The following is a 115,343-nucleotide window of genomic DNA, read 5'->3' as shown; positions in this document are numbered from 1 at the left end:
TGATTGTAGGGTTGGGCAATATCGGTAGTGAATACGAAAATACCCGACACAACATAGGATTCAGAGTATTGGACGCTTTAGCTAAGGCGTCCAATCTTATTTTTAGTGATGGCCGCTACGGAGCCACATGCGAGATGAAAATCAAAGGCCGCACATTGGTGTTGCTGAAACCATCCACATATATGAATCTAAGTGGTAACGCTGTAAGATTCTGGCTACAAAAAGAAAATATTTCCATCGAAAACCTTTTAGTTGTTGTCGATGACTTGGCATTACCATTCGGTACTTTACGACTTAAACCGAGAGGTAGTGATGCCGGACATAACGGACTAAAACATATACAACAAATATTAGGAACCGATAACTATGCACGTTTACGATTTGGTATCGGAAATGACTTTCCTCGAGGAGGACAAGTAAATTTTGTTTTAGGCAGTTTTCCTCCAGAGGAAGAAAAAATATTACCCGAGAAATTTGAACGGGCAGGTGAAATAATCAAAAGTTTTTGCTTAGCCGGAATACAACTCACCATGACACAGTTCAACAATAAATAAACGAACTATGGGTAAAGAAAACGAAGTGCGTATAGACAAATGGATGTGGGCCACCCGCATTTTCAAAACCCGTACTATTGCAGCCGAGGCTTGTAAAAAAGGTCGGGTATCGGTATCGGGAACCACAGTAAAACCTTCACGTACTATCAAAATTGGAGATATCATACAAGTACGTAAACCACCAGTTACATATTCTTTCAAAGTATTAGCATTGACAGAAAACCGAATGGGAGCTAAGCTCGTACCCGAATTTCTCGAAAACGTGACACCTCCTGAACAAATGGAGATACTCGAATTGAGCCGTATCAGTGGTTTTATCAATAGAAGTAAAGGTATGGGAAGACCGACAAAACGAGATAGCCGAGAACTAAAAAAATTTACCGAACAACAATATTTCGACGACACCTTCGATTTTGATTTCGACTTTGATAGCGAAGATTAATTAAAAACAAAATAAACCGCCTATTTGTTATATAAGACAGTGGGTATATATACTGTCTTATTTTTTTAAGAGGGTTCATAATATGACATCATTCAAACCATCAGATGAACTAAAGCAAAAACTCTACGTTATCATTTTTAAATCAGATACGAAGGGCGGAAAACTGTTTGACGTATTGCTTCTGATTGTCATTGTTTTTAGTGTCCTCCTCTCTATGCTTGAGAGTATCGTAGAATATGATAAGCAATACCTCATACCCTTCCACATAGGAGAATGGATTATAACTTTTCTTTTCACAATAGAATACATTTTACGTATTTACTGCGTTCCCAATAAAAAGAAATATATATTTTCATTCTATGGCATTATCGACTTTCTTTCTATACTCCCTGCTTTTATTAGTATTCTATTTAGTAGTACCCGGTATTTCAGCATTATCAGATCTCTGAGGTTACTTCGAATTTTCCGCATCTTGAAACTATCCCGATATGTAAAAGAAAGTAACCATCTGGCCGAATCAATAAAACGAAGCGCAAAAAAAATATTACTCTTCTCTTATTTCATCATTATTATGGTAACTATATTAGGAGCCATCATGTATGTTGTAGAGAGTAAAGTAAACCCAGGATTCGGCAATATACCCGAAAGCGTATACTGGGCTGTCGTTACCCTCACAATGGTAGGTTACGGAGATATTACACCTGTAACTTTTCTCGGACAATTGATTGCAACTGTCATTATGCTTCTCGGCTACTCGATCATTGCCGTACCTACTGGTATCGTTTCTTCAGAAATGATACGCAGCCATCGCATGAAAGATGTTGTATGCCTTAAATGTGGGAATCAAGAACACGATAAAAATGCATTTTATTGCCATCAATGTGGTTCTCGACTGCCTGTATCCAAATCACCATAAAAATTATATTATCTTAAACTATATCCGACTTTTTTACAAATCCATTTCTAAAATTTCGTTGAATATATTTTTTCGATTTTATATAGAAAAAACTGATTATCCGATAAATAAAAATACAAAGTAGAAAGATATTCAAAACCAGTCTTCACGATTTCATCAAATAATTTAAACGGCTTCTATAGAAAAAAATAGCATTTATCCATCAGAAACTAATATTTTATCAAAAAAAATACGCTTATTGCTAAAAAACATTAACTTTGTGAATCAATGAAAGAATATTGAAAAATTATATAGAATTAAAATATCGATTCAAAAAAATTTAATAGTATGGAAACTATAGACTGGTCGAATCTATCGTTCGGTTATATGCCGACCGATTATAATGTACGCTACACATACAAAAATAATGCATGGGGCGATTTAGAAATTTGGGATACTCCCGACATCAATTTGCATATGGCTGCAACATGTCTTCACTATGGCCAAGAAGGATTTGAAGGATTAAAAGCCTTCAGAGGTAAAGATGGAAGAATACGAATCTTTCGACTCGAAGAAAATGCAGCACGTTTACAAAGTACCTGTCGAGGTATCATGATGGCCGAACTATCAACAGAAAAATTCAAAGAAGCCATTGTTACAGTTGTAAAGAAAAATGAGAGATTCGTTCCTCCTTACGAAAGCGGAGCATCATTATATATACGTCCTTTACTTATCGGGACAAGTGCCCAAGTTGGAGTAAAACCATCATCTGAATATTTATTTGTTGTTTTTGTAACACCTGTTGGCCCTTACTTCAAAGAAGGATTTAAACCAACCCCAATGGTAATACTAAGACAGTATGACCGTGCAGCACCTTTAGGCACAGGTATCTACAAAGTTGGAGGTAACTATGCCGCCAGCCTGGTAGCTGGAGAGAAAGCCCATGCAATGGGATACTCTGCAGTATTATATCTCGATGCAAAAGAGAAAAAATATATAGACGAATGTGGACCAGCCAACTTTTTTGGAATCCGAGACAATCACTACATCACTCCTAAATCATCATCTATTCTTCCCTCAATCACCAACAAAAGTTTGATGAAAATTGCCGATTCGATGGGTATGATTGTCGAACAACGTCGAGTACCAGAAGAAGAACTTGAAACTTTCGAAGAAGCCGGAGCATGTGGTACAGCCGCTGTTATCAGTCCTATCGAACGCATAGATGACTTAGATGCCAATAAATCTTATATTTTTTCTAAGGATGGCAAACCTGGGGTAATATGTGAAAAACTTTATAATAAACTTCGGGCCATTCAATACGGAGACGAACCTGATACCTTCGGATGGATAACTATTGTTGAATAAATATCATAAATTCAAAAATACCTTTATCAAAAATCCTGCCTAAAGCAGGATTTTTTTGTCATTTTTATAAACAAATCATACAAGCAACTTGTTAATAAATACATAAGATTATAAAGATTCACACATTTGTATTAACCATAGTTGCTATAATAATGGATTTTAACGACTTATCTTACAAAAAAACTTATGTTGCTCTACACAACAGCTGCAACCAGTCTCTCAAAGAGGGAAATGACAACTCCTACGAGGACGAAACTTATAATTGTAAAAACTGTAATACCCCTCTATTCTCACTCAAAAACAAACTGGCTTCCCGAATAGGATGGTTCTCTTTCGCCAATGCTATACCTGGAAAAATCCGACACCAACCTGTTACAGAAAATATACGTTCCGAAATTTTTTGCAACTGTTGCGGTACTTTTTTAGGATATATATTTTTCAGCGAACGTTTATCATCAAACGGATTCAGATATTTTATCAATGCTCTTTCTGTAAAAATCAAAAATAAAAATTTAGAAAACGTAACTCGAACCGCATGGCTAGCTGGTGGCAGTTTTTGGGGTATCGAATATTATCTTAAAAAACTCAATGGCGTACTTTATACCACTGTCGGATATATGGGAGGCGAAATAGAAAATCCTACATATAAACAAGTATGCACGCAAACAACAGGACATTATGAAACCGTAGAAATTCAATATGAACCTCGGAAATTAAGCTATGAAAAACTCCTTAAATACTTTTTCGAAATACATGATTTCACCCAAACAAATGGACAAAACTCAGATATTGGACCACAATACCGTTCTGCAATTTTTTGGTCTACTCCTGAAGAAAAGGATATTGCAATCAAACTTATGAAACGACTTTCACAAATGGGCTTTAAAGTAGCTACTCAATTACTTCCTGTAACAAAATTTTGGCCAGCAGAAAACTATCATCAAGATTATTATATGCATAAGCAAGATCAACCCCACAGTCATAAATATCACAAAATATTCTGAATACTTCTATCCCCCTAAAACAATAATAAGTCATAAATCAAATTATAACCTTTATATTAGTTTCTTCCCGACATTGACATTCTCTGCTTTTTATTTATCTTTGCAGTAACAGAGATACATTAGCCTTTAAAATCATGTTTAGAAACCTTCACTCTATTTTCCTATTTTTATTGTTTTCACTCATCGGATATAACATATCCGTTTCGGCACAAACCGCATCTGAAAGAATAAAACAATCTTATACGACACTCCATCCACATATCATCATTAACAATATAGAAGATATCACCGGAGGAAACTTTATTGAGCCTTACTCTCAAAAGATAATGACCGGACTACCTCCATTCCGACGTATTTCATTAATATCACGACCTACATCCGAATCAAACATTGGAATAGAAGTATGGATGCCCATTGAAAACTGGAATGGGCGTTTTTTAGGTACAGGAACTGGAGGAGGAGCTGGATATATAAATTTTTGGGCTCTTGAAATCGGGCTAAAACGAGGGTTTGCCGTTGCCAATACAGACATGGGAACTTCTCCGGCAGCACATGAGGTGTATGAATATCCCGAACGATGGAAAGACTTTGGATATCGAGCAACACACGAAATGACCGTAGTTGCAAAAAAATTCATAAAAAAATATTATGGAAAAGAACCACTCTATTCTTACTTCCAAGGTTGCTCTACAGGAGGACAGCAAGCTCTCTCCGAAGCCCAACGCTACCCTGAAGATTACAATGGAATATTAGCCGGAGCTCCAGCCAATAACCGCACACATCTACACACCATGTTTTTATGGTGCCATGCTCTATGCAACGAAAATCCAGAATTGATGTTTTCAAAAAAACAATTACAGAAAATAACTGAAATTGTCATACAAAAAAATGTGGGTAAAGACGGGGGAGCTCCAACTGACCATTTTCTCACAGACCCAAGAATTGCCACCATCGATACGGAAATCTTCAAATCTTTTCTATCAGAAAAGCAAATAAACATATTAAAAAAGATACTCAACGGACCTGTCAATCCAAATACAGGAGAAAGAATATACTGCTCTTTTCCTTTAAACAGCGAAGATAAACCATCTGGACAAGAATACTTTCAAGGAAAATCAGCAGTCAACGAACTTTTGTACCCATTTATCTGGGCATTTGGAAAAGATTTCGATTACCGCAAATTTGATTTTGACAAAGATTTAGAAAAAGTCGATTCTATACTGGCACCAATATTAAATGCAAACAATCCAGATTTAAGACCATTGAAAAAAAATAATGGAAAAATCATAATGTACACAGGAACATGTGATCCCATTGTTCCTTTTCCTGACGCAATAAATTATTATGAACGGGTAATAGAACAAACAGGAAGTTTAGAAGAAACACAAACATTTTTCCGTTATTTCATTATTCCTGGAATGAATCATTGTGCCAACGGTCCTGGAGTAAACGACTTTGGACAAGGATTTCCTACACCTCCAAATCCAGACAAAGAGCAAGATATTCTCACCTTATTGATGGACTGGGTAGAAAAGGGAAAAGCCCCTGAGCGAATAATAGCCACCCGATATAAAGATAATTCCAGAAAAGAAATAGAAATGCAACGACCTGTATATCCATATCCAGATTTTCCTCATTATATAGGAGGAGATCCGACTTTACCCCAAAACTATAAGAGAAAAACCCACCTTAGAAACAATGTTCCTATTCCGGCAAAAAAATATTTGAAATAAAACAAACAAAAAATAATACATATAATATACTCAACTATGAAATCCTATTACTTACCAATAGCATGCTTCTTTCTTAGCATCTCTCTATTGGCAAATAGCCAACAAACCGAAAAAGGTGGCATTTCTTCTGAAATGCTGCAACAAATCAAACAATCATATCAGGGAACATCAACTGATAAAGCGATACGCAATGCTATTTGCAATAACGATATAAATAAACTGGCCATAAACATTGACAACAAAAATAACTTTGATACCTATTTCTCTCACAAAATCAATAGTAAAGGTATCACCGACCAAAAATCATCTGGACGATGTTGGCTATTCACGGGATTGAATGTATTCCGAGCACAAGCTATTGCCAAATATGATATGGGAGATTTTCAATTTTCTCAAGTCTATCCTTTTTTCTGGGACCAGCTCGAAAAAGCCAACCTCTTTCTACAAGGAATCATCGATACCCGCAAAAAGCCTATAAACGATAAGATGGTAGAATGGCTCTTCAAAAACCCCTTAAGTGACGGGGGACAATTCACTGGAATATCCGATATTTTAAGCAAATATGGTGTAGTTCCAGCAGAAGTTATGACAGAGACAAACAGTAGCGAAAACACCAGTCGTATGGCATATTTGATAAAGCTAAAACTAAGAGAGTTTGGGATACAATTACGTAATGAAGCGGCCCAAGGAAGCTCTATTGCCTCATTAGAAAAAAGCAAGATACAAATGTTAGGTACTATATACCGTATGCTGGTACTCAACCTAGGAGAACCACCTGCCTCATTTACCTGGACACGAAAAGATGCCAAAGGCAATCCGGTTGAAACCAAAGAATATACACCTATGTCTTTCTTCAATGAATTTATAGGAAAAGACTTAACCAATAACTATGTCATGCTAATGAATGATCCCAGCCGCGACTACTATAAGCTATATGAAATAGATTACGACCGCCATCGCTATGATGGTAGAAACTGGACATACGTAAACTTACCAATAGAAGACATCAAAGAAATGGCTATTGCATCCATTAAAGATAGTACTATGATGTATTTTTCATGCGATGTAGGCAAATTTCTCGATAGAGAACGAGGCTTACTCGATACAGACTATTATGATTATGGTTCTTTGATGGGAACTACTTTCAATATGGATAAGAAGCAACGTGTACAAACTTTTGCAAGCGGTTCATCTCATGCAATGACTTTGATGGCCGTAGACTTAGACCCAAACGGTAAGCCTAAAAAGTGGATGGTAGAGAATAGTTGGGGACCAGGTGCAAACAATGGACATTTAATCATGACAGACAAATGGTTTGACGAATACATGTTCCGTCTTGTCGTCGATAAAAAATACATTACTCCAAAAGTAAAAGAAGTACTAAAACAAAAAGCAACCCTCCTGCCGGCCTGGGATCCGATGTTTGCTGAGGAAAAATAAAATTTACAACATACAAACAAGACAATTTCTTTTTTCAAGAGAATATGAAAATACCCTCTTGAAAAAAGGAATTGTATATGATATCTTAATTTAAAATCCTATCTGATAAAAATCTGAAGTCAAAGGACAAAAGCAGAACTTACATATAACCAGACTTCTAAATAAAAAACATACTACAGAATAATAAATAAAAAGAATAACCTATTTTTTGATAATTTTAAACAGCCTCTAAGTTTATTTGTAAATTGCACGCTTTCTTTTTCAAAAAGATTTTGTATCATTGCATAAAATAAAGAGGATATGGACCCGCAAACAATAATAAAAAAATACTATACACCCGGTACTAAACTTTATGATATACTTGTAGACCATAGTCAATTAGTAACAGAAAAAGCATTGGCTATAGCCAATGCCCACCCTGAATTTAATGCAGATAAGCAATTTATTGCCGAAGCTGCCATGTTACACGATATTGGAATTTTTCTAACTGATGCTCCAGATATTGAATGCCATGGAGCGAGACCATATATTTGCCACGGGACTTTGGGTAGTGAACTTTTAAAAAAAGAAGGATTACCTCGACATGCCCTTGTCTGCGAACGGCATACAGGTGCCGGACTCTCCCTTGATGAAATTATAGCTCAAAATCTACCTATCCCGCATCGGGACATGCTGCCCATAAGTATTGAAGAGCAAATAATCTGTTTTTCAGACAAATTTTATTCCAAATCAGACCCTTTAAAAGAAAAAAGCCTCGATAAAATACGTAAAAGTATGGTCAAATATGGAGAAGCATCTGTCCATCGTTTTGAAAGCTGGTGTAAATTGTTTCTTCTCTAAAATATATTAAATCCCGCCCAATCCCTTATAAGTTGGGGTAAATTATGTATTTTTGCAGTCCGATAACCTATAGGTTTGCGAATGTCGCCAAAAAATAAAATTTATATATCCATCTTAGCTGTTTTCTGCACATTGTTGATGCTCGGCCTGAGTGCACAAACTAAGCGGATTTCAACTCCTGCACTCCGTCCGGTAACAGCCAATGTTATACCTGACAGTACCGTAAAAGATTCCTTGGCTGCCATTCTCAATCTTATTGATTCTCTTCATCAAAAAAAGAATGACTCCATTCCTCCTATTGCAATAGATTCATTAAAAAATGATTCCCTTCCAAGTGATTCTACAAAGAAATCTAAAAAAGCAGGATTAGATGATGTGGTAGAATATAAGGCAAACGACTCTATCGTATTTTTGGGTAATAATATGGCCTATATGTATGGGCAAGGGGTCGTCAACTATCAAGATATAGAACTTGATGCCGATGAGATACGAATGAACATGGATAGCAGTATGGTATATGCCGTAGGACGTCCAGATACAGCCGGTGAAATAGTCGGAAATCCGATTTATAAAGATAAAAGCGGAGAATACGAATCCAAAACCATGCAATACAATTTCAAATCGAAAAAAGGATACATAACAAATATCATTACCCAGCAAGGAGAAGGATACTTGACAGGAGGACGTACAAAAAAAATGGACAACGATGAGTTCTACATGGTAGATGGCAAATACACTACATGTGACGATCATGAACACCCCCACTTTTATCTACAACTTACCAAAGCCAAAGTACGTCCCAAAAAGAATATCGTTACAGGTCCTGCCTACATGGTACTCGCCGATGTACCGTTACCTTTAGCCATACCATTTGGCTTTTTTCCATTTACAGACAAATACTCTTCCGGTATTATTATGCCGACATTTGGAGATGAAAGTGCCCGAGGATTCTATTTAAGAGATGGAGGATATTATTTTGCAATTAGTGATTATATAGATTTGGCCTTAACCGGTGAAATTTATACCAAAGGGTCTTGGGGGCTCAATGGTCAATCCAATTATATAAAACGATACAAATACTCTGGAAATTTCAATATTGGGTATCTGGTCACCATATTAGGAGACAAAGGTATGCCCGATTATCAAAAGCAAAAGAATTTCAGATTGACATGGAACCACTCTCAAGACTCGAAAGCAAATCCCAATATGAGTTTCTCTGCCAACGTAAATTTCACAACCAGTGGTTATGACCGCAACAATTTAAATAGTTATTATAATTCAGCAACATTTACGGAAAATACCAAAAGTTCTACGGTAAACATGACTTATAATTTCCCGAATGCACCTCTCAGCATTTCAACAACAGCCAGTATAAACCAAAGAACAAAAGATTCGACCTTATCTGTGTCATTTCCGGACTTTACATTGAATCTAAGCCGTGTATACCCATTCAAGAGAAAAAATCCCGTAGGAAAAGAACGCTGGTATGAAAAAATAAGCCTCAACTACACTGGTATATTTCGCAATTCCATCGAAACCAAACAAAATCTATTTTTCAAATCTAATCTGATTAGAGATTGGCAAAACGGGATGCAGCATACTATTCCTATTTCGGCCACATTTAATATGCTGAAATATATAAATATATCTCCATCTTTTTCTTTCACCGACCGTATGTATACCAACAAAATCATGCGGCAATGGGATCCTAAAGCTTCTCAAGAAGTACGAGATACTACTTACGGGTTTTATAACGTATTCAATTATAGTTTTGGCGTAAGCGCACAGACCAAACTTTACGGTTTTTATAAACCCCTACCCTTTTTAGGTGATAAAATTGAAATGATACGCCATGTGTTCACTCCAAGTGTCAGTTTTAGTGGCGCACCGGATTTCGGAAGCTCCCGATATGGATTCTGGCAAACTTATACCAAAATAGATGCAAATGGCCGACGACAAGATGTAGAATACTCACCCTTCTCAGAAGGTATGTTCGGGACTGTTTCTCGTGGAAAACAGGGAGTGATATCTTTCAATATGAGCAATAATCTCGAAATGAAGGTTAAATCTGACCGAGATACTACAGGTGTCAGGAAAATTTCTCTTATTGAAAACTTATCAGCAGGTATCAGTTATAACATGGCTGCTGATTCCATGAAATGGAGCAATATCAACTCATCTATACTAATAAAACTAACCAAAGGATTTAACCTTCAAATGAGTGCCACATGGGATACTTATACATATAAACTCAATTCTGCAGGACAACCAGTACGAGTAAACATCCCCCGATGGAAAGCAGGCAAAGGCCTCGGTCGCCTATCAAGTACCGGTACATCATTTTCTTATACCTTCAATAACGATACCTTTAAGAAAAAAAATAAAGACGATAAAAAAAGTAACGATGATACCGGTCCTGCCTCTACCCAAATAGATAATAGCCAAAGTACTTTGAAATATGAAAATGAAGAAAATAAACAAGAGGAAGAGAATAATACCGATATGGAATTTGGAAAAGACGGTTATATGATCTGGAAAGTACCTTGGAGCCTTTCGATAAATTACTCTATAAACTATGGCTATGGTGACTTCAATTATAAGAAAATGGAATATAACGGCAAAATCACTCAAAATCTGAGTTTTTCCGGGAATATAAGCCCGACCAAAAACTGGTCATTCAATTTTTCTGCCAGTTATGATTTTGACCGGAAAAAAATAGCTTATATGAATTGCGGTATTACTCGTGATTTGCACTGTTGGAGTATGAGTGCAAACTTTATACCTGTGGGACCATACAAATCTTACAATTTTCACATCAGCGTAAAATCATCTCTATTAAGCGACCTGAAATACGATAAGAGTGGAAACTCTTATGATCGTTTACAATGGTATTAATACTTAGGAAGCCCCTTGAAAAACTTTATTATTTTCCATCTATCGGGACCACAAGACCTTCATTGGCCAATATTGTATTCGGAAAAACCATCCGGGCCTCATCCAAAAAAATAGAATCATTTAAATAACGGGCCGAATAATGTCCCAGTAATAATTGCCCTACACGGGCTTTTAATGCCATAGTAGCTGCTTGCTTGGCTGTCGAATGGAAAGTTTCCTTTGCTCGCAAAACATTATCTTCAGCAAATGTAGACTCATGGTATAACAAGTCTACTCCTTCAATATAAGGAAGCAATTTTTCAGTATAAGCTGTATCGGAACAATATGCATAGCGTATCGACCGATCCGCCGGGCGGGTCAATCGTTCGTTCAAAATAATCCGGCCATCAGGCGTTACGTAATCTGCTCCCATTTTTATATCAGCCAACAACTTCACCGGAATATTATAAAACCTTACCATATCCCCCAACAGATGCCGAGGCTTTTGCTTTTCCTCAAAAAGAAATCCACAAGTAGGTATACGATGCTTTAAAGGCAATGTCCGCACAATCAAAGAACGGTCTTCATATATATTTTCTCCAGGAACAATCGGATTGAATCTTAACGAAAAAGGCAAATCTCGACAAAAGTAATCGAGCATAGCTCTAAATGGTTTTTCAGCTTCATAATGCACATGAACCACCAGTTCTCCGGAATAACCCAGTAATGCTAAGGTTGAAATCAAACCTGGCAATCCAAAACAATGGTCTCCATGCAAATGCGAAATAAATAAATGTTGCAATCGGGAAAATCTTAATTTCTGACGACGAAATTGTAACTGGGCACCTTCACCACAATCAATCATAAACAATTTCTCCCTCACATTCAACACCTGTGAACTGGGTAAATGACGAGTCGTCGGCAAAGCCGAGCCACATCCCAAAATGTTCAATTCAATATTTGCCATTATCTAAAATTCCCATCTCTATAAGTGGTATAACAAATATAACTTATCTAAATTAATAATCCAATAAAAAAGTATTCATTTTACAGATAATATATACAGATATTCCGTCCCCAATAATAACACAGGTATCAGATACTATATTTACATTACCAGACCAAAAGATATCCTCATCCTATCGACTATCTCCCGGTGTTCAAAATTTGAAAGACACATTTAAATATGTTCGTAATCTCGCCTTGATATTACTCAGCCTCCAATAACATCAAAATATCAATCACATGACAAGTCATTTTACCTATCTGCAGGATAGACTACACCTATTTGCTTGCGTATTTCATCTATAATTTCTAACGTAACCAAAGAATTTTGGTGACTATTAATTTTCGATTCCAATAATCCTTGTTCAATTAAGTTAATGAATTCAGCAACCTCATAATAATATTCATTTTTATTCAATTCAACACCTATCGATTCACGAAGAGCCTGAGGGCCTCTCCCCGACATTGCAAGAGGTCGAGGCAAGTAAGTAACATCTCGTATAATATGAATCCCGTCCATAAGAAGATTCCCCTCCTCACCTTCTATCTCAGATGGAAGATAAGAATTGGCTATTTTAGAATACAATACAGTTGCATTTAAACCTTCATACTGAAAATTAACAGCTCCTTGACCGTCAGTTCCGGAAGAGAGAAGAATACCCGTTGCATCTATTTTAGAAGGCTTTCCCCAAAGGACTACCATCGGATAAATAGTATAAATCCCTATATCCATAATCGCACCATTCGACAATGCCGGATTAAAGGCGTTCATTACAACCCCTTCTTTAAACTTATCATATCTGGAAGAATACTGGCAATAACTGGCAAAATAACGACGAATAGTCCCTAACTTCTTCATATAATCTCTGACAATAAGAAAATTAGGATTCAATGTCGAAATCATGGCTTCCATTAACGTTACATGATACTTATGAGACGCTTTTATCATTTCCTGTACTTCCAATGCATTTGATGCAAACGGCTTCTCACACAGTACATGTTTCCCGTAACTCATACACAATATACTCTGAGATGCATGCACATAATTAGGCGTAGCAATATAGACCGCATCAATTTTCGAACTTTTCGCCATATTCTCCAACGAAGAAAAAGTACACGGAATATGATGCTTAGCAGCAAATGCCTCGGCTCGTTCCTGTGAGCGTGAGCAAACAGCTGTCAATTCGAAACGAGAGTCTTGTCGTGCGCCAGCAATAAACCAGTCACTAATCGTATTCGTTCCTACTACTCCAAAACGGACTTTCTTTTCCATATCCTAAAAATAGGGATAATTCAAACTATATAACAATTTCAAATTATAAATATAAAAAGAAAATACGGGAACTACACAAAACTGTAGCCCCCGTATTCTAATAGCCTATAAATTTGTCAATCAGATCATTTCTTTTCTGATTCAAGTTTTTCTTTCAAAGCAGCAAGTTCTTCAATGTCACCTAATGTAGTTTTTTCTACATTATTATTAATAGCTACATTTTCATCTGCCTTAGCAGCCTTCTTGGATGCTTTCTTAGCTGCAGCTTCTTTCTTTGCTTCAGCTTTAGCTTCATCTTCAAAAATACGGCTGTGAGAAAGGATGATACGCTTTGCATCCTTGTTAAACTCGATTACTTTAAATTGGAGTTTTTCATCCACCTGAGCTTGAGTTCCATCCTCTTTCACCAAATGTTTAGGAGTTGCAAATCCCTCTACACCATAAGGTAATGCAATTACAGCACCCTTATCTAACATCTCGATAATAGTACCTTCGTGTACCGAATCTACTGTAAAAATAGTTTCGAATACATCCCAAGGATTCTCTTCCAATTGTTTATGACCTAAACTTAAGCGACGATTTTCCTTATCAATTTCAAGAACCTGAACTTCGATTTCAGCTCCAATCTGAGTAAATTCAGACGGGTGTTTGATTTTCTTTGTCCAAGAAAGGTCTGAAATATGAATCAATCCATCTACACCTTCTTCGATTTCTACAAATACGCCAAAGTTAGTGAAATTACGTACTTTAGCCATATGACGAGAACCTACGGCATATTTGGTTTCGATATCTTCCCAAGGATCTGGTTTCAATTGTTTGATACCTAAAGACATCTTACGTTCTTCACGATCCAAAGTCAAAATAACGGCCTCAACTTCATCTCCTACTTTCATAAAGTCTTGAGCACTACGCAGATGTTGTGACCAAGACATTTCTGATACATGTATAAGGCCTTCAACACCCGGGGCAATTTCAATAAATGCTCCGTAATCAGCCATAACAACTACTTTACCTTTAACCTTATCGCCAACTTTAAGATCTGCACTGAGCGCATCCCAAGGATGAGGCATCAACTGCTTCAAACCTAAAGCAATACGTTTCTTCTCATCATCAAAGTCAAGAATTACAACATTCAATTTCTGATCCAAAGAAACAACTTCTTCCGGATGACTTACGCGGCCCCAAGAAAGGTCCGTAATATGAATCAATCCATCTACGCCACCCAAGTCGATAAATACACCGTAAGAGGTGATATTCTTAACGGTACCTTCAAGTACCTGACCTTTTTCGAGTTTTGCAATAATGTCTTTTTTCTGTTGTTCCAGCTCAGCTTCAATAAGAGCTTTATGGGAAACAACCACATTTTTGAATTCCTGATTGATTTTAACCACTTTGAATTCCATCGTTTTTCCAACGAACACATCATAATCACGAATAGGCTTAACATCAATTTGAGAGCCCGGCAAAAATGCTTCAATACCGAACACATCAACAATCATACCGCCTTTCGTACGACACTTGATAAACCCTTTAATGATTTCATCATTTTCAAGAGCTGAATTAACGCGATCCCAAGAACGAGTAGCGCGAGCTTTCTTGTGAGACAATACTAATTGTCCTTTTTTATCTTCCTGACTTTCAATATATACTTCTACAGTATCACCTACTTTCAAATCAGGATTGTAACGGAATTCGTTCATCGAAATGACACCATCCGATTTGTAACCGATATTTACAACGACTTCTCTTTTGTTCATAGAGATTACTGTACCTTCGATTACTTCTTTGTCTTTAACTGTGTTTAAAGACTGGTCATAAGTATTTACCAATTCTTCTCGGCTCTTATCACCATACACTTCGCCTTTCTCATAGGCATCCCAGTCAAAATTTTCGACTGGAGAATTTTTTAATTCTTCCATTTAATTAATTAGTTGATTTTCATTAATAAATTAGACATTATATGGTCTTTCAAAATCGGGTACAAAGGTAAATAATGTTTTCTTATTTACAAAAATTAAACTTCTCTTTTTTAGACGATTTGGAAAAAGAGAAGTTTTTAAGACATTACAACACGATACAAATACTCATTTTTTCTTTCTCAACAAATGCTCATCTACAATTTTGAAACAAGCATCTTTGAGCTTTTGCGTCGCCATGCTCAAATTATCATCAAATTGTTGTGCCGTAGGTCTATCTGCACCGACCAAATCTGTTATAGCTTTCACACATAATATCGGTGTCTTATACAACTGTGCTACCCAAGCTACCGCAGCAGCTTCCATATCTTTCACTTCTCCTCCGGTCTGGCGCATTTGCTCAGCATCATCTTCAGTCATATCCAAAGAACTGCCAGTTGTACAAATTCCCTGTTTAAATCCTCCCAAACGAGCTATCTCATCTGAGTCTATACAAGGGAAATACCCTTGCCCCATCCTGTTCCATCCGGGAATATCGACCCTCCGGTCATGGAATACTATATATTTATGACTCAAATATACATCTCCTATTTTTGCACCTTTAGACGCAAAGCCCCCTGCCGTCCCCGCATTAATAATAATATCGGGATGATAATATGCAATGGCCAAGTGTGTACTCAAAGTTGCGGCTTCACATCCAATATAATCAAAACCTGTATCGGCATCTTTTCCATTGGTTACTAATGTAATCTCTATATTTTTATAATTGCCTTGATATACTTGGCTCGGAGCCTGCCCAAAACGACCTCCCTGATGCATCAATCCAAAATGTTGTATAAGAGGCTTGGCCTCAGCAGCCATAGCGACAATGAAACATATCTTTTTCATATGGTTTTTCAAGTATAAATATAATAATTATCAGCGTTTTTTCTTAAAAAATTCTTTCATCAATGCAGCACATTCTTCTTTCATAACACCACTTGTCACCACAGTTTTCGGACGTAATGCTTCCGGAGCAAATTTACGGAAACCACGTTTATCATCTGACGCCCCATATACAACTGCCCCTACCTGAGACCAACCTAAGGCACCAGCACACATTACACAAGGTTCTACTGTGACATACAATGTACATCCTGTGAGATATTTTCCCCCTAAGACATTCGCCGCTGCTGTTATTACCTGCATCTCTGCATGAGCTGTTACATCAGTCAATGTTTCCGTCAAATTATGTGCTCGAGCAATAATACGTCCATTACATACAACAACCGCTCCTACCGGAATTTCATTACGGTCACGAGCGGCTTCCGCCTCACGAAGAGCAAACTTCATGTAATATTCGTGAGAATTTACCATCAATCTTTTAGATAATAATCAACTGTCGTCACGACTCTAACTTTCTTAATGTAAGGCGTGTTTGCATCTCGGTCATCAATAGAAAATTGACCTTGATATGCCGTTTTTATCTTACCTAATTCACTCTCAGAATCTTTCGCAAACTTGACAGCAGCATTTCGTGCATTCTTTGTTGCCTGCTCTATCATTTCAGGCTTTATATCATTAAGTTTAGTAAACATAAACTGCGGACGATATTGGTAATCTCCCACAGAAATAGCAATGCCCTGTTTCAACAAATCGGTTTGCCGATACATCAGCTCCCTCACCTTATCTATCTGGGTTGACGTAACCGTAACGACAGAAGTTACATTATAACGATAAGGGACTCTGTTATTTGAATACCGGTCAGCTTCCATGTCTATAATCTGAGGGGCAGAAGTAGTAATCTCACTATCGGTAATCCCATTTTTCTTGAGAAAATTTATTATCGTCGAGTTCTTTTGACTTACCGTCGTATAAATTGAAACCAAATCATTCCCTATCTCTTTATATGTCAGTGGCCATATAACCATATCAGCCGAAACTTCTCTTTCTGCTAAGCCCTTTACACTCACCACTCGGTCTTTATTCTTTACCTCGATAATAGCATGTCCCAATGCCCATCCGGACAAATACAATCCAATGGCAATGATAACGGCAACAACAATCATCTGACTTTTTCCCATCTCCGTATTATTTTAATTAATAACCGCCGTTTGTCTCGTTATGAAACTTCCAGACTTCTTATACAAATATAGAAAACAAAATCCAATATTTCAATATATCCCAAACATTATTTTTCTTTTATAGCAATACAAGAGGAGAATATACTTCATGCCCCACAAATATCCGTAGCCCTAAAAGACTATCTCAAAATTGGAAATAATCTGTGAAGCATCTTTCTCGTCATGATTTTTTGATTTAAAAAAGTCACTATATAACCTGTTATACATGCTGCAATAAATGACCCTTCACGAATACCTTCAATTCGCTGGGTAAACATTAAGGAAATAACAACAGCCAGTGAAACCAAAGTAATATCAAAATATACCTTGAATTTTCCGAACTCTTTATTACAATAACGTGAAGCATATTTTACAAAACCTTCAGCACTCATCATCGCCACCCGAGGCTTTATTTCAAGTACGACACCTATCGATTGTATAACGCATCCTATAATCAATAAAGCTAAAGACATCAAATAATCATTAGGATGCAACCCCGTCGTTATTATCATATTGAAGTCGATAAATGCCGAAAATATAAATGAAAATGGAATTTGTAGAAGAATTTCTATGACATCTTGCCTGCTACCAACCTTTCTTACAAGCCACAACTGTCCCATAATCAACAATACATTTACGATAAATGTCCAAGCCCCCAATGTTAAAGGCGTATTAAGACTCAGCACATAATTCACACTGGATATAGGTGTAGTTCCCAAAGCTGAACGCACAATCAATACAATACCTACGGCTAAAAAATACAATCCAACGACAAATACCAAATACTTCTCCAAAATTTTTTTCATCTGCATATCAAACTTATTTTTATCTCAAAAATCATTGCAAATATCCCATTTTTTTATCTAAAAAAGACATTGTTTTCTTATATTTTTNAGCAAGTTTCTTTCTATGACAATCTTTTTAGAAATCCTTCAATCTTCAATTCATACAAATCTTTCATAAACTATTATTTATATTGACTATCTTTGTATTCAAAATCTCAAATTCCGATAATATGGCAAAGCACAATATTCTGGGAAAGAATGGAGAAAAAATCGCAGCAGAATATTTAGTTAAGCAGGGATATGACATACGTGATATAAATTGGCGAAACGGCCGATATGAAATAGATATCGTTGCTACCCAAGGTAAATATCTGGTCATTGTCGAAGTAAAGACTCGCCAATCCGATATATTCGGCTTACCCGAAGATGCCATAAACGACAAAAAAATCAGACACCTGATAGATGCCGCTGACTCCTACATCAAACAAACCGACTTACCGTTTGACATACGATTTGATATAGTCTCTATCATATGCAAAGAAAACTCTTACGAAATAGAACATATTCAAGACGCATTTTATCCACCTATACAAAGTAAAAAATATGGATATTGAATCTTTACGGGAATACTGCCTTAGCTTCCCACAAACAACCGAATGCTTTCCTTTCGACGAAACTACTTTAGTATTTAAAGTAGCAGGAAAAATGTTCTTATATACCGACATCAGTAACAGTACCGAAACATGGGCTAATGTAAAATGTGACCCGGAACTGGCAATAGAACTACGAGAAAAATATCCAACCGTATTACCCGGCTATCATGCAAATAAAAAATATTGGAATACAATACAATATAGCCGAGTTAAAGACAGTCTTTTTAAAGAATGGATACGACATTCTTATCTCGAAGTAATAAAAAAATTACCCCGGATTCAACAAGAAAAAATCCTGCATCAATTCGAGGAAATGGATAATAAAAAATAAACCCTTATTTTATGTTACTACAATTAGAAGAGACCGACTCTACCAATAATTATCTCAAACAACTCCTATCAAAACAGGAAATCGAGGAATGTTCGGTTGTCATTGCTGAAAAACAAACTTCCGGACGAGGTCAAAGAGGTAATAGTTGGGAATCTGAACCGGGCAAAAACTTGACCTTCAGCATAGTCTTATATCCTCATCATATTCCGGCATCTCGACAATTCGCTTTATCACAAATAATTTCTCTGGGGATTATCGATATTTTACAAAAATTTGGTCCCGGTTTTTCTATCAAATGGCCTAATGATATTTACTGGAACGAAAAAAAATTGGTAGGAATACTTATCGAAAATGAGCTCACCGGGCATACATTCAATACGGCCATCGTAGGCATCGGTATCAATGTCAACCAAGAACTTTTTTTATCCACAGCCCCAAATCCTATCTCCCTTAAACAAATTACAGGTAAAGATATCGACCGATACTCCTTACTGTCCGATATCTTAAATGCCATAATGAAACGTTATTATCATTACGAAGAAAACAATGATAAAACATTAAATGACAGCTATATGAAATTCCTTTTCAGAAACAACGGCACATATTTTTTCAAAACCGAAAATGAACTATTTAAAGCTTCTATAAAAGGTATCGAAAATGATGGTCACCTGATACTCGAAACCGAAAATGGGGAAGAACGAAAGTACGCATTTAAAGAAGTCTCTTACGTACTTTAGGTTTCAATGCTTCAGCTTTAGAAACTTCCGAACGCTGTACATATATATCATACAAAACTTGTTTTACATAAGGAGTCATACCTTTAGCCGATACTTTCTCCAAATAGTAAGCCGCAGAAGCGAAGTCACTGTCCAATATACTGTCCTTCTCTTTTTTATAAACAGCGTACTGCATACGGTTTGGAGAAGTCAAATCATTAAAATTACGGTCCAATGCTTTTAATGCTTCCGAACCTTTCCAATAATAATAATTCCCAAGAAATAAAGAAGCATCAGTATTTTGAGAATCAAGCTCCAATATCTTTTTATAAATACCCACCGATTCCGCCTCCTTTCCTGTCATAAAAAGAGCTTCTCCTTTTACTTTCAATATCGCAATATTATCAGGAACAGTCAGTAACAGCTCATCGGCAATAGTCACAATTTCCTCATAATTATTTCTAAATCGATAATAACGAAGCAAATATCCATTTATTATTTTTTTCAACCAAGGTTGTTCTCCCTTCATCAATATCAACATATTCTCATATATCGGAGTATCTTGCATATTCCGAGCCAGACGTTCTACACCTATGAACAGAGAATCAAGAGAAACTCCGTTTTTTTCTGACAATTCGATATAATGCATTACCGACTGAGAAGCTCCAATCTTTGACGACGCAATAATAGACGATACATATAGAGGAAGGTAAGTCGGATTTTCTGTTAATAATACATCATACATCATCATAGCCTCATTCCACTCCCTATTATTGAAATGGGTTTCGGCTTTACGGTATAGTTTTTCATTTGTAATACCAGCGGCACAAGACATTACTGTAAAAAAGACGCACAACGATATAGAAATCCATTTTTCCATATTTCAATTTATCTGAATCACTACGACAAATGTACTAAAAAAGCGACATATCACATTACATTTTTTTACCAGAGCAGAGAAGAATCACTCAAAATAGTTATTTTTGACAAAAAATAACGAGACATAAATTATAAACCATAAAATTGGGATATGAATACAAAATACAAACGCATTTTATTAAAACTGAGTGGAGAATCACTCATGGGAGAAAAGCAATATGGTATTGATGAAAAAAAACTGGCAGAATATGCCGGGCAGATAAAAGAAATAGCTGATATGGGTATAGAAATAGGAATCGTCATCGGTGGCGGTAATATATTTCGAGGACTCAGCGGCACCACCCAAGGTTTTGACCGTGTAAAAGGAGACCAAATGGGAATGCTGGCAACCGTAATAAACAGCCTGGCTCTAAGCTCCGCCCTCAATTCTGCCGGTCAAAAAGCACGGGTATTTACAGCTATCAACATGTATCCCATCGGTGAATATTATAGTAAATGGAAAGCCATAGAAGCTATGCAACAGGGAGAAATTGCCATTATTTCAGGAGGTACAGGCAATCCATTCTTTACTACTGATACCGGCTCTGCATTACGTGGAATAGAGATAGAAGCAGAGGTTATGTTGAAAGGTACCCGAGTCGACGGCATATATACGGCCGATCCAGAAAAGGATAAATCGGCTGTAAAATTCGATAAAATAAGTTATGACGAAATTTACAATCGAGGATTAAAGGTTATGGACCTTACTGCGACAACTATGTGTAAGGAAAACCACCTTCCTATTATTGTTTTTGATATGGATACTCCAGGTAATCTCAAAAAAGTAATGTCCGGTGAAAATATCGGAACTTTAGTATATTAATCCGCTTTTTTCGATATAAAATGAAACAGCAAGACATAGGAATGGAAATCTTTATGTTTTGCTGTTCTACCCACACAAAAAAGGCTAAACAACTTCATTAACATATTTGGTGTTTTAACAAATCTATAGTATATTTGTTTTTAGAATTAAAAATCATCAGAAACAGACAAAATTATGGCAGAGGTAAAAGTATATTTAGATGCAGCCGAAGAAAAAATGCAAATGGCTGTTGAATTTCTGGACGATGCATTGGCTCATATACGAGCTGGTAAAGCCAATCCGCGAATTCTCGATGCTGTACGTGTAGAATATTACGGTAGTATTGTGCCCATTAGCAATGTGGCAACTATTACTACTCCCGACGCTCGTACTATAACAATTCTCCCTTGGGAAAAATCCATGTTCAAAGAAATAGAAAAGGCCATTATAAACTCCGAAGTAGGAATCATGCCGGAGAATAACGGCGAAATTATCCGTTTAGGGATGCCTCCTTTGACCGAAGAGCGCCGTAAAGCTCTTGTAAAACAAGCAAAACAAGAAGCCGAAAATNACGCAATAGAAAGCCTTAAAAAAGCAATTAAAGAGGGACTACCCGAAGACGTAGAAAAAGACGGTGAGGCCAACGTTCAGAAACTCCATGACAAATTTGTCAAGAAAGTAGATGATATGTTTGCAGCTAAAGAAAAAGAAATACTTACAGTATAAAAAACAGTAGTTTGTTACATATCAAATCCCCTATTTATATTTCTGTAAAGTAACCTTTTACAACTGAGAAATAAATAGGGGATTTATTTATTTTACTTTATAATAAGTTCTCAAATAATCATTTCTATCTTTTCTTCATAATCAACTCAATCTTATCAATATCTGGGCCTATCTCTTTTGAATTACTAAAACGAATACAATTCCCTCCTTTATTCAGACAGATGGGTATGTCTACATAAGTAAAAACATCATTACCACCCGACGGCTTAAAATCAACCGTTTTCAAAAATTTGCTATTTAACGAAAGATCCAAAAATCGCTTTTCTTTCGAACAATAAAATATGCGCAATACCGCATCTTGCTTTTCTGGACTATATACATCACGAAACTCTGCCCAATTGTCCTGAGCCCCTCCAATTCCTGTCACAACATGTTTCCCCGAAGCACCTTGATGCTCAATTACAAATCTTGTATTTTTTTCCGGATAATAACCATCTTCAAAAAACATATTCATAAAAGCATATTCTCCCTCATAAACAATTGGTGCAAACCATTTCTGTCCTTCTGCTTTCAACATCACAACTCCATGGGCCGGAACTTTAGTCTCATACTCATTTTTAAAAATCCCTAAGTCTTTATGTTTCCATAAATCCCGAATAGCAACCTCCCCTTCTAAACACAAATCTTTAAAAGCAACTTTCATTGTAGTTTCACTATCCGAAGGATTATACATCGCGATTGCTCGTATCGTACCCCACTTTTCTTGTAATGGCTTAGCAAGAACAATCCCTGCCCCGCTATATGCAACCACTTTTGCCTGCATTCCTAATGGATCTTGATTGAGTGCTATAATTTCTTCATTTTTTATAATCTCTAACGATTCGTCCCGAATAGTACGCATATTGCAACCGATCATCAAAGGTGAACTCATTATACACCATATTCCAAAATGAGTACGTTCTTCCTCCAAAGACATTCCCCTGTCTATTTCCAGCATATCCATATCGTTATAATGTCCTGAAGATGCATATTGACCGAGATAGAGATTCTTATTTATGATACTTTTTACCGAATAAAAGTTATTTGTAATATCTGCAAGTATTCTCCATGAATCAGCCATTTTTATAGCCCATGTTCCGGGAAAAGCCCATCGGCATATATTGTATCTGATATCTGTACGACCCGTAGCTTGTATACTCTCATATATAGAAGTATATCTCTCTTTTGGATCTTGGTCGAGCTTATCTCCCCCGCAAAAATCAACTTTAATAAAATCAAATCCCCACTCTTTGAAGAATGTATTTATATCTTGTTGCTGGTGTCCCCAAAGTCCGACACCGATACCGAACTCATCATTATCCCATATAGACCCGCAAGTATTTGACCCGGCATCACTATAAATCCCAGCTTTCAAACCCTTAGAATGAATATAATCAGATACAACTTTCATTCCATTAGGAAACCTTTCCGGATGAGCCAATAAATGGCCATTTTCATCCCGACCTCCAAAAAATCCATCATCTATATTTATATATCGGTAACCTACTTTATCTAACCCCTTTTCTATCAGGGCATCGGCACTCCCTTTTATAATGTCTTCACTTATATTTACTCTAAACGTATTCCAACTACTCCATCCCATCATAGGAGGCCGCCCCGATTGAGCTTGAATGCCGGCATGAATCAGCAATAAACTGACTCCGAAAATAAAAAATTTCTTCATCCTTTGTGTCCTCATAAATCAGATAAACAATAATTTTATACTTCTTTACAAAGATACACAATATTCATCTTCTAATCTTAAAACCCTTATTTTTGTTATATATAAAACTTGAAGACAAATAAATAATGTATATTTGTAATCAAATAATACATCCAATAAATGAATGGTCTTGTCATAAAAAATACGGGAAGCTGGTATCTGGTAAAAACAGAGGAAGGAAAATCTATAGAATGTAAAATAAAAGGAAATTTTCGTCTGAAAGGTATTCGCAGTACTAATCCGGTTGCCGTAGGTGACCGAGTCAAAATAGAAACGAATAAAGAAGGATCGGCCTTTATCTATGAAATAGAAGAACGTAAAAACTACATTATTCGCCGTTCTTCCAATCTATCAAAAGAGTCTCATATTATAGCTGCCAATATCGACCAGGCATTTCTGGTCATTACAGCCAATTATCCGAAGACACATACTACATTTATCGACCGCTTCCTGGCAACAGCAGAAGCTTATCGTATTCCTGTACAGCTTATAATAAATAAGACCGACCTATATGATAAAGATGACTGGGAGTTGACCGAAGGTATCCGTTACCTATATACTACTATCGGGTATAATTGCTATCTAGTATCTACCAAAACAGGAGAAGGTCTGGAACAAATAAAAGAACTGCTAAAAGGGAAAATTACGCTTTTTTCAGGAAACTCCGGTGTAGGGAAATCAACTTTAATCAATACCATTCTTCCTGAACTGAATCTAAAAACCGGTTCCATTTCAGCATCTTATCATAAAGGAATGCACACTACCACCTTTTCCGAAATGTTTTCTCTTCCTGATGGGGGATATATCATCGATACTCCGGGGATAAAAGGTTTTGGCACCATTGACTTCTTACCCGAAGAAGTGGCACACTTCTTCCCGGAAATATTCCAAATATCGCACAATTGCCGTTTCAATAACTGCACCCATCGGCACGAACCGGGTTGTGCTGTACTTGCCGCGTTAGAAGAACATCTCATAAGCGAATCCCGATACAATAGTTACCTCAGTATCATAGATGACAATACCGATGGAAAATATCGCACCGGATATTAAAAATCCAGATATTACCCTTTTTCAAAATTCCAGAGGTTTGCCATTATAAAAGTCTAAAACTTTCGAACGAAACAAAAATTCGTATCGAGCTTGAACTTGTTCTGAAAGACTTTTTTCATAACGAGTTTTAGCATCGGTATACTCAAAAATAGTAGATTTTCCGGCATCATATTTTTTCTGTTCATATTCAAAAGCAATACGTGCCGCATCGACCGACTTCTGTGATGACGTAAACTTCTTATGAGCAGCAATCGCTGTATAATAAGCTTGTTCTATCTCTTTGTATAAATCTGACTTTGCATTTTCCAATGCCAATTGTTGCATTGCAATTTGTACTCGTGCCTGCTTAACCTGATTACGAGTACTAAAACGATTAAACAAAGGTACAGATAAAGATAAACCGACAGTTTCGCTTCCATTATTTTTCATCTGTTCAGAAAAAGGAATGTTCCCCTCACTATTCTGATAAGCATGATAGTAGCTGGTCCCATACGAAGCTCCAAAAGATATCGACGGATAATATCCAGCCTTCGCCTGCTTCAATCCATAACGGCTACTCTCCAAAGCATGCATGGCAGCTTTTATCCCCGGACGATTTTCGACAGAATATCTAAAGGCATCTTTCGGCAATACTAACGATGCAGTCTGATCTATCATAATAGACTGTATATCTGGAACTTGAATATCAAAACCCTCAACAGTCTCCAGATTCAGCAACTGAGCCAAATCTACCAAAGCCAATGACCATTCATTTTCGGCCTGTGTTACGCTCAATTCATCGGTAGCAACTAACGCCCGGCTTTCATACAAAGCTGATTCAGGATTCTTTCCTCCCTCCACCAACTTTTCCGTTTTTTCCAACTGAGACTTACTTAGTGCCAATTGATTCTGAGCAACATCCAATATTTCTTTCTTAAACAACACTTGCAAATAATAAGATGTCACATTCAGAGCGACATCCTCCCGTGCTTTATTCAAATCTTCAATCGAAGCTTTTAAATCCAATCGTGCCCCTTTTACCTGATTATTAATCCGGAATCCAGAAAATACAGGAACCGACGTAGACAGACGAAAAGATGTAGATGCACTTGATTGATCTTCATATACATTATTCCGATTCAAACTGCGTCCAAAATAAAAGTCCTGCCCCGCTCCAGCATTCAAATCCGGTAGACGACTCATCCGTGCCGTATTCAACTTTATTTCATTATTTTCCTTTTCCAGCTGTTTCTGTCTTATCTGTATATTATTTTCCATTGCATAATGAATGCAATTTTCTAAAGACCATTTTGTCTCTTGGGCGCATAGAGAGCAAACAGAACTTATCAAAACAACACCGAACACCATCTTGTTAAGAAATTTCTCCATATCCCTATCTCTCTATTATTTTATTACCTCGAATATTTTCACCAGACTTCAACCCAGATTTTACTTCAATCTTAATACCATCGGATAATCCCAACGTCACCGGTGACCGTTTAAATTTTTGAGGACGACTAAGAGAGTCCTGAAGTATTTGTACGAATGTCGAATCTCCACTAAATTCGACTGTACTTTCCGGGATAGACAAAACTTTTTCTTTGCGTTCTAATATAATCTCCGCATTTGCACTATAACCGGCACGTACAAAAATTGTATCGGGTATAGCAGCTGCAGCCTTTATTTCAAAAAGCACGGCTCCGTTCTCCTCTGTACCCTTCGGAGATATATATTCAAGACGTGCATCAAATCGAGCCTCCTTCAATGCACCTATGGTAAGTGTAATAGGCATGCCCTCTCTCAACATTCCTACCTCGGTCTCATCTATCTTGCCTTTAAATATCATATCATTCATATCAGCTACTGTAGCAATTGTAGTACCATCATTAAAATTATTCGACTGTATTACCGAATTACCCACCTTTACCGGCACATCTAATATCATACCATCAATAGTCGAACGTATTTGCGTATTACTATACTGAGCCGAGCGCTTAGCTATGCCGTCACGAACAATTTCCAAATTATCCTGAGCATTTTGTAACTCTTCTTTGGCTTTTCGATTTTCTACCAATGCTTTTTCATATTCTTCCTTCGATATAACCCCCGAATCAAAAAGTTGCTTGGCTCTATTATAATCCCTCTGTGTCTGCTCCTGGCTGATACGAGCTACATTTACACGAGATTCGGCAGAATTCAATGTACCCATCTCAGGTATCACCTTCACAAGAGCGATGACATCTCCGGCTCTAACTCGTTCTCCTGCTTCCTTATATACTTCTGATACAATACCCGAAATTTGAGGTTTAATCAATACTTCATCACGAGGCTCCACATTACCTGTAGCCACCGTTTTCTTTTCAATAGTTTCTATCCGGGGCTTTATAATTTCATAAACAATCTCCTCTGGACGAGACTTTTTCCACAAAAATACAAACGTACCTATCAATAACCCTATAAAGAGCACCAATAAGAAAATCTTTACATACTTCTTCATTTGTCCAATTTTATTCGTATATATATTTTTTTATTCTTCACGGATAGCATCTATCGCTTTTATCTGCAATGCCCGCCAGGCAGGCAGCATTCCCGCCAACATTCCTGCAATCAACAAAACTGCCGTAGCAGCCATTGCCGTCCCAAACGAAATTTGTGGCGAGCGGAAAAACATCGTCTCGCTGGGAACACTTTGTAACATCATATCCACTAATTGTAACAAACCTACACCTGCAGCGAGTCCAGCAAATCCCGCAACAGAGGTAAGTAACAGACTCTCGCCCATAATCTGTATAATAATCGTCCTCGGACGTGCGCCCAGTGCCCGTCGTATTCCTATCTCCTTCGTACGCTCCTTTACCGTTACAAGCATAATGTTACTTACACCCACAATTCCAGCTAATAGTGTCCCTGTACCTACAATCCAAATTAACCACGAAATACCCGAAAACAGATTATTAAACATTGTAAATTCTTTTTCTACATTCATACTCATTACAGCCTGCAAATCATCCGGAGAAATATGATTTTGTTTTTTCAATACATTCTTAATCACATCTTCTATCTCTGAAACAGGAGTACTATCATAAGCAGCTAAAGCAATACAATCGATATTGTCTCCTCTACGATAACTCTGTTGCATAGTACTGAACGGAAGTATTATCGACTCCTCTGACCTACCTCCAATTTGTATTTGTGTAACTGGTATATTTACCCCTACCACGCTATAAGCGATACCATTTATCTGTAATAACTGTCCCAGAGGATTTTCCCCCGGCTGGAACATCTCTTCATATACTCGTTTTCCAATTACACACACTTTACGTGTATTCAATATATCTACATTATTGATATAGCGACCATACAACATTGTTTGAGGTTCAATATATTGATAATCGGGTGATAAACCCTTGATAGAGTAAGTCCCATATTTATCACCCCGCATGGTATTTTTTTCGCTCCAAGTTCCAAAAAGAATAGGAGAAATCAGCCTTATTTCAGGAAAACTCTGTTTCAACACTTCCATATCGGAAGAATGTAACGACCACCAACGCCCCTTACGAAAACCGTCATATGCCACCGTAGTGCGGTTCGTAAAAAAATAACAAGAATTGTGTGCAAAATCTTTTACTCCGGACATAATCCCATTCTCAAGTCCCCATCCGGCACCCGACATAATGACCAACATAAATATTCCCCAAAACACACCAAATGCTGTCAACATGCTTCGCATCTTGTTCCGGGTTATCGTAATCCATATTTCCTGCCACTTATCTATATCAAACATTCTTGCCGTCCTCCCATTATTAAATCATTCATTCCGTAATGCCTCGATAGGTTTTATTTTTACCGCTTTACGGGCCGGAAAATAACCGGCAAGTACTCCGGCAACGATCAATACAGCTGTAGCAGAAACTGCAATCGGTAACTCAACCGTCGGATTCATAAATATGGAACGTCCCATATGTCCCCCACTTATCGATAAGTATGAAGCTGCCAATTCGGTAATACCTATACCTGCAATCATACCTATATATCCAAAAAACAAAGTTATTACGATTGACTCGGTAACCACTAATTTCAGAATAGAAGATGGGCGTGCTCCTAAAGCTTTCCGGATACCAAGTTCATGAGTCCGCTCTTTCACAGTTATAAGCATAATATTACTTACTCCTACCACTCCGGCAATAAGGGTTCCGATTCCTATAATCCATATAAACAAACTTATACCGTTAAAAATACCTTGGGTTTGTAAATAGTTGGTCAAAATATTCCATATATATACAGCATTATTATCATCTGGAGAAAAATCTTTAATTCTTCCCAGACTCTCCCGGATTTTTCGTTCGAGAATTTCATTATCTTTCACTGAATTAACCCCATCAATCAGCATATCAAAACTATCATACGACCATTCAGGGTGGTAAATAATTTGAATAGTAGATAAAGGCGCATATGTATAAGGAGACTGATTCATATTGTCATCACTATATATGCCCACTACCTGAAACAAAATATTATTCACTTTTACATATTTACCTAAGGGAGACACATGACGAAACAAAACCTCTGCCGTACGGTCATGTATTACAACAACCTTCCTTGCTTGCAATATATCAGCCTCATTGATAAAACGTCCGTTTCCGGACTTAACCTCCACATTTCTCGATTTTGGAAAATCCGGAGTGACTCCCACCATCGAACTATAAGTATATTCTTTCCCTACTGACAAAGTATCTCCTCTATGCTCTATCACCGGCAATATATATTTGATTTGCTCATGTTGACCTTTCAAATATTCCGGATCTCCCGGTCTGAACTTAATCGAACGATTTTTTGGCAACCCGTTATACGGTATCGATGTTCGGCCAGGCCACATCATAAGAGAATTTTTTGCCCTCCAAGAAAACTGGCTCTTAACACCATTCTTCAATCCATTACCTGCAGCTAGTAATATAATCAACATAAATATTCCCCATGCAACAGAAAAACCCGTCAAGAATGTTCTTAGCTTATTTTTTCGTATTGTCCCCCATATTTCCTGCCATATATCCCACATATCACCCTTATTTCATCATTTCTATTTCTCCGATTATCCCATCCTTTATATGGACTATCTTATGGGTTTGCATAGCTATGTCACGCTCATGTGTCACCACTACCAAAGTCATACCCTCTCGATTTACCTCTTTCAATAAATCCATTACTTCCTGAGTCGTTTCACTGTCTAATGCCCCTGTAGGCTCATCTGCCAAAATTATTTGAGGTTTCGAAATCAAAGCCCGAGCAATAGCTACCCGTTGCTTTTGTCCTCCGGACATTTCTGAAGGAAGGTGGTAGGCATGCTCTTTCAGACCCATTCGGTCAAGATATTCAAGGGCCAATATATTCCTTTTCTTTCGGGATATATTCTGATAATACAATGGAAGAGCTACATTTTCCATTGCATTTTTAAATGAAATGAGGTTAAACGACTGAAAGATAAAACCTATCATTCGATTCCGATATTCCGCAGCTTTATTTTCTGATAAATCTTTTATCAATACATTATTCAAATAATAATCTCCTGAATCATAATCATCAAGTATACCCAAAATATTCAATAAAGTAGATTTTCCCGAACCGGATGCTCCCATGATAGAAACCAACTCGCCTCTCTCTACCTGAAGATTAATTCCCTTTAGCACATGTAGCGGAGAACCATTGTAATAAGTCTTATTTATACCTTCTAATCGTATCATAAATAGCAAACTATTCTATATTATAATTAACAGGTGATTTTCATATAAAAAAGCTGTGAAAAAATTTTATATTTATCTTTTTTATATTTCTTCGCCACAAATCTAAGAATTATATACTACTTTGCATTACATAGTAGTATAAAAATTAAATATTCTAACATAGTTTAACGTTGAGGACTTTCTTTCATTGAAAGAAGAAAATACTAGAGCTCATATAGCTTGTTTAAATTTATCATAGCAATACATTTTAAAATTTATTTCTCGGGGCAAGCGAGGGCATTTTTTTGTTTTTAAAAGGGGAATAGCAGGTTACCTGAAAGTGAAAACAGAAAAACTGTCCGGAAGAAAACGCAAAAAAGGTCCGATAATATTTCTTTATTGGAAATGTTAGACCGGCTTCTAAACCAGTTTATAAACTTATCATTTCAATTTAAGCTATAAAAAAGAACTGGACAAAAAAATTTATAGTGTATGATTTTATTCATACATTATTATTATTTTTGTAAGCTCATGCAATGAAAAATGAAACAATATTTAGACCTATTACAGCGCGTATTAACTGAAGGTACCCCTAAAGAAGACCGGACAGGTACCGGTACAATAAGTATATTCGGACATCAAATGCGGTTCAATATGGACGACGGTTTTCCGATGCTTACGACCAAAAAGTTACATTTAAAATCTATCATATACGAATTACTTTGGTTCCTTAACGGTGACACCAATATAAAGTATTTACAAGAACACGGTGTAAGAATTTGGAATGAATGGGCCGACAACAATGGAGACTTAGGCCATATATACGGTTACCAATGGCGCTCATGGCCCGATTATAACGGTGGATATATCGACCAGATAAAAGAAGCTGTAGAAACCATAAAACACAACCCCGACTCGAGACGTATTATTGTCAGTGCATGGAATGTTGCCGACCTTCCAAATATGAAATTGCCTCCCTGCCATGCTTTCTTTCAATTTTATGTAGCCAACAAACGTCTCAGCCTCCAACTTTATCAACGCAGCGCTGACATTTTTCTGGGAGTTCCCTTTAATATTGCATCTTATGCCCTTTTATTACATATGATGGCACAAGTCACAGGACTTAAAGCTGGAGATTTTGTCCATACTCTTGGAGATGCCCACATCTACAAAAACCATCTTGAACAGGTAAAATTACAATTAAGCCGTATACCGCGTTCATTACCTCAAATAAAAATAAATCCTGAAGTAAAAGATATATTTAATTTCAAATATGAAGATTTTGAAATTATAGGATACGATCCACACCCGCACATAAAAGGAGAAGTGGCCGTATAACCTTTTCTTCATATTTTATATTATTAACCAAAAACAAAAGACCTATGCCAACAATTTCTTTGATCGCTGCCGTAGCCGAAGATATGGCTATCGGCAAAAATAAAGAGCTTCTATGTGATCTTCCCAACGATATGAAGCACTTTAAAGAACGAACACTAAACCATGCTGTTATCATGGGGCGTCGAACCTTCGAATCTCTTCCCAATGGAGCATTGAAAAATCGGAAAAATCTGATCTTGACAACTGTCCCTGAGTCGGTTTATACCGATGCTTTCGCTTGTTATTCTATAGAAGATGCTTTACAACTTTGTGAAACACAAGATGAAGTATTCGTAATCGGAGGGGCTATGGTGTACAAACAGACCATAGACATGGCCAATAAACTTTATATTACAGAAATCCACCATACATTTGAAAATGCAGACAGCTTTTTCCCTGCTATCAATCCGTCCATATGGAAAGAAACAAGTCGAGAGGATCATCCGGCCGATAAACAGCACCCATATGCTTATTCCTTTGTGGTCTATGAGCGCATAAAATAAAAATAAAAAGAGGTGTCTAAAAATTAGAATTCAACTATTTTTAAGGCACCTCTTTCGATAAATGACTACTAAAAGACTACTCGACAGCATTGACAATCATATTGCCGTCTTTATCAAAATGTATTTCTGTTTCTGGATTGGTATTCAGCTCTATTTCAAATCCATAATTATGCCGGCTCATTTCCACCATTTCAGCTACCGGAAAATTCTCACTTACATAATTTACTATTTTGATGGGTAAAAGTTCGATTTGCATCTTATAAGGTATAGATGTACCATTCCCGTCCACTGCCTGCCATTCTCCCGACTCAAAAAAACGAACTTCAAAACCGTTGGCCAAATCCACTTTATAATGAGGTTCTCCCGACTTCTTCTCCACTTTAGTTATAATCACCCCTTCAAAATAAGTTTCAATAAATTGTTGTGATAGTTCCGGTAACTTGCTATATGAAATTTTTTGGTCATCATCACCGCAAGAAACTACCCCCCAAATAATCATCATCAATACTGATATTCGACTGTAAATAATGTTTGTTTTCATAATTCTATTATTAAAATCATAAACCGGTTTAAATTTCTCGAATCCATCATAAGGAAACACTCAAAAAAATCTGGCCAAGAGCTACTATAGCCTTATCAAAAAATCAATACAAGTTCTATACTCAATAACAAAACATATCCAAAATATTTCATACAATTAAGGTTATTTCAGCAAGAATAATACCATGTGCCCTAAAGTCTTTATTTTTATCTGTCTATACGATAAAAGAATTACAATATATAAAAAATAGTATTTAACATAAAATAATAGTGTACATATTACACTTATATACATATCTCTAAATACCCGATAGATACATAATAATCAATCACATAACAAATTAACAATTATTTTATTTTATAGTTACTAAACTCACTTTTCCCATATATAATCCTATTGTCATCCAATTTTACATGTTATAAAACATATTTTTCAAAAACATTTTGTATCTTTGCAGTGTTAATAATAGAAAGAAGTAATAATCGTTTGCCGAATGGCGGTAAACAAAAAATGATGAAAATGATGGAAAAAGAAAAAAACTTAATCGCATCTCTGAGATATCAGATTGAGCGATACAAATCAGTAGGTAATGGATTTATGTGTCAACGTTTAAACGCTGAACTCCAAAAACTTATGACAAAGCAGGCAGCCTGCTAATAAAAAATTATTTTATCCTATAATGCTGGACATCATCGCAAATATGTTGCGAAGATTGTCCATTTTTATTTTATCGCCTTTTATTCTGCGCCCTATAAATTCATATGCCTATTTTACATTTCCAACCAACTCTCATTTTCTGAGCTTCAAATCCACAAAAGCTGATACATTTTTTTTATCCTAAAAGAATATTTATTTTTGTACCCATTCAAACACAAAAATATCTCTTACATGAAAACACTCTCGATTATCTGTTTCTTTATTTTATCTTTAACAAATAACATTATTGCCCAAAACAAAGAAAAATATCCGTTGGGAGACTATACAGAATTGACCGATACCAAGCCTCATGACAGTAATACCTTCTGGGATAAACAAGGAACACTGCCACAATTAAGATGGGGCTCTACCGATATACGATATTCCAAACTAAATATTCCTGTCGAAACCAAAGGTTCATTATGGAAAGCCAAGGCATGGAAAGGAGAAAGAGTCAACGCTCAAGCTGTCCTATGGAGTGCCAAAGAATTAAAAAATGTACAAATATCCGTATCGGAATTGACAAACGGTTCTGACATAATACCAATAAGCTCTATTACGACAAATTTCGTCAGATATGTCATGACTGATGAATTGAACAAGGATAAAAGAGGCGGATGTAGCCATCGCCCCAACAAAGCGGAATGGGATTCGTCCCTTGTTGCTGATCCGTTGGATATCATCAAAATAAGAGATGTACAAGCCCGTTCCACTCAACCGATATGGGTAAATATATGGGTTCCCAAAAACACAAGAACAGGGAAATATAAAGGAACTTTAACTATTTCAGGGACCAACTTTTCTCCGATGAAACTCAAAATTGAAGTGGAGGTCTTAAACCATACTTTACCGTCTCCCGAAGACTGGAAATTCCATCTTGATTTATGGCAAAACCCTTATGCCGTAGCTCGATACTATCAAGTGCCATTATGGAGCAAGAAGCATTTCGAAGCTATGCGCCCGATTATGAAAAAACTCGCAGATACCGGGCAAAAAGTCATCACGGCAACCATTATGCACAAACCTTGGAACGGCCAAACTTTAGACCTTTTCAATAGTATGGTCACCAAAATAAAAAAGATCGATGGTACTTGGAGCTATGATTATACGGTCTTTGACAAATGGGTCGATTTTATGATGAATGAAATAGGTATAAATCAGCAAATCAACTGTTATACGCTGATTCCTTGGGCTCTCCAATTCGATTATTATGACCAGGCAACAAATACGATAAAATATATAAACACTAAACCGGGAGATAAAAGTTATAGCGACTATTGGGGTAGTTTCCTCACCGATTTTTCACGCCACCTACGCAAAAAAGGCTGGTTCGAAAAAACAACTATTGCTATGGATGAACGAGAATTAAATGCTATGCAAGAAGCATTAAAAATAATAAAAAAAGCCGACCCTGAATTTAAAGTTTCATTGGCCGGAAACTATCACAATGAAATAGAATCTGATCTATATGATTATTGCCTTGCCTTCGGCCATAATTTCCCAAAAGACACTAAAAATTCCCGTTCACAAAAAAATAAAAAAAGTACTGTATACACATGTTGCACCGAAGCCATACCCAATGTCTTTACTTTCTCCCCTCCTGCAGAAGCAACGTGGCTCGGATGGCATGTTGCTGCCGGAAATTATGATGGATACCTACGATGGGCCTATAACAGTTGGCCCGAAGATCCCCTGAGAGATTCCCGATTTCGTACATGGGCTGCAGGAGATTGTTTCCTGATATATCCTGGATTTCGTAGTAGTATCCGTATGGAACGGCTTATTGAAGGAATACAGGATTGTGAGAAAATATGGATATTACAGAAAAAAATAACCAATAAAAAACAGCTCGAAAAACTTAATAAAATCGTTTCACAATTCACCCCAGAAGGTCTTACCCGGAAAGATGTAACTCAAATGGTCAATGAAGCGCGTAAAGTATTAAATTCATTCTAAAAAATTCATTAAGAGTCTGTTTAAATTTACTCAAGTCAATTTTGAGGAATTTCTTTTTTGATTGTTATAAGAATGACCAAACCATTTTGACGTATGAAAACAAGAAAACAGACCGACAGAAAACGCAAAAATAACCTGTCTGAATTATTTCTATCAGCAAATTTAATCAAACTCCAAAGTTTTCGGGATTTTATCTTTTTCATAGTAGAAAAAGATAAAATCCCGAAAATACAATTATTGACATATATATCAAATTAACCAATATCTTTTGGAAATTTATTGCACAAACGAAAGTAAAACTTATGTTTTACAAAATAAGGTTCTACAATACCAAACCGCATAAACTTGGATAATAATATTTCAGCTTCATGCCGAGAGACATGTCCTTTACGGCAATACTGGTTAAAAGAGATATATTCGTTATCATTCAGATAGCTCAAGAGAAACTGCTCTCTTTCTGTGTACTCGACCAACTCACCCAAAGGACTATCTGCCTGTTTCCATACCCGAATATGTACTGGAGTCGCCAAAATATTTTCATCGGCAATACGAATGTACGCCCACGACTTGCCGTATTCATCTTTTGCATACACAGGTTTTACCACATTCTCTTTTACATCAACCTCAAGCACTGTACGTTTTTCAATATAATGTACCTGCATAGTATACTTTATTTCCGGTATACAATAAAGCTGTGCAGCAGTTTCTATCATATACATCTCTTCCTCCGAACGAACTCCCGCAATACGGCCATTATCCTTTACGCCTACCAACAATTTTCCCCCATCGGTATTGGCAAAAGCAGAAAAAGTTTTAGCGATTTTTCGTGCATCCGAGATTTCAAATTTAAAATCCTGTTGCTGGTGCTCTCCTTCTGCTATCAAAGAATATATATAATCTGTGTCCCCAAACGATTTCATACTGCAAAAGTACAAAAAAGAGTATTTATCCTGCAAAAACTATCATCGCATAAACTTTTCATATATCATTTTAGCCGTAAATAATATATCAATTAGTTCCCCAAAAACAGCACACTTCTATAATCAACTTAAATTTTGCACAAGTCGGTTTTAAGAATTTCTTTTGTGGGAGTTTTTCTAAATTTCATGAGAATGATAACGGGTATCTGACGAATAAAGACGAGAAAAAACAACCGAAAGAAAACACAAAAATGTCCAGATAATATTCCCTTATTGGAAAATTTAGACAATTGTCTCTTAATATCCAATGCATTTTTATAATATTTTTAAAGATATCAGAACAACTATTTTCCCGATATTTTTTCTACATTTGCAACATCTTTACAGACAAAAACAAAAGTAAACGATAAAAATATAAGCAAAATGAAAAAAATTAGAGCAGCCATAGTTGGATATGGCAATATTGGTAAATATGTGTTGGAAGCCCTCCAAGCTGCCCCCGATTTCGAAATAGCCGGTATCGTACGTCGTGATGCCTCAAACATTCCAGCTGAACTAAAAGAATATCCTGTAACTGAAGATATTGCGTCACTCCAACAAGTAAACGTAGCCATTTTATGTACTCCCACTCGGAAGGTAGAAGCTTTTGCAGAAAAAGCCTTGGCTTTAGGAATCAATACAGTAGACAGTTTTGACATACATACACAAATATGGGAATTGAAATGCCATCTCGATACTGTGGCTAAACAACATAATGCCGTTTCTATCACGGCAGCCGGATGGGATCCCGGTAGCGATTCTATTGTTCGCGCCCTCATGCAGGCTTGTGCCCCTAAAGGCATAACCTATACCAATTTCGGACCGGGTATGAGCATGGGACACACAGTTGCCGTAAAAGCCGTCGATGGAGTAAAAGCAGCACTTTCAATGACAATTCCTTTGGGTACTGGCATACACCGTCGCATGGTATACATTGAACTGAAAGACGGGTACAAATTTGAAGACGTTGCAAAAAATATCAAAAACGATCCTTATTTCGTAAATGATGAAACCCACGTAATGCAGGTAGAAAATGTTGATGATTTATTAGATATGGGACATGGAGTACACATGACCAGAAAAGGTGTCTCTGGAAAAACGCAGAATCAACTGTTCGAATTCAATATGAAAATAAACAATCCTGCCCTTACCGGACAAGTATTGGTTGCCGTAGCTCGTGCATCCATGTTACAAAAGCCAGGATGTTATACAATGATCGAAATACCGGTTATCGATATGCTATACGGCAATAAAGAATCATTAATTAAACACCTTGTATAAAAGTAAACAATACCGACGAACAGTCTTTAAAATATTTTTATACCTTTGTGAAGTTGTCCTAATATTCAATATGGGACAGCTTTTTTATTTATTATAAAAGTAAGCTTATGTTAGATTTCATTACCTGGACGGCAGATCCGGCAATTTTTTCCATTTTTTCACGGGAAATCCGCTGGTACGGATTATTTTTTGCAATAGGTTTTTTAATCGGATACCAGATTGAAGATAAAATTTTCAAGCATGATAAAGCCCCGGAAGGGTGGGTAGACAAAATATTTATCTATACCATTATCGCGACAGTAATAGGCGCACGATTAGGGCATTGCTTGTTTTACGGATGGGATTACTATTCTCAACATCCTATCGAAATATTAAAAATTTGGGAAGGAGGTCTCGCCAGTCACGGAGGAGCAATAGGAATCATCATCGCCATACTTATATATTCCAAAAAAGTAACACATAAAAATCCTCTTTGGGCCTTTGACCGATTGGTTATACCCACAGCTTTAGTTGGTGCACTTATACGCATGGGGAACTTAATGAATCATGAAATATACGGACATCCGACCCATCTCCCTTGGGGATTTCGATTCATAGAAAACATTACGGCTTGGCGTCAAGGAATGGAGCCCATATTCTCTGCTCCATCCCATCCGACACAAATCTACGAAGCATTATGTTACTTCATCATCTTTTTGTTATTGATGTACATGTATTGGAAAAAAAATGCCGGACAACGTCAAGGGCTCATTTTCGGAGTATTTCTTGTCGGAGTATTCTTCTCTCGGTTCTGTATTGAATTCCTAAAAAATAATCAAGAAGAATTTGAAGAAAATATGATTCTGAACATGGGACAGTTATTAAGTATTCCATTTGTTATATTCGGTATATACCTAATAATCAGGTCACTAAAACACCCCATCGATACAGGAGCCATTATTTATAAAAAACATTAAAACTACTATATAAGGGGAGGTTGCTCTTTCAGACAATACTCCCTTTATTTATCGTAACATTTGCTGTCATTTACCACCATTATGAATGTAAAAGTTAAAGGGTACACATTAGGAGCTCTTGCTGCCGCCACTTATGGAATGAATCCATTATTCGCTTTACCTTTATATAAAGCGGGGATGAATCCCGATTCTGTCCTTTTCTTTAGATACTTATTTGCAATTCCTGTATTAGGCATTATGATCAAAGTCCGAGGAAGAAATTTTAAACTTCAAAAGAAAGAAATTTTACCATTGATTATCATGGGATTATTAGTGGCACTTTCATCCCTTACCCTCTTCCAAAGCTATAACTACATGGAAGCCGGCATTGCATCAACACTATTATTCATCTACCCAATTCTGGTAGCCCTGATTATGTCTTTCGTCTTTAAAGAAAAATTGACTATGCAAACTATCCTATGCATTTTACTCGCATTAGCCGGAATCGGATTGCTTTACAAAGGCGGTGACGGTACAACCCTTAGCCTGACAGGGATAGCACTGGTTATTATTTCCGCACTCTCCTATGCAATCTATATTGTGAGTGTAAATCAGTCAACATTAAAAAACGTTGCTACTCTTAAACTGACATTTTATATATTACTTTTCGGTCTAACTCTTTTTCTGGTACGTATAGATTTTGGAAAAAGCCTCCACATTGTCAACACTTGGTACCTCTGGGGTAATCTGATTGCATTAGCAATATTTCCCACAGCCATATCATTTCTCTGTACTACACAAGCTATCCAATATATAGGCTCTACACCTACAGCCATTCTTGGGGCCCTGGAACCTCTGACTGCCGTATTTTTTGGAGTAACCATTTTCGGTGAATCACTGACTCCCAGACTTAGTTGCGGAATAGTAATGATTATTTTGGCCGTTACTTTTATTATAGCCGGAGGCAATATTACTTCTCATCTGATACGTTTTAGAAAGCTCTTTCCCAGACTTCCTATCAGAAAAAGAGCCAGACAATAAATAAATGCCTAATTCTCTGGTTCAGCAGCCCCACTTATTGTTTCCTCTTTTACTTCACGGGAAGCTTTAGCTGCCTGCCCTTCTTCAATAAGCTTTACACTATATGCTCTTTTCAACAGGTAATCTATCGAACATTTACCGGGGCCCAACATTAAAATGGTAATATAAATTCCTAAATACAGCATTGGCAATTCAATATTGGATAATGTAATAACCGGATAAGTAAAAAATGTAGCTATTACCATCCCGAAAATTAAAGGTAAAACTGCCAATCGTGTCATCAACCCCACAACAAGCAAAATCGAACAACCAACCTCTGCCAACAATATTAGTGTTAAAGATATTGCACGTCCCATCCCCAGAGGATCAGGAAAAGTATCTACCATCAAATCAAAATTCTCAATCTTTGCAATCCCATGTGACAGCATCAAAACTCCTATAAATACCCGTAAAAACAATCGGGCAAAATTAGAACAACACTCCGAGAGCATAATGTTCATAAATACAGATAACCTCTTATTCATAATATTTCTATTTTTGTTATTAATAACAAATAAACTCTAACAAACAACAATCTTAGAGGACCATTTGTTCCCCTCCAATAAATATATATTACCAATTATCTGTTCTAAATGAAGAGACCGGTATTCCTGATGTACTAAATAAAGATGCTTCTGCATAATTCTTAAAAGCATAACGAGCCGCAACCGGCTTTTCCACTTCATCACTCCATACTATAATAGCTTTTGTTCTTGTATCAAATACCGCTTTGGCCGGATGAAAGACTTTATCTGTACCGGCAATTTCAAAACTCTTTAGAGGTGTATTTACAGGTATCAGCCCTCCATACCCTAAATCATCAAAAGTTATATAAATCTTCCCGTCCTTCATTTCCATCGACTTATATACCGGAGCCGAATAAACAATACCTTTTTTCCCATAAGTCTTAGCCAAAGCCCAATAAGCCAATCGCTCGGCAACAACCTCTTTATTAGCCGGATGTATACAATCTATATCACCGACATCCATAGTAGTAACCATACCTGAATTAGGGATATTCAACATACTCTTCAGCTGTACCTCCCGCATAAGAGCTGTTTGCACATCATCTGCATTATCATATCTATAAGGAGCAATTTGGACATAATAAAAAGGCAATGCCCCAAGTCCCCATTTGTCCCGCAAGTCTTTCACAAAAGCAGGAAATAAACGGGCATACTTTTCTACATTTCCCCTATTACTCTCTCCCTGATACCAAAGAAAACCTCTTATTGTAAAATTTGTCAAAGGAGCAAGCTTTGCATTATACAACACACACGGAGTATTATGCGGACGCTCTATCTTTTCTTTATCATCCAAGTGAGAAAGACCTATCTCCGGGAAATCAGCTAATGCCTCTCTGCTCATCCAGGCTTCAATTTGAGTTCCTCCTAATGTAGAAACAATAATCCCAACTGGGACTTTTAAAGCTTCCTGCAAATAACAAGCATATAAATAGGCCACTGCACTTGTATATGCAACATTTTCAGAAGAATTGTCCATCCAACGACCGATACAGTCATTTTGAGGTTTCTTACTATATTGCCAAGTCCAATTTCCATTCTCATCCATATCCGATGTATATATCCTTATGGGAATACTCGGATTGGATTTCGCTATAATTTTATTCGAATTCAAAACCGGTTGGTACGGAAAACCTCTCATAGGGACTTCCATATTCGACTGTCCGGAACATAGCCAAACTTCTCCAATCAGAATATTTCTCAAGACCAAACATTCTCCATCATCTATCATAATCTCATAGGGGCCACCTGCAACAGGAGTGGATACTTGTATCTCCCAACTACCATCTTTGCCGCTTTTTGTCATATACATTTTACTATCCCACGAAGTTCTTACTTTTATCCCGATATTAAAACTCGCTTTTCCCCACAATTTTACTTTAGTCTGCTGTTGCAGCACCATCCCGTCAGCCAACACCGATGGCAATTGAATTTTCGCACTAACTGCTGTTACGAAAAATAACAAACCTATAACAAATCTTATTCTCCTTCCCATTATATCAAACTACATTATTATATAAATCAAATATTTTTTTTGTCAATAAGCCCCAAAATTTACCCATCACTTTTACCACTCTCTTTCTTCTTAGAACCCCGATTGCGATTAAGCGCAGATTTTGGCTTTCCATTATTTTTTCTTCTTCTATGCCCCTGTTTCTTCCCGGAAAATGATTGCGGATTGTACACCGGGGCTTCACCAATCTCTGGAGAAAGAGGTATTTTGTAAATATCCTTCTCCAAAAATCTTTCTATCCGGTAAAATCGCCCTTGCTCGGTTTCCGATACAAGCGTTATCGCAGCACCCTCCGCATTGGCCCGAGCAGTACGCCCGATACGATGAATATAATCTTCCGGGTCGTGCGGTACATCATAATTAATAACCAACACAATATCCGTAATATCTATTCCCCGAGCTACAATATCAGTTGCAACAAGAATATCGATTTTCCCATTCTTAAAATCCAACATTACCTCCTCTCTCTGAAACTGTTCCAAATCTGAATGCATTGCAGCAACAGAATATTTCATTCGTTTTAGAGTATATGCAAGGTCTTTGACCTTCTGCTTCGAAGAAGAAAATATAATAGTTTTACCGGCTATGGGTTTACTGAACAATTCTTTTATAATAGGCATCTTTTGGGCTTCATAACAAATATATACCGATTGTAGAATCGCCTCATTCGGTTTAGATATAGCAACATTTATCTCTGACGGATTATGCAAAATATTTTTGGCAAGCTGACGTATTTTCGAAGGCATCGTTGCCGAAAACAGAATAGTCTGTCGTCTCATCGGCAATTGCTTTCCTATCTGCATAATATCATCATAAAACCCCATATCCAGCATACGGTCGGCTTCATCGAGAATAAAATGCTCTACGCCCGACAAATCGATATCACTATGCATCAAGTGGGATATCAACCGACCCGGTGTAGCAATAACTACATCAGCCCCCATTTGGATACCCCGTTTCTGCTGCTCCCATAAAGCACCGTCTCCTCCCCCATATACAACAACTGTAGATATAGGCAAAAAATAAGAAAATCCTTCAAATTGCATATCTATCTGTTGGGCAAGTTCTCTCGTAGGAGCTATAATGACTGTACGCACTTTATCACATTTTCCAGCATTCTTATGCAACAAATTCAACAACGGCAAGATATAAGCTGCCGTTTTACCGGTCCCCGTCTGAGCACATGCAATCAAATCCCTCCCTTCCAATATAATAGGAATAGTTAGCTCCTGAATAGGAGTTGTTTCCTTAAAATTCATCGCATCCAGCCCTTGCAAGATCTCTTCGTCTAAATCTAACTCACTAAATTTCATATAATATATAACATATAATTTTCAAAATTACGATAAATTACGGATTTTGTACAGATTTCTACCTTAATTTAATTTTTATCTAATATCCTTGATCATAACTCAACCTTACAAGTGAAACAATTTTTTTTAAAAAGTTTACAAATTAATCCATTTTATTACTACAACTTTCAAAATGATAGGTTCAAAGCTCAAATTTATTAACGAACGTCAATAATAAAATTTTTCAAAATATTTATCTATATAATTTTGTATTTATATATAAAGCATTATATATTATAATATATATAATAAACTGTATTTTTTTATTCATCTGCAAAATCATAAAAAATTCACATTTCTCTACAAGTATTTTTTGGATAATAGATAACCTTAAACCCCTTTACTTATAGCCATATATATAAAACATTGACTACATAAACATATAAGGGCATTTTTAAAAGAATACTCACTGATTTGCAACAAAAAATCATAAATTAACTAAGTTAATTATTACTAAATAATATATGCATATTATTTTTTTTATCGTTCTTAAATATATATTTGTAACAAATTTAAAAATAGAACGTGATTATTAAAAAGTAATTGAAAAATATATTTAATCAGAAATCATCAAATATCGTGAACTAAAAACACATAATACCTATGGCATGATTCAAACATTCAAAACAACTTTTATTCATCTCTCTTTATCACTATCGAGAAATGCTAATATTAAAACAATTCAATAAAAATATTACAAAAAAATAATCTATACTAAAAACAAGAAATTACAAAACTCTTTTTTATTCGGAAAATTTCCAAAGACACATTGACATTCAAAGGGTTCTTATGTCAATAGTTGTTAAACACAAAATGAATGAACCCCTTAATAATTTATTAAATAAACTTATGAAAAAACTTTTACTCGGACCGCATCAGTCGATCCTATTACTTGTTTTTCCCATATTTTTAATTTTCACCTCATGGCAACATGCTATAGCCAATGATGTTGTGGCAGGCATACAGAGTTCCCAACAAAAAAAGACCATTGTAAAAGGTGTGGTAAAAGACGAAAAAGGCGAGCCTCTAATCGGTGTGAGTATTGCCTTGAAAAATTCTACACAAGGCACTATGACCGATATAGATGGCAACTATAGTATTTCCATCGAAACCGAAAATCCGGAACTGATATTCTCATACATTGGATATACCTCACAAACTGTTGTTGTCAATGGCAGAACAGAAATCAATATCACTCTGAGAGAAGAAAGCCATGTACTAAACGAAGTAGTTGTAACTGCTATGGGTATCATGCGTAAAGAAAAATCTCTTACCTATGCTACACAACAAATCAAAAGTGAAGACTTAAATAAAGTACAGGACCCGAACGTCGCCAATTCCATAGAGGGAAAAGTATCCGGAGTAGTGATTACTCCAAGTGCCGGTGGTGCCGGTGGTGCATCTAAAATCATCCTTCGGGGTAATAAATCTATTTTAGGGTCCAGCACTCCACTGATTGTTGTCGATGGTGTTCCTATGACAAATAGTACTCGTAATCAATTAGATATGAATAGCGGAGCAAATCTGACCTACGCAAGCTCCGCAGAAGGCTCTGACCCACTTTCCATGATCAATCCGGACGATATCGAATCTATCAACGTACTGAAAGGTGCCAATGCCGCTGCACTCTATGGTTCGGCAGCAGCCAATGGAGTCGTAATGATAACCACCAAAAAAGGTAAGGAAGGTAAACTCGCCATTAATTTCTCTTCTAATCTTACTTTTGATACCCCCCTTTTAACTCCGAATATCCAAAACATTTATGGAGCTTCTGTTACCTCTTTATCTGGTATTGGAGACCAGCTCTCGGTAGACAGCTGGGGTAATAAAGTAGCCTCCAGAAGCGCTGATAACTTAATCATAAACGTACCGATGGACGAAGACAAATTTGGAGGGGGTACTCGCGAAGTACATTTACGTAACAGTGCAGGAAATGACTTGGATGATTTCTACCGCACCGGTCTTACCACCAACAACTCCATCGCTTTATCAGGAGGTACTGAGAAAATACAGACCTATTTCTCGTTTGGAAATTCTCATGCAAACGGTATGTTAGAAAACAATACATATAATCGAAACTCCTTTGCATTACGTCAAAGCTACGAATTCTTCAAACGCCTTCATTTCAATGTAAACATGAATTACGTACAGACAGTCACGCGAAACCGTCCGGGAGGTGGTACTGTACTCAACCCTATCTATCATATGTATACCATGCCGCGTAATATAGACATAGACTATTACCGGAATAACTATGTCAAAAACGGAAATTGGAATAGTGAACTACAAAGTCTGTATGTTTTGAACCAAGGTGTATACCAATGGACTCAACAACGCGTGGCCCTCTCCGGCCCTATGCAAAACTGGGCCTATATGGAAAGCATGCAAAACAATCCTTATTGGTTGATGAACCAAAACAGAGGGAAACAGACCGAAGACCGCTTTTACGGGACAGTAACCGGCCGTGCAGATATCTATGATGGTTTGAGTTTCCAGGCTCGTGTCAGTATCGACCATACCAAATACACAAACGACAGTCGCCGTTACGCCACGACATTCAATCCTTCCGGAATGGAAGACTACGGTCGGTATTGGAAAGACATATCCAAATCAGAAGAGATATATACCGATTATTTATTAAGCTACAATAAAGATATCAAAGATTTTTCGGTATCGGCAACCGCAGGTTGGGTAGGCCACGTTATCAAAGGTGAAATTCAAAAAACTGACGTAGTAGCTACCTATATAGACCCAAATAAAAGAATGCTCTCAGACCGTATCAACCTGTTTGAGACAAATGCCGGAGGTTCGGGTGCCACGACAACTACCCTTTCTTCCAACTGGGATAAGGCAGCCCTTTTTACAGCTCAATTAGGATGGAAAGATATGGTATATATTGATGGTTCTTACCGTCGCGACTGGTATCGCGCCTACAAACAATTCGAAGACAGGGGTACTCCCGACAATTATGGGTATTTCGGCGTGGGTGCTAATGCCATCGTCAGCTCTATTGTTAAACTGCCCGAGTGGTTCAACTATATGAAATATCGTCTTTCCTATTCCGAAGTGGGTAACTCCATTCCGAATATCGTTTACGCCAAAGGCTCGGAAAATCTTCAAACTGGAACGATATCTCAAAGTACATTCGCTCGTTTTGCAAATCCATTGCCCGAAAAGACCAAATCATTCGAAACCGGTCTCGAAATGTTATTCTTCAACAACAACTTGAATGTAGACCTTACATATTACAATTCCAAAATGCAAGACCTCTATATGCTGGCAACCAATGCATCCGGATTGTCTGAACCTGTCAACTCAGGAAAAGTACGCAATCAAGGTATCGAAGCTACTGTAGGTTACAATTTCTGGTTCGGTAAAAATTGGAGTTGGAAAACTGCATATAATGTATCGTTCAATGACAACAAAATACTCGAGACTTCTTATGAAAAGGATGGCAGTGAAAAACTTATCTATCAAGATGTTGCCGGTGTACGCGTTCGTTACCGGAAGGGCGGGTCTATCGGAGATATGTATGTCACCGACTTCAAACGTGACGAAAACGGACATTATGTACTCTCTTCCAGCGGTAAAACCCAGATGGAAACAGAAGCTAATAAGATGTATACCATCTATGCGGGCAATATGAACTCAAAATGGCAAATGGGTTGGAGTAACACTATCAAGTTCAAAGACTTTACACTCTTTTTCCTTATCAACGGACGTATTGGCGGTAAAGTAATTTCACTCACCGAAGCCTATCTTGACAACCTCGGTCTTTCTAAACGTACTGCCGACGCTCGCATGAATGCTGAAGCAAATAATATTGTAGCAACCGGATACGGTTCTCAAGATGAAGCCGGCATGGTCCTACCGGACGGTAGCGGACGGATAGTACCCATCAAAGCCTATTACCAAAGTATCGGTGGTACACCCAACCCTTCACAATATATCTATAATGGTACCAATTTCCGCTTACGCGAACTTTCTTTAGGATATACTTTCCGTAATCTGTTGGGTGAAAACAAGAATCTAACATTATCATTCATTGGGCGGAACCTGTTCTTTATCTATAAAGACTGTCCTACCGACCCGGATGTTTCACTCTCTACAACAAACGGATTAGGCGCATTTGAACTATTCAACATGCCTACATCTCGTTCTTACGGATTTTCGTTGAACATTAATTTTTAAACATTAAAGTCTGACTATTTTATGAAAAAATCAAAAATATTCTATGCTCTTTTCTGCTCGATAGCCGTTTTGGGCTTTCAATCATGCTTAGATTATGATATACCCTCCGACGAATTTAGCCAAACTGAAGTAAAAACCGATGACACAATTTATCAAGGTGAGGCTGACAATATCGACTACACAAAAGAAATTACAAAAGAAGGTTTGGAAGAAGCTATTCAAGCTTTAACAACACCATTACGCCAAGCCAAAGGCGGCCAGTATGCTTTACGTGGAGGGAAAGACGGAAATTTACCGGTATCGCACTCTTACCAAAGGCAATATTCTTTGGGACCCGATAATTATGCCCAATTTGCCGTAGTTCCTCATTATGATTTTATGTATGGTACTCTTAATCATATATATGACGTAAGTAAAGATTTCAACCCGGGACCCTTTTCCTGCTATGAAATCTCAAAAAATGCATTCGTTCCATTGCTCAACCGGCCGGAAATAGACTCTATACCGGAGATGAAAGCGGTTTACCTGCTTTTATTCAACTACGCATCGCAAGAGGTTGCCGACCTATATGGCCCCTTCCCCTATGTCGATTATAAAGCAAACAAAACGGACGCCCCCTTTACCTACAATGACTTGCGTACCATATATGTGAATATAGAAGCCAATATAGACACAATTTTGAAATGCTTCCACTATTTCGAACAAAAACCCGATTGGTACAAACAGACTGTACAGGCTCAACTGAACAGAAATCTCAGCGACTGGACCGAAGGCAAATCGGGAAATATGGATACATGGATTCGATTTGCAAACTCATTCAAATTGCGTTTGGCCATGCACATTATCAAAGCGGACTACAATATGGCAAAGAAATGGGCAGAAGAAGCTGTAGAAGGTGGTGTCATTGAAGATATTTCTCAAGAAATCGTTCTCAAACCTTTCAATTCAGGTTTCGACCATCCCCTTATGCAAATCTCAGATACATGGGGAGATACCCGCCTAAGCGCATCATTCGAAAGCATACTGAAAAGTTTAAACCATCCATATGCCGATTATTTATTCTCAAAAAACAGCAATCCGATTGTAAACTCCAAAACTGGGGAAGTCACTGCTGCCAATACTCGTCTTGTAGGAATCCGGGAAGGGATAGAACCCGGACAAGGCCAAAGTGTCGGAACAAACTCCTACATCGCCTACAGCAAAATAAGCCCAGAGAGATTAGGAGCATTCGGTGTACCCTTGTACCTGATGAAATTATCTGAAGTAGATTTCCTACGCGCCGAAGGAGCATTACATGGATGGAACATGGGCGGTTCAGAATCATTTTTCTACAATCGAGGTATCGACTATGCCTATTTGGAAGACAGGAATGTCGGTTCTCCCGAATATACAAACGCTTTGGAAACGTACAAAAATCTTGAAAACGCAGTAGATTATACCTATGTCGACCCACAAGGAATAACCGATGATATGCCGAGCGTAACGAAAATAGGAGTAAAATGGAATGACGGAGATTCACCCGAAGTGAAACTCGAAAAAATTATTACTCAGAAATATATCGCTGCGTATCCATACAGCTATGAACCGTGGGTAGACATGCGCCGTACCGGCTATCCTAAAGTATTCCCGGTTCTGAATCCAGGTAATGGAGATGGTTCCCTGAAAGCAGGAGACCTAATCCGCCGTATGCCATTCCCGAATACCGATGATGCTTCTATCCAAGATATTCAAACTACCGGATTGAAAGCTTTGGGAGGTTCCGACCTTCAGGCTACCCGTTTGTGGTGGGATGTAAATACCCCTAATTTCTGAAAATAAAACTCGGAATAGAATCTTGCCTGCAGGCAGGATTCTATTCTTCCAAATCAATAACTAAATTAAATAATTTGCTTATGAAAAAAAGACACACTCTCGCTATGTGGGCTATGGCATGTTGCGCAGCCATAGGTACACCCAATGTGGCACTGTCTCAAGAATTGTCACCGACCGCAACATCCGAAGTATATGACTTCTCCGGATTCGTCGATGTACAATTGATGGAACTGTTCTACAATGCACACGTAGATGGACGCAAATACCCGACCGAAGAAGAGTTCAGAGCCAAAGGAATCCTCCCTTCTGACATCGCATTTATACGCTCACACGTGCGTAAAGCCCAGATTATGGACCGCAGCGACCGTATCATCCCCGATACGTACGAAAAACGCGACCTTTGGATGAACATCCCTATGAGTACCGGTAAAGACGGAGCCGTAGGCCAGCCTTCGACCAACTTTGCCGACGATGTCTTTTCCATGTGGAACTATACCAACTTGTTCGGCTCATGGAACCACAGTTTCTTTACGGCTCCCGGGGCTTGGGTAGATGCAGCTCACAAAAACGGTACTAACATTATGAGTGGTATCAAATTTTTTGATACCACGGGTAACCCTGGTGGTGTTGGTGCCGGAGACTGGATGGACATCATCACGTCCAAAAATGAAGACGGTACCTTTAAATATGTAAAACCGATGATCAACTGCCTGATGTTCTTCGGAGCAGACGGTATAAACTATAACTGGGAAGATTCTGGATATGGCGATGAAGATATTATAGCATTCCATAAAGCGTTGCATAAAGAGGCAGCAGCCTGTGGTTTCGACAATTTCCAATTAGGGATTTATACTTCTGCTTCAGGACTAAATACCGGAAATGTCAATTCCCTATTCGGTAATGAAGAAGGACGAACCGCACACACGATGCTTAATTATGCCGCTTCCGATTTCTCCTATCAAATGGCAAACTCGGTAAGAGTTGCAGAAAATGCCATGGGAACGTCTGAAGGACTATATGCCGGTGTATGGATTGTATCTATGGACCGTTCATGGACCCGTCTGAATGCTGATGAAGATTCCAAAAGATGCGGTGTATGCCTTTGGGGAGAACATAATACAAGCCGATTCTGGTCTTATAACTCCGGAGCAGACGCTTATGATGCACAAAGCAACTACCAAGCCCTGCTCGAACGTGCATTCTCCGGTGGTAACCGTAACCCGTTGAATCGTCCAGAAATTAGCAATACCGGAAATAATTGGGAAAAAGAAGGAGATAAATTACCTCTCTCCACATTTGCAGGACTGGCTACCTGGATTCCAGAACGTTCGGCCATCCAAGGAAACCTGCCTTTTGCAACCTATTTCAACTTAGGTAACGGTGACCGTTACAATTATAAAGGTAAAAAAACAGCCGGACCATGGTACAATATGGGTAACCAAGACCGTGTACCGACCTACCGTTGGCTGGTAACCCAAAGCGGAACAGAAACTGTAAGCTCAGACGTTCAACCGGAATTTTCTCATGACGATGCCTATACGGGAGGCTCTTGCCTGAAACTTACCGGAAAAGCTACTTCTGCAGGAACCGATATCGTTCTCTTCAAAACCAATCTTACAGCCAGCTCGACTGGAGCTTATGCCAGTGTTGCTGTAAAGAGCGGAAAAGAAGGAAGCAATGAAACCAACCTTTATGTTATCCTGAAAAAGAAAGACGGCAGTTGGGTTGAAGCCCCTGTAGGAACAACTACAAGTAAAAACTGGGAAGAAAAGAAAATCGACCTTTCCGGAATTGCACAAGGAGATGTTATCGAACGTATCGGTTTACGTGTAAAAGGCTCTGACGAGAATTACAAGCTCTATGTAGGTAAACTCGAAATCAATGATAATGTAAAAACTGTTCCTTCAAATATAACAGACCTTATGGTCGAAGTTAAAGAAGAAACAAAAACTTCTCTTTCCATTAAAGTAAACTGGAACGTCGATAAAGCTGCAGAAGAGCGTGCTGATTGGGATCTCCTTTTCAACGATGAAGCTAATATTGACCATTTTGAAGTCCTTTATAAAAACGGAGAAGAAGGCAGGGTATCTGAAATAGCACGTACTACCCAATGGGCTACTTATGTAGGCGATATCACATTTGAAAGCGTCGACGACCAACCATTCATCGGTGTGCGTGCTGTTTCTACCGATTTGAAAACATACTCTCCGGTAGAATGGGTAGAAATAACCCGTGCTGCACAAGATGCCTTACCCAATAAAGAAGAGAACACCTACGGCATAAGCCAGATGGACCCGAATTGCGAAGGTGCAGATATTGCCCGTCAACAACGTTACGTAACCGATTTTACGACAACCGGTGCTACTGAAAATATCAATTATCACGCTGACGGACCACAAGCTGACGGTACACAATATGTAAATGCCACAGATATGATTCTGAAAGTAGAACAAGGCCAACAAGTGACTCTTACCATCAAATGTGCCGATTTCTCCGACGGATTGAAATACTGCTTTGCCGGTGGTTGGATGGACTTGGATGGCAGCGGAACTTTCCAGCCAGATCCTATCGAGGATAATCCTGCCGCAGGTGAACGTCTGTTCCGCGTAGGAAATATACGTGCAGCTACACCTGAATTCCAAACAACAGGTATCACCCATACATTTACTGTACCGGCAGATGCACGCCCAGGCAAGAGCCGCTTGCGTATCGTATTCTCCGATGCATGGTTCGAAGGTTCTTTCTTGCCGACAGGTCTCCACGCAAAAGGTTTCTCTATCGACTTCGGTGTAGAAATTACAGGTAACAACGAACCACGTCCTCTGCCCGCTGATAATCATGACCAAGGTATAGCAGACGAACCCGATGGTTTGGACGATGTAGTCAGCATCGAAAAAGTAAACAGTGAAATATCGAGCTTCTATGTTGCCAACGATATGATTAATTTCAAGAATGTAGACAACGCTTGGATTTACAATGTTAACGGTGGTATCGTTAAATATCTGACCAATCCAAGTAGCGTTAGCATAGCAGACCTTGCAAACGGAGTATACATTGTCAGAATGCAAAATAATAACGTTATCCGTTCAGGTAAATTCATAAAATAAACAAGTAAAAAAACAATTCTGAAGATTTGAATTCTTCAGACCCTATCACTTCTTACCCAAGTTTTCACTTTATTTGAAAACTTGGGTAAGTTTTTATGTCATCCATCCACTCAATTATATCCTCAAAAAATATTCGGATACACTGATTTTACATACATTTGTAAATCCGAAAACAATTTTTTACTATAAAAAAACAAAAGCAGGCAATCATGAAATATAATTTTGATGAAATAGTTGACCGACATCACACCGAAGCACTAAAAATAGAAGCGCTAAAAAGCCGTTGGGGACGTGAAGACCTTATCCCCTTATGGGTAGCCGATATGGATTTTAAAACTCCTCCATTCATAATGGAGATGATACGTAAAAGATGCGAACATAAAATATTGGGATATACTGTCAAACCTGATGAATATTATAAAGCCATCTGTAACTGGCTGAAAAAAAGATATAATTGGGATATCTCGACACAATGGATTAGTTTTTGTTCGGGTATCGTCCCGGGCATCACTTTCGCTATACAGAGCCTGACACAGCCCGGAGATAAAATTCTGATACAACCACCTGTATACCACCCTTTTAAGTGGATAATCGAACAAAATAACCGTACTGCTGTCTGCAATCCATTATTACTTGAAAACGGGCAATACAAAATGAATATTGACCATTTTAGAAAGGCGGTCAAAAACTGTAAACTTTTCATTCTTTGTAATCCGCATAACCCCGGAGGACGAGTATGGTCTAAAGAAGAACTCAAAATTATTGCCGACATTTGCTATGAAAACAAAACCATCGTAATATCAGACGAAATACATGCAGACCTGACCCTTCCATCTTATAAACATACCCCTTTTGCTAAAGTCTGCGAAAAAGCACAGACAAATTCGGTCATATTCATGGCTCCCAGTAAAGCTTTCAATACTGCCGGACTATCCAGTTCATATTGCATTATCGAAAATGAAAACATCCGTCAAAAATTCAGAAGATATATAGAAGGAGGAGAATTAGGAGAAGGACATCTCTTTGCCTATATTCCGGTAGTCAGTGCATATAATGAACAGGGAGAAGAATGGCTAAATCAAGTACTTGAATATATATATAGTAATGTCGAATTCATAGACAATTATCTGCAAAAGAATATGCCTCATATAAAAGCCATTCGACCTCAAGCATCATTTCTGATATTCTTAGATTGCCGAGAACTTCACTTGTCCCAAGACAAATTAGTAGACTTTTTTGTTGATAAAGCACATCTGGCATTAAACGATGGCAGTATGTTCGGCAAAGAAGGAATAGGATTCATGCGTCTAAATATAGGTTGTCCGAAAAAAACACTTGAACAAGCTATGTCACAACTAAAAACGGCATATGATAACCTACACAATGTGTAGGTTATCATTATAGCTTCTCAGCCAAAAGTTATAACAACCGGCTCACATTAGTTATATAACCTACTTTTGACATACCGGTTTCTCTAATTGCTTCACAACTTCCACCGTTCCTTTCCTACAAAAATTATAAAAAATAAATACATCTATTCTACAATTGCACCAATATCCCCCAATTGTACACAAACAATTTTATCCCATGACATCATTTTAACAGCAAAAATCTGAAAATAACCGTTTTTTTGATACCTATTTATAAAAGTACCATTTTTCCAAAACTACAAAATCAAAATATTGAACTCTATTACACTTATAATCTACATTTTAATCCTGATTTTGACATATCTTATAGGCTGTCGTCTAAATTTTACTCGAACCAGGTTTGTGAAAATTTCTTTCATGGATGCTTTTCTGCTTTTACAAGGAAAATAGCAAGTTATCTGAAGAGTGAAAATTCGGACAGATTCTTTTTTTAATAACAACTAAAAACATACAAAAAAATCGATGAAGAAAAAACTCCAACTTTTGAGTTTATCTTTCCTCTTTCTGACAAGTTGTTCACAATCAACTCAAAACGGCCAGAAAAGCAATATGATTGAACATGATATAGATATTGCTTCACAACAAATCGGACACCAAGTAGAAGTTATCCAAAGGTCCGGAAAAATTCTGAATTCTCGTACTATTAAAATCCAGTACATTTCCAACGATGACTGGGCCATTAGACAGGCTCTAAGATTGTAACAGTAAACATATCAAAAACAAATATTTTCATAAAAATTAAACAGATGCTGAAACTGAGATAGTATAAAATCTGTTTTTTCTATAAAAAAATACTATATTTGTCTATAGCTTGTAGAGATTACCTAAAATGGAATACCTATAAAAATTGAAATAAACTGAAAATTTTATCTCATAGGCCGATTTACAATCAAAGTACTCTTACATTCATGGCTTTGTATTATAAAATATGCATCTGTTTGATAACCTGCATCACCGTTTTCATTCCGGTGAAAGCAACCCAACTCGGCATAGAATATTTCAGACTAAATAATCAACTACCCTCCACTTCAATTCAATGTATCACCCAAGATAAAGAAGGGCTTATCTGGTTCGGAACCAATGAATGGGCAGCATGGTACGACGGTTATACCCTTCAAAGATTATCAACTGTAGAATTACATAACAACTTATCCCCAAAAATATATTGTTTACAAAATGACAAATATGATAATATGTGGATAGGAACTACTAACGGAGCCTACCGTTACAATAAAAAAAATAGATTAGTAGAACAATATCGCCCTGACCCGAACAATAAACTTGATAAAAGCAGAATTATATACAGTATTGCTCTCTCCCCTGACAAACAGATATATTTAGGCACTCGAAACGGTGTTTTCATTTATAATGAAAATAAAAATTCATTAGAACTTTTCCCTTTATTTGCCCACCATAAAGAATTTAATGAAGCAATCAAGAGCGAACGTATAGCAAAAAAAATATATTTCGATAAGACAGGGCTACTATGGATTGGGACAGAAGGTAATGGACTCGTCATGATAAATATAAAAGAACAATCCCAATCTCACTATAAGTTTGACCCCAATAATATAAACAGTATTCCCAGTAATTTTATCCAAAACATATACGAAGACAGATTCGGAAATCTATGGATCGCGACCAATGAAGGATTTGCCTTATATAAAAGAGAGCAGGATTGTTTTGTAAGTTATCAGTCGACAGGAATAAAAAGGCCGGTAACATCAATTGTCGATGACGGAAACAAGTCCCTCATCATCGGTACAGATAATGGCATAGCCATATACGAACGTACTAAACATATTGTAAATTGGTTACAAAATAATCCTACAAATAATCTCAATAGCCTGCTCAGTAATAATGTAAGCACTTTATATAAAGACCGTTCTGGCGTCATCTGGATAGGAACCTCCAATGGTGTTTGTAAACTATCTGAAAAAGGAAATATCTATCTATTCAAAAATATACCGGGAGATGAACACTCCCAATCCCATAATACAATCCTCTTTATGCAAGCCGATAGCCATAGAAACGGAATATGGTTAGGTACCGGAGCTCAAGGAATAGATTTTTTTGATATGGATAATCAAATATTTTCCCATTACAATCTTCCCCCAATAGATAATAATACTACCCAATACAATCGGAATCATATACTAACCGGATTATTGACAAAAGAGGGAAAATTGATATTAGGCACAACATCGGCATTATTGAGCTTCGACCCTCAAAACAAAACATTTCAGTCTTTGGCATTTCCTCCAGAACATCAACCATTAAAAGAGGTATACGCCTTATGTGAGTCATCTGATGGAAATTTATGGATATCGGTTCTCGACAAAGGATTATACATGTACAATGCCAAACAAGACAAACTGACGCATATACTTCTCAAAGAAACACCCGAAGATAAACCCGATATTTTTACGAATATCAAAATCATTGTCGAGGATGAAAATCACGATATTTGGATGGCATTTCATCAAGGAGGTATAGCCTGTTATAACTCTCAATCAGGAAAAACAGAATTTTATACACAAGAAAATACCCATGGACTGTTACCGGATAATTTAATTTGGGGAATTCAAAACTTAAATCATAACAGATTAGGTATTGCTACAGCTTCAGGTATTACATTTTTCGATTTAAAGAACAGAAAATTTGTCCTCGACAAAAAAATAAATAAAATTATCAATGGTGCCGTAACATCCATATTACAAGAGAAAAACGGAAAAATTTGGTTAGGTAGTGAACATGGAATCTTTTCCGTCCTTCCTTCTCCCAATAATGATATTATCCGATATTCGGAAATGGACGGATTGCAAGGTAACATTTTCTTTTATCAAGTGAAAGCTCAATTAGGTCCCTATCTATTTTTCGGAGGTGATAACGGGTTCAACATGATTGATACCAAAAAAAATATAAAATACACCTATATTCCCATTCCCGCTATTATATCCATCCGTAATGGAAATAAACTTTTCCGAATCCAAGAATTAGACTCTGAGAAAAATATACCTCTTCTGAAATTAACAACAAAAGACAAAGACTGCATTATAAATGTCTCAAACTTTTCCTATATCAAAGAATGGAGAAATCGATTCCAATATCAAATAACGCCTTACGACACAACCTGGTACTGGATAGACTTTGGAAAAAATTCAATTAAACTTCCTGCATTATCAAGCGGTAAATATACTCTATTGCTTCGAAGTTCAAATACCGAGGGAAAATGGAGTAATGAAAAAGAAGTTCTTAAAATTGACATAACATCTATCTGGACAACCATTGCCTTAGTAACGTTATTATTAATCATTACTCTTTTGGCAACATTTTATCTACTAAATCTGAAATATCCTAAGTTTTATAAAAAATATAACAAGTTTAAAAACAAGAATAAAACAAAAATATTAAAAATACCTCAACTCAATATCATGCTCCCGAAACTACCGGATAATAAAACAAAAAAAATCATTGATGCTCTAATTTCCTCTATGGAAAACGACCATATATATACTAATAAACGATTAAATAAAGCTCAACTGGCGACATTAATCAACCTATCTGAATCTCAACTTTCCCAGATATTAAAAGAATTTTTTGGAAAAGGATTTAATGATTTTGTAAACTATTACCGAGTAGAAGCTGTCAAAAGAAAATTGCAAGCTCCCCAATACAAAGAGTATACTCTTTTAGGCATAGGAGAAGAATGCGGATTTAATTCCAAAACATCATTTTACCGCGTATTTAAAGAAATGACCGGTATTACACCCACCGAATATATTGAACAAATAAACAAAGACCGGAAACAAGAATAAGATAATAAATCCGGAAATGTTGTTTATTTGATAAACAACATTTCCGGATTTATAAGAAGCTGTCATTGTATCTCACATCAATCCGTTTATATAATCAAGCATCTCGGCCTCATGAGTCTCTATACTCTGTAATAATTTAAATTGAGCCAATGAACGTTGCCAATTATGCTCAGGGAATTTTATCTTATAATAGCAATCGCCGTCAAGATAATCAGTCAGAAATCGAACAGTTTGCATATATGTCAACAACTTTGCTCCATAAGGCAAATTTTCGACTTCAACAGGTAACAAAAATGACTTTGCACTTTCAATATATCCCTTGGCAAAAGATTTGAATATATCCATATTCAAATTCACATTATCCAAATTTGCATCATCTTCTGCCCCTGTATTCCCAGCCGTACGAATAAAATCTCCAAAATCCGATAATACATACCCCGGCATCGTAGTATCCAAATCTATTACACATAAAACTTTACCATTCTCATCAAAAAGCATATTGTTAACCTTAGTATCACAATGCGTTATGCGCTTAGGCAATATACCTTCTCTATGCAACCTCTCTGCCTTACACATTTCATCTGCACGCACCAATAACTCGTCTACCAACCCTTGCGCTTTCTCCAAACGTCCGGCCTTATTATTTTTTATTGATTCTTTAAACGTTTCCAAACGAAATTCCATATTATGGAACTTCGGTATAGTCTCACCCAATTGCTGAGGTATATCCACCAACATTGACTGAAAATCGCCAAATGCTTTTCCCGTATAATACGCAAACTCAGGATTGACGGTCTCAAAAGTTTTGGATTTGGGTATCAATACTGAAATTCTCCAATAGCTCTCCCCGTCAAAATAATACATCTTGCCATCTTTTGCCGGAATAAACCGAAGAGCTTTACGCTTAATATCAGTTTCTCCTCTTTCTTGCAATTTTTTCCGAATATGTTCTGTTACATTCACAACATTTCTCTGAAGGAGATCGACATCTTTAAAAATAGAATGATTGATACGTTGTAAAACATAATCATCTGTATCGGATGAAACTGTTGCAACCCGGTATGTATCATTTATCAAACCGGCCCCCATAGGCTCAATCACATCAACCGTTCCATCAATACTAAAATGTGACACAATGTCGTGTAAATTATTCATGATATCAAGTATTTTATATATAATAATCTAAATAAATCGCAAAATAAGAATATTTCAGAGAATAATCAAAACAAACATTTAAAAAGAAATTTCAAATCTAAGAAAATTTGTTCATTCTAATTCATTTTTTCTTTTTTACCGGCGACAATAGCAACAACAGCAATCACCAAATAAACAAACCAGATAATATTCAAAGCCGGAGGCATCTCTGTCCTACCATAAGAATGTAAACCTGACAAATAGTAATTTACTCCAAAATATGTCATCCATACCGACAACATTGCGACGACCGACATACAACTAAAAGCAAATGCAGAAGACAGAATCGGCAAAAAACGACTATGTAAAATAAATGCATAAATAATCAGTGTAATCAATGCCCATGTTTCTTTAGGATCCCACCCCCAATAACGTCCCCATGATTCATTAGCCCATACAGCTCCTAAAAATATTCCAGCTGACAAAAGAGCTACTCCAATATATAATGACATCTCATTTATAATACGAAGTTCCCGAATACCGCCATTCCATAGTAACAAATTGTCTGATTTTCTGAAAGCCATCAGAATCAAAGATAAAAATCCTATCAGAAAACTCATCCCGAAAAAACCATAACTGGCTGTAATAACCGCAACATGTATCATCAACCAATATGACTTCAACACCGGAACCAAAGGGGTTATTTCAGGATCCATCCAATTCAAGTGTGCTACAAAAAGAATAACTCCCGCAAAAAACAAAGCTAAGGATAAAACAACTTGCGAACGTTTCAAAAATAACAATCCGGCAAATGCCGTAGACCATCCAATATATACCATCGACTCATATGCATTCGCCCAAGGTGCCTGCCCTGAGATATACCATCGTAAAGCAATACCAAAAGTCAATCCCCCAAAAGTTATACAAGCCAAAACTATTAATATTCTCAACACTGACTTCCACCGATATCGATTTAATATCCGATACAAAGATATTCCCAACAAAAGAAGTCCCAAACTTATAAACAAAAAAGCCGATACTTCAAAAATCTTTATTTTATTATATAACAGTTCGGCATGAATACGAGAATCTGATATCTGTATTGCTCCCCCTTTTGCCTTCTGGTATATTCTAATCATTCCTATTATTTCCTTTGCTTTTCCCCACTCTCCCGACAACACTGCAGCATTACTTTCTTCTGCAAACCATAGTAAAACCTTTGCTATAAACAAAGAATCGGCCCCTGATAATCCCCGTAAATCATCACCCGCTGAAATCCAATGGTTCCTCCCATCTGACACTCCGGGAAATAAAGGCAACATCCGTCCCTGCTGCAACGAAAATATGATATTTATTTTTTCATCCAATTTCAAAATATCTTTTTCCATTCGGGAACGTTCTTTCTCTGATTTGGAATAAGCAGCCTGGACCTTCTCTGCTAATTTATATTGCCCTGAAGCATTGAACGCATCAAAAAAAGCTATATAATTACCCGATGTTCCTAATAGTTGGTGTAATTCAAGAGATGTCTGTCGAATAAATGGAACCCGATTCCATATATCGGGCCGGAATATAATTCCTAAAAATACTTGTACAGCAGAATATCCATCGTAACTATCCGATTTGGAAATTTTACGCAGCACAGCCCGTGCATAAGTATCCACANCCTGTAACTCTGCCCACGAATGACAGACAGCCTCCGGTAACACAAATTTATCGACCTCTGCCATTACATTTCCCTCCGCTTTCAATACCGGCAAATTCGAAAAAAATAAGAATATGACAACAACCAAAGACTTATTCTTTGACAGTAGACCCAATTGCCTACCTAACTCCCGAAACCGAGAATTACGTTCAAACATCATTCCCAAAATACCAATCAATAAAAACAAATAACCCAAATAAGAAACAAGTGTCCCAAATTGATCTTTATTTACTGACAATACAGAACCTTTTTCATCTCTATCATAAGAAGTTTGGTATAATCGGTATCCTTGTTCACTTACTACTCGATTCATATAAACAGTCTCTTCTTTACTCCATTCTGGCGTTATAATCGTCAAATCACTTTCATAAGATGAGGGACTCTCTGAGCCTGGATAACGCACCAATCGAAAATCATTTAATTTTACACTAAATGGGAGTTTCATGTATATTGCTCCATATGATAAGTCTAATGATAAATTCTCTATTTCCAAACTAACCGGTTCTCCTACATTTCCAGCCCTACCGGGAACCTCCATAATTGTATCGCAAGTAGAAGTAACTACACGAAAATGAAGAATATCAACACCAGATATATCTTGATGTGCTCCCAATAGAGAAATATTAAAAAAACCACCGTCAAAAGTATGACATTCTGAAAAAGAAGTTGAGAATAAAGGATTTATATCCAATCGATGAAAAATACTAAAACTTTGTCCCGCACACATGCCCTTACAATTCAAATAAGTGTCACGTGTCAACATCTCTCTCGTCATCTTGCCTTCCCTTAAATGGATACTACCCTCTATCCCGCTGATTGCCGTTATCCAAGCCCCTGCCAATATCCAGACAAAAGCCAGATGAAACAACAAAGTACCATATTTTTTGCGTTGACATAATTTAACGGTAAATGCTATGGACAAAAAATTGATCACCATTAACAATTGCAACAAATAAAACCATGTACTATTATACACTGCTACTCGAGCCGAAACACGACCCCAACAACTCTCTATCCAAGTAGCGGCAGCTAACGATATTACATATAAAGACAGCAATATCGCCATTGTACGATAAGAAGAAAAAAAGAACTTTAAATAAGCATATAAACGGATAAAGATTTTCATGAAAAAATTATTTCTACAAATATAAAACAGTAATTATTAATAAGAAACCTTATCCTCTGTTTTTTATTGATAGGTATGTAATACTCACGTACAATCAAAATAAAAGATACAGCCTACTCTGCTGCGTCTTGGAAATAGCAACACAAACCAATTCTCTTACTGTGCCCCCTTATCTCCTCTCAAAAAGGGAAAATAGCAACCTTCTCAAAAGTGACATGTCCTCAGTGAAAAAGCTGTAATTTTGCTCCTTTCCCCCGAAAGGAATAATATATAAATAAAATACAATTTTTATATTACACATCAAAGAGATTTTTCTAAAATAACTTCTCCATATAAGGAGTATATTACAATTTTTCCTAAAGAATAAATAGCAAAAGTCGGTAAACGTCCCTCTTTAGGCAAAGCTATCGATCCCGGATTACAAATCATCATATTCTTATCTATTCTCAGTTCCCATAAATGTGTATGCCCAAAAAGAAATATTCCTTCAGAAAAACCCTTCGGCAACTGATTAGGATTATAAATATGACCATGAGTAGCGAATATACGATAATCATTATCCAATATCAATGCATAATCCGACATACAAGAGAAATCAAGCACCATTTGATCTACTTCTGCCTCACAATTTCCTCTAACTGCTATTATCTCTGCAGAATATTGATTCAATAATTCGGCAACCCCCTTAGGATTATGTCCTTCTGGAAGAGGATTACGAGGCCCATGATAAAGAATATCACCTAAGATAATCAATCCATCACACCCCAATCGTTCATATTGGGCTAAAGCTCTCTTTAATGCAATTTCCGACCCATGTATATCAGAAATTATCATATATGTCATTTCACCGCATTTTTTCATTGATAGGAATACTGAATTCTTTATTAGCAAAAAGTGATGCTAAACCTGAAATCTGTTTTAGCCGCAATAATTCATCCTTATCCATTCCGATATGTTTTTGTATCCAAGAATCTGTCATACCGGCCTGAGTCAGTTCCGACACAATTTCACACATCAATTCGATACTATGAGTTCCTCGTGCTCGATTATGACGAATTGTCGAAGCCATACGATTCGACAAATCTTTTTCTATAACCACAACCGGAAGCAAACCCTTTTCCCGTTCGTAAATCCTTTTAGACGTTTTGAGCACCGAATAACGATGAAATCCGTCCACCAATTCATACATATCTTCATCTGCAACATAATAACAGACGCAAGGCATTGTATAACCATCTTCCCAAATTGACAACTCCAACAATTTCATCTCTGGTGGTGGTACGATGTTTGGATTATAATTATTTGCTCTGACTTTTTCTACAGGAACTGCTTTTACATTATAAACAGGACTTATGAAAGACTTTTTCATATACTCGTTTTACAATATATCTTTATATTTCTCAAGTATTTTTTCTTTACGTTCCCGCTCGCTTTTATTCAATGCAAATCCCATATATTTGCAAGCGTGATCGTTCTTCAAAATACAAATACAAACTCTTTTAAATGTAGGTATCTCTCTAAACTCTGCAATATCTATATCATCCAAATACTCCATTCTTACAGGCTTTTTTGTGGTTTTATAATTTGTATCAGGCATGACAGTAATCTCGATTCCCGCATTCTTCAACTTCTGGATTGTTTCATCCGAAAGACAACCTCCTTTTCTACGCCAAAAATCAATACTGACAGATAACTTTTCAAGATAATTATTTCGTGTCGATTCAGGAAGCGTAGATAATAGAAAATGCATATAACTCTCCCACGTATGACCTTCAGGCAACTTGACCGACTGCCAACCGACTGCAGATGTGCCCCCATATATACCTGAAAAGTTCACACCGTTAACTCGTCCGATCAATCGTCCCCAAGTATTAGGGTCTATCGCCCGATATAAATGCAGGCTCTCTTGCGCAGGAGAAATAAAAGGACTGGCAACGCGCTGACGATCTAAACTAATGCCCGCTTTATAATACAAATCATATAACCGATTATAATCCCAACCGAACTTTCCATTTGCAGTCCACACGTCGGTGGTTTGCCAATCATATATCGGATAAACGTTGAATATATTATCATATAGTTTTTTCGTCCACTTTAATCCCATGAATTTACTATAAACATTCTCTCGATAAATTGTACGCCATCGATTCAAACTTTCTTGGGTACGGATACCTACCATACAACACGTACGTCGTGCTTTCTTCCGCCTATGTAACCATTCACAAAATTTAAACTGAAACTCGTAATCCCACATGTCAGGATCATAAAAAGGAAAATCTTTTACAGAATAACATCCCTCAGGCATCCGACGCACCCATAAATCACGCATCGACTCCTCCCACGGACGCCAATATGTTTGGTACATAGAAGCACAAGTTGTTACCTTGAAAGGAACACATATCCTGTATACATCCAATATATCTCTATTTTGAGATAACATCCTGTCGACATACTCTGTCGTCATTTTATACTGGGCTTCATAATCGAGATGCAATACACCGATTTTACGATTCAGATTATGTGTACGAATATAATCTATACATAGATTCAATAATACTCCACTATCCTTTCCTCCTGAAAATGAAACATATATATTATCAAATTCTGCAAAAATATTTTCTAATCTTCTTTGTGTCAGTTCATAAACATTCTTACGCAGCGCCATAGCTCCACTCCATTTTTACATACTTTTTCCACTCTTTTATTGTATTGAAACCATTCTCCTCGAAAATTTTCACATGGGGAGTCTGTACAACTCCCTCCAATACATAATGAGCTCCTAAAGCTGCTTTTACCTCCTTCAAAAGATCAGATAACAAGCCCATATTATCACCTGCCACGTAATAATTATTCAATATGGCCTTTTCATCCCTTATCTCAACCGGAATAAAACCAATTGGTGTATTATCGCTCAAAGCAACATACCAAATAAAATTTTTTGATGTTTTAAATGGATAATTATTGTTATATCTAAGTACCCTCGGGTTCATCACCAGAGGGGCAACCAATTGATAAAGGCGGGTATCAAGCCCTTGGAGAGATTCTATCTTTATCATAATTAATACGAAAATAAAAAGTTATATTTTTACAGACTAATTATACTTATTTATTCACTTAATATGGAGACCATATATACTTATTTTTTAAAAGAATATAAGCCTGAAATTTGTCTTTTTTATTATATGAATACAAATATAATAACAAATTCTTTAAATCATAAAACGACATTCACTTTTTTATCTATTATATATAAGTCTTGTATAGACTTAAAATATCATTAGATTTTAACATTTATCTCCTTTCTATTATTATAAATTCGAATTTTAAAAATTTTGCAATGCCTAAAATCAACACTTTAAAACATCACTTTTTTATTTTTTTTGGTAATCGCAAATTTAAAATTTAAATAATTATTTCTACCTGATTTATCTAATTTTATATAACAAGAATAACAATAAATACACGAAATATCAACATATACAAGCAACTGCATTTATAAATAAATTCATAAAATTCAAATGTAATACAAATAACCTTTAAATTAATTTTGTCAATTTACCCTATTTTTATACATTCGCGGCTAATTTCATTACATTATATAATATATTATATTCGTTTTTATTTCAAATAACAACTCTATGAGAATCAAAATATTAATTATCCTTTTCATTTCTTGTGCACTTTTAAATGCAACCAAGACATATGCTCAACAAGATTCTATGCATTTATCCCTATACCACACTCCTTTAATAAAAATAAATAATACTAAATGGGATAAGTTTAAATCCAGTAAGTTTTATCAAACTACTTATATCAGTATACCGCTGATTGCCGGTGGATTGATGCTTAAGAATGAAAGTAAGCCTTTCAGGACACTACGAAATGACTACATCCCGAATTTTCATTATAAATATGATGACATTCTTCAATATGCTCCGGCAATTGCCATGGTAGGGATGAAAATCGGAGGAATAAAAAGTCGGAACTCTTGGGGGCGTATGTTAACAGCAGATGCCTTTTCTGCAGCATTGATGGCAATAAGTGTAAATGCAATAAAATATACGGCAAAAGTACAACGCCCTGACGGGTCAAATTACAAATCATTTCCCTCAGGACACACTGCTACTGCCTTTATGACGGCAACTATGTTGCATAAAGAATACGGGCTGACTATAAGTCCATGGATTAGTGTCGCCAGCTATTCTGTAGCCACAGCAACCGGAATATCAAGACAGTTCAATAACCGACACTGGTTGTCTGACGTATTAGTCGGTGCGGGAATCGGTATTCTAACTACAGAATTGGGCTACCTGTTGGCAGATGTCATATTCAAAGATAAGGGAATAACTCGAGATTATCTTAAGTTCAATCAAATAGACCCTTACCGCAAACCGTCCTTCTTTGGTCTGTATATGGGATTTGGCCTTCTACCAAAGACTTTATCGCTCAGTAACACTCTAAAACTAAAAACCTCTACCGGAAGTCACGTAGGTTTAGAAGGTGCCTACTTTTTCAATCCTTACATTGGAATAGGAGGACGCTTAGCTGTATCGACAATTCCCGTTACCACAACAGGGAAAAAAGAAGATTTATGTGACCCGGTTGATATGAACTTAGGCCATATCGGGGCATACTTTTCCTATCCCATTAGCCGCTGTTGGCAAATAGGCAGTAAACTACTAGGGGGGTACAATTTCTCAACTAAAAGCGTAATAGTTCCTGACGCAATATATGTCAAGGAAAGATTTCAGCCAGGAATGGGGACTGGAGCTTCAATATCGTACGTTGCTAAGCAGAATTTCGGTGTTCGTTTTTTCTTTGACTACTCGCTTTCGTCCGCTTCATTCAATCTTGAACCCAATAGCCAACTGAATATTCCTGAAAAGCAAAGCATTCATAAACTATTACATATGATGACTATAGGAGCTTCGACCAATATCCTATTTTAGGAGAACCAACTTTTAGCCTTTCAAAAAATCTTCCCGAAATGGATTAAATGTATCTATCAATATCCCAGATTCGAGACATACGACTCCATGTTCCGTATCAGGTGACACATAAAAGCTGTCTCCTGCAATCAAAATCTGCTTTTCATCTCCTATCTTCACTTCGAAACGCCCTGATGCAACATAACTGGCCTGTGTATGAATATGTCGATGCGGTGTTCCGATTGCCCCTTTTTCAAACTCAACCTTTACCATCATCAAATTTTCATTATAGGCCATAATCTGCCGGCGTACTCCCTCTCCTGCATTTTCCCAAGGAGTCTCACACTCACGAATATACACATCACTTACTTTTACCATATACTATAGAGAATTTAGATTTAACTCAAACATCAATTTTCCAGAAACAAATATAAGAAATATTATTTTTTCTTTATCACAATCTCATTTTGTAACCCTATTGTAACATCTTTTTTATTTCTTTGCAGCAAATATTAAAAAAAGTATAATAACAGATACAATTAGCCGACCCGCTTTTATGGAAACATTTTACCTTTTTATTGTTATTTTCCTGTTCATCCTGGCGATATTCGATTTAGTCGTCGGAGTCAGCAACGATGCTGTCAATTTCTTGAACTCGGCTCTTGGTGCCAAAGCAGCTCCTACCCGGTTAATTCTCGGCATTGCAGCTCTCGGTATCTTTGTCGGAGCAGCGTTATCAAATGGAATGATGGATATTGCACGCCATGGAATTTATCAACCGGAGCATTTCTACTTTTCAGAAATTATGTGTATTCTTTTGGCTGTTATGCTTACCGACGTTGTACTTCTTGATGTATTCAATTCATTAGGTATGCCTACTTCCACAACCGTATCGATGGTATTCGAACTCTTAGGTGGAACTTTCGCCCTTTCAATCATTAAAATTATCGGTGACCATACTCTCAATTTCGGAGACTTACTGAATACAGACAAAGCACTCTCCGTTATTTTAGCTATTTTCGTCTCTGTTGCCATTGCATTCTTTTTTGGTACTATCGTACAATATATTTCACGTATTATTTTTTCATTCAATTATAAAAAAACATCAAAATATTTTGCTGGTATATTCGGAGGCCTTGCAACTACAGCAATTATTTATTTTATCTTAATAAAAGGTATAAAAGATACCCCTTTCATGCCTGACAGCTATAAAAACTGGATAAATGAAAATACCTCTTTTCTCGTATTTTACTGTATAATCGGTTTTACTATACTGATGCAATTTTTTTATTGGCTACGTATAAATGTTTTCAAAATAGTCGTACTTCTTGGAACATTTGCATTAGCCCTTGCTTTTGCCGGGAATGATTTAGTCAATTTTATCGGAGTCCCCTTGGCCGGATTTTCATCATACATGGACATAACTTCCCAACCCGGGACGGTCAATCCCGGTACATATCTGATGACCTCCTTAATGGGCTCAGCAAAAACACCTTGGTATTTTCTCATAGCTTCAGGGACAATTATGGTTATTGCGTTATTTACTTCTCGAAAAGCCCAAAACGTTGTAAAAACATCCCTTGACCTATCACGACAAGAAGAAGGAGAAGAGGCCTTCGGTACATCGCCCGTAGCCCGGGTTATTGTCAGGGTATCAAGTAATATGGCATCTTCGATACAGAATATTATTCCTGTAAAAACGAAACAATGGATTGATTCCCGATTCAATCAGGACGAAGCCATCTTAAAGGAAGGTGCTGCATTCGACCTGATACGAGCATCTGTAAACCTTGTGTTAGGAAGCCTTTTAATTGCATTAGGAACATCGCTAAAATTACCATTATCAACTACTTATGTAGCCTTCATGGTCGCTATGGGTACATCCCTCGCTGATAGAGCTTGGGGACGCGAAAGCGCTGTATACCGCATCACAGGTGTACTTTCTGTCATAGGTGGCTGGTTCATTACGGCTGGAGCTGCATTTTTTATTTGCTTCTTTGTCACACTTATTATTCATTATGGAGGATTCGTTGCAATCATTATCCTTGTCGCTCTGGCAATATTCCTGCTTATCCGAAGCCAATTTGCTTTCAACAAAAAACTAACTCAACAAAAAGGTAATCCTACCGTTACAAAACTAATGTCAACTCATGATACAGAGGAGGCGCTTACCTTGTTAAGAAAACATACTCGGGAAGAACTGTCCGGAATACTCGACACCGCGGCTAATACTTTCGACCATACAGTAACTGCATTTATGTCTGAGAGTTATAGAGGACTTCGGAAAACAATGAACCGAATAGATGATGAAAAAATACATCTGAAACAAGTAAAACGCATCGGGACTTTAGGAGTAGCACACCTCGACAACAATACAGCTATAGAAAAAGGCCTTTATTATTATCAGGGAAATGATTTTATCAGCGAAATTATCTATAGTATCGGACGCATATGCGAACCTTGTCTCGAACATACAGACAACAACTTCAATCCTCTGCACAATGATCAGAAAGAAGAGTTTACACATATAGCTTCCGGCATTACGGCTCTTTTGCAAGACTGTAAAAAAATAATAGAAGAGAATGACTATTCTCGATTCGACGAGTTTATCAGGACAGCAAACTCTCTCATCAATAACTTGTCCCAGCTAAAACGGTCTGAACTTAAACGTATACAAGGACAAAAAGGTAGTCTGAAAGTAAGTATGGTCTACCTTACCATGATACAAGAAGCTCAGAATGTCGTAGCATATGCTATAAATCTGATAAAGGTAAGTCGTAAGTTTCAGGACATAACAAACCCCGTCGAATAAAAACATTTTATAATTGCAATCTCAAATAAGCCCGGTCATCGAAAGAATCGTTCATCCGGGCTACTCCTTTTGTCGAAAGATATTCCCCAATACATAACGGATCGTGCCCCAATATATTAAATAAGACTTTCTCGGTCTCTTGCAAGTTATCACACAAAACAGGATACCCATCTGAAGCCAAAACAATTTGCGCACATTTTGGAACACTAATAACTCTCACCTTTGAAAGTAAAACCGGAAAACCATCTAAAACCGGATAAGCATATAAAGAATCAACTTCTGAATTTTGCCAAATAACCTGCTTCTTTAACAAAGGAAGAATATACTCCCTACCAACATCTTTCTTTTGTAACTCTTCAACCGTTTTCCCCCTTAGAAGCTCTGTCTTATTTACATAAGAACGTACCTCCGAAAAAATTCGGTCCACCAATTTTTCATTTTTATACGTAATGCCATTTATACGACATTGACAATCTCCAATAAGCCATACTTCATTATAGCAAACGCTAAAAATTACAGCAGAAGCCGAAAATCTATTTTCTGGATACTGGCACACATCATCCTCCAAACCATATTTTATATAGCAAGAACGTATCTTCTCAGTAATCAAATCCGTTACCATTTTCAAAGGACAATCATATGGTAAATCTATAATAGCCTGCTCTATCAACTCTGCCGCCCAGAAACCGGGAGTTCGGTTCAGAATATTCACAGAAGCCTTATTCGTTACCCCATCAATGACTGCGCAATAATAAGGCGTGATGACAATCCTATCTTCACAAGATATAACTTCTGATTTTCCTTTTACAAAACTTTCTACAACTACATAATTGCCCATATACCTAATGATCTTTTAACCGGAAGATATAAAAAAAGAGTGAATTTCTATAATCAAAATCCACTCTTTTTTCATTAAATATTATCTACTGTGCTTGTTCTATCATTTGAGGAGATGCTGTTATATAAATTTCTACACGCCGATTTTGGGCTCGTCCTTCAGGGGTAGCATTACTTGCTACCGGATCATTCCATCCGAAACCTTTTACAGAAACCCTGTTCGACTTCACCCCATCACTCATCAAGTAATTTGCTACAGATTCGGCACGCTGTAAAGATAAACGTTCATTCAATTGCTGACTACCTGTATTATCCGTATATCCAAATACTTGAATATTGGTCTCCGGATTTTGAATCAAATTCTGAGCCAACTGATTTAAATCTTGTTTTGAAGTTGCATTCAATTGGCTCGAATTGATAGCAAACAAAATACCATTCTCAAAGGTCACTTTTATTGCCTGCAAATTATTACTGTCTTTTACTTTTTCAATCTGAGCGTTTTTTAGCTGTTCTTCCAGTTCTGCCTGCTGTTTGTCCATTTTACGCCCGACAAGAGCTCCGGCTCCCGAACCGACTGCAGCACCGACCAAAGAACCTATCCAAGCCCCTTTACCGCCTCCGGCAATAGCGCCTATCCCGGCACCCAAGGCTGCCCCCGAACCACCTCCGATGGCAGCTCCTTGTCCGGTTTTGCTCATACCTTGCCAAGCCGAGCATCCACTCGTCAACATCATCGATACACAAAGCAATGCTACCACACCTGTTTTTATTTCTTTATGCCATGTCTTCATAACTATTCAATCTTTAAATAATAATATTCTGACATGTAGAACATCCGTCATACGATAAAAGTTTTCAGAACCGGAATAAATTTTTATCTATTTTATATCATTGAGCCTTATACAAAACATTGTACTCCGATAATAGTTATTCTAATTTAATCTACATATATTATAAACATTCTTTATTGTTAGTGGGTTATAATACTATATAAAAAACAAAACAAAATAAAATGAAAATGACAAGACTTTTGAGAAAAATGCTGTTCCTCCTATTTTGGGGAGGCATGTCCGTACTATCATATGGGCAGCAAAATGAAATGATAATTATAACTCAGCAACCGTTACCCTACGGATACAACGAACTCGAACCGATTATCAGTGCAGAAACTCTGATACTACACTATGGAAAACATCTAAAAGGCTATATCGATAATGTAAACAAAATAATAAAAGACGATACAGAGAAATACGGGACAAACCTTGAAAGCATTGTGAAAAATTCTACCGGCAAATTATATAACAATGCCGCTCAAGCATGGAACCATAACTTCTATTTTGATACATTCTCACCCAAAGACAAAGCACAACACAAACCTTCTGGAAGTTTGGCGGAAGCCATCGATCATCAATGGGGAAATTTCGACCGATTCAAAAATTCATTCGCCCAGGTGGCCAACGATATATTCGGCTCCGGCTGGGTATGGCTGGCAAGAAAAAACAATGGCTCTCTTGAAATTCTAGGAGAAAGTAATGCCGGAAATATATTAAAAGACGAAGACGTAACTCCATTATTAGGCATAGATGTCTGGGAACATGCCTATTACATAGACTATCAAAACCGAAGGGCCGAACACATAGATGCTCTGTGGGACATCATTGATTGGAAAAAAGTAGAAGAAAGATATAATGCTGCCCCAAATAACGGAAAATAAAAAACTCCGAATCACATAATCCGGAGTTTCATATCTAAAATAGACAAATATTATTTCTTGTTTTGCATATGTTTTCCATAACGGCTCATAAACTTATCTACACGACCCGCAGTATCCACCAATTTTTGTTTTCCCGTAAAGAAAGGATGAGAAGAACTAGTGATTTCAAGCTTTACCAACGGATAAGTAACTCCGTCAATTTCTATAGTGTCTTTAGCAGCTATGGTTGAACGTGAAATAAACATGTCATCGTTTGACATATCTTTAAATACGACTGGACGATAATTGTCGGGATGAATACCTTTTTTCATTGTTATATTTTCTTTTAATTTTGTCAATTATAAATCACGTTGGTAGCGTGTAAATTTCTGTAATGGCTCGCAAATGTACACATTACTTTTGACTTGGCAAAAGAAATCAAAGATTTTTATAAAACTATAAACCGGGGCTTCTCTCTATACTCTATAATATAACGGGTTGATTATCTTTTTATATGAATCTATATCATATATTTAACAGAAAAAGAATTAAATTTGTAATCCTAAAAAAAGAAAATAATGTTCAGTATATTCAGTAAAAAAGCAAAACAGGCAACAATGCCTTATACTACCGATTTGCATTCTCATATATTACCCGGTATCGACGACGGTTCTCAAAATGTCGAAACTTCATTAAAGTTAGTAGACCAGATGCAACAATGGGGGATTACCAAAATAGTGACAACTCCTCACGTCACCGAAGAAACATTTGAAAATACACAGGAAACCATCGAAGCTGCGTACAACGAATTAAAAGCTCATTTAAATAATGATGCTCCTGAAATTATATTTTCTGCAGAATACCGCATGGATGAGAATTTCATGAAACATTTGAAAAATAATACTCTCATTCCTTTACCTAACGACTATCTGCTTATCGAAAATTCATTCGTTCAGCCTTTTTGGGATTTAAAGAACCTCATTTTCGAACTCCAGCTGAAAGGTTTCAAACCTATACTGGCGCATCCCGAACGTTATACTTATTATTATGAACAAAAAAGAATATATACCGATTTGATACATCTGGGATGCCTTTTCCAAATAAACTGGCTCTCTATCGCCGGATATTATGGCAAAGATACAAAGGCTATCGCACATTGGATGATTGATAACGGTTATGTCGATTTTATGGGAACTGATTTGCACAATATGCACCATGCTGAAGCCATTACCGAATATCTAAATAGTAAAGATTACCAAAAAGTCATACGTAAACTAAATCTTAAAAACGAGCTTCTTTAAAATCTGTATTTTTCATTCATTATGTTTATTGTTATGGCTGTTATGGTGGCTGGAATAATCGTAGGCCACCTGTTACGAAAAAAGAAAGCGATATTTCCTATCATTGGAAAAATAAATATGTGGATTATTTTTTTGCTCTTATTTACCATGGGATTATCGACCGGACATAACCAAGAGATTATGAATAACCTCACCGGTTTAGGAGCCAAGGCCATTATTATAGGCATAGTCTCCACTTGCGGAAGCATTCTCGCAGCCACACTGTTGTATCATTATTTATTTAAAGACTCTAAAAAAAGCAGTAAATGAAATCGAGCATTATTATCGTCTTATGTTTCCTGACCGGAGTCCTTCTATCTTATTTTCAGTGTATACCTGCATTTCTTTTCAAATACGATTACAGCATATATATATTACCGATAATGATGTTTTTCGTAGGTATGTCTATCGGAGCCGACCTGAAAAGTCTTGTCCGCCCCATCCGGCAATATAAATCTCGTATCATACTTATACCCTTATCTACAATCGCCGGAACCTTGTTAGCATGTCTCCTACTATCATTTTTCATGCAAAGTATTCCGCTACGGGAAACTGTCGCTATCGGTTCCGGATTCGGCTATTATAGTCTCTCTGCCATATTCCTTACACAACTTGCGGGTAGTGACATAGGCATGATGGCTCTCATTAGCAATATGACTCGTGAAATATTTGCACTTTTGGCAATCCCTCTATTAGCTCATTATTGTGGGAAACTGGCCCCTATCGCGGCAGCCGGAGCTACTTCAATCGATACAACCTTGCCAATCATCAGTCAGGCATGTGGCAAAGATTATGTCGTTATATCCGTTTTTCATGGGATTATCGTAGATATATCGGTACCTGTTATTATAAGTTTGCTATACTTGTAAATATACTTCATTAAAAACACAAAAAAATTCCTTCCTTTTATCTCAAACCGAACAAAAAATTTTAGAAAAACTACAACCCTCCTTGATATACTGATACAATTCCAAATATTCTGAAAAACTTGAAAATTCTGCTATCATAATCAAGACAAAACAACAAAATATTTCCATAAAATTTAATCAGGCTCTTAGTATTATTGAGTAAATTCGCACAAGAAATATTATCACAGCTTTTTTGAAGAATAGGAACTTATATATCACCTTCTTATTTATAATAAAGTCTTTTTTTGTTATAAATATAAATGCCGAAAACGAAACAAATCGTTTTTCCATAAAGCTCCATATTTTCATAAAAGATTCCTTGACACAAAAACCTATTCCTGATGTAACCGTCTCATTGCCCGAATTACAAATAAATAAACAAACAGACGCGAACGGTAAGGTGACTATAAAAACGACAAAAGGCAATTTTATCATTATAACACAACATATCAGCTACGGATACCACCATCACTCGACAGTAATAAGCCAAGACACCACCCTGACTCTGTACATAGCTCCGATTTCATACAATCGCAACGAATTTGTTGTCACTGCCCGCCGGGAAAAGGCTATCGAAGGATTATCCGGAGGAAATATTACCCTAAATATACAACGCCTGCAAAATCTACCTCAATTTTTGGGAAGTTGCGACCCTTTAAAAATACTACAATTAACTCCAGGAGTACAAACTGCAGGAACAGGAAATTCCGGACTATTCGTACGGGGCGGAGAATCCGGACAGAATCTCGTTTTATTCAATGATGCACCCGTATATCAACCTTCTCATTTATTAGGTTTTTTCTCTATTTTCAATACCGGCCACATTTCATACCTACAGTTACAGAAAAACGGTATGGAATCACAATACGGAGGACGATTATCATCTGTACTACTTGTAAAATCTCCTGACACTATTCCGGAAAAAATATCAATTAGCGGTAACGTAGGTATCCTTGCCAGCCAAGCAACACTCTCCATTCCTTTAGGAAACAAATATGCTCTATATGTTTCTGCCCGTAAGACATATATGAATCTTATATTAAATCCTCTCTTAAGTGGATTGGGTGCGATCTCCGACGACGGAGAATCTTTCAATTATGATTTTCAAGATTATAACCTGTCCTTTATTGCACGTCCTTCAGAAAAAGATATCATCACTTTTCACTCTTATTTTGGTGCTGACAAATTCAAGTTGGAACAAGATGAATATCAACTGACCGGAAAAATGAACTGGAGTAATCTTGCAGCATCACTGCAATGGAAGCACAACTGGAATATTGACAAAAGTTTTCGTCAAATTATTTTTACCGGACGTTATCAAAATAACTTAAAAAATGACCAAACAGGATTCGATATCGAACTACCATCTCTCATTAGTACCCTTGGATATAAAAATGAATTTACTTTTAAGTCAGGTCCTGTAAAATATTCCTCTGGAATAGAATATAATTATTACTATCTGGAACCCCAAACACCTCTCCTCAAAATAAACCAGAATCTATATGACAATCTAGCCTACCAGAAATATAAAAACCACTCTCTGGCATTCTTCGCCGAAAGCAACTGGCAGATGACTCCCAAGCTGTCTGCCCGTATAGGGCTTCGGTATACCTATTACCTGCAGACCGGCCCCTATGACAATGTACTCTATAACGAATATGACGATGTTATCAGTTCTACCCACTTTTCCAAAGGGTCGAAAGTTTATGACAACCACTATATAGAACCTCGGGCAGAATTAAAATACAGATTTAGCGAAAATAATTCTGCACATATCTCTTACAATCACCATAACCAATTTATCAATTTGGTATCCATCTCATCCGTAGGTCTTCCTACCGATTTCTGGGTTCCGGCATCACGCAATATCCCCAGCCAGCATAGTGATAACTTTTCGGCAGGATATTATCACTCCATATACGAAAACGACTATGAAATATCTGTAGAAGGATATTATCGTCAAATGTCCGATCAAATGGAGTTGAAAAGTGAACTTTTCGATTTGATGAGCCAAAAATTCATTCTCGAAAAAAGCATTGCATACGGTAAGGGAAATGCTTATGGAGGAGAAATTATGCTGAAAAAAAATACCGGAAAAATTACCGGATGGATAAGCTATGCTTTGGGCTGGTCTTACCGGAAATTTCCGGAAATCAATAATGGTAAAAAATTCCCGGCCAAACATGACCGGCGCCACGACCTCTCTTTCACCCTCGTCTATTCTCCGAATCGAAAATGGGACTTCTCCTCAGTTTTCGTTTACGCTACCGGAAATGCGTTCACCCTTCCCATAGGAATGTATATAATGGGCGGATTACCCATAAAAGAGTATGGAGAGTATAACTCTTTCCGATTACCCGACTATCACCGTATAGATCTCTCGGCAACCTACTGGTTCTTCAAGGAAAAAGAAAGAGAAAGCGGATTCAACTTTTCTATATACAATGCTTATAACAGAAGCAATCCATTGTATCTATATTTCGGTGTCAAAGAAAGTGATTTGGAAAACAATTACTTAAAAATACGGCGCAAACAAAGTGCATTATATAAGATTGTTCCTTCTATCAGTTGGATGTTTAAATTTTGAAAAAACTATGATAAAAAAATTACTATACATATTCACAATAATAGTATTTACATCCTGTGTAAACAAATTTGGCTTCGATGAAGATGAATTTCAAGAACGTCTGGTGGTCGAAGGGTATATAGAAGAAGGTGAGTACCCTATTGTCATGCTTACAACAAACAAACCTCTCGGCACTGAAAGCAGCGTAGAAACTGTCAAAGACATGATTATTCGATGGGCAAAAGTAGTAGTCAGTGACGGGGAAACCGAAGACATTCTCATCGGTCGAATCGACGATAACTACTTTCCTCCATTTATATATAAAGGTACCAAGATAAAAGGAGAAGCCGGCAAAACTTACCAACTGAAAGTTATCTATGCTCAATACGAACTAACGGCACAGACAACGATTCCTCCCTCTGTCCCCATAGACAATATCTACTGCAACGACGCCCCCGAAAATGATTCCCTTTATCAGATACATATAGACTTCAATGACCCGGCAGAGCAAAAAAATTATTATAAAGTCTATACGCAAGTACTTCACAAAAATAAAAAATTTGTCCCTGCCTTAGGAGGAAATCTCAACGATAATCTATTCAACGGGCAACAGGTAAGTATAAAAATAAACCAAGGAATCGAACAACTCCCTGCCGAAAACATTCACACTGATTTTTACAAAGAAGATACCGTACGAGTCAAGCTGTGCACTGTGCCCAAAGAAGGCTTCGAATTTTGGAAAGGGTATGAAAATGAAGTTGTCAACGGACAAAACCCCCTAACTCCGGCTAATAAAAATCTTAAATCAAATATACAAGGAGGAGGTATCGGAATCTGGTGCGGTTATGGGAAAAGTATCTACTACATTCGGTACAAGTAAATATATATGTATTTGTTTACATATCATAATTTATATAAAGTATATTATAAAGGCATAATCCTGCTTCTTTTTATACAAGATACAAGGAAGGACTGTCTGCAAAGCCAGCTCTTCAATTTCTAAACCTTCGGTTTGCAAATCCATAAAAGAAGCATCATTCAATAAACTTGAAATTACTATTTTCCCTGCGTAGGAAATAAAGGTAATTTCAAGGCCTCTACTTTTAACTGTAAGTATAATAGGACGGGGCTATCCGACTTTTGGATAGCCCCGTCCTGAATTTATTATCTTCCGACAATTATTTAATATAATCCTCGTATGTCTGGCTCAAACGATTAAAGGCATCGATCAACTCTCCAAACCCGGCTCTATCGTCTACGAAATCTTCAAAATCAATCATCGTATCGTCATCAAACCGAAGGGCCAATTCTTCTTCATAATAGTAGTGGCAAATTTCTTTATTAGTCTGCCAGTCTGTATAACAATATTTATCTTCGTATGTATACATCTCTCCTTTAGCTAAGGCTGTATTATCGCTCAAATCCACCAAACTTACATCCATATTGGCATTATACACAGCAACCAGAGCATCGACTGTAGCTTTATTTTCATCATCATAGCCAATTTCATTATCAGCCTTAATAATTGCCCCTGGATTTGCAGTTCCCGTAATGGCCAACTGCCCCATAATATTAATATCAACTTTGGCCCAATTTATCTTCTCAGCCTCATTTTCAATATCACTTTCAGAAGCATCTGCATCCGGTATCTGGAACGAACCGGAAATGCTACCCGTAGAAGAAATAAGGAGCTCATTACCGACTTTTAACGTTGCAGAACAATTGACAGACCCATCTTTAGCCGAAACTGTAGCCTCAGCCACATATTTACCGGCAATAGTTATAATAGCATGGTCATTCTGATTGTCCAATTCTCCCTTATAACTTACAGAAGCAGATATTTGTTCTGTTCTGTCAACTGATAGCTCTACATCTACTTGAGAAGGTATAATTACATTGTCTACAACCGTAGAGGAATTTGAAAAAGAAGCTTCAATTTTTACATTATTAGTTTTGCTTCCCTCCATCGGATATTTTACAATAACCTTATTATCTGTACCGGATACGAAATCAAATTCTTCTTTCACAGAATCATAGGTATAGGTGCCTAAATCCAATTCAGCCCATTCGGCAATCGTCATATTACCCGAAGCCAAACCAACGACACCACCCAAATTATTAAGAGCGGTCATAGCTCTCAAGCTTTTCATATTAAATTGAGGGAAAGGACTTGGTTGTATATCTTCTTCCGGAATATTGTTCGCATCATTCAACAAAATATCCAAAGAGTTTATAGCTTTTACAGCTATCTCATGGTCAGCAGGATTAATCTTATTCATCAAATCAACGCCGACAGACTCTACTCGCTGTTTACGTTGTTCAACAGAAAGATTGGAAAAATTACCGCCATTTCCATCATTTTCATCATCTGAGCATGATGTAAAAACAAACGCTGACACCAAACATAATGCTAAAGGAAAGCTCAACAGTTTTTTCATATTACAATATTTTTAATATATATTAAAGTTTTGCAAATATATATTTTATATCTATAAATGCAAATATATACCTGTAAAATAATCAGATTATCGACAAATCCATCAACAGGCATTTTGCATTTTCCATGAAAAATAGACAAAACCAGTATAAATATTTTATAATTTCAATTAAAATAGTTGTATTTAAACAAAAAAACAGGACATTTTTCGTTTAAAAAACATCCTGTTACTTATACAATACACAGTTCTACTATCTCAATCAAAAATTCCCTCAATCGCTTCCGTAGGCTCATCGCTTCCCGTAGGAGGTAACAGACCTCCCTCTACACCTGCACATGGGTCGGCATACTGCGGAGGCACGACAAACGTCTCTTCCGGAGAATATCCCAGAGCCTTATCAGCATATACCTTCTGCATAAACAAGCCAAAAATAGGAAGAGCCATACTTGCCCCCTGTCCATTGGCTATTCCGTCGAAATGTATCGAGCGATCCTCTCCTCCGACCCAGACACCTCCTACCAAGCTGGGTGTAAATCCCATAAACCATCCGTCAGAGTTATTGTTAGTAGTACCGGTCTTTCCTCCCATCTGAGCCTGTATACCATAACGATAACGTATACGCCCACCCGTTCCGTAATCTATTACATCCCGCAACATGGGCAACATCTTATAATATGCCGCTTCACTGAATACCTCAGTCATACGCGGTGTAAACTCAGAAATCACATTACCGAAGTTATCCTCTATACGGGTTACATACAAAGGATCTACCCGTATCCCTTTATTTGAAAATGCAGAATACGCCGTGACCATCTCCTCTACCGAGACATCGGCCGGACCGAGACAAAGAGAAATAACCGCATCTATCTTATTTTTTATTCCGAACGAATGCATCAAACGAACCAATGCCGAAGGAGACAATTTGTCCATCAGCCAAGCAGAAATCCAGTTATTCGAATTGGCCAATCCCCACCTCAGAGTCACATCTTCACCGATGCGGGCTTTCGAAGCATTTCTGGGCGACCACACATTACCCGATTCATCTAGCAGGTGAGGCTGTACATTAGGAGCTATATCACAAGGAGAAAATCCGTCCTCCATTGCCAACGTATATAGAAAAGGTTTTATAGTAGAGCCTATCTGGCGGCGGCCGGCTGCTACCATATCATATTGGAAACTCTTAAAATCGATTCCTCCGACATAGGCTTTTACATATCCGGTACGCGAATCCATCGCCATGAATCCCGTCCTCAAAAAAGACTTATGATAGCGAATCGAATCCATTGGAGTCATCACCGTATCTACCATGCCTTTCCACGAATACACTTGCATTTCGGTTTTCGTATCGAAAGCCTTGCGTATCTCCGATTCGGTAGCGCCATTCTCCCGCATGATACGATACCGGTCACTTTGCTTCATGGAACGATCCAGAATAGCCTCTACATCCGATGTCTTTACCATTCGAGAAAAAGGTGCATAACTACGTCCTTTTTTCTCCTTATCGAAAAGCGGCTGCAAATATCCGCCGATATGTTGAGTCACAGCATCTTCTGCATACTTTTGCATCCGCGAATCTATGGTCGTATATATTTTCAACCCGTCAGTATATAAGTTATATTTCGACCCGTCAGCTTTTCGGTTCTTCTCACACCAACCATATAACGGATTTGTTTCCCATGCGATAGAGTCATCTACATACTGCTGTTTCTGCCAACCACGATAATCACTCTTATTAGGCTTTTTAGCCACCATCATCAACCGTAAATGTTCACGAAAATAAGGAGCCAGGCCATCTTTATGATCCACTTTGCGGAAGGTCAGTTTCAATGGCAATGCCTGCAAAGAATCACGCTGTTCCTTGGTTATATAATCAGCCTTGTACATCTGCTCCAGAACCGTATTGCGTCGTCCCCGAGTACGTTCGTTATGCCGCACGGGATTAAAGTAAGACGGATTTTTACACATGCCTACCAATGTAGCCGCTTCCTCTATTTTCAATTTATCAGGAGTAGTATTGAAATAAATCTGAGCAGCCGACTGTATCCCGACTGCATTATTCAAAAAGTCAAACTTATTCAAATACATATTTACAATCTCCTCCTTGGTATAAAAACGCTCAAGCTGTACGGCAATTACCCACTCTATCGGCTTTTGGAACAGCCGTTCCATAATATTCTCGGCATTTGGAGAAAACAACAATTTAGCCAACTGCTGGGTAATAGTACTACCCCCTCCGGCACTTTTCTGAAAAAGGAGGCCCCGTTTTATCACTGCTCTGAAAAGGGCTTTAGCATCGATGCCCGAATGCTCCCTGAAACGAATATCCTCTGTTGCGATTAAAGCATCGACCAAATCGGGCGAAAGCTCCTTATAAGTCACATACACCCGGTTTGCCTTGCTCTGATAATATCGCCCCAGAACTTCCATATCAGAAGAATATATCTCAGAAGCAAATTTATCTTTAGGGTTTTCAAGATCCTCTATCGGAGGCATATAACCGATATACCCATAAGCAATCAATACAAAAAGTATCGTTACGGCAACAACACCTAACCCGAAAAACACCCATAAATATCGAGCTACCTTTTTTGCAAATTTCGACGGTTTGGCCTTTTCCTGTGAGTTTTTATTCATCTTAATCTTTTCAGAGCTTTAAAATATTATCAAATTTCATTCCCGGCATGACGTCTGTAGAGGAAACCAGAGCATAACAAAGAATTCATTATCGGGACCAAAGTTAATACAAATATTCTATTTGTATATTGATAACAAGTAGCTAACAATATTTTTTAATTAGAAATGCTTCGATATATGCTTTTTTTTATAAATTTGTAATGCCTATGAGACGAAAAGAAAAAAAATATAAATTATTGCAAGACACTCATTTAGAAAAGTGCCATTGGCTCAGTTCGTCAATAGACCGCATCAAATAGACCAATCCGGCCCCACCGTCGAATTGGTCTATTTGTTTTTAGAACCCGATTAGAAATTTATCCGGGAAAAAGGCTTTATGAGTCAATTCTTAAAAAACATATCGCATGAGAAGGGAAAGTTTAGTATCAATTACAGATTACTCCAAAGAAGATATTCTCGACTTATTGGAGAAAGCAAAGTCATTCGAGCAGAATCCCAACCGGCGGGTACTGGAAGGCAAAGTCATCGCAACCTTGTTTTTTGAGCCCTCTACTCGTACACGCTTGAGTTTCGAAACCGCAGTCAACCGATTAGGAGGCCGGGTTATCGGATTTTCCGATGCATCTACCACCAGCTCTACAAAAGGAGAAACGCTGAAAGACACCATCATGATGGTAAGCAACTATGTCGACCTCATCATTATGCGCCACTATCTCGACGGAGCCGCAAGATATGCATCCGAAGTCGCATCCGTACCCATCATCAATGCCGGAGACGGCGCCAACCAACATCCTTCTCAGACGATGCTCGACTTGTACTCCATTTACAAAACCCAGGGGACACTCGAAAACTTGAATATAACTATGGTAGGTGACCTCAAATACGGCCGCACCGTCCACTCCCTACTGATGGCTATGTCACACTTCAAACCGACCTTTCATTTTGTTGCTCCGGAAGAACTGAAAATGCCCGAAGAATATAAAATCTACTGCGATAAACTGCATATCCCCTACGTAGAGCATCAAGATTTCACCGAAGAAGTCATCGACCAGGCCGACATACTGTACATGACCCGTGTGCAACGCGAGCGTTTTACCGATCTTATGGAATACGAAAAAGTAAAAAACGTATACACTCTGCACAACCAAATGCTCAAAAGCAGCAAGCCCAATTTACGCATCTTGCATCCGCTTCCCCGGGTCAATGAGATTTCTTATGACGTAGATGATAACCCCAAAGCTTACTATTTCGAACAGGCTAAGAACGGATTATACGCACGCCAAGCCATTATTTGTAAAGTATTAGGTATAGAAATTTAAACGGATAGGAGTAAACATCATGAACGCAAACAAAAAAGAACTCGAAGTTGCCGCTCTCGAAAATGGGACGGTTATAGATCATATCCCCTCCGACCAGCTGTTCAAAGTCGTATCCTTGTTAGGACTCGAAAAGCTAAACAAAAGCATTACGATAGGGAACAATCTGATAAGTAAAAAAATCGGTAAAAAAGGTATCATAAAAATTGCTGATACTTTTTTCAAAGAAGAAGAAATCAACAAAATTGCCCTGATTGCACCGAATGCTAAAATAAATATTATTAAAGATTACCGGGTTACTGAAAAAAGACCGGTAACCCTCCCCGACGAAATTATCGGTATCATCAAGTGCAATAACCCCAAATGCATTACCAACAATGAACCGATGAAAACCGTTTTCTATGTAATCAACAAAGATAATGTAGAAGTCAAATGCAAATATTGTGAACGGGCTGTCGGTAAGGACGAAATAGAAATAATATAATCCTTTTATATGAAACACAACTGGAAGCCGGGAACCATGATATATCCGCTACCTGCGGTTCTTATTAGTTGCGGGGTAGTCCCTGAAGAATATAACCTGATAACAGCCAGTTGGGTAGGCACTATTTGTACCAACCCTCCCATGTGTTATATCTCTATACGGCCCGAACGTCATTCATACCCTATTCTAAAAAAGAATATGGAATTTGTCATCAACCTTACCACGAAAGATATGGCATTCGCAACCGACTGGTGCGGTGTACGTTCAGGAAAAGATTACGACAAATTTAAAGAAATGAAGTTAACCCCGGTTCCTGCTTCCATTGTCAAAGCACCTTGTATCGATGAATCTCCACTCTGTATAGAATGTCGCGTCAGGGAAATATTATCATTGGGTTCGCACAATATGTTCATCTCCGACGTTATTAACGTAATGGCAGACGAGAAATATATAGACCCCGCAACCGGGGCTTTCGATATGCAGAAAGCGAATCTCCTGGTATATTCTCATGGTCATTATTATGAAATGGGAAAAGAAATAGGTAAATTTGGGTGGTCGGTTCAAAAAAAGAAAAAGTAATATGCAAAAACAATGGACATTGCTCATGCTTCTTTGCTGTATAGCCTCACTATCGGCACAAGAACGGGATATCCCGAAGGAACGCTTCAACTGGGGATTCCGGGTCGGGGTCAATGCCCCTTTTGTCGACATACGTTCGGCAAAAATAAATGATACTCCCATAGAACTACCCTCGGCCAACAGTAAAATAGGATTTCTGGCATCTGCTTTCGGAAGAGTCAATATACAACAACATTACCTTCAATTAGAAGCCGGAATAAATTATTTGCGAAGCGATATAGAATTACAACCCGAAGACTTTATCCCTACGCTACAACCAAGCAATATCAAAAGTTCTATCATAAACCGTATATATACCCTGGATATCCCGCTATTATACGGGTACAACTTTGTAAAACAAGGTCCTTACGAACTGGCATTCTTTACCGGACCCAAATTTAAATATATATTGAAAGAGAACAACCATATCGATAATTACGACATACGGTATGCCATAACCACCGATGAGTCGCTGAAACCCTTTACAGTCAACTATCTTATTGGTGTAGGCGTATCTATCTCCCGGCTTACCCTCGACTTCAGATACGAATTTGCCCTTACCAATATACACAGTTCCGGAGGTTACACCCTCAATAGTCCCGATGTAGCGCCCACATCCAACAAGCTATCTATAAAGCGAGGAATAAACCTTCTTAGTTTTTCATTAGGATTTGTATTATAATCGCTACATTTTACCATAAAAAAGGCTACCTTTGTAACGAAATTATTAAAAAACTCAAATATTTATCACATATCAAAAACATGAAGAGAGACAATGCCATCTTTGACATCATCGAAAAAGAACGTCAAAGACAATTAAAAGGAATCGAGCTTATCGCTTCAGAAAATTTCGTAAGCGAACAAGTAATGCAAGCCATGGGCTCTTGCCTGACAAACAAATATGCCGAAGGCTATCCCGGAAAACGTTATTATGGCGGTTGCGAAATAGTAGACCAAAGTGAACAAATTGCCATAGACCGTCTAAAAGAAATATTTGGGGCCGAATGGGCCAACGTACAACCTCACTCCGGAGCACAAGCCAATATGGCTGTTTTCATGGCTGTTTTAAATCCCGGAGATAAATTCTTGGGACTGAACTTGTCCCACGGTGGACACTTGTCTCATGGTTCTCCCGTTAATTTTTCCGGACTTATGTTCCAACCGTTGGAATATGGAGTAAAAGAAGACACCGGATATGTTGATTATGATATGATGGAAGAAGTAGCTTTACGCGAACGTCCGAAATTACTTATCGGTGGTGCCTCCGCTTACTCCCGCGAATGGGATTATGCACGTATGCGTAAAATTGCCGATGAAATCGGAGCTATCTTCATGATCGATATGGCACATCCCGCCGGGCTCATTGCAGCCGGCTTGCTCGACAATCCGTTGAAATATGCACATATCGTAACATCTACCACTCATAAAACCTTACGTGGACCACGTGGAGGTATTATCTTGTTAGGTAAAGATTTTGATAACCCATGGGGCAAAAAGACACCTAAAGGCGAAATCAAGAAAATGTCGGCTTTGCTCGATTCTGCAGTATTCCCAGGTGTACAGGGAGGCCCGCTCGAACACGTAATCGCAGCCAAAGCCGTATCATTTGGAGAAGCATTACAGCCCGAATACAAAGAATATCAAACCCAAGTAAAGAAAAACGCTGCCACCATGGCCGCTGCATTCATCGACAAAGGGTACAAAATCATTTCAAACGGAACCGACAATCACTGTATGTTGATAGACCTCCGTACCAAATTCCCTGAACTGACAGGTAAAGTGGCCGAAAAAGCATTAGTACAGGCAGACATTACTGTAAACAAGAACATGGTACCGTTCGACAGTCGTTCACCATTCCAGACTTCGGGTATACGTGTTGGAACACCGGCAATTACTACTCGCGGGGCAAAAGAGGATCTCATGCTCGAAATAGTAGAAATGATAGATACAGTTCTTTCCAATCCGGAAAGTGAAAGTGTCATCAAATCTGTAAGAGAAAAAGTAAACGAGACCATGAAAGCTTATCCTCTATTTGCCTATTAATTATTTTGTTTGCTAATCAATTCCCCTCAAGGAAAGTGACACGTTATAGGCATTTTCCCTGAGGGGAATTTTTATTCTCTCCCCTACCTCAAAAACCGGATTATCCCGGCTTGTCAAAATAGAACACCCCTCCTTTTCGAAAGGAGGCGAAAATACAAAACCCTCGCACAGCGTCTTTTCTCAGTGAAAATAGTATTTCATTAATCAAAGAACATATAAGTATATTTTTCGCACAAAAGAAAAAAATAACTCGGCAAATAGAAAATAAAAATATATGATTTTTAACACCATATTTACATTCAATCTATTTTATTTATCATTCTAAATTGTTTTAGAACCAGAATTAAATAGAAAGAAACTAATTTATGGCTACATTAAAAGTAAAATTTCGCGAATCCAGCGTTCCCGGCAAACCGGGGACCATCTTCTATCAAGTAAGACATGAAAAAAAGACCATTCAAATTGCGACACGCCTGCACCCTTTTCCCGAACAGTGGGTCAGTATCACCGAAGGACCCGCTACATCCGATATCGAAAATAAAAAAAACTTGACTTACATACATCGGGTAATCGATGCCGATACTGCATTGCTCGATAATATCATCCGTGAGTTTGAACAGACCGGTAAAAAATATACCGTACACGATATTGCCGATAGATTTCGCTCACCACAATGTCAAACGCATGTTCTCACATTTTTCAAAGAACAAATCACCTTTCTATCCATGAGCAACCGGTTAGGTACAGCCCGTAACTACCTACGCACGATGAATAGCTTTTCCTCCTTTCTTCACGGTGACGACATTCCCTTCAAGCTTCTCACAGAAGAACTCATTTTTGAATACGCCGAATGGTTACAACTAAAAGGAGTCAAACGCAACAGTTCCTCATTTTATATGCGTGTCCTGCGGTCAGTCTACAATAAAGCCGTTCGCAAACACTTTGCACAACAAACTTTCCCTTTCCAGAATGTATATACCGGAGTCGATAAAACCAAAAAACGCGCAATAAACGAAGATGTCATTTTACAGTTGTATCAGATGAAAATATCATCACCATCACTCGCATTGGCCCGGGACCTGTTCATCTTCAGCTACTGCATGCGCGGAATGGCTTTCGTCGATATGGCTTTTCTCCGTCACAAAAATATTCGGGGAGGTTTTATTCACTACACCCGACGGAAAACAGGACAACAGCTTTCCGTACATATAGAACCCTGCATACAGGAAATTATAGACCGTTATTCATCCCAAGCCGAGCAGACACCCTATCTCTTGCCCATCCTGACCTCCGAAGACCCTGTCAGGTCTTTTTCTCAATACCAGACTGCATTAGGGTACTACAACCGGCAACTGAAACAGCTCTCTCAAATGCTCCGACTGGATATATCACTATCGTCCTACTGTGCCCGACACTCTTGGGCCACTGCAGCCCGTAACCATAATATCCCCCTCTCTGTCATCAGTGCCGGTATGGGACACACATCAGAAAGGACAACACAAATTTATTTAGCAAGTTTGGAAAATTCGGTTATAGACCGGGCCAACCAAAATATTATTGCTTTCTTAAAACCTGTTTAGAAGCCTGTCGTACTTTTTGTACGGCTGATCCTAAGACTCTTACAGAAAAAAGTAAAAAACTATCTATAAAAGCAAAAATTGGCAAAAATTATATTATCAAAAAACTTAAAAACAGACTTTTTTGATATAAAAAATAAAAGTGCGATTTCTAACAAAGAGATATTATAAATAGTCAATATATTAATAATCAATTATATAACTGATATTTCATCCTGATTTTTATAGATTGTATTACATTTTGGTTTACTAAATTTATTATAAAAAAAGCTTTTATATATGGAATAGATAAATAAACTAATGTTTTTTTGATATTATTTCAAATTGTAAATATCTAATAATTAATATATTATAAGTATTAAAGTATAATTTTATACAAAAAGAAATATCTTACGATTGCATAAGTCATACAAAAAATGTACTTTTGCAAAAAGTTAGTAACATCTCTTTGTTAGAAACGACACAGTTTATAGTTATTAAGACAAAAGCAGCATATAAATACTTGAAATATAGGAAATTACAATATATTTCAGGAGCCAGAGATATAATTATTTTGTATATAAAAACATAATATTTTATATAGAATATTAAACACACAGCGATAATGGAGTATAACAATAACAAACAAGATTTGGTTTGGTTCGCAATGAGTGCTCCTTATTGCAGGGAATTAGAAGCAAAGCGTTTACTTGACAATCGCTCTATCGAAAACTTCATTCCCATGTGTTATAAAGTATCTGTCAAGCAAAACAAGAAAACCAGAGTATTGGTACCGGCTATACACAATCTCATATTCGTACGCACAACTCGTCCAATTATTAAAGAGACCAAACGGCAGATATCGATTCTCCAATATATCACCCGGACAGATAATGGAAAAAACATTCCCGTTATCGTGCCCGATATGCAAATGCAGCAATTCATCACTGTATCTAAAACAAATAGCGAACAGCTTATTTACCTAAGACCGGAAGAAATCAATCTGAAAAAAGGTACACGAGTACGCATACTCGGAGGGACGTTCGATGGTGTCGAAGGAATCTTTGTAAAAATAAAAGGTATCCGAAGCCGGAGAGTAGTCGTAGTGATACCGGGAATTACTGCCGTAGTCACAGCCGAAATCCAACCCGATTTGATCGAAGTCATATCTCAATCTTGAAACAAAAACCAAAAAGAAAGTTGCCCGTTCTCTTTGGAAAACACAAGGTAGGGAATACAGTACCGATATTAGCGTAACAATCCGCTAAAAATATAAACAAATCTCATATATTATGTATTTTTGGATCATCAACATTAGCTTAGTATTTTTACTCTGCGTTTTCTTTGCAGGAATACTCATTCCGAAAATATTGCTTATTTCTTTCCGGAAAAAACTGTTCGACGTCCCTGACGAACGTAAGATTCACACCAGTATTGTCCCCCGGTTAGGCGGCATAGCATTCAAGCCCGTTATCTTTTTCTCCATCGCATTACTGTTAGGAGTAAATCTTATCTTGGGGCGACCGGAAATCTTCGCTGAGTTAGAAGCCAATGTAGCAGAGCTTTCTTTTGGATTCTGCACGGTTATGATTCTCTACCTGGTAGGAATGGCCGACGACCTCATCGGTGTACGCTATCGGGCCAAATTCGTCGTCCAGATTTTATGCGCTGTATTATTCATTGCCGGAGGCGTATGGATAGACAATCTGTATGGTATCTTCGGTATCTCCGATTTGCCTGCTTGGATAGGCTATCCCCTTACCATACTGGTAGTGGTATTCATCATCAATGCCATCAATCTCATCGACGGTATCGACGGACTGGCATCAGGATTAAGCGGTGTGGCCCTGCTCTCCTACGGATTGGCATTCATGCACTTGCAGCAATATATCTATGCCATGTTGTCATTTGCTACATTGGGGGTACTCGTCCCGTTCTTTTACTACAATGTTTTCGGGAATCCGGAACACGGTAGGAAAATCTTTATGGGAGATACCGGCAGCCTGACCATAGGCATCATGCTGTGTTTCCTCAGTATCAAACTCTCTCTCTATACACCTACCCGGGATACATTCCTGTACAATCCGGCAGCCTTGGCCTTCTCCCCCCTGATGATTCCATGTCTCGACGTAGTCAGGGTATTCATTCACCGCATCCGGATGAAGAAGAATCCTTTTATGCCGGACAAGAGCCATATACACCACAAATTGCTCGCGCTCGGTATGCCGCAGCGTAAAGCCATGGTTACCATCGTGTCTCTATCCCTTATATTTTCGTTGTGCAATGTCGTATTATCCCAATACATCAATATAAACCTGTTGTTAATCATGGATATTCTTGTATGGACCGGAGCCAACATCTGGTTGACCAACAAAATAGAACACCGGAACCTGAATCCCAATTATCGATAATATAATTTATTTATAAACAAACAGTCATAAAATCATGCGTATTATCCATATTTTATTCATACCGATAATTATAGCACTTCTTTGCTCATGCAATTCTTCAAAACAAGTCTGCTATTTTCAGGATATGCAGCCGGGAGTCAAAGAAACAATCATATCTCCCCAAGAGATAAAAATTCAACCCAAGGATAAAATATCTATTCTGGTCAACAGTAAAGACCCTCAACTGGCCAACTTATTCAACCTGCCGGTTATGACTCGTCAGATAGGACAATCTTCTACCTCTCCGTCCGGAAGTAATCAAGGAGTTTCCGGTTATACTGTCGATACAGAAGGGAATATAGATTTCCCCGTATTAGGAAAAATACACGTAGCCGGTATGAAACGGGAAGAGATTGCTTCCTATATCAAAAACGAACTTATCTCAAAGAATCTGGTCAAAGACCCGGTCGTTACCGTAGAGTTTATGAATCTTGCCATATCAGTTTTGGGCGAAGTCGGTAAACCAGGAAGATACAACATAGACCGGGACAAAATAACCCTGCTCGATGCTATCAGCATGGCAGGAGACCTCACCATATACGGCAAACGGGAAAACGTATATGTAATGCGCAATGAAGGGGGGAAACAGACAAGCTATCAAGTCAATCTGCTATCCGCTCAAGATGTATATTCCTCACCGGCCTATTATTTGCAACAAAACGATGTGATATATGTAGAGCCCAATTCCGTTCGTGCCCGCCAGTCCACAGTCAACGGGAACAATGTTCGTTCTACCTCTTTCTGGATATCTCTGGCGTCTTTGTTAACGACCATAACCGTATTATTTGTCAAATAATTATTCTTATCATAACATGTCTGCAACATCAAATAACCCGAAACAAACCGACGATTTCATTAGTATACAAGACTTACTATATCTGTGCCTGTCCAAATGGTATTGGTTTGTTATCTCATTGGCTATAACATTGGCAATTGCCGTTCTGTATATCAAGATGACACCGCCTACCTATGTCAGAACGGCATCCATCCTGATAAAAGAGGATACCAAAGGTGGCTCTTTATCCGGAGATGTAAGCGGGTTGTCCGATATAGGTCTGTTCCAGACTAATACCAATGTCAATAACGAAATTCTCTCTCTCAAGTCTCCGGCTATTATGCTCGATGTGGTAAAGCGATTGCATCTGGACATAAACTATACCATTCCGGGGAGCTTTCACGACAAAGTGATATACGGTACCAACCAGCCGATAACCGTTTCCTTTATCGATTTGCCCGACAACGAAACGGCACAATGCGCTGTATCCCTGCTCACTGATAACCTGATAGAAGTATATGACTTCCAACTGAACGGTGAAATCTGCGAAAATACACAAAAAATAAAAGGCAACTTACAAGATACCCTCTCTACCCCTGTCGGAAAACTCGTAATCACCCCGACAAAATACTATAATGGAAAATCAAATACACCTATCCTGGTCAGCAAATCAAATACATTATCTACAGCCAGCCGGTATGCTCAACATCTGGCCGTCTCTTTAAGCGAAGAAAAAAGCTCGGTGGTCGACCTCTCATTTTCCGATGTATCTACCCAACGTGCCGAAGATGTACTGAATACACTTATCTCCGTTTATAATGAGAACTGGGTCAAAGACAAAAATCAGATAGCCATCAGCACCTCCATGTTTATCAACGACCGTCTGGCAGTTATCGAGCAAGAACTGGGCAATGTCGATGAAGACATTTCATCTTTCAAGAGTAAAAACCTGTTGCCGAATGTCGAAGCGGCATCCAGCATGTATATGCAACAATCGAGCGAGGCAACATCTCAATTGCAAATATTGAACAACCAGTTATATATGGCTCGCTACATCCACAACTATATGACAAGCAACAATGGCAAAAACCAGCTTTTACCCGCCAATTCCGGTATCGAGAGTCCAAGTATAGAAAACCAGATATCCGAATACAATACAGCACAGTTGCAGCGAAACAACTTGGTTGCCAATAGTAGCGAACAAAATCCTCTGGTAATCGACCTCGACCAATCCCTGCAGTCGATGCGCAAAGCCATTATCACCTCTATCGATAATCTTATCGTCACCTTGAATGCCCAGATAAAAAGTGTGCAACAGGAAGAACAACAAACTACCTCTCGTATTGCAGCCAGTCCCTCACAGGCAAAATACCTGTTATCGGTAGAGCGTCAACAAAAGGTTAAAGAAGCCCTCTACCTATTTTTACTGCAAAAGCGGGAAGAAAACGAACTTTCCCAGGCGTTTACAGCATATAATACCCGTATCATCACTCCCCCGTATGGTAAAATGATACCGACTGCCCCGGTCAAAAAGAATATCCTGATGGTAGCCATTGCACTCGGCCTGCTTATCCCCGTTGTCATCATTTTCATTATGGAAAATATGAATACCCGGGTTCGGGGTAAGAAAGATATAGAAAACCTGACTTTACCCTTTGCTGGAGAAATACCCCTCTCCTACCGTAAAAAGAAACGATTACCATTCCGCAAACCACAACCGGAATCATATTCCATTGTAGTCAAGGAAAAGAACCGGAATGTCATCAACGAGGCCTTCCGGGTAGTCCGCACCAATCTGGAATTTATGCAAGGGAAAAATGGTCATTCCCCCATAATTATGGTTACCTCCATGAATCCCGGTAGTGGAAAGACCTTCATCACCATGAATCTGGCTACCAGTCTGGCCATCAAAGGGAAAAAAGTATTGGCTATCGACCTCGATTTACGAAAAGCCTCGTTAAGTACCTATATCCAGTCTCCAGGGAAAGGTGTTACCAACTACCTTATCGGTCAGGTCAATACCTACAATGAAGTCATCGTAAAAGGAAAGACCCATCCCAATCTCGATATCCTGCCTGTAGGAATCATCCCTCCTAACCCGACAGAATTATTATTTGAAAATCATCTTGAGCAGATGCTTTCAGAGTTGAAAAATCAGTACGATTACATATTTATCGATTGTCCTCCGGTAGAAATCGTAGCAGATACCTCTATCATCAATAAATATGCAGACCAAACACTGTTTGTCATCCGGGCAGAACTATTGGAACGGGCTATGTTACCCGAAATAGAAAAATTCTACCAAACTCATAAATACAAAAACATGTTCCTTTTGCTTAACGGCACAACCGATGCCTATACCCGTTACGGGTACCATAAGTATGGTTACAGATACGGATATCATTATGGATATGGTTCCAAATATCATAATAGTTCTGACGAAAAATAAAAAAATACAAAGCAAATATTATACCCCTAATCCATATAGTTTTGATTTAGAATTTAGTCAATTCTAAAAAATAAATAATAATAGTAGATGAAAGATTACAAAATAGCTGTAGCCGGAACAGGTTATGTAGGACTTAGTATAGCTACTCTCCTAAGTCAACATCATCAAGTAACAGCAGTGGATATAATTCCTGAAAAAATAAACTTGATAAATCATCATAAATCACCCATACAAGATGAATATATTGAAAAATATCTGAGAGAGAAGCCATTGAACCTTACTGCTACATTAGACGGAAAAAAGGCTTACAGCGATGCTGATTTCGTAATTATCGCAGCACCGACCAATTACGACCCGGTAAAAAACTATTTTGACACCTCCCATGTAGAAGAAGTTATCAACTTGGTTAAAAGCGTAAATCCCCATGCCATTATGGTTATCAAGAGTACCATTCCGGTAGGTTATACAGAAAGTGTGCGCAAAAAATTAGATACTGAAAATGTAATTTTCTCTCCTGAATTTTTACGGGAAAGTAAAGCTCTATATGACAATCTATATCCAAGCCGTATAATTGTGGGCAGACCGGAAGATAACATTCGTTTAGATGAAGCCGCACATACTTTCGCTTCCTTACTACAAGAAGGTGCGATAAAAGAAAATATTGATACGCTTTTTATGGGCTTAACCGAAGCAGAAGCGGTGAAACTCTTTGCCAATACTTATTTAGCTCTCCGAGTCAGCTATTTCAATGAGCTGGATACTTACGCTGAAATGAAAGGTCTGAATACACAGGATATTATCAATGGAGTAAGTCTCGACCCACGTATTGGTACGCACTATAATAACCCCAGTTTTGGTTATGGAGGTTATTGCCTACCCAAAGATACTAAACAGTTGCTTGCCAACTATGCAGATGTACCGGAAAACTTGATACAAGCCATAGTAGAAAGTAACCGTACCCGTAAGGATTTTATAGCCGACCGTGTATTGAATAAAGCAGGATATTATGATTATTATAACCGAGGAGACTTTAATCCCAAAGAAGAAAAAAAATGTGTTATTGGCGTTTACCGTCTGACTATGAAATCGAACAGTGATAATTTCCGCCAATCCAGTATCCAAGGCGTGATGAAACGCATTAAAGCTAAAGGAGCAGAAGTTATTATCTATGAACCAACTTTAGAGGATGGAAGTACATTCTTCGGTAGTAAAATAGAAAATGATTTGACCATATTCAAGTCGCAAAGTCAAGCCATTATCGCCAACCGTTATGATACCTGCCTAGATGATGTGAAAAAAAAAGTTTATACGAGGGATATATTTCAGAGAGATTAACTCTTGTGTTTAAATTAATCCCTTTTGCAAAGCAGAAATTTTTATGCCATGCCTACGTTGAAACCCAGTATTGCCAAAAATTCCATTATGCTTTACATACGAATGCTGATTACTACAGGTATATCGGTATTTATATCCCGAGCAGTATTGGAGATTTTAGGCATTATAGATTTCGGTATTTATAATGTAGTAGGTGGAATCGTAATCGTATTGGGATTTGTAAATGGGTCTTTAGCTGGAGCTTCAACAAGGTTCCTTACATATGCAATAGGGACAGGGGATACAGAAAAAGAAAAGCATACATTTTCCACGCTGTTGATTATCCACAGAAGCGTAGCTTTGTTTTTGGCAGTCATAGTTGAAATTATTGGAGTATGGTTTCTATTCAATAAAATGAATATTCCGGCAGATCGCATGATTGCAGCATTTTGGGTTTTACAATGCTCTGTACTTACTAGTACTATTTCATTGATAAGTGTACCCTACAATTCGCTTATTATTGCATATGAACGAATGGATGCTTTTGCATATATTTCTGTATTTGAGTCAATAGCCAAACTGGGAATTGTTTACTCGTTACCGCTTTGGGGTAATATTGACAGGTTAATAGTATATGCTATTCTCATGTGTATCATACAAATAGCAGTGCGCATTATTTATGGATGGTTTTGTCATAAAAATTTTTCAGTTACTCATTCTCACTTGGGTTTTGATAAGCATCTAACAAAACAAATGGCGGTTTTTATAGGGTGGAAAATTAATGGAGATCTTGCATTTATTGGTTGTGGGCAAGGTTTGAACATTGTTTTAAATATATTCTTTGGTCCTGTTGTCAATGCTGCTCGAGGCATATCCGTGCAAGTTCAAAATATCACGAATACTTTTATCCAAAGTTATCAGATGGCATTACAACCACAAATAATAAAATCTTATGCGGGTGGTAATCTGTCATATATGGGACGACTGGTAATTATATGTTCTAAATATGGATTTTATCTCATGCTGATGGTCACATTTCCGATATTGAATTATACAGAATCTATATTGAACCTATGGTTAGTACGCATTCCGGAGGATACTGTATTTTTAGTACAGATTATTTTATTGGTATGTTTCATAACTCCATTACGCCAGCCATTGATACAATCCATAAATGCAACCGGAAAAATCAAACGGTTTCAAATAATAGAAGGAACAATTTTACTGATGGCAGTACCTGTAGCCTATATCGGATTGAAATATTTTCATTTTTCCTTGTTTACCGTGATGGCTTCCTATCTGTGTATTGAGTATATTGCTCAAATAGCGCGTATATGGATAGTGTTACCATATATAGAAATGTCATATCGAAAATATTTCAAAGCAATTTTATATCCGATAGGAAAAGTTGTAATTGTTCTTGTCGCTGTCCATTTTTTTATAAGATCATTTTTTTCAAATACTAACTGGGAAATATTCTGTGGATTATGTTTAAGTGAATTGCTATGTATAACCATTTGCTTTTTGATTGGAATAAATTCTACCGAACGTCAACAAATCATATCGTTTATAACTAATAGAATAAAACAATGCAAGAATCGGAATATCCCTTAGTTTCTATATGCATGCCGGTTTATAATGGAGCGAGATTTTTATCATATACCATTGATAATATTTTAGCACAATCATATCGCAATATTGAGCTGATTATTGTAGATGATGGCTCTATCGATGGTTCATATAATATTGCAAGGCAATATATTAATAAATCTAAACGGAGAGGGGGAATAAAAGTGTTTTCTCAATCAAACGAGGGCGCTTTTTCGGCAAGAAATAGAGCGTTAAAAGAATCTATAGGCGAATATATAATGTTTATGGACTGTGATGATCTTATTTCTCATCATAAGATTCAACGACAAATAGAAATATTACAAGAGAACGATCCATACACCATAGTTTCATGCGAATGGGATACATTTTATTCGAATATTCAAGAAGCTACATTTCCCAATAGATGTATTTACAAGAATTATCATAACCCAATAGACATGCTTATAGAGATGTTGAACAAGGGTGAAATGATGCAGACTTCCTGTTGGATGATACCACGAGAATTGATAAAGAGTGCCGGATACTGGGACCGTCGTTTTACAATTAATGACGATGGCGTTTATTTTTCAAAAGTTCTGGCTTCTGCTTCTAAAGTAATATTCTGTTCTGACGCAAGAGTGTATTACCGTAGAGGGCATGCGTCTTTAAGTACCTATGATATTTATAGTGATAAAAAGTTAGAAGCCTTATTAGATTCATATAAAGAACAGGCGAAAATACTTTTAGCAAAGACAAACTTAATAGAGGCTTATAAGGGAATTTCCAGAAACTTCGCATTGGTAATGTGTAAGGCTCGATATAATTCCCCAGTTTATAGGGAAGCAAAAGATGAAATATTAAAATTAGATCTAAAACCAACCCACCCTCATAAAGGTTCAAAGGCCGATAAGATCTGTAATATAATAGGGTTTGAGAATTTTTTAATGTTGCGTAGTCTATGTATGAAAAAGAAATAATACAACCTTTTATTTCAATAGTAATTCCTGTATATAATTCCGAAAAATATATAAGTAAATGCATTGAGAGCGTTCTCAGTCAATCATATTCAAAATGGGAGTTAATATTAGTTAATGATGGTTCAACAGATAACAGTGGAACAATTTGTAATCATTATGCGGAAAAAGATACTAGAATAAAAGTTATACACAAATCTAATGAAGGGGTTGGAAGTGCCCGAAACTCTGGGATAAAGCAAGCCTCTGGAGATTTTATAACTTTTATAGATAGTGATGATTATATTAGTTCCCAATATATTGCAGATTTTGTACGATGCAATCCTCTTGAAAAATCAATAGTGATTAGTGGATTGATAACTCAGACTCCATCCCAAAAATATATATCATTTCAATACGCTGACGAAAGCACATTAAATGGAACAACAGCATATAGGTTAATTATTAAATACGATCTTCTTCGTGACGGAGGGCCTGTAAATAAATTATTTGATTTACAACTTATTAAACATCATAATTTGCAATTTCTCACAAATTTATCATATCATGAAGATCATATATTTGTATACTCTTATTATCTTTTTATCGAAAATATTATTCTTTCAAAATTTTGTGGATATTACTACATGTATTATGGAGAAGATTCAAAAAATTCTCTTTCAAGAATAGGGAAATTAAAAGTACAACCATTATTCGATGCTTCTGATCTTTTCTTATTAATCACGCCTAAAATATTCGTAAAATTTAATATATCAGACAAAAAATACAAAGCAAAAGCTATAACTCGCACAGGATATAGTCAGCGTGTGTTAGCTTTATATAATCTATATTTCCATTCTTATAATTCGATTAATGAATGTAAACAGATTTTAAAAAATGAAAGAACAAAAATTTGCCAAATAAGAAAAGAATATTATCCACTATCAATTAAACGGAAAATTATATTAAATATCTTATCACTTCCAGTATCTGTAAGCCATCCTATACTTTTACTCATGAGATTTTTAGATAAAATACTCAAATTTTCAAATAAATAATTACTTAAAATGGAAACTGTATACGAATCACGAATAAGGTCAAGAAGTTTTATTCATTTCCTCATTGGGCTTATTTTACGCATTCCTCCATTCTTAAAGTTCTCATATTCAAGAATGATCGCCCGAAAAAAAGGAGCAGTCGTTGACAAGTCTGCGACAATACCTGTTTCTGTAGCAAAAAAATTTAACCGTTTTATGAATATTGAAAACAATGTTTCAATTAATTATAATGTAGATTTTACTTCTATGTTATATCCCTTACATATCGGACATCATGTAATAATTGGAAACAATGTGAATTTTATATTAAGCACCCATGATATTGACTCTCCTGAGTGGAAACATATTCAACCTAACAAAGGCTTAGACATAGAGCCTTATGTTTGGATATGTCCGAATGCGATAATACTTCCCCAAGTTAAGCATATTGGCTTTGGTGCTGTTATTGGTGCGGGTAGTGTTGTCACAAAAGATGTTCCTCCTATGACTGTAGTAGGAGGTAATCCTGCAAAAAAACTTCGTAACAGGGAGTGTGTGCATTCCAATATTTGCGTCGAATCTCTTTTAGCTGGAGACTTATTGACTTACATAAAAACATGGATAAAAAAATGAAAATAGCAGTAGTCAGTCCTGGACGTTCCCATCTACTTGATATGGCAATCCAACACAGAAAAAACGGGCATGACGTTATCTTCTATACAATGGTGTCAAAAAAACGTTGTGAACACTTTGGATTTCCTTCAGATAGGGTTGTTTCTTTTTTTTATATATGTGCTCCACTGATGTTTATTTTCCGAAAAATCAAATTGCCTAAAGATGGTAATCGTTATTTATATTATTGGATAGTAAGAATCGTTGATTTTTTATCGGCTTTATGTTTAAAAAAATGTGATATCTTAATAGGTTTGAGCGGTTGTGCATTATTAAGTGCTCAAAAAGCAAAAAATAAATATCATGCACAGTTTTTTTGTGACAGGGGATGCCAACATATTTTATCTCAGAATGACATATTGAGTAAAATACCATCTGCAAAACAAGTGTATAAAAAAGATATAAAGATCGAACTTATTCAATATAAAATAGCAGATTATATAATACTACCGTCTCAACATACAAAAGAAAGTTTTATAGAAAAAGGAGAAAAAAAAGAAAAACTATTTGTAAACCCCTATGGCGTTAATTTAAAAATGTTTTATCCTTTATTTCTTAAATCGGATAGCTACGATATAATATTTGTAGGGAACTGGTCTCTTCAAAAAGGTGTGGATATTTTAGTAGAAGCTTGTCTGAAAAATGGACTGTCGTTATTACATGTGGGCGCAATTATTGATTTTGCATTTCCAAAACAAAGTAAACAATTTTATCATATTGATCCTGTCAATCAACCTGAGTTGGTTTATTTCTATTCGAAAGCAAAAATTCTTTGTTTGCCATCCCGTCAAGATGGATTTGGTTTGGTTTTGTTTCAAGCAATGATTTGTGGATTGCCGTTGGTCTATTCACATTACACAGGTGGCCCTGACTTGAAAAAATTAGTAGATGATCATGAGTTCCTATTTGAAATGCCAGAGTATACCGTAGAATCATTGTCAGAAACCTTGCTTAAAGCCCTAGAAAAGGCTGAACAGCAGCCAAGGGACTATATTCGCAACTATTTGACACCAACTGTATTATCCAATATTTCATGGGAAGCATACGGACAACGATATAATGAATTTTTGCTTAAAATAGCTGCTAAGAAATGAAAAATTGTCTCGTATTATTCTTTATTTACCTCTTTCTGGAAGGCGTACTGAGAAAATGGATTATTCCCGGAGTATCAGGCACTTTGTTGTATTCAATAAAGTATCTATTATTGATTATCATAGCTGTATTTTACTTATTTCAAAGACATAATGGATTACGAAATATCTCAACACCGATAGGTAAAGCGTATATGATATATGGTTTTATGGTTATTTTATCAGCAATATGCATTACATTTTTAATTAATGGTTACATTGTTGGTGGAATTACTATCATACAATATTTGAGTCCTATAGTCCTGATATATGCTTTACCAGTATGGATTAACAACCATCATCAATTAAAACAATTTCTAAAAGGCGGAGCGATAATTGCTTTTATAATTCTAATTCTTGCAACTATTCAATATGCTAGCCCTCCTTACGCATATATCAATAAATATGCAATGGAAATGAAAAATGGAATTGCTATGGTAGGTGGGGCTGTACGTGTATGTAGCGTATTTTCTTATATAACCCCATTGGGAGATTTTTGTATAATAACATTAGTGTTTACCACATTATTACTCTCTCTTAAGTGGAATTTAACCACAAAGTGGATTATAGCAATGCTATTTGTTCTTGCATTGTTAGGAAGTTTTATGACTGGATCACGTAGCGTGGTTATTTTGAGTTGCTTGGTTATTATTGGGACATCTGTTTACGAATGGATTTATAGACGAAACTATAAATTGATTCTCGGAATCATATTAATTTTAAGCTGTCTCTATATATACTATGACATATATGGAATAGCAGCTATAGATAATTTCATATCTCGTGCGACATCAGTATCATATGATATGGATACACGGATAACACGAACTTTTGATATTTCACGAATGTTCGATTATGCAGGGGCTTTCGGTAACGGAGTAGGAATCGCTAACATGTCGGTTCAATCGTTGTTAGTCCAACCATCATTAGTAGATTGGGAAGAAGAAATAGGTCGCATTATGATTGAATTTGGTTTCATTGGATTTTTAATAGTCACAGGTATAAGACTTTATGCATTAGTATATATGTTTAAAATCAGCCGATCCATAGAAAACCCATATTTGGCAGCCCTCTCATGGGCAACAACAATTATTATTCTTCCCATGACTTTTTATGTACAATTATGTCTGTATAATTGGTTCGCTTATATGATATATTTCACTATGATTGGACTAAACATTGCTATAAATCAGATAGATGAACGAGAAAATAGTAGTATTTATTAGAAAAAAACGACCAGAGGCTAACAGTATCGAAGAAATATTTCATTCATTAATCAAATACTTAGGGCATGAAGTTAGATGGATAGAATTACCATATGACGGAGCCAGTATCTCTGCTATTGCCAAAAATATATGGTTTGCCCGAAAACATCGTGGCGACATCAACCATATAACAGGAGAAGTCCATTATATCGCATTAGGAACAGGACGTAGAACGCTGATTACAGTTCACGATGTTCAATCAATTATAAAAGGCGGACGGATTGAAAGGACTATAAAAAAATGGTTGTGGTTCAACCTTCCATTATGTATAGCTCGAAAAATATCAGTAATCAGCTCATTTACAAAAAATGAGCTGATTGAATTATGTCCTTTCACAGAAAAGAAAATATCTGTCGTAAACAACCCCATTAATGATTTACAGATTATATCAGCTGCAACTTTCCATAAAACCGCTTCTGCAAAAAAAACAATCCTCCACGTAGGGACAAAAACAAATAAGAATTTGGAAGGGGTCTTAAAGGCAATCACGAATCTCTCTGTCCGACTTATCATTATTGGACCTATGACCTTGAATCAAGAACAATTGGCAGATTCATTAAACGTAAAGTATGAAAATTATTATAATCTTCCATATTTTAAAGTTTTAGAACTATACAAACAAGCTGATATAATTACCTTCCCGTCTTTTTATGAAGGTTTTGGCATGCCTATCATAGAAGCAAATTTAATTGGAATCCCTATCCTTACAAGTGATATTGAAGTNGTAAATCCCTACTCTATTGACAATATTCGTAACGGGATTATCGAACTGTTAGAAAATAATGAATTAAGAAGAAACTTAATTACACTTGGGAAAAAAAATATTAGGCGCTTTTCCCCTCAAAATATAGCAGAACAATACAAATCACTATACAACCAACTATAAAATATATGAAAGTCATTCATTCTGGAATATTGGATGTAAAATATGGAGGGCCAGCTCTTAGTACTTATCTCACCATTAAAGGGTTAGAACAAAACAATGTAAATGCATCGTTATTAATGGCTCCATTGGATAATGAAAAACAACTACTTGCTAACGATATAAACATCTATTATACAAGGCATATCTTAAATAATCGTACTGGATATATTCCAAATATCAAAAAAGTTTTAAAAAGGCTGAATACTGATTTATTTCATGTTCAAGGATTATGGCTTTATTTAAGCCATGCTACAGCATGTTATGCCCGAAAATGTAAAATTCCTTATGTTATTACGCTTCGGGGTATGCTGTATCCCCAAGCCTTGGCTGTCTCACCAATGATAAAAAAATTCTCTCTTGCTCTTTATCAACGAAACGATCTACAACAAGCTGCCTGTATACAAGCAACTTGTATAGAAGAAATGTATCACTATCGTGCATTAGGTTTTTCTAATCCAGTTGCGGTAATTCCTAACCCAATCGACTTATCAGATTTAATTGACCGAGAGATTCCTCATAAACCTGTTTTCAAAATCGGCTATTTAGGTCGAGTACATCCTCGAAAACGTATAGAAAGGCTTATTTATGCCATGGATACATTACACCATAATTTTGATGATATAGAACTCGTAATTATTGGTTCCGGAGACAAATACTACGAGGAATTTTTACACAAGGAAGTTAAAAAATTAAACCTTCGTAACGTCAAATTTACAGGATTTCTTACTGGGATAGAAAAAGACAAAGCGATAACAGATCTATCTGTATTAGCTGTTCCAAGCGATTTCGAAAACTTTGGAAATATTGTTACTGAAGCATTGGTACGCGGTGTTCCAGTAATTGCATCTAAAGGAACACCCTGGGAGGAATTGAATTTTCATAATTGCGGTTGGTGGATTAATAATGATCAAGAAACAATAACACAAACTATACTGAAAGCGTATAACATAGGAGAAAACATGCGTATCAAAATGGGGATGAATGGAAAATCGCTAATACGTAATAATTATTCAACCGATGTGCTTGGTTTAAAAATGAAATTGCTTTACGAATGGATTCTAGGCCAAACGTCTAAACCCGATTTTGTATATGAAGTTTAATTATAGCTAATATGCCCATTTTTAGAAAAGATATCACATTCTTAGATATTCTTTTTTCACATACTCATATAAAAGATTTTTTATAAAAAAAATAATTTATTTAAAATATTAATTAAATATAAAATGGAAGTTCCAATAAAAAATAAACGAATAGAATACCTAGATGCAATGAGAGGTTTTACAATGATCCTTGTTGTTTATGCTCACGTACTATTATTCAGCTTTGGTTTTAATTCTGACAGTCATGCATCATTCAACCAATTCTTTATGCTTATGCGAATGCCTCTTTTCTTTTTCATTAGTGGGTTTATCTTTTATAAAGATATAAACTGGACACTACCTATTATCCGCCAATTTATATTAAAAAAATCACAAGTACAGCTACTCTCGACACTAATAGTTTACACCATATTTATATTTGTATTTCAAAAAGATTTTTGGGAAGGAATAATGACTCAAACAAAATATGGCTATTGGTTTACTATAACCCTTTTTGAGTTCTTTCTTTTAATACTTATTCCACTATTACTCATTAAATTAACAAAAATTAAGGGGGGGGGGGAGTGATGTTATTCTCATAATTTTTACGATAGGAATTTTTTTGTTGTCACTTCAGCCCATCAACACAAAGTTAAATCTTAATATCAAAATAATAGACATTCTCGGATTATTGAATTGGAAGTATTTTATTTATTTTACATTTGGTATACTTGTAAAAAAACATTTCACCTTATTCCAACAATTAATTGATCATAAGACAATTTATATGGTAATAATGGTAGCTTTATTTGTAATTTCATATATTTGTTTATTACGTATGAGTTACAGTGAAAACATTTGGGATAAACGAATTGATTTTATGCTAAGAATTATTGTCGCCATATTAGCTATAATAGTAACTTTTGCTATTTTTCGTCATTATCAAAACCTTTTTTCTAAACAGAAAAAAATTGGTCGTATCTTACAATTTATCGGTACTCATACTCTTGATATTTATCTACTTCATTATATCTTGATCCCTCAGAACCTAATAATGATTGGCCGTTTTTTCCAAACAAATGTAAATCCACTTATTGAATTTACAATAACTGTTATTTTAGCGTTATTGATAATCGCAGCTTGTTTGACAATAAGTACGATAATACGTACAAGTCCAATATTATCAACCCTTGTATTTGGTATAAAACCCAAATCAAAGAATTAATTAATAAAAAATACAGTGATAAAAACAGATTTATCTCGCTATGATAATTCATGGTATAAAACAGGCGGGAGCAATACAAAACGAATTTTATGGTATTTCGTCAATATACTATTTATTGTCAATCCATTCAATCCATCTTCCAAAATTAAAGTAGTTCTACTACGTTTTTTTGGTGCAAAAATAGGCCGAGGTGTTGTAATAAAACCTTCAGTCAATATCAAATATCCTTGGAATCTGTCGATAGGAGATTATACTTGGATTGGTGAAAATGTATGGATAGATAATCTATCACAAGTTACCATCGGTTCAAATGTCTGTATTAGTCAAGGAGCAATGTTATTGTGTGGAAATCATAATTACAAACGTCCGACGTTTGACCTTATAGTAAAACCGATTACAATAGAAGATGGTGCATGGGTCGGTGCTCAATCCACCGTCTGTCCCGGAGTAACGATGCATTCGCACAGTGTTCTCGCTGTTGGTTCCATCGCATCTAAAGACCTCGTCCCCTTTTCCATTTATCGTGGAAATCCTGCAATCAAAGTTGCTAATAGGATAATCTCTGAATCATAACGAAGTCAATTTTCGAAATTTTCCATCTCAATTTTATGAAAATATCAATTATCACTGCTACTTGGAATAGCGGTACAACTATACGCCATACAATGGAAAGTGTTCTATCTCAGTCATATTCCGATATAGAACATATTATCATAGATGGCTGCTCGTCAGATAATACAATGGAAATTATACATGAGTTAGAGCCTAAATACCAGGGACGATTGCACTATATCAGCGAAAAAGACCGGGGATTGTATGATGCTATGAATAAAGGAATTGCCATGGCGACAGGGGATATAGTGGGAATACTTAACAGTGATGATTTTTATACCAATAGTGATGTCCTTACGAATGTAGCTTCCTCATTAAAAAATAATGACATAGATGCCGTATATGGTGATATACATTACGTTAACGACGATAATTTGAAAAAATGTGTCCGTTATTACTCTTCCAAAGCATTCAAACGTTGGCAAATGAGATTGGGGCTTATGCCCGCTCATCCGTCATTTTACTGCCGCAAAAAATTATACGAAAAATACGGAGGTTTTGATTTGTCATACAAAGTTGCCGCAGACTTTGAATGCTTGCTACGGTTGATATTCGTCCATAAGATACGGACACAATACATCCCAATGGATTTTGTAACCATGCGTACCGGTGGCGCGTCAACGAATGGATTAGCCAGCCATAAACAAATACTAAAGGACCATCTAAAGGCGTACAAAAAAAATGGTGTGTACTCTAATATCTTTTTTGAAAGCTTACGCTATGCTTATAAGGTATTGGATGTCACCGGTCAAAAAATTTTTAAATCAAAATAAATCAACTCTATAATCGATATGACAAAAACAGCTTTAATTACAGGAGTTACCGGTCAGGATGGCTCATTTCTAGCAGAATTTTTATTGGAAAAGGGATATGACGTACATGGCACCATACGCCGCTCGTCGGTAGACTACCGCGAACGTATTGCTCATCTTGAAGGACGGCCTCATTTCCATTTGCACTATGCTCATCTGGGTGACTCGATGAGTCTGATTCAGGTTATCGGTCGGGTTCGTCCGGATGAAATATACAATCTGGCTGCACAGAGCCATGTACAGGTAAGTTTCGACTCTCCTGAGTTCACTGCCGATGTAGATGCCACCGGTGTATTGCGAATATTGGAAGCCGTGCGCCAATGCGGGCTCGCCTCGACATGTAAAATATATCAGGCCTCGACTTCAGAACTGTACGGCAAGGTAGAAGAGGTCCCTCAAAATGAAAATACACCTTTCCATCCATACAGCCCTTATGCGATAGCGAAACAGTATGGACACTGGATTGTAAAGGAATATCGCGAGGCATATAACATGTTTTGTTGCTCAGGCATTCTTTTCAATCACGAGTCGGAACGACGTGGTGAAACTTTCGTAACCCGTAAAATCACTCTTGCTGCTGCACGTATTGCACAAGGCAAGCAGGAGAAACTGTATTTAGGTAATCTTTCTTCTCTTCGCGACTGGGGTTATGCCAAAGATTATGTAGAGTGCATGTGGCTGATTCTTCAAAATAAGACACCGGAAGATTTTGTCATCGCCACCGGAGAGCAACATTCCGTTCGTGAATTCTGCCAATTGGCATTCCACTATGCAGGCATAGAACTCGAATTCGTAGGGGAAGGGGAGAATGAAAAAGGTATAGACAAAGCTACCGGCAAGGTCCTGGTTGAGGTATCTCCGGACTTCTATCGCCCAACAGATGTCGTAAATCTTTGGGGAGACCCCTCGAAAGCAAAAGCTGAATTGGGCTGGAACCCGACCAAAACGTCTTTTGAAGAATTGGTCCGTATTATGGTAGACTCAGATATGGCTAAAGTTGCTGTCGAAAAAGCCGGTGAACATATCCGTATGAATCTTGCTGAATATCTCGAAAAAGGTATTGTAAAATAAACCGAAAGGCGAAAGCAGAGGTTCTAAACTTGTTTGAAGAACTATGCTGAGCCGCTGCGTTTATTGAAATAAAATTAAATTATCATCATGGAAAAGAATGCCAAAATATATGTAGCGGGCCACCGTGGTATGGTGGGTAGTGCCATCGTACGGGAATTGGAACGTCAAGGCTATACGAATATCATTACAAGAACTCATAAGGAGCTGGACTTATGCCGCCAGGATGCTGTGGAAAAATTCTTTGCAGAGGAAAGACCTGAATATGTTTTTCTGGCAGCAGCTAAAGTGGGCGGCATTGTCGCCAACCAGAGTGCTTTAGCAGACTTCATGTACGATAACATGATTTTAGAGATGAATGTGATTCATTCCGCTTGGCAAAACGGCTGTAAAAAACTGGAATTTTTAGGGTCGTCCTGCATCTATCCCCGCATGGCTCCACAACCTATGAAAGAAAGTTGCTTACTGACTTCTGAACTGGAAAAGACAAATGAAGCTTATGCTCTGGCTAAAATCTCGGGGCTGAAATACTGCGAATTTCTGAACCGACAATACGGTACTGACTATATCAGTGTCATGCCGACTAATCTTTACGGTCCGAACGATAACTACCACCCTACTCACAGCCATGTATTGCCGGCTCTTATACGACGCTTCCATGAGGCTAAAGAGCAAAAACTACCGTATGTAACTTGCTGGGGTGACGGCAGTCCGTTACGTGAATTTCTCTATGTAGACGACCTCGCCAACTTGTGCGTATTTCTTATGAACAACTATAGCGGCAATGAGACCGTCAACGCCGGAACCGGTAAAGAACTGACCATTAAAGAACTTACAGAGCTGGTTGCCAAAGTAATCGGTTATGAGGGTGAAATCCATTGGGATACCAGCAAGCCAAACGGCACACCTCGTAAGTTACTGGATGTTTCGAAAGCTGCATCTCTCGGCTGGACGTATAAAACGGAACTGCAAGACGGCATACGTCTCTCTTATGAGGATTTTCTCAATAACCCTATGAGAGCCGAACGATAATAACATTTGTAGACATGAAAATCATATTGCTTTCCGGTGGTTCCGGAAAACGGCTGTGGCCATTGTCAAACCATACTCGTTCCAAACAATTCCTCAGGTTACTGAATTCACCGGAAGGCGGTACCGAATCCATGGTACAACGGGTTGTCCGCCAAATCAGAGAGGAAGGTATCTCCGATTCGGTAACCATAGCTACCAGTGCCTCCCAACAAGAAATCATTACCGGACAATTGGGAGCGGATGTCGATATCGTAACCGAACCGGAGCGCAGGGATACATTCCCGGCCATTGCTCTGGCTTGTACTTATTTGGCCAAGGAAAAGCTGTGCAATGACAATGAGGCGGTAATAGTGATGCCTTGCGACTCTTACACTGACGCAAACTACTTCAAAACCATTACGCAAATGGCTACTGCCGTGGAAAATAATGTTGCAGACTTGGTACTTATGGGCATAAAGCCCAAATATCCGTCTACAAAATTCGGTTATATCGTTCCGGTAAGGGAAAATGCCGACAAATCGTTTCTATACGTGAAAGGCTTTACGGAAAAACCGGATGAGGAACATGCCGAGTCTCTGATTGCTGACGGTGCTCTATGGAACGGGGGCGTATTTGCTTTCCGACTGGGATATATGACCGATATTGTGAAACGTTATCTCGACGTTCACTCTTTTGAAGAATTGCATTCCCGATATGGGGAACTCCCCAAAATCAGTTTTGACTACGAAGTAGTAGAAAAAGCCGAATCTATTGCCGTGATACCTTTCAACGGCCAATGGAAAGATTTGGGTACATGGAATTCTTTGACGGAAGAGCTTACCCACTATATCGGGAACGTGACTGCCGGTAAAAATGTTCACAATACACATGTAATCAATGAACTAAACATTCCTTTATTGTGTTTCGATATCGATAACCTGATTATTGCCGCCAATTATGACGGCATTCTGGTATGCGGGAAAGAGTCTTGCGAACATATCAAAGATTATGTAAACGAGCTTCCCTCCCGTCCCATGTATGGGGAATATAGCTGGGGCACGTATAAGGTTGTCGATTTCTCTACGTTTGCCGGTGGATACCAGAGCTTGACACAGTTGTTACAGCTCAAAGCCGGCTTTGACATCTGTTACAGAGGACACCAATACCGGGATATATCATGGACATGTGTCGACGGTTCGGGAATATTGGTGCTGGATGGGCAGGTCAGAAATATCCAGCGTGGAGATATCATTCATATCGGTAAGGGACACCGATATGCTGTAAAGGCGGTCTCCAACCTCCAAATCATCGAAGTACAAACCGGAGACCGACTTACGGATAACGACGTCGAATATCTTGACTGGAACTGGTAAAATACGGAATATCAAATCATGGATTATGCAAATCTGGACCGCCGAAAAATACTGACCTATCTCAAAGAGAATGGCGGTGCCGCTTCGGTAGATGATATAATAGACTATTCAGGTGCTGAGAGTTTACGGGTATATTCTTTGATACAACAACTAAAACTGAATGGGGAAATAATCGTCCTGAAAGAATCTTCTTTCGGAGCTCCTACTCTGATTCGAATAGCAGAGCATTAACATGTATTTTGGAGTGACTTTGCCCCAAAACATCTCTGAAAGAAACTCTCAAATCTGACCTGAGTAAGATTAAGACCGGCTCTAAGGTATACACATATATCTCGTGTGACGAACGCAACACAACATTCCATCCTCTCAAGAAGGAAAAATAACAGCCATACTATATGAAAACGGATATTGTCGAGTACAGAACCAGCTCTGTATATGAAGGCATTCCCAAACATGTACTCCAGGCAAATAAGAAACGCTTAAATGCCTTCTACATGGAAAGGGAATGTATAGAAAACAAGGGTGACAAATTTATATTCAGGTACGTATTCTATTCTTTGGAAAAGCTTAAAAGGCTAACCAAAAACTCTCTAAGCAAACAATACGAAAGTCTCTCCCCGACTCTGAAAGCGGTAGAACCGGATAAGATACAGTCTATGGAAAATAAATATGTGATGTTGTACGGAGACATCTCTTCTCCGGAGACAAAGGAACTGGTAGATACCTATCTCAAAAAGCATAATTTGCAGGAAGCCTGCCCTCCGTTTTATGATAAAATAAATCAGGCTCGAAATAAAACCGATATTGCCTATGAGGAACTGCAAAAGGTCCTTTTTTACTGCAAAAAGAAAAAATGCCCGTTGCTGTTTGTCTCTGTAAACATGTTGATACGGGACATTCGCTTTTTTAACCTTCTCGAAGAAAGCAATATCGATTTCAGATGTATAGACTTTCCCTGGTTCTGTAACGAAAACTTAAAGTTGATAAAGGCCGTGATGTTATACGAACAACTTTGAACGCGACAAGGGAAAACGGTATAATCAACAAGGGCACCTGGCGTATTGTCAGGTGCCCTTGTCGATTACATCATCTTTCTATGGGGAGCCTATCCCCGATATTTTTCTCTATCCGAAAGTTATAAAACCATCTGATAAACTATTACTGAACCATAGTTCCTCATCTACAGCCCGACAATAAATCTTTCCTTCCCGGGCAAGCCATCCTATAGCTGCCCATAACGCAGCATCATTCAATCCTAAACGGGATTTCAATTGTGCCAATGACATCTCATGCTGCTCATCTAACATCTGCCATACCAGTCCGGCATTTTCTCCAATTGTAAATATCATCATACTATCATTTATTAAGGTTAACGTTGCTTAAAGATAATGATAAGGGTTTAAAAAAGCAAATCGTTTACGCAAAATTTTTGTTACAATACAACTATTTATCCTGAACATTACGAAAATATTTCGGATAGATCGGTCTAAATTTTATAAAAATTATTTTTAGATGAACCCTAAGAGTCTGTCTAAACTCTCTTTACTAAAACATATTGTAACATTTTAGGTATCTAATATTGAAATTTTCATTTTTTTTTATGATATTAGGGCCTGTTTAGTCTTTAATATAATAAGATAATGATTCTTGCCGCTATTCAAGACATAAATTTCTGGCTGTATACCAGCCTTTATATTATCTATTTTATCACTGTAATCAGTACGATTGTAGTGATTCTTTCCGAAAACAGGAATCCTGTAAAAAGTATCGCATGGATTGTGGTACTACTCTTCCTGCCGGTAGTAGGCATTGTCTTCTATTTTTTTTTCGGGCAGGAATATCGTCGCCAACGCATGATTTCGCGTAAAGGCAAGCGCAAACTTCTCAAAAATATCAACTATTCAGAAAATGAAGTCAGCAATCTGCCGCTTTTCTTATCTTCAGAAAGCATACAGGAAATAAAGTTGGGGTACGCATTGGGAGAATTCATTCCATATCCCGGAAATAAGGTAACGATTTTTACTGAGGGCGAAAGCAAATTCGATATGCTTAAATCCAAAATGAGGAAAGCCCGCAAATTCATACACTTGCAATATTATATTTTCAATAATGACAAACTGGGAAATGAAATAAAGCAAATATTAATAGAAAAGGCTCGTGAAGGGATAGAAGTCCGGGTAATCTATGATGATGTGGGTTGCTGGAAAGTGAAAAAACATTTTTTTGAAGAAATGACTGCTGCCGGCATAGAGGTATATCCTTTTCTGGAAGTGACATTTCCTCAACTGGCAAACAAGATAAACTATCGGAACCACCGGAAAATCGTAATTGTCGACGGAACTTGCGGATTTATCGGCGGTATGAACATCGCAGACCGTTACCGGGATGGTGTACCTTGGGGAATATGGAGAGACACCCATATCCTCATCGAAGGGCCGGCAGTGCAGGGATTACAATCGTCATTTGCCGTCGACTGGTGCTTTACCAGCCGTCAGTTATTGTCGGAAAAACTCTATTTCCCGATTGTCGCTCCGAAGGGAAATACTTGCATACAAATCATAAGCAGCGGTCCGATAGGCGAGTGGAAAGAGATTTCGCTAACCTTTCTTAAAGCTATCAGTAACGCCAAGCAATATGCATATATACAGACTCCTTATTTCCTGCCGACCGAAAGCTTGATGAAAGTGCTGCAAGTGGCAGCACTGGCTAAGGTAGATGTAAGACTGATGCTTCCCGAAAAATCAGATTCCCCGGTTTTGCAACTGGCTTCTCACTCCTATATAAAACCCATGCTTAAAGCCGGTGTAAAGGTTTATTTTTACCAAAAAGGATTTATCCATTCAAAAACGATTGTCATCGACGACGAGTTCTCGACCGTAGGCTCTACGAATCTCGATTTTCGTAGTTTCGATCACAATTTTGAGGTAAACGCCTTTATGTATGACAAAGAACTGGCTGTCAAAATGAAAAATATTTTTATAGCCGACCAGCAGCAATGCAGACGTATACCCTGGTCGTACTGGCGCAGACGTCCTGTGGCTTCAAAAGTAAAAGAATCGATTGTCAGATTGCTCAGCCCGGTTTTATAGTTACATTATCCCAACTTATGGTCTTCACAGTATTCATCACCGGGATTTATCAGGAACAACCGTTCCGTAGCCCGTGTAAAGGCTGTATACAACCACCGATAGAAATCGAGGCCTAAATAGTCGGAACGGATATACCCCATATCGATAAATACATTTTTCCACTGTCCGCCCTGAGCTTTATGACAAGTCAGCGCATAGGCATACTTTACTTGAAGAGCATTGAAATACGGGTCAGACTTCAACTTTTTCATCTTCTCACGTTTCGAAGGTATGTCAAAATAGTCTTCCAGCACCGACATAAACAGCTGATTGTTCTGCTCGGCCGAAAGAGCCGGAGTATCCGTAGTCAACGTATCCAGTATTATCTTCGCTTCCACTTCCACATCATAGTCAGGGAAATAAAGCGCTACGTCGGCAAAACGAAAGCCATACAGCTGTTGCCTGCCTCTGACTTTCACTACACGGGCAATATCTCCATTGGCTATAAAATCGATTTCTTTATAAGTTTCAGACCAGAAGTAATTATTCTTGGCTACCAACAAATAATCTCCCGAGGTAAGTTCTTCTTCCCGATACAATATCTGATTTCGTACCCCCTGATTAAATATATTCGCCCGTTTATTTGAACGGGTAACGATAATCGTCTCATCCATCCCATCTCGGTCATAGGCTGTAGAAATAGACTCAATGAGGTACTCTCCTGATATTCTTTGAATATCTTCAAACTGCCCAAACCGTATCTGCGGGGTCTCTAACGGCAATGAAAACATCCGTTCACGCAGACGAGTTGCATTGAACAGAATACCAGACTCCTGCATTTGCCGGGCAACGGTATGCAACTCAAAAGTCTCAACGGACAAGCCATAACCCGACAAATGTGTCTCATCCAAAGCCGGGCTATTCTCTTGCCCGACAGGGGGCAACTGGGCACTGTCTCCCAACAGTATCAATCGACACCCCTCACCGGAATAAACATACTCTACCAAATCATCCAATAAACAACCGGTGCCATATATGTGGGTATCGGCCGGAGTATTGGCTATCATAGAAGCCTCATCGACAATAAATAGCGTATCTTTATGGAGATTATCCATAATCTGGAAACCCTCATAGTCTCCGGTAAAAACTTTCTGACGATATATCTTCTTATGTATCGTATAGGCGGGATGTCCTGAATAACCGGAAAATACCTTGGCCGCCCGACCGGTAGGTGCTAGTAATACCGACTTGCGCTGGAAGGCATCCAGTGTTTTTACCAAAGCTCCAATCAGCGATGTCTTACCGGTACCGGCATATCCTTTCAACAGAAACAGGGACTCGGACTCCGGACGAAACATAAAATCACCGAGTCGTAAGAGCAACTCTTTCTGCTCTTCATTGGGAGTATAAGGAAGATTACTTTCTATCTGCCTAACAAAGAAGTCATTTATCATCTTTTATAAATAAAGTCGTTTACAAAAATAGTGCATCCGATTTTCTTTTTCTACATTTGCAGAAAGATTATAACCGGAGTCCGATTAAATTTTACAAAAATATCTCTATTACTGTCTACCCAGGCTGTAAGGGGGATAACTTTTGAAATTTCCTAATCGGCTCATACAAAACCGAATTTCATAACAGTATCGGAATCTATTAGGTATAACAATGGCAGACTTATCTAAACATAAACAGATAGAGATAGAACATCCCGGACAATATATTCTGTCTATTCGGTTAGAAAAGACAGGGATATACTTTTCGATATATAACCCGTCTGTCAATAATTCGTTTCAAGCTTGTTCCGAAAAATTCCCGGCAGGAGAAGACTATCTGTATTCTCTTGAGAATTTCGTATATGAATATCCGGAACTGTTGCAACCCTATAAAAAAGTTTATATCCTGTTGCAATCGAACAGGTTTACCTTTGTGCCTCGTGATTTCGAACCTTCGGGAGAAACCGACATTTATTACCGATATTGCTTTCCCGGTACATCAGGCAGAATTCTGGAAAACAGACTGGAGCAAAACGGCATATACAATCTATTCGGTATAGACGACGACATATATGCTTTCTTGTTACGAACGTTCGATTTGCCGGTCATTCTCCATCACCTCAGCCCTCTTTGCGAGTATTTCTATACCAAAAGCCGCATGGGGAATAATGAGAAAATGTACGTCAACATCGAAAACAAATATCTCGACATTATCTGTTTTGATAAAAAAGGACTGCTCTTTGCCAACACTTTTGAATACGAGCATACGAATGATGCAGCATATTACATTCTGAACGTGTGGAAACAGCTAAATTTCGACCAACAAAAAGATGAGGTGCACTTGACGGGCAAAAACGAACAAAAAAAGATAATCGTCCCTATCATTCAAGAATATATATCTTGTGTCATGCCTTCGATATTCCCGGCACAATTATTCAAAA

97 protein-coding genes (2 of these 97 running past the window's edge) are annotated in these 115,343 nt (G+C 37.4%); 64 read left to right on the top strand and 33 right to left on the bottom strand.

The features are described 5' to 3' along the window. The 9 genes from pth to BN2628_RS14870 all read left to right on the top strand — a co-directional run. A protein-coding gene (gene pth, locus BN2628_RS14910; RefSeq protein WP_044227424.1) for an aminoacyl-tRNA hydrolase crosses the window boundary here: on the top strand, nt 1–554 show its 3' portion. 10 nt of this gene lie to the left of the window's left edge; only the last 554 of its 564 coding nucleotides appear in the window; its start codon lies off the left edge, out of view; it ends in the stop codon at nt 552–554. A gap of 7 nt (nt 555–561) precedes the next feature. Beyond that, nucleotides 562–996 carry an RNA-binding S4 domain-containing protein gene (locus tag BN2628_RS14905; protein ID WP_044227428.1) on the top strand — a complete coding sequence of 145 codons (435 nt, stop codon included), beginning with the start codon at nt 562–564 and terminating at the stop codon, nt 994–996. 82 nt (nt 997–1,078) lie between these two features. Further along, a complete protein-coding gene (locus BN2628_RS14900; RefSeq protein WP_055098650.1) occupies nt 1,079–1,912 on the top strand; it encodes an ion transporter in 834 nt (277 codons plus the stop codon). A gap of 327 nt (nt 1,913–2,239) precedes the next feature. Next, nucleotides 2,240–3,259, top strand: coding sequence for a branched-chain amino acid aminotransferase (locus BN2628_RS14895; RefSeq protein ID WP_021930947.1), 1,020 nt, complete (start codon nt 2,240–2,242; stop codon nt 3,257–3,259). A 152-nt stretch (nt 3,260–3,411) separates the two neighbouring features. Beyond that, nucleotides 3,412–4,263, top strand: a complete 852-nt coding sequence (gene msrA / locus BN2628_RS14890) for a peptide-methionine (S)-S-oxide reductase MsrA (protein WP_055098649.1) — start codon at nt 3,412–3,414, stop codon at nt 4,261–4,263. A 134-nt stretch (nt 4,264–4,397) separates the two neighbouring features. Next, nucleotides 4,398–5,996 (top strand): tannase/feruloyl esterase family alpha/beta hydrolase, encoded by a 1,599-nt coding sequence (locus BN2628_RS14885; protein ID WP_055098648.1) that lies wholly within the window; start codon nt 4,398–4,400, stop codon nt 5,994–5,996. A 36-nt stretch (nt 5,997–6,032) separates the two neighbouring features. Next, nucleotides 6,033–7,436 (top strand): C1 family peptidase, encoded by a 1,404-nt coding sequence (locus tag BN2628_RS14880; RefSeq protein ID WP_044227442.1) that lies wholly within the window; start codon nt 6,033–6,035, stop codon nt 7,434–7,436. A gap of 300 nt (nt 7,437–7,736) precedes the next feature. Beyond that, entirely contained in the window at nt 7,737–8,276 is a 540-nt protein-coding gene (locus BN2628_RS14875; RefSeq protein WP_044227446.1) for an HDIG domain-containing metalloprotein, read from the top strand. 81 nt (nt 8,277–8,357) lie between these two features. Continuing rightward, entirely contained in the window at nt 8,358–11,171 is a 2,814-nt protein-coding gene (locus BN2628_RS14870) for a putative LPS assembly protein LptD (RefSeq protein ID WP_044227449.1), read from the top strand. Nucleotides 11,172–11,199: 28 nt separating this feature from the next. On the opposite strand, the gene BN2628_RS14865 is transcribed toward BN2628_RS14870, so the two are convergent. The 7 genes from BN2628_RS14865 to BN2628_RS14835 all read right to left on the bottom strand — a co-directional run bounded on the left by BN2628_RS14865 (nt 11,200) and on the right by BN2628_RS14835 (nt 18,252). Further along, entirely contained in the window at nt 11,200–12,117 is a 918-nt protein-coding gene (locus tag BN2628_RS14865) for a ribonuclease Z (protein ID WP_044227453.1), read from the bottom strand. A 291-nt stretch (nt 12,118–12,408) separates the two neighbouring features. Then, nucleotides 12,409–13,428 carry a Gfo/Idh/MocA family protein gene (locus BN2628_RS14860; protein ID WP_055098647.1) on the bottom strand — a complete coding sequence of 340 codons (1,020 nt, stop codon included), beginning with the start codon at nt 13,426–13,428 and terminating at the stop codon, nt 12,409–12,411. Nucleotides 13,429–13,553: 125 nt separating this feature from the next. Next, nucleotides 13,554–15,347, bottom strand: coding sequence for a 30S ribosomal protein S1 (gene rpsA, locus BN2628_RS14855; protein ID WP_021930957.1), 1,794 nt, complete (start codon nt 15,345–15,347; stop codon nt 13,554–13,556). Nucleotides 15,348–15,512: 165 nt separating this feature from the next. Beyond that, on the bottom strand, nt 15,513–16,232 hold the full coding sequence (locus tag BN2628_RS14850; RefSeq protein ID WP_074024201.1) for a phosphorylase family protein: 720 nt from the start codon (nt 16,230–16,232) through the stop codon (nt 15,513–15,515). 30 nt (nt 16,233–16,262) lie between these two features. Continuing rightward, complete coding sequence (locus BN2628_RS14845; protein WP_044227459.1) at nt 16,263–16,700, bottom strand: nucleoside deaminase; 438 nt, start codon at nt 16,698–16,700, stop codon at nt 16,263–16,265. After that, nucleotides 16,700–17,407 carry an SIMPL domain-containing protein gene (locus tag BN2628_RS14840; protein ID WP_257606506.1) on the bottom strand — a complete coding sequence of 236 codons (708 nt, stop codon included), beginning with the start codon at nt 17,405–17,407 and terminating at the stop codon, nt 16,700–16,702. The genes BN2628_RS14845 and BN2628_RS14840 overlap by 1 nt, the downstream gene beginning before the upstream one ends. A gap of 179 nt (nt 17,408–17,586) precedes the next feature. Further along, nucleotides 17,587–18,252 (bottom strand): YczE/YyaS/YitT family protein, encoded by a 666-nt coding sequence (locus BN2628_RS14835; RefSeq protein WP_370757474.1) that lies wholly within the window; start codon nt 18,250–18,252, stop codon nt 17,587–17,589. 209 nt (nt 18,253–18,461) lie between these two features. On the opposite strand from BN2628_RS14835, the gene BN2628_RS14830 reads away from it, so the two are divergent. Genes BN2628_RS14830 through BN2628_RS14820 form a run of 3 tightly spaced genes read left to right on the top strand, consistent with a single transcriptional unit; the run spans nt 18,462 to nt 19,952 of the window. After that, nucleotides 18,462–18,845, top strand: coding sequence for a YraN family protein (locus tag BN2628_RS14830; RefSeq protein ID WP_044227465.1), 384 nt, complete (start codon nt 18,462–18,464; stop codon nt 18,843–18,845). Next, complete coding sequence (locus BN2628_RS14825) at nt 18,835–19,215, top strand: MmcQ/YjbR family DNA-binding protein (protein WP_044227468.1); 381 nt, start codon at nt 18,835–18,837, stop codon at nt 19,213–19,215. Before BN2628_RS14830 ends, BN2628_RS14825 begins: the two co-directional genes overlap by 11 nt. Nucleotides 19,216–19,226: 11 nt before the next feature. Beyond that, entirely contained in the window at nt 19,227–19,952 is a 726-nt protein-coding gene (locus BN2628_RS14820) for a biotin--[acetyl-CoA-carboxylase] ligase (protein WP_044227470.1), read from the top strand. On the opposite strand, the gene BN2628_RS14815 is transcribed toward BN2628_RS14820, so the two are convergent. Then, nucleotides 19,927–20,811 (bottom strand): tetratricopeptide repeat protein, encoded by an 885-nt coding sequence (locus tag BN2628_RS14815; RefSeq protein ID WP_052431475.1) that lies wholly within the window; start codon nt 20,809–20,811, stop codon nt 19,927–19,929. The genes BN2628_RS14820 and BN2628_RS14815 overlap by 26 nt on opposite strands. Before the next feature lie 150 nt (nt 20,812–20,961). Here BN2628_RS14815 and pyrH point away from each other — a divergent pair, with 150 nt between their 5' ends. Together pyrH and frr are read left to right on the top strand one after the other, a co-directional pair. Further along, entirely contained in the window at nt 20,962–21,672 is a 711-nt protein-coding gene (gene pyrH, locus BN2628_RS14810) for a UMP kinase (RefSeq protein ID WP_021930965.1), read from the top strand. 174 nt (nt 21,673–21,846) lie between these two features. After that, nucleotides 21,847–22,377, top strand: coding sequence for a ribosome recycling factor (frr, locus tag BN2628_RS14805; RefSeq protein ID WP_055098646.1), 531 nt, complete (start codon nt 21,847–21,849; stop codon nt 22,375–22,377). A 124-nt stretch (nt 22,378–22,501) separates the two neighbouring features. Here frr and BN2628_RS14800 read toward each other — a convergent pair whose 3' ends face one another. Next, entirely contained in the window at nt 22,502–24,100 is a 1,599-nt protein-coding gene (locus tag BN2628_RS14800) for an alpha-galactosidase D (protein WP_044227476.1), read from the bottom strand. A 159-nt stretch (nt 24,101–24,259) separates the two neighbouring features. Between BN2628_RS14800 and rsgA the strand changes: the two genes are divergently transcribed. Beyond that, nucleotides 24,260–25,192, top strand: coding sequence for a ribosome small subunit-dependent GTPase A (rsgA, locus tag BN2628_RS14795; RefSeq protein WP_044227479.1), 933 nt, complete (start codon nt 24,260–24,262; stop codon nt 25,190–25,192). A 21-nt stretch (nt 25,193–25,213) separates the two neighbouring features. Here rsgA and BN2628_RS14790 read toward each other — a convergent pair whose 3' ends face one another. Genes BN2628_RS14790 through BN2628_RS14770 form a run of 5 tightly spaced genes read right to left on the bottom strand, consistent with a single transcriptional unit; the run spans nt 25,214 to nt 30,909 of the window. Further along, entirely contained in the window at nt 25,214–26,560 is a 1,347-nt protein-coding gene (locus tag BN2628_RS14790; RefSeq protein ID WP_257606505.1) for a TolC family protein, read from the bottom strand. A 4-nt stretch (nt 26,561–26,564) separates the two neighbouring features. Then, the gene (locus BN2628_RS14785) at nt 26,565–27,668 is read right to left on the bottom strand and encodes an efflux RND transporter periplasmic adaptor subunit (protein WP_044227483.1); all 1,104 of its coding nucleotides are present in this window, start codon (nt 27,666–27,668) and stop codon (nt 26,565–26,567) included. Between the two features lie 30 nt (nt 27,669–27,698). Then, on the bottom strand, nt 27,699–28,955 hold the full coding sequence (locus BN2628_RS14780; protein WP_044227486.1) for an ABC transporter permease: 1,257 nt from the start codon (nt 28,953–28,955) through the stop codon (nt 27,699–27,701). A gap of 24 nt (nt 28,956–28,979) precedes the next feature. Beyond that, the gene (locus BN2628_RS14775) at nt 28,980–30,227 is read right to left on the bottom strand and encodes an ABC transporter permease (protein ID WP_044227490.1); all 1,248 of its coding nucleotides are present in this window, start codon (nt 30,225–30,227) and stop codon (nt 28,980–28,982) included. Nucleotides 30,228–30,234: 7 nt separating this feature from the next. Beyond that, nucleotides 30,235–30,909, bottom strand: coding sequence for an ABC transporter ATP-binding protein (locus tag BN2628_RS14770; RefSeq protein WP_044227492.1), 675 nt, complete (start codon nt 30,907–30,909; stop codon nt 30,235–30,237). A gap of 522 nt (nt 30,910–31,431) precedes the next feature. Here BN2628_RS14770 and BN2628_RS14765 point away from each other — a divergent pair. Both BN2628_RS14765 and BN2628_RS14760 read left to right on the top strand, forming a co-directional pair. Further along, nucleotides 31,432–32,226 (top strand): thymidylate synthase, encoded by a 795-nt coding sequence (locus BN2628_RS14765; RefSeq protein WP_044227495.1) that lies wholly within the window; start codon nt 31,432–31,434, stop codon nt 32,224–32,226. 44 nt (nt 32,227–32,270) lie between these two features. Next, the gene (locus BN2628_RS14760) at nt 32,271–32,768 is read left to right on the top strand and encodes a dihydrofolate reductase (protein ID WP_044227498.1); all 498 of its coding nucleotides are present in this window, start codon (nt 32,271–32,273) and stop codon (nt 32,766–32,768) included. 76 nt (nt 32,769–32,844) lie between these two features. Here BN2628_RS14760 and BN2628_RS14755 read toward each other — a convergent pair whose 3' ends face one another. Then, the gene (locus BN2628_RS14755; RefSeq protein WP_044227681.1) at nt 32,845–33,309 is read right to left on the bottom strand and encodes a PepSY-like domain-containing protein; all 465 of its coding nucleotides are present in this window, start codon (nt 33,307–33,309) and stop codon (nt 32,845–32,847) included. 888 nt (nt 33,310–34,197) lie between these two features. Between BN2628_RS14755 and BN2628_RS14750 the strand changes: the two genes are divergently transcribed. Then, a complete protein-coding gene (locus BN2628_RS14750) occupies nt 34,198–35,961 on the top strand; it encodes a DUF4091 domain-containing protein (RefSeq protein ID WP_055098645.1) in 1,764 nt (587 codons plus the stop codon). Between the two features lie 254 nt (nt 35,962–36,215). Here BN2628_RS14750 and BN2628_RS14745 read toward each other — a convergent pair whose 3' ends face one another. Next, a complete protein-coding gene (locus BN2628_RS14745; protein ID WP_044227509.1) occupies nt 36,216–36,881 on the bottom strand; it encodes an AlbA family DNA-binding domain-containing protein in 666 nt (221 codons plus the stop codon). A gap of 423 nt (nt 36,882–37,304) precedes the next feature. On the opposite strand from BN2628_RS14745, the gene BN2628_RS14740 reads away from it, so the two are divergent. From BN2628_RS14740 to BN2628_RS14730, 3 genes are all read left to right on the top strand, one after another. Next, nucleotides 37,305–38,201 (top strand): diaminopimelate dehydrogenase, encoded by an 897-nt coding sequence (locus tag BN2628_RS14740; RefSeq protein ID WP_044227512.1) that lies wholly within the window; start codon nt 37,305–37,307, stop codon nt 38,199–38,201. A 107-nt stretch (nt 38,202–38,308) separates the two neighbouring features. Next, nucleotides 38,309–39,157 (top strand): prolipoprotein diacylglyceryl transferase, encoded by an 849-nt coding sequence (lgt, locus tag BN2628_RS14735; protein ID WP_044227514.1) that lies wholly within the window; start codon nt 38,309–38,311, stop codon nt 39,155–39,157. An 81-nt stretch (nt 39,158–39,238) separates the two neighbouring features. After that, nucleotides 39,239–40,177, top strand: a complete 939-nt coding sequence (locus tag BN2628_RS14730; protein WP_044227517.1) for a DMT family transporter — start codon at nt 39,239–39,241, stop codon at nt 40,175–40,177. 8 nt (nt 40,178–40,185) lie between these two features. On the opposite strand, the gene BN2628_RS14725 is transcribed toward BN2628_RS14730, so the two are convergent. From BN2628_RS14725 to BN2628_RS14715, 3 genes are all read right to left on the bottom strand, one after another. Next, nucleotides 40,186–40,701 (bottom strand): DoxX family protein, encoded by a 516-nt coding sequence (locus tag BN2628_RS14725; RefSeq protein ID WP_044227520.1) that lies wholly within the window; start codon nt 40,699–40,701, stop codon nt 40,186–40,188. Nucleotides 40,702–40,789: 88 nt separating this feature from the next. Next, nucleotides 40,790–42,235 (bottom strand): sialate O-acetylesterase, encoded by a 1,446-nt coding sequence (locus BN2628_RS14720; protein WP_044227524.1) that lies wholly within the window; start codon nt 42,233–42,235, stop codon nt 40,790–40,792. A 59-nt stretch (nt 42,236–42,294) separates the two neighbouring features. Beyond that, a complete protein-coding gene (locus BN2628_RS14715; RefSeq protein ID WP_044227527.1) occupies nt 42,295–43,566 on the bottom strand; it encodes a DEAD/DEAH box helicase in 1,272 nt (423 codons plus the stop codon). An 888-nt stretch (nt 43,567–44,454) separates the two neighbouring features. Here BN2628_RS14715 and BN2628_RS14710 point away from each other — a divergent pair. The 5 genes from BN2628_RS14710 to BN2628_RS14685 all read left to right on the top strand — a co-directional run bounded on the left by BN2628_RS14710 (nt 44,455) and on the right by BN2628_RS14685 (nt 57,963). Then, entirely contained in the window at nt 44,455–47,796 is a 3,342-nt protein-coding gene (locus tag BN2628_RS14710) for a SusC/RagA family TonB-linked outer membrane protein (protein WP_052431480.1), read from the top strand. Nucleotides 47,797–47,817: 21 nt separating this feature from the next. After that, entirely contained in the window at nt 47,818–49,608 is a 1,791-nt protein-coding gene (locus BN2628_RS14705; RefSeq protein WP_044227530.1) for a SusD/RagB family nutrient-binding outer membrane lipoprotein, read from the top strand. Nucleotides 49,609–49,688: 80 nt separating this feature from the next. Beyond that, nucleotides 49,689–52,715, top strand: coding sequence for an endo-beta-N-acetylglucosaminidase (locus BN2628_RS14700; RefSeq protein WP_044227532.1), 3,027 nt, complete (start codon nt 49,689–49,691; stop codon nt 52,713–52,715). A gap of 209 nt (nt 52,716–52,924) precedes the next feature. Then, complete coding sequence (locus BN2628_RS14695; protein ID WP_055098644.1) at nt 52,925–54,106, top strand: MalY/PatB family protein; 1,182 nt, start codon at nt 52,925–52,927, stop codon at nt 54,104–54,106. A 977-nt stretch (nt 54,107–55,083) separates the two neighbouring features. After that, nucleotides 55,084–57,963, top strand: a complete 2,880-nt coding sequence (locus BN2628_RS14685) for a two-component regulator propeller domain-containing protein (protein ID WP_257606504.1) — start codon at nt 55,084–55,086, stop codon at nt 57,961–57,963. 72 nt (nt 57,964–58,035) lie between these two features. Here BN2628_RS14685 and BN2628_RS14680 read toward each other — a convergent pair whose 3' ends face one another. The 6 genes from BN2628_RS14680 to BN2628_RS14655 all read right to left on the bottom strand — a co-directional run bounded on the left by BN2628_RS14680 (nt 58,036) and on the right by BN2628_RS14655 (nt 64,984). Further along, nucleotides 58,036–59,118, bottom strand: a complete 1,083-nt coding sequence (locus BN2628_RS14680; RefSeq protein WP_055098643.1) for a phosphotransferase enzyme family protein — start codon at nt 59,116–59,118, stop codon at nt 58,036–58,038. Nucleotides 59,119–59,234: 116 nt separating this feature from the next. Then, entirely contained in the window at nt 59,235–61,928 is a 2,694-nt protein-coding gene (ccsA, locus tag BN2628_RS14675) for a cytochrome c biogenesis protein (RefSeq protein WP_055098548.1), read from the bottom strand. Between the two features lie 300 nt (nt 61,929–62,228). Next, nucleotides 62,229–62,771, bottom strand: coding sequence for a phosphodiesterase (yfcE, locus tag BN2628_RS14670; RefSeq protein WP_044227687.1), 543 nt, complete (start codon nt 62,769–62,771; stop codon nt 62,229–62,231). 1 nt (nt 62,772) lies between these two features. Next, nucleotides 62,773–63,297 (bottom strand): IbrB-like domain-containing protein, encoded by a 525-nt coding sequence (locus BN2628_RS14665; RefSeq protein WP_021930995.1) that lies wholly within the window; start codon nt 63,295–63,297, stop codon nt 62,773–62,775. Between the two features lie 9 nt (nt 63,298–63,306). After that, nucleotides 63,307–64,593, bottom strand: a complete 1,287-nt coding sequence (locus tag BN2628_RS14660; protein ID WP_044227550.1) for a DUF3440 domain-containing protein — start codon at nt 64,591–64,593, stop codon at nt 63,307–63,309. Further along, entirely contained in the window at nt 64,580–64,984 is a 405-nt protein-coding gene (locus BN2628_RS14655; RefSeq protein WP_044227554.1) for a hypothetical protein, read from the bottom strand. Before BN2628_RS14655 ends, BN2628_RS14660 begins: the two co-directional genes overlap by 14 nt. A gap of 582 nt (nt 64,985–65,566) precedes the next feature. On the opposite strand from BN2628_RS14655, the gene BN2628_RS14650 reads away from it, so the two are divergent. Then, nucleotides 65,567–66,877, top strand: a complete 1,311-nt coding sequence (locus BN2628_RS14650) for a phosphatase PAP2 family protein (RefSeq protein WP_044227557.1) — start codon at nt 65,567–65,569, stop codon at nt 66,875–66,877. Nucleotides 66,878–66,889: 12 nt separating this feature from the next. Here the strand turns inward: BN2628_RS14650 and BN2628_RS14645 are convergent, their stop codons facing one another. Continuing rightward, entirely contained in the window at nt 66,890–67,234 is a 345-nt protein-coding gene (locus BN2628_RS14645) for a cupin domain-containing protein (RefSeq protein ID WP_044227559.1), read from the bottom strand. Between the two features lie 178 nt (nt 67,235–67,412). On the opposite strand from BN2628_RS14645, the gene BN2628_RS14640 reads away from it, so the two are divergent. Then, complete coding sequence (locus tag BN2628_RS14640) at nt 67,413–69,668, top strand: inorganic phosphate transporter (RefSeq protein ID WP_044227562.1); 2,256 nt, start codon at nt 67,413–67,415, stop codon at nt 69,666–69,668. A 7-nt stretch (nt 69,669–69,675) separates the two neighbouring features. Here BN2628_RS14640 and BN2628_RS14635 read toward each other — a convergent pair whose 3' ends face one another. Next, nucleotides 69,676–70,506: a hypothetical protein gene (locus BN2628_RS14635; protein WP_052431477.1), complete on the bottom strand. Its 831-nt coding sequence runs from the start codon at nt 70,504–70,506 to the stop codon at nt 69,676–69,678. A gap of 85 nt (nt 70,507–70,591) precedes the next feature. Further along, complete coding sequence (locus tag BN2628_RS14630) at nt 70,592–71,296, bottom strand: YiaD family glycine zipper/OmpA-like lipoprotein (protein ID WP_044227565.1); 705 nt, start codon at nt 71,294–71,296, stop codon at nt 70,592–70,594. Between the two features lie 221 nt (nt 71,297–71,517). On the opposite strand from BN2628_RS14630, the gene BN2628_RS14625 reads away from it, so the two are divergent. Further along, the gene (locus BN2628_RS14625; RefSeq protein ID WP_317614744.1) at nt 71,518–72,219 is read left to right on the top strand and encodes a superoxide dismutase; all 702 of its coding nucleotides are present in this window, start codon (nt 71,518–71,520) and stop codon (nt 72,217–72,219) included. Nucleotides 72,220–72,269: 50 nt separating this feature from the next. Here the strand turns inward: BN2628_RS14625 and BN2628_RS14620 are convergent, their stop codons facing one another. Then, a complete protein-coding gene (locus BN2628_RS14620; protein WP_021931010.1) occupies nt 72,270–72,530 on the bottom strand; it encodes a type B 50S ribosomal protein L31 in 261 nt (86 codons plus the stop codon). Between the two features lie 246 nt (nt 72,531–72,776). Here BN2628_RS14620 and BN2628_RS14615 point away from each other — a divergent pair, with 246 nt between their 5' ends. The 5 genes from BN2628_RS14615 (at nt 72,777) to BN2628_RS14595 (ending at nt 77,892) form a co-directional block, all read left to right on the top strand. Beyond that, nucleotides 72,777–73,499, top strand: coding sequence for a tyrosine-protein phosphatase (locus BN2628_RS14615; RefSeq protein WP_044227570.1), 723 nt, complete (start codon nt 72,777–72,779; stop codon nt 73,497–73,499). 21 nt (nt 73,500–73,520) lie between these two features. After that, entirely contained in the window at nt 73,521–73,808 is a 288-nt protein-coding gene (locus BN2628_RS14610; RefSeq protein ID WP_055098506.1) for a LysO family transporter, read from the top strand. Then, entirely contained in the window at nt 73,805–74,407 is a 603-nt protein-coding gene (locus BN2628_RS14605; RefSeq protein ID WP_055098504.1) for a LysO family transporter, read from the top strand. Before BN2628_RS14610 ends, BN2628_RS14605 begins: the two co-directional genes overlap by 4 nt. A 358-nt stretch (nt 74,408–74,765) precedes the next feature. Next, nucleotides 74,766–77,033: a TonB-dependent receptor gene (locus BN2628_RS14600; RefSeq protein ID WP_257606502.1), complete on the top strand. Its 2,268-nt coding sequence runs from the start codon at nt 74,766–74,768 to the stop codon at nt 77,031–77,033. Nucleotides 77,034–77,040: 7 nt separating this feature from the next. Continuing rightward, nucleotides 77,041–77,892, top strand: a complete 852-nt coding sequence (locus BN2628_RS14595; RefSeq protein ID WP_055098473.1) for a DUF4249 domain-containing protein — start codon at nt 77,041–77,043, stop codon at nt 77,890–77,892. A 298-nt stretch (nt 77,893–78,190) separates the two neighbouring features. On the opposite strand, the gene BN2628_RS14590 is transcribed toward BN2628_RS14595, so the two are convergent. Together BN2628_RS14590 and BN2628_RS14585 are read right to left on the bottom strand one after the other, a co-directional pair. Then, complete coding sequence (locus tag BN2628_RS14590; RefSeq protein ID WP_055098436.1) at nt 78,191–79,450, bottom strand: hypothetical protein; 1,260 nt, start codon at nt 79,448–79,450, stop codon at nt 78,191–78,193. A 255-nt stretch (nt 79,451–79,705) separates the two neighbouring features. Continuing rightward, nucleotides 79,706–82,084: a transglycosylase domain-containing protein gene (locus BN2628_RS14585; RefSeq protein WP_044227582.1), complete on the bottom strand. Its 2,379-nt coding sequence runs from the start codon at nt 82,082–82,084 to the stop codon at nt 79,706–79,708. A gap of 404 nt (nt 82,085–82,488) precedes the next feature. On the opposite strand from BN2628_RS14585, the gene pyrB reads away from it, so the two are divergent. From pyrB to BN2628_RS14445, 28 genes are all read left to right on the top strand, one after another. Continuing rightward, nucleotides 82,489–83,403: an aspartate carbamoyltransferase gene (gene pyrB / locus BN2628_RS14580; protein WP_021931017.1), complete on the top strand. Its 915-nt coding sequence runs from the start codon at nt 82,489–82,491 to the stop codon at nt 83,401–83,403. Between the two features lie 19 nt (nt 83,404–83,422). Further along, on the top strand, nt 83,423–83,884 hold the full coding sequence (gene pyrI / locus BN2628_RS14575) for an aspartate carbamoyltransferase regulatory subunit (protein WP_021931018.1): 462 nt from the start codon (nt 83,423–83,425) through the stop codon (nt 83,882–83,884). 9 nt (nt 83,885–83,893) lie between these two features. Further along, a complete protein-coding gene (locus tag BN2628_RS14570; protein ID WP_021931019.1) occupies nt 83,894–84,463 on the top strand; it encodes a flavin reductase family protein in 570 nt (189 codons plus the stop codon). A gap of 1 nt (nt 84,464) precedes the next feature. Beyond that, entirely contained in the window at nt 84,465–85,184 is a 720-nt protein-coding gene (locus BN2628_RS14565; RefSeq protein ID WP_021931020.1) for a porin family protein, read from the top strand. Nucleotides 85,185–85,264: 80 nt separating this feature from the next. After that, on the top strand, nt 85,265–86,545 hold the full coding sequence (gene glyA, locus BN2628_RS14560) for a serine hydroxymethyltransferase (RefSeq protein WP_044227587.1): 1,281 nt from the start codon (nt 85,265–85,267) through the stop codon (nt 86,543–86,545). A 365-nt stretch (nt 86,546–86,910) separates the two neighbouring features. Next, entirely contained in the window at nt 86,911–88,125 is a 1,215-nt protein-coding gene (locus BN2628_RS14555; RefSeq protein ID WP_021931023.1) for a tyrosine-type recombinase/integrase, read from the top strand. Nucleotides 88,126–88,726: 601 nt separating this feature from the next. Then, nucleotides 88,727–89,281: a UpxY family transcription antiterminator gene (locus BN2628_RS14550; RefSeq protein ID WP_055098364.1), complete on the top strand. Its 555-nt coding sequence runs from the start codon at nt 88,727–88,729 to the stop codon at nt 89,279–89,281. Between the two features lie 112 nt (nt 89,282–89,393). Continuing rightward, the gene (locus tag BN2628_RS14545; RefSeq protein WP_021929766.1) at nt 89,394–90,512 is read left to right on the top strand and encodes an MraY family glycosyltransferase; all 1,119 of its coding nucleotides are present in this window, start codon (nt 89,394–89,396) and stop codon (nt 90,510–90,512) included. 34 nt (nt 90,513–90,546) lie between these two features. Next, nucleotides 90,547–91,347 (top strand): polysaccharide biosynthesis/export family protein, encoded by an 801-nt coding sequence (locus tag BN2628_RS14540; RefSeq protein ID WP_055098360.1) that lies wholly within the window; start codon nt 90,547–90,549, stop codon nt 91,345–91,347. A 16-nt stretch (nt 91,348–91,363) separates the two neighbouring features. Beyond that, on the top strand, nt 91,364–93,775 hold the full coding sequence (locus BN2628_RS14535; protein WP_055098338.1) for a GumC family protein: 2,412 nt from the start codon (nt 91,364–91,366) through the stop codon (nt 93,773–93,775). A gap of 87 nt (nt 93,776–93,862) precedes the next feature. Continuing rightward, nucleotides 93,863–95,110 (top strand): nucleotide sugar dehydrogenase, encoded by a 1,248-nt coding sequence (locus BN2628_RS14530; protein ID WP_055098334.1) that lies wholly within the window; start codon nt 93,863–93,865, stop codon nt 95,108–95,110. A gap of 24 nt (nt 95,111–95,134) precedes the next feature. Beyond that, nucleotides 95,135–96,703: a lipopolysaccharide biosynthesis protein gene (locus BN2628_RS14525; RefSeq protein ID WP_154668481.1), complete on the top strand. Its 1,569-nt coding sequence runs from the start codon at nt 95,135–95,137 to the stop codon at nt 96,701–96,703. Continuing rightward, complete coding sequence (locus BN2628_RS14520; RefSeq protein ID WP_055098328.1) at nt 96,679–97,656, top strand: glycosyltransferase family 2 protein; 978 nt, start codon at nt 96,679–96,681, stop codon at nt 97,654–97,656. Before BN2628_RS14525 ends, BN2628_RS14520 begins: the two co-directional genes overlap by 25 nt. Next, nucleotides 97,638–98,690: a glycosyltransferase family 2 protein gene (locus BN2628_RS14515; protein WP_055098325.1), complete on the top strand. Its 1,053-nt coding sequence runs from the start codon at nt 97,638–97,640 to the stop codon at nt 98,688–98,690. Before BN2628_RS14520 ends, BN2628_RS14515 begins: the two co-directional genes overlap by 19 nt. 9 nt (nt 98,691–98,699) lie before the next feature. Next, the gene (locus tag BN2628_RS14510; protein ID WP_055098323.1) at nt 98,700–99,302 is read left to right on the top strand and encodes an acyltransferase; all 603 of its coding nucleotides are present in this window, start codon (nt 98,700–98,702) and stop codon (nt 99,300–99,302) included. Continuing rightward, nucleotides 99,287–100,435: a glycosyltransferase family 4 protein gene (locus tag BN2628_RS14505; protein ID WP_055098321.1), complete on the top strand. Its 1,149-nt coding sequence runs from the start codon at nt 99,287–99,289 to the stop codon at nt 100,433–100,435. Before BN2628_RS14510 ends, BN2628_RS14505 begins: the two co-directional genes overlap by 16 nt. Then, nucleotides 100,432–101,697, top strand: a complete 1,266-nt coding sequence (locus BN2628_RS14500; protein WP_055098318.1) for a hypothetical protein — start codon at nt 100,432–100,434, stop codon at nt 101,695–101,697. The genes BN2628_RS14505 and BN2628_RS14500 overlap by 4 nt, the downstream gene beginning before the upstream one ends. Continuing rightward, complete coding sequence (locus BN2628_RS14495) at nt 101,669–102,622, top strand: glycosyltransferase (RefSeq protein ID WP_055098317.1); 954 nt, start codon at nt 101,669–101,671, stop codon at nt 102,620–102,622. Before BN2628_RS14500 ends, BN2628_RS14495 begins: the two co-directional genes overlap by 29 nt. Nucleotides 102,623–102,627: 5 nt before the next feature. Continuing rightward, on the top strand, nt 102,628–103,761 hold the full coding sequence (locus tag BN2628_RS14490; RefSeq protein WP_055098299.1) for a glycosyltransferase: 1,134 nt from the start codon (nt 102,628–102,630) through the stop codon (nt 103,759–103,761). A gap of 123 nt (nt 103,762–103,884) precedes the next feature. Beyond that, nucleotides 103,885–104,328 (top strand): acyltransferase family protein, encoded by a 444-nt coding sequence (locus BN2628_RS14485; protein WP_055098259.1) that lies wholly within the window; start codon nt 103,885–103,887, stop codon nt 104,326–104,328. A 4-nt stretch (nt 104,329–104,332) separates the two neighbouring features. After that, nucleotides 104,333–104,965, top strand: coding sequence for an acyltransferase family protein (locus tag BN2628_RS14480; RefSeq protein WP_082430184.1), 633 nt, complete (start codon nt 104,333–104,335; stop codon nt 104,963–104,965). Nucleotides 104,966–104,980: 15 nt separating this feature from the next. After that, nucleotides 104,981–105,538, top strand: a complete 558-nt coding sequence (locus BN2628_RS14475) for a putative colanic acid biosynthesis acetyltransferase (protein WP_055098255.1) — start codon at nt 104,981–104,983, stop codon at nt 105,536–105,538. A 35-nt stretch (nt 105,539–105,573) separates the two neighbouring features. After that, nucleotides 105,574–106,350, top strand: a complete 777-nt coding sequence (locus BN2628_RS14470; RefSeq protein ID WP_055098251.1) for a glycosyltransferase family 2 protein — start codon at nt 105,574–105,576, stop codon at nt 106,348–106,350. Between the two features lie 18 nt (nt 106,351–106,368). Next, nucleotides 106,369–107,460, top strand: a complete 1,092-nt coding sequence (gmd, locus tag BN2628_RS14465) for a GDP-mannose 4,6-dehydratase (protein WP_021929746.1) — start codon at nt 106,369–106,371, stop codon at nt 107,458–107,460. Nucleotides 107,461–107,544: 84 nt separating this feature from the next. Next, complete coding sequence (locus tag BN2628_RS14460; protein WP_082430183.1) at nt 107,545–108,489, top strand: GDP-L-fucose synthase family protein; 945 nt, start codon at nt 107,545–107,547, stop codon at nt 108,487–108,489. A gap of 14 nt (nt 108,490–108,503) precedes the next feature. After that, nucleotides 108,504–109,841: a sugar phosphate nucleotidyltransferase gene (locus BN2628_RS14455; RefSeq protein ID WP_055098249.1), complete on the top strand. Its 1,338-nt coding sequence runs from the start codon at nt 108,504–108,506 to the stop codon at nt 109,839–109,841. Between the two features lie 18 nt (nt 109,842–109,859). Then, entirely contained in the window at nt 109,860–110,072 is a 213-nt protein-coding gene (locus tag BN2628_RS14450; protein WP_055098216.1) for a hypothetical protein, read from the top strand. 164 nt (nt 110,073–110,236) lie between these two features. Then, nucleotides 110,237–110,857 carry a hypothetical protein gene (locus BN2628_RS14445; protein WP_055098183.1) on the top strand — a complete coding sequence of 207 codons (621 nt, stop codon included), beginning with the start codon at nt 110,237–110,239 and terminating at the stop codon, nt 110,855–110,857. A gap of 108 nt (nt 110,858–110,965) precedes the next feature. Here the strand turns inward: BN2628_RS14445 and BN2628_RS14440 are convergent, their stop codons facing one another. Continuing rightward, nucleotides 110,966–111,193, bottom strand: a complete 228-nt coding sequence (locus tag BN2628_RS14440; RefSeq protein ID WP_021929741.1) for a winged helix-turn-helix domain-containing protein — start codon at nt 111,191–111,193, stop codon at nt 110,966–110,968. Nucleotides 111,194–111,481: 288 nt separating this feature from the next. Here BN2628_RS14440 and cls point away from each other — a divergent pair, with 288 nt between their 5' ends. Next, nucleotides 111,482–112,930: a cardiolipin synthase gene (cls, locus tag BN2628_RS14435; protein WP_055098180.1), complete on the top strand. Its 1,449-nt coding sequence runs from the start codon at nt 111,482–111,484 to the stop codon at nt 112,928–112,930. A gap of 5 nt (nt 112,931–112,935) precedes the next feature. On the opposite strand, the gene BN2628_RS14430 is transcribed toward cls, so the two are convergent. Further along, a complete protein-coding gene (locus BN2628_RS14430; protein WP_055098178.1) occupies nt 112,936–114,363 on the bottom strand; it encodes an ATP-dependent DNA helicase in 1,428 nt (475 codons plus the stop codon). Nucleotides 114,364–114,574: 211 nt separating this feature from the next. Between BN2628_RS14430 and BN2628_RS14425 the strand changes: the two genes are divergently transcribed. Further along, nucleotides 114,575–115,343 carry the 5' portion of a DUF3822 family protein gene (locus BN2628_RS14425; RefSeq protein ID WP_055098176.1) on the top strand. The gene runs 62 nt beyond the window's last position, so only the first 769 of its 831 coding nucleotides appear in the window; its start codon is at nt 114,575–114,577; its stop codon lies off the right edge, out of view.

It is taken from the genome of Gabonia massiliensis (assembly GCF_001403595.1).
In the GTDB taxonomy this organism is placed as follows: domain Bacteria; phylum Bacteroidota; class Bacteroidia; order Bacteroidales; family Coprobacteraceae; genus Coprobacter; species Coprobacter secundus.
Note: the sequence above shows the minus strand (reverse complement) of the source record. Positions and strands in the feature narration are given on the sequence as shown.

What these genes read in the sequence shown, in the direction of transcription:
- BN2628_RS14905 (WP_044227428.1), top strand. Translation starts at nt 562, where the DNA reads ATGGGTAAAGAAAACGAAGTGCGTATAGACAAATGGATGTGGGCCACC.
- BN2628_RS14900 (WP_055098650.1), top strand. Translation starts at nt 1,079, where the DNA reads ATGACATCATTCAAACCATCAGATGAACTAAAGCAAAAACTCTACGTT.
- BN2628_RS14895 (WP_021930947.1), top strand. Translation starts at nt 2,240, where the DNA reads ATGGAAACTATAGACTGGTCGAATCTATCGTTCGGTTATATGCCGACC.
- msrA (WP_055098649.1), top strand. Translation starts at nt 3,412, where the DNA reads ATGGATTTTAACGACTTATCTTACAAAAAAACTTATGTTGCTCTACAC.
- BN2628_RS14885 (WP_055098648.1), top strand. Translation starts at nt 4,398, where the DNA reads ATGTTTAGAAACCTTCACTCTATTTTCCTATTTTTATTGTTTTCACTC.
- BN2628_RS14880 (WP_044227442.1), top strand. Translation starts at nt 6,033, where the DNA reads ATGAAATCCTATTACTTACCAATAGCATGCTTCTTTCTTAGCATCTCT.
- BN2628_RS14875 (WP_044227446.1), top strand. Translation starts at nt 7,737, where the DNA reads ATGGACCCGCAAACAATAATAAAAAAATACTATACACCCGGTACTAAA.
- BN2628_RS14870 (WP_044227449.1), top strand. Translation starts at nt 8,358, where the DNA reads ATGTCGCCAAAAAATAAAATTTATATATCCATCTTAGCTGTTTTCTGC.
- BN2628_RS14865 (WP_044227453.1), bottom strand. Translation starts at nt 12,117, where the DNA reads ATGGCAAATATTGAATTGAACATTTTGGGATGTGGCTCGGCTTTGCCG.
- BN2628_RS14860 (WP_055098647.1), bottom strand. Translation starts at nt 13,428, where the DNA reads ATGGAAAAGAAAGTCCGTTTTGGAGTAGTAGGAACGAATACGATTAGT.
- rpsA (WP_021930957.1), bottom strand. Translation starts at nt 15,347, where the DNA reads ATGGAAGAATTAAAAAATTCTCCAGTCGAAAATTTTGACTGGGATGCC.
- BN2628_RS14850 (WP_074024201.1), bottom strand. Translation starts at nt 16,232, where the DNA reads ATGAAAAAGATATGTTTCATTGTCGCTATGGCTGCTGAGGCCAAGCCT.
- BN2628_RS14845 (WP_044227459.1), bottom strand. Translation starts at nt 16,700, where the DNA reads ATGGTAAATTCTCACGAATATTACATGAAGTTTGCTCTTCGTGAGGCG.
- BN2628_RS14840 (WP_257606506.1), bottom strand. Translation starts at nt 17,407, where the DNA reads ATGGGAAAAAGTCAGATGATTGTTGTTGCCGTTATCATTGCCATTGGA.
- BN2628_RS14835 (WP_370757474.1), bottom strand. Translation starts at nt 18,252, where the DNA reads ATGAAAAAAATTTTGGAGAAGTATTTGGTATTTGTCGTTGGATTGTAT.
- BN2628_RS14830 (WP_044227465.1), top strand. Translation starts at nt 18,462, where the DNA reads ATGGCAAAGCACAATATTCTGGGAAAGAATGGAGAAAAAATCGCAGCA.
- BN2628_RS14825 (WP_044227468.1), top strand. Translation starts at nt 18,835, where the DNA reads ATGGATATTGAATCTTTACGGGAATACTGCCTTAGCTTCCCACAAACA.
- BN2628_RS14820 (WP_044227470.1), top strand. Translation starts at nt 19,227, where the DNA reads ATGTTACTACAATTAGAAGAGACCGACTCTACCAATAATTATCTCAAA.
- BN2628_RS14815 (WP_052431475.1), bottom strand. Translation starts at nt 20,811, where the DNA reads ATGGAAAAATGGATTTCTATATCGTTGTGCGTCTTTTTTACAGTAATG.
- pyrH (WP_021930965.1), top strand. Translation starts at nt 20,962, where the DNA reads ATGAATACAAAATACAAACGCATTTTATTAAAACTGAGTGGAGAATCA.
- BN2628_RS14800 (WP_044227476.1), bottom strand. Translation starts at nt 24,100, where the DNA reads ATGAAGAAATTTTTTATTTTCGGAGTCAGTTTATTGCTGATTCATGCC.
- rsgA (WP_044227479.1), top strand. Translation starts at nt 24,260, where the DNA reads ATGAATGGTCTTGTCATAAAAAATACGGGAAGCTGGTATCTGGTAAAA.
- BN2628_RS14790 (WP_257606505.1), bottom strand. Translation starts at nt 26,560, where the DNA reads ATGGAGAAATTTCTTAACAAGATGGTGTTCGGTGTTGTTTTGATAAGT.
- BN2628_RS14785 (WP_044227483.1), bottom strand. Translation starts at nt 27,668, where the DNA reads ATGAAGAAGTATGTAAAGATTTTCTTATTGGTGCTCTTTATAGGGTTA.
- BN2628_RS14780 (WP_044227486.1), bottom strand. Translation starts at nt 28,955, where the DNA reads ATGTTTGATATAGATAAGTGGCAGGAAATATGGATTACGATAACCCGG.
- BN2628_RS14775 (WP_044227490.1), bottom strand. Translation starts at nt 30,227, where the DNA reads ATGTGGGATATATGGCAGGAAATATGGGGGACAATACGAAAAAATAAG.
- BN2628_RS14770 (WP_044227492.1), bottom strand. Translation starts at nt 30,909, where the DNA reads ATGATACGATTAGAAGGTATAAATAAGACTTATTACAATGGTTCTCCG.
- BN2628_RS14765 (WP_044227495.1), top strand. Translation starts at nt 31,432, where the DNA reads ATGAAACAATATTTAGACCTATTACAGCGCGTATTAACTGAAGGTACC.
- BN2628_RS14760 (WP_044227498.1), top strand. Translation starts at nt 32,271, where the DNA reads ATGCCAACAATTTCTTTGATCGCTGCCGTAGCCGAAGATATGGCTATC.
- BN2628_RS14755 (WP_044227681.1), bottom strand. Translation starts at nt 33,309, where the DNA reads ATGAAAACAAACATTATTTACAGTCGAATATCAGTATTGATGATGATT.
- BN2628_RS14750 (WP_055098645.1), top strand. Translation starts at nt 34,198, where the DNA reads ATGAAAACACTCTCGATTATCTGTTTCTTTATTTTATCTTTAACAAAT.
- BN2628_RS14745 (WP_044227509.1), bottom strand. Translation starts at nt 36,881, where the DNA reads ATGAAATCGTTTGGGGACACAGATTATATATATTCTTTGATAGCAGAA.
- BN2628_RS14740 (WP_044227512.1), top strand. Translation starts at nt 37,305, where the DNA reads ATGAAAAAAATTAGAGCAGCCATAGTTGGATATGGCAATATTGGTAAA.
- lgt (WP_044227514.1), top strand. Translation starts at nt 38,309, where the DNA reads ATGTTAGATTTCATTACCTGGACGGCAGATCCGGCAATTTTTTCCATT.
- BN2628_RS14730 (WP_044227517.1), top strand. Translation starts at nt 39,239, where the DNA reads ATGAATGTAAAAGTTAAAGGGTACACATTAGGAGCTCTTGCTGCCGCC.
- BN2628_RS14725 (WP_044227520.1), bottom strand. Translation starts at nt 40,701, where the DNA reads ATGAATAAGAGGTTATCTGTATTTATGAACATTATGCTCTCGGAGTGT.
- BN2628_RS14720 (WP_044227524.1), bottom strand. Translation starts at nt 42,235, where the DNA reads ATGGGAAGGAGAATAAGATTTGTTATAGGTTTGTTATTTTTCGTAACA.
- BN2628_RS14715 (WP_044227527.1), bottom strand. Translation starts at nt 43,566, where the DNA reads ATGAAATTTAGTGAGTTAGATTTAGACGAAGAGATCTTGCAAGGGCTG.
- BN2628_RS14710 (WP_052431480.1), top strand. Translation starts at nt 44,455, where the DNA reads ATGAAAAAACTTTTACTCGGACCGCATCAGTCGATCCTATTACTTGTT.
- BN2628_RS14705 (WP_044227530.1), top strand. Translation starts at nt 47,818, where the DNA reads ATGAAAAAATCAAAAATATTCTATGCTCTTTTCTGCTCGATAGCCGTT.
- BN2628_RS14700 (WP_044227532.1), top strand. Translation starts at nt 49,689, where the DNA reads ATGAAAAAAAGACACACTCTCGCTATGTGGGCTATGGCATGTTGCGCA.
- BN2628_RS14695 (WP_055098644.1), top strand. Translation starts at nt 52,925, where the DNA reads ATGAAATATAATTTTGATGAAATAGTTGACCGACATCACACCGAAGCA.
- BN2628_RS14680 (WP_055098643.1), bottom strand. Translation starts at nt 59,118, where the DNA reads ATGAATAATTTACACGACATTGTGTCACATTTTAGTATTGATGGAACG.
- yfcE (WP_044227687.1), bottom strand. Translation starts at nt 62,771, where the DNA reads ATGACATATATGATAATTTCTGATATACATGGGTCGGAAATTGCATTA.
- BN2628_RS14665 (WP_021930995.1), bottom strand. Translation starts at nt 63,297, where the DNA reads ATGAAAAAGTCTTTCATAAGTCCTGTTTATAATGTAAAAGCAGTTCCT.
- BN2628_RS14660 (WP_044227550.1), bottom strand. Translation starts at nt 64,593, where the DNA reads ATGGCGCTGCGTAAGAATGTTTATGAACTGACACAAAGAAGATTAGAA.
- BN2628_RS14655 (WP_044227554.1), bottom strand. Translation starts at nt 64,984, where the DNA reads ATGATAAAGATAGAATCTCTCCAAGGGCTTGATACCCGCCTTTATCAA.
- BN2628_RS14650 (WP_044227557.1), top strand. Translation starts at nt 65,567, where the DNA reads ATGAGAATCAAAATATTAATTATCCTTTTCATTTCTTGTGCACTTTTA.
- BN2628_RS14645 (WP_044227559.1), bottom strand. Translation starts at nt 67,234, where the DNA reads ATGGTAAAAGTAAGTGATGTGTATATTCGTGAGTGTGAGACTCCTTGG.
- BN2628_RS14640 (WP_044227562.1), top strand. Translation starts at nt 67,413, where the DNA reads ATGGAAACATTTTACCTTTTTATTGTTATTTTCCTGTTCATCCTGGCG.
- BN2628_RS14635 (WP_052431477.1), bottom strand. Translation starts at nt 70,506, where the DNA reads ATGGGCAATTATGTAGTTGTAGAAAGTTTTGTAAAAGGAAAATCAGAA.
- BN2628_RS14630 (WP_044227565.1), bottom strand. Translation starts at nt 71,296, where the DNA reads ATGAAGACATGGCATAAAGAAATAAAAACAGGTGTGGTAGCATTGCTT.
- BN2628_RS14625 (WP_317614744.1), top strand. Translation starts at nt 71,518, where the DNA reads ATGAAAATGACAAGACTTTTGAGAAAAATGCTGTTCCTCCTATTTTGG.
- BN2628_RS14620 (WP_021931010.1), bottom strand. Translation starts at nt 72,530, where the DNA reads ATGAAAAAAGGTATTCATCCCGACAATTATCGTCCAGTCGTATTTAAA.
- BN2628_RS14615 (WP_044227570.1), top strand. Translation starts at nt 72,777, where the DNA reads ATGTTCAGTATATTCAGTAAAAAAGCAAAACAGGCAACAATGCCTTAT.
- BN2628_RS14610 (WP_055098506.1), top strand. Translation starts at nt 73,521, where the DNA reads ATGTTTATTGTTATGGCTGTTATGGTGGCTGGAATAATCGTAGGCCAC.
- BN2628_RS14605 (WP_055098504.1), top strand. Translation starts at nt 73,805, where the DNA reads ATGAAATCGAGCATTATTATCGTCTTATGTTTCCTGACCGGAGTCCTT.
- BN2628_RS14595 (WP_055098473.1), top strand. Translation starts at nt 77,041, where the DNA reads ATGATAAAAAAATTACTATACATATTCACAATAATAGTATTTACATCC.
- BN2628_RS14590 (WP_055098436.1), bottom strand. Translation starts at nt 79,450, where the DNA reads ATGAAAAAACTGTTGAGCTTTCCTTTAGCATTATGTTTGGTGTCAGCG.
- BN2628_RS14585 (WP_044227582.1), bottom strand. Translation starts at nt 82,084, where the DNA reads ATGAATAAAAACTCACAGGAAAAGGCCAAACCGTCGAAATTTGCAAAA.
- pyrB (WP_021931017.1), top strand. Translation starts at nt 82,489, where the DNA reads ATGAGAAGGGAAAGTTTAGTATCAATTACAGATTACTCCAAAGAAGAT.
- pyrI (WP_021931018.1), top strand. Translation starts at nt 83,423, where the DNA reads ATGAACGCAAACAAAAAAGAACTCGAAGTTGCCGCTCTCGAAAATGGG.
- BN2628_RS14570 (WP_021931019.1), top strand. Translation starts at nt 83,894, where the DNA reads ATGAAACACAACTGGAAGCCGGGAACCATGATATATCCGCTACCTGCG.
- BN2628_RS14565 (WP_021931020.1), top strand. Translation starts at nt 84,465, where the DNA reads ATGCAAAAACAATGGACATTGCTCATGCTTCTTTGCTGTATAGCCTCA.
- glyA (WP_044227587.1), top strand. Translation starts at nt 85,265, where the DNA reads ATGAAGAGAGACAATGCCATCTTTGACATCATCGAAAAAGAACGTCAA.
- BN2628_RS14555 (WP_021931023.1), top strand. Translation starts at nt 86,911, where the DNA reads ATGGCTACATTAAAAGTAAAATTTCGCGAATCCAGCGTTCCCGGCAAA.
- BN2628_RS14550 (WP_055098364.1), top strand. Translation starts at nt 88,727, where the DNA reads ATGGAGTATAACAATAACAAACAAGATTTGGTTTGGTTCGCAATGAGT.
- BN2628_RS14545 (WP_021929766.1), top strand. Translation starts at nt 89,394, where the DNA reads ATGTATTTTTGGATCATCAACATTAGCTTAGTATTTTTACTCTGCGTT.
- BN2628_RS14540 (WP_055098360.1), top strand. Translation starts at nt 90,547, where the DNA reads ATGCGTATTATCCATATTTTATTCATACCGATAATTATAGCACTTCTT.
- BN2628_RS14535 (WP_055098338.1), top strand. Translation starts at nt 91,364, where the DNA reads ATGTCTGCAACATCAAATAACCCGAAACAAACCGACGATTTCATTAGT.
- BN2628_RS14530 (WP_055098334.1), top strand. Translation starts at nt 93,863, where the DNA reads ATGAAAGATTACAAAATAGCTGTAGCCGGAACAGGTTATGTAGGACTT.
- BN2628_RS14520 (WP_055098328.1), top strand. Translation starts at nt 96,679, where the DNA reads ATGCAAGAATCGGAATATCCCTTAGTTTCTATATGCATGCCGGTTTAT.
- BN2628_RS14515 (WP_055098325.1), top strand. Translation starts at nt 97,638, where the DNA reads ATGTATGAAAAAGAAATAATACAACCTTTTATTTCAATAGTAATTCCT.
- BN2628_RS14510 (WP_055098323.1), top strand. Translation starts at nt 98,700, where the DNA reads ATGGAAACTGTATACGAATCACGAATAAGGTCAAGAAGTTTTATTCAT.
- BN2628_RS14505 (WP_055098321.1), top strand. Translation starts at nt 99,287, where the DNA reads ATGGATAAAAAAATGAAAATAGCAGTAGTCAGTCCTGGACGTTCCCAT.
- BN2628_RS14500 (WP_055098318.1), top strand. Translation starts at nt 100,432, where the DNA reads ATGAAAAATTGTCTCGTATTATTCTTTATTTACCTCTTTCTGGAAGGC.
- BN2628_RS14490 (WP_055098299.1), top strand. Translation starts at nt 102,628, where the DNA reads ATGAAAGTCATTCATTCTGGAATATTGGATGTAAAATATGGAGGGCCA.
- BN2628_RS14485 (WP_055098259.1), top strand. Translation starts at nt 103,885, where the DNA reads ATGGAAGTTCCAATAAAAAATAAACGAATAGAATACCTAGATGCAATG.
- BN2628_RS14470 (WP_055098251.1), top strand. Translation starts at nt 105,574, where the DNA reads ATGAAAATATCAATTATCACTGCTACTTGGAATAGCGGTACAACTATA.
- gmd (WP_021929746.1), top strand. Translation starts at nt 106,369, where the DNA reads ATGACAAAAACAGCTTTAATTACAGGAGTTACCGGTCAGGATGGCTCA.
- BN2628_RS14455 (WP_055098249.1), top strand. Translation starts at nt 108,504, where the DNA reads ATGAAAATCATATTGCTTTCCGGTGGTTCCGGAAAACGGCTGTGGCCA.
- BN2628_RS14450 (WP_055098216.1), top strand. Translation starts at nt 109,860, where the DNA reads ATGGATTATGCAAATCTGGACCGCCGAAAAATACTGACCTATCTCAAA.
- BN2628_RS14445 (WP_055098183.1), top strand. Translation starts at nt 110,237, where the DNA reads ATGAAAACGGATATTGTCGAGTACAGAACCAGCTCTGTATATGAAGGC.
- BN2628_RS14440 (WP_021929741.1), bottom strand. Translation starts at nt 111,193, where the DNA reads ATGATGATATTTACAATTGGAGAAAATGCCGGACTGGTATGGCAGATG.
- cls (WP_055098180.1), top strand. Translation starts at nt 111,482, where the DNA reads ATGATTCTTGCCGCTATTCAAGACATAAATTTCTGGCTGTATACCAGC.
- BN2628_RS14430 (WP_055098178.1), bottom strand. Translation starts at nt 114,363, where the DNA reads ATGATAAATGACTTCTTTGTTAGGCAGATAGAAAGTAATCTTCCTTAT.